The organism is Virgibacillus salexigens (assembly GCF_000723585.1).
GTDB classification, from domain to species: domain Bacteria; phylum Bacillota; class Bacilli; order Bacillales; family Amphibacillaceae; genus Virgibacillus; species Virgibacillus salexigens.
Genome location: NZ_CCDP010000001.1, coordinates 2132610 through 2247952, shown reverse-complemented (window position 1 = coordinate 2247952; position 115343 = coordinate 2132610). Strand labels below are relative to the sequence as shown.

General features: G+C 36.4%; 124 protein-coding genes, 1 other RNA gene and 1 pseudogene (1 of these 126 only partly in view). 53 read left to right on the top strand and 73 right to left on the bottom strand.

The features are described from left to right. The 3 genes from BN990_RS10660 to lexA all read right to left on the bottom strand — a co-directional run. Positions 1-16 carry the 5' portion of a hypothetical protein gene (locus tag BN990_RS10660; protein ID WP_021291380.1) on the bottom strand. 284 nt of this gene lie to the left of the window's left edge, so the window shows 16 of its 300 coding nt (coding positions 1-16); the start codon lies at positions 14-16; its stop codon lies off the left edge, out of view. A 64-nt stretch (positions 17-80) separates the two neighbouring features. Next, the gene (locus BN990_RS10655; RefSeq protein ID WP_038244028.1) at positions 81-380 is read right to left on the bottom strand and encodes a hypothetical protein; all 300 of its coding nucleotides are present in this window, start codon (positions 378-380) and stop codon (positions 81-83) included. Positions 381-827: 447 nt separating this feature from the next. After that, positions 828-1451, bottom strand: a complete 624-nt coding sequence (lexA, locus tag BN990_RS10650) for a transcriptional repressor LexA (protein WP_021291377.1) — start codon at positions 1449-1451, stop codon at positions 828-830. Positions 1452-1734: 283 nt separating this feature from the next. Between lexA and BN990_RS10645 the strand changes: the two genes are divergently transcribed. The 9 genes from BN990_RS10645 to BN990_RS10605 all read left to right on the top strand — a co-directional run bounded on the left by BN990_RS10645 (position 1735) and on the right by BN990_RS10605 (position 7994). Continuing rightward, positions 1735-2373: a YneB family resolvase-like protein gene (locus BN990_RS10645; RefSeq protein ID WP_038244026.1), complete on the top strand. Its 639-nt coding sequence runs from the start codon at positions 1735-1737 to the stop codon at positions 2371-2373. Between the two features lie 121 nt (positions 2374-2494). Further along, positions 2495-2725 (top strand): DUF896 domain-containing protein, encoded by a 231-nt coding sequence (locus BN990_RS10640; protein ID WP_021291374.1) that lies wholly within the window; start codon positions 2495-2497, stop codon positions 2723-2725. Positions 2726-2838: 113 nt separating this feature from the next. Beyond that, on the top strand, positions 2839-4842 hold the full coding sequence (gene tkt / locus BN990_RS10635) for a transketolase (RefSeq protein ID WP_038244023.1): 2004 nt from the start codon (positions 2839-2841) through the stop codon (positions 4840-4842). A gap of 138 nt (positions 4843-4980) precedes the next feature. After that, the gene (gene sirA / locus BN990_RS10630; RefSeq protein WP_021291372.1) at positions 4981-5439 is read left to right on the top strand and encodes a sporulation inhibitor of replication protein SirA; all 459 of its coding nucleotides are present in this window, start codon (positions 4981-4983) and stop codon (positions 5437-5439) included. A gap of 45 nt (positions 5440-5484) precedes the next feature. After that, positions 5485-5706: a YneF family protein gene (locus BN990_RS10625; protein WP_021291371.1), complete on the top strand. Its 222-nt coding sequence runs from the start codon at positions 5485-5487 to the stop codon at positions 5704-5706. A 185-nt stretch (positions 5707-5891) separates the two neighbouring features. Then, a complete protein-coding gene (locus BN990_RS10620) occupies positions 5892-6596 on the top strand; it encodes a cytochrome c biogenesis CcdA family protein (protein WP_021291370.1) in 705 nt (234 codons plus the stop codon). A gap of 65 nt (positions 6597-6661) precedes the next feature. Next, positions 6662-7090, top strand: a complete 429-nt coding sequence (locus BN990_RS10615) for a Na(+)/H(+) antiporter subunit B (protein WP_021291369.1) — start codon at positions 6662-6664, stop codon at positions 7088-7090. 14 nt (positions 7091-7104) lie between these two features. Continuing rightward, on the top strand, positions 7105-7491 hold the full coding sequence (locus BN990_RS10610) for a response regulator (protein ID WP_021291368.1): 387 nt from the start codon (positions 7105-7107) through the stop codon (positions 7489-7491). 23 nt (positions 7492-7514) lie between these two features. Continuing rightward, on the top strand, positions 7515-7994 hold the full coding sequence (locus tag BN990_RS10605) for a CcdC family protein (RefSeq protein ID WP_021291367.1): 480 nt from the start codon (positions 7515-7517) through the stop codon (positions 7992-7994). A 26-nt stretch (positions 7995-8020) separates the two neighbouring features. Here the strand turns inward: BN990_RS10605 and BN990_RS10600 are convergent, their stop codons facing one another. Continuing rightward, positions 8021-8494: a DUF2621 family protein gene (locus BN990_RS10600; RefSeq protein WP_021291366.1), complete on the bottom strand. Its 474-nt coding sequence runs from the start codon at positions 8492-8494 to the stop codon at positions 8021-8023. A 252-nt stretch (positions 8495-8746) separates the two neighbouring features. Between BN990_RS10600 and BN990_RS10595 the strand changes: the two genes are divergently transcribed. The 7 genes from BN990_RS10595 to BN990_RS10570 all read left to right on the top strand — a co-directional run bounded on the left by BN990_RS10595 (position 8747) and on the right by BN990_RS10570 (position 14990). Further along, a complete protein-coding gene (locus BN990_RS10595) occupies positions 8747-9868 on the top strand; it encodes an ATP-binding protein (RefSeq protein ID WP_021291365.1) in 1122 nt (373 codons plus the stop codon). 238 nt (positions 9869-10106) lie between these two features. Beyond that, positions 10107-12818, top strand: coding sequence for an aconitate hydratase AcnA (gene acnA, locus BN990_RS10590; RefSeq protein ID WP_021291364.1), 2712 nt, complete (start codon positions 10107-10109; stop codon positions 12816-12818). Positions 12819-13015: 197 nt separating this feature from the next. After that, complete coding sequence (locus BN990_RS10585; protein WP_021291363.1) at positions 13016-13612, top strand: TlpA family protein disulfide reductase; 597 nt, start codon at positions 13016-13018, stop codon at positions 13610-13612. A gap of 56 nt (positions 13613-13668) precedes the next feature. Further along, the gene (locus tag BN990_RS23380; RefSeq protein ID WP_074436678.1) at positions 13669-13812 is read left to right on the top strand and encodes an FbpB family small basic protein; all 144 of its coding nucleotides are present in this window, start codon (positions 13669-13671) and stop codon (positions 13810-13812) included. A 113-nt stretch (positions 13813-13925) separates the two neighbouring features. After that, positions 13926-14153 carry a small acid-soluble spore protein Tlp gene (gene tlp / locus BN990_RS10580; protein WP_021291362.1) on the top strand — a complete coding sequence of 76 codons (228 nt, stop codon included), beginning with the start codon at positions 13926-13928 and terminating at the stop codon, positions 14151-14153. A 109-nt stretch (positions 14154-14262) separates the two neighbouring features. Beyond that, positions 14263-14685, top strand: coding sequence for an acyl-CoA thioesterase (locus BN990_RS10575; RefSeq protein WP_038244020.1), 423 nt, complete (start codon positions 14263-14265; stop codon positions 14683-14685). Positions 14686-14687: 2 nt separating this feature from the next. Continuing rightward, positions 14688-14990, top strand: a complete 303-nt coding sequence (locus BN990_RS10570) for a hypothetical protein (protein ID WP_021291360.1) — start codon at positions 14688-14690, stop codon at positions 14988-14990. Between the two features lie 36 nt (positions 14991-15026). On the opposite strand, the gene BN990_RS10565 is transcribed toward BN990_RS10570, so the two are convergent. The 4 genes from BN990_RS10565 to plsY form a co-directional block, all read right to left on the bottom strand. Next, complete coding sequence (locus tag BN990_RS10565) at positions 15027-15326, bottom strand: HesB/YadR/YfhF family protein (protein WP_021291359.1); 300 nt, start codon at positions 15324-15326, stop codon at positions 15027-15029. Between the two features lie 31 nt (positions 15327-15357). Beyond that, entirely contained in the window at positions 15358-15582 is a 225-nt protein-coding gene (gene yidD, locus BN990_RS10560) for a membrane protein insertion efficiency factor YidD (RefSeq protein ID WP_038244018.1), read from the bottom strand. Positions 15583-15599: 17 nt separating this feature from the next. Next, positions 15600-16526, bottom strand: a complete 927-nt coding sequence (gene folE2, locus BN990_RS10555; RefSeq protein ID WP_038244015.1) for a GTP cyclohydrolase FolE2 — start codon at positions 16524-16526, stop codon at positions 15600-15602. A 77-nt stretch (positions 16527-16603) separates the two neighbouring features. Beyond that, positions 16604-17185, bottom strand: coding sequence for a glycerol-3-phosphate 1-O-acyltransferase PlsY (gene plsY, locus BN990_RS10550; protein ID WP_021291357.1), 582 nt, complete (start codon positions 17183-17185; stop codon positions 16604-16606). Positions 17186-17394: 209 nt separating this feature from the next. Here plsY and BN990_RS10545 point away from each other — a divergent pair, with 209 nt between their 5' ends. The 22 genes from BN990_RS10545 to BN990_RS10440 all read left to right on the top strand — a co-directional run bounded on the left by BN990_RS10545 (position 17395) and on the right by BN990_RS10440 (position 43200). Beyond that, positions 17395-18462 carry an ABC transporter ATP-binding protein gene (locus BN990_RS10545; RefSeq protein ID WP_038244012.1) on the top strand — a complete coding sequence of 356 codons (1068 nt, stop codon included), beginning with the start codon at positions 17395-17397 and terminating at the stop codon, positions 18460-18462. Further along, the gene (locus tag BN990_RS10540) at positions 18459-19988 is read left to right on the top strand and encodes an ABC transporter permease/substrate-binding protein (RefSeq protein ID WP_021291355.1); all 1530 of its coding nucleotides are present in this window, start codon (positions 18459-18461) and stop codon (positions 19986-19988) included. The genes BN990_RS10545 and BN990_RS10540 overlap by 4 nt, the downstream gene beginning before the upstream one ends. Positions 19989-20001: 13 nt before the next feature. After that, the gene (locus BN990_RS10535; RefSeq protein WP_021291354.1) at positions 20002-20418 is read left to right on the top strand and encodes a CoA-binding protein; all 417 of its coding nucleotides are present in this window, start codon (positions 20002-20004) and stop codon (positions 20416-20418) included. A 237-nt stretch (positions 20419-20655) separates the two neighbouring features. Continuing rightward, positions 20656-22620, top strand: coding sequence for a DNA topoisomerase IV subunit B (gene parE, locus BN990_RS10530; RefSeq protein WP_021291353.1), 1965 nt, complete (start codon positions 20656-20658; stop codon positions 22618-22620). A 26-nt stretch (positions 22621-22646) separates the two neighbouring features. Continuing rightward, entirely contained in the window at positions 22647-25097 is a 2451-nt protein-coding gene (parC, locus tag BN990_RS10525; RefSeq protein WP_021291352.1) for a DNA topoisomerase IV subunit A, read from the top strand. Positions 25098-25261: 164 nt separating this feature from the next. Continuing rightward, positions 25262-25882, top strand: coding sequence for a TetR/AcrR family transcriptional regulator (locus tag BN990_RS10520; protein WP_031335546.1), 621 nt, complete (start codon positions 25262-25264; stop codon positions 25880-25882). A gap of 53 nt (positions 25883-25935) precedes the next feature. After that, positions 25936-27078, top strand: a complete 1143-nt coding sequence (locus BN990_RS10515; protein ID WP_038244009.1) for an acyl-CoA dehydrogenase family protein — start codon at positions 25936-25938, stop codon at positions 27076-27078. Positions 27079-27103: 25 nt separating this feature from the next. Further along, a complete protein-coding gene (locus BN990_RS10510; RefSeq protein WP_021291349.1) occupies positions 27104-28738 on the top strand; it encodes an AMP-binding protein in 1635 nt (544 codons plus the stop codon). Positions 28739-28751: 13 nt separating this feature from the next. After that, the gene (locus BN990_RS10505) at positions 28752-30110 is read left to right on the top strand and encodes an acetyl-CoA carboxylase biotin carboxylase subunit (protein ID WP_038244008.1); all 1359 of its coding nucleotides are present in this window, start codon (positions 28752-28754) and stop codon (positions 30108-30110) included. Between the two features lie 13 nt (positions 30111-30123). Continuing rightward, a complete protein-coding gene (locus tag BN990_RS10500) occupies positions 30124-30333 on the top strand; it encodes an acetyl-CoA carboxylase biotin carboxyl carrier protein subunit (protein WP_021291347.1) in 210 nt (69 codons plus the stop codon). A 33-nt stretch (positions 30334-30366) separates the two neighbouring features. Beyond that, complete coding sequence (locus BN990_RS10495) at positions 30367-31146, top strand: enoyl-CoA hydratase (protein ID WP_021291346.1); 780 nt, start codon at positions 30367-30369, stop codon at positions 31144-31146. A 20-nt stretch (positions 31147-31166) separates the two neighbouring features. Continuing rightward, the gene (locus tag BN990_RS10490; protein ID WP_021291345.1) at positions 31167-32696 is read left to right on the top strand and encodes an acyl-CoA carboxylase subunit beta; all 1530 of its coding nucleotides are present in this window, start codon (positions 31167-31169) and stop codon (positions 32694-32696) included. 190 nt (positions 32697-32886) lie between these two features. Continuing rightward, the gene (locus BN990_RS10485) at positions 32887-33363 is read left to right on the top strand and encodes a flavin reductase family protein (protein WP_021291344.1); all 477 of its coding nucleotides are present in this window, start codon (positions 32887-32889) and stop codon (positions 33361-33363) included. A gap of 108 nt (positions 33364-33471) precedes the next feature. Further along, the gene (locus BN990_RS10480; protein WP_021291343.1) at positions 33472-33942 is read left to right on the top strand and encodes a CBS domain-containing protein; all 471 of its coding nucleotides are present in this window, start codon (positions 33472-33474) and stop codon (positions 33940-33942) included. A 78-nt stretch (positions 33943-34020) separates the two neighbouring features. Further along, positions 34021-37677, top strand: a complete 3657-nt coding sequence (locus tag BN990_RS10475) for a dynamin family protein (RefSeq protein WP_222860450.1) — start codon at positions 34021-34023, stop codon at positions 37675-37677. Further along, positions 37674-38537, top strand: coding sequence for a 5'-3' exonuclease (locus BN990_RS10470; protein WP_021291341.1), 864 nt, complete (start codon positions 37674-37676; stop codon positions 38535-38537). Before BN990_RS10475 ends, BN990_RS10470 begins: the two co-directional genes overlap by 4 nt. A 274-nt stretch (positions 38538-38811) precedes the next feature. Beyond that, a complete protein-coding gene (locus tag BN990_RS10465; protein WP_021291340.1) occupies positions 38812-39462 on the top strand; it encodes an ABC transporter ATP-binding protein in 651 nt (216 codons plus the stop codon). Beyond that, positions 39455-40255, top strand: coding sequence for an ABC transporter permease (locus tag BN990_RS10460; protein WP_021291339.1), 801 nt, complete (start codon positions 39455-39457; stop codon positions 40253-40255). Before BN990_RS10465 ends, BN990_RS10460 begins: the two co-directional genes overlap by 8 nt. 119 nt (positions 40256-40374) lie before the next feature. Next, positions 40375-40788 (top strand): PH domain-containing protein, encoded by a 414-nt coding sequence (locus tag BN990_RS10455; protein WP_021291338.1) that lies wholly within the window; start codon positions 40375-40377, stop codon positions 40786-40788. Between the two features lie 31 nt (positions 40789-40819). Continuing rightward, the gene (cysK, locus tag BN990_RS10450) at positions 40820-41743 is read left to right on the top strand and encodes a cysteine synthase A (protein ID WP_038244007.1); all 924 of its coding nucleotides are present in this window, start codon (positions 40820-40822) and stop codon (positions 41741-41743) included. Positions 41744-41835: 92 nt separating this feature from the next. Next, entirely contained in the window at positions 41836-42498 is a 663-nt protein-coding gene (locus BN990_RS10445; RefSeq protein WP_021291336.1) for a CPBP family intramembrane glutamic endopeptidase, read from the top strand. A gap of 75 nt (positions 42499-42573) precedes the next feature. Further along, entirely contained in the window at positions 42574-43200 is a 627-nt protein-coding gene (locus BN990_RS10440; RefSeq protein WP_021291335.1) for a chloramphenicol phosphotransferase CPT family protein, read from the top strand. Between the two features lie 28 nt (positions 43201-43228). On the opposite strand, the gene nagZ is transcribed toward BN990_RS10440, so the two are convergent. Then, the gene (nagZ, locus tag BN990_RS10435; protein WP_081674764.1) at positions 43229-44500 is read right to left on the bottom strand and encodes a beta-N-acetylhexosaminidase; all 1272 of its coding nucleotides are present in this window, start codon (positions 44498-44500) and stop codon (positions 43229-43231) included. A 123-nt stretch (positions 44501-44623) separates the two neighbouring features. Here nagZ and BN990_RS10430 point away from each other — a divergent pair, with 123 nt between their 5' ends. The 4 genes from BN990_RS10430 (at position 44624) to BN990_RS10420 (ending at position 46920) form a co-directional block, all read left to right on the top strand. Then, positions 44624-45553, top strand: coding sequence for a DMT family transporter (locus tag BN990_RS10430; RefSeq protein ID WP_038244002.1), 930 nt, complete (start codon positions 44624-44626; stop codon positions 45551-45553). Positions 45554-45596: 43 nt separating this feature from the next. Continuing rightward, entirely contained in the window at positions 45597-45737 is a 141-nt protein-coding gene (locus BN990_RS21915; RefSeq protein ID WP_021291333.1) for a YpzI family protein, read from the top strand. A gap of 318 nt (positions 45738-46055) precedes the next feature. Beyond that, a complete protein-coding gene (locus BN990_RS23140) occupies positions 46056-46370 on the top strand; it encodes a hypothetical protein (RefSeq protein WP_232620893.1) in 315 nt (104 codons plus the stop codon). Positions 46371-46560: 190 nt separating this feature from the next. Next, positions 46561-46920 (top strand): DUF1801 domain-containing protein, encoded by a 360-nt coding sequence (locus BN990_RS10420; RefSeq protein ID WP_038244000.1) that lies wholly within the window; start codon positions 46561-46563, stop codon positions 46918-46920. Between the two features lie 191 nt (positions 46921-47111). Here BN990_RS10420 and BN990_RS10415 read toward each other — a convergent pair whose 3' ends face one another. Then, on the bottom strand, positions 47112-48650 hold the full coding sequence (locus BN990_RS10415; protein WP_051739087.1) for an FAD-dependent oxidoreductase: 1539 nt from the start codon (positions 48648-48650) through the stop codon (positions 47112-47114). Between the two features lie 127 nt (positions 48651-48777). On the opposite strand from BN990_RS10415, the gene BN990_RS10410 reads away from it, so the two are divergent. Next, positions 48778-49047, top strand: coding sequence for an acylphosphatase (locus tag BN990_RS10410; RefSeq protein WP_021291328.1), 270 nt, complete (start codon positions 48778-48780; stop codon positions 49045-49047). A gap of 51 nt (positions 49048-49098) precedes the next feature. On the opposite strand, the gene BN990_RS10405 is transcribed toward BN990_RS10410, so the two are convergent. Then, a complete protein-coding gene (locus BN990_RS10405) occupies positions 49099-49338 on the bottom strand; it encodes an indolepyruvate ferredoxin oxidoreductase subunit alpha (RefSeq protein ID WP_021291327.1) in 240 nt (79 codons plus the stop codon). Positions 49339-49532: 194 nt separating this feature from the next. On the opposite strand from BN990_RS10405, the gene BN990_RS10400 reads away from it, so the two are divergent. Then, positions 49533-50714 (top strand): M14 family metallopeptidase, encoded by a 1182-nt coding sequence (locus BN990_RS10400; RefSeq protein WP_038243997.1) that lies wholly within the window; start codon positions 49533-49535, stop codon positions 50712-50714. Here BN990_RS10400 and BN990_RS10395 read toward each other — a convergent pair. The 12 genes from BN990_RS10395 to BN990_RS10340 all read right to left on the bottom strand — a co-directional run bounded on the left by BN990_RS10395 (position 50705) and on the right by BN990_RS10340 (position 61008). Then, positions 50705-51289, bottom strand: a complete 585-nt coding sequence (locus tag BN990_RS10395; RefSeq protein WP_021291325.1) for a histidine phosphatase family protein — start codon at positions 51287-51289, stop codon at positions 50705-50707. The two genes, BN990_RS10400 and BN990_RS10395, sit on opposite strands and share 10 nt — an antisense overlap. 141 nt (positions 51290-51430) lie before the next feature. Beyond that, positions 51431-51634 carry a DUF6501 family protein gene (locus BN990_RS10390; RefSeq protein ID WP_021291324.1) on the bottom strand — a complete coding sequence of 68 codons (204 nt, stop codon included), beginning with the start codon at positions 51632-51634 and terminating at the stop codon, positions 51431-51433. A 39-nt stretch (positions 51635-51673) separates the two neighbouring features. Then, on the bottom strand, positions 51674-52645 hold the full coding sequence (msrB, locus tag BN990_RS10385; protein WP_038243994.1) for a peptide-methionine (R)-S-oxide reductase MsrB: 972 nt from the start codon (positions 52643-52645) through the stop codon (positions 51674-51676). A 76-nt stretch (positions 52646-52721) separates the two neighbouring features. Further along, a complete protein-coding gene (gene vrrA, locus BN990_RS21540) occupies positions 52722-53258 on the bottom strand; it encodes a VrrA/YqfQ family protein (protein WP_051739084.1) in 537 nt (178 codons plus the stop codon). A 159-nt stretch (positions 53259-53417) separates the two neighbouring features. Continuing rightward, positions 53418-56540 carry an AAA family ATPase gene (locus tag BN990_RS10375; protein WP_038243991.1) on the bottom strand — a complete coding sequence of 1041 codons (3123 nt, stop codon included), beginning with the start codon at positions 56538-56540 and terminating at the stop codon, positions 53418-53420. A 1-nt stretch (position 56541) separates the two neighbouring features. Then, positions 56542-57693, bottom strand: a complete 1152-nt coding sequence (locus BN990_RS10370; protein ID WP_038243987.1) for an exonuclease SbcCD subunit D — start codon at positions 57691-57693, stop codon at positions 56542-56544. Between the two features lie 140 nt (positions 57694-57833). Beyond that, positions 57834-58052: a YozE family protein gene (locus BN990_RS10365; protein WP_021291319.1), complete on the bottom strand. Its 219-nt coding sequence runs from the start codon at positions 58050-58052 to the stop codon at positions 57834-57836. Between the two features lie 17 nt (positions 58053-58069). Further along, on the bottom strand, positions 58070-58828 hold the full coding sequence (tatC, locus tag BN990_RS10360; protein WP_021291318.1) for a twin-arginine translocase subunit TatC: 759 nt from the start codon (positions 58826-58828) through the stop codon (positions 58070-58072). A gap of 102 nt (positions 58829-58930) precedes the next feature. After that, on the bottom strand, positions 58931-59125 hold the full coding sequence (locus tag BN990_RS10355; protein ID WP_038243985.1) for a twin-arginine translocase TatA/TatE family subunit: 195 nt from the start codon (positions 59123-59125) through the stop codon (positions 58931-58933). 19 nt (positions 59126-59144) lie between these two features. Then, positions 59145-59354: a twin-arginine translocase TatA/TatE family subunit gene (gene tatA, locus BN990_RS10350; RefSeq protein WP_021291316.1), complete on the bottom strand. Its 210-nt coding sequence runs from the start codon at positions 59352-59354 to the stop codon at positions 59145-59147. A gap of 188 nt (positions 59355-59542) precedes the next feature. After that, complete coding sequence (locus tag BN990_RS10345; protein WP_021291315.1) at positions 59543-60031, bottom strand: dihydrofolate reductase; 489 nt, start codon at positions 60029-60031, stop codon at positions 59543-59545. A 20-nt stretch (positions 60032-60051) separates the two neighbouring features. Next, a complete protein-coding gene (locus BN990_RS10340) occupies positions 60052-61008 on the bottom strand; it encodes a thymidylate synthase (protein ID WP_021291314.1) in 957 nt (318 codons plus the stop codon). Between the two features lie 148 nt (positions 61009-61156). On the opposite strand from BN990_RS10340, the gene BN990_RS10335 reads away from it, so the two are divergent. After that, entirely contained in the window at positions 61157-62194 is a 1038-nt protein-coding gene (locus BN990_RS10335; RefSeq protein WP_038243982.1) for a C40 family peptidase, read from the top strand. Between the two features lie 42 nt (positions 62195-62236). Here BN990_RS10335 and BN990_RS10330 read toward each other — a convergent pair whose 3' ends face one another. Continuing rightward, positions 62237-62842 (bottom strand): HD domain-containing protein, encoded by a 606-nt coding sequence (locus BN990_RS10330; RefSeq protein WP_021291312.1) that lies wholly within the window; start codon positions 62840-62842, stop codon positions 62237-62239. Then, positions 62842-64512: a formate--tetrahydrofolate ligase gene (locus BN990_RS10325; RefSeq protein ID WP_038243978.1), complete on the bottom strand. Its 1671-nt coding sequence runs from the start codon at positions 64510-64512 to the stop codon at positions 62842-62844. The genes BN990_RS10330 and BN990_RS10325 overlap by 1 nt, the downstream gene beginning before the upstream one ends. A gap of 334 nt (positions 64513-64846) precedes the next feature. Between BN990_RS10325 and BN990_RS10320 the strand changes: the two genes are divergently transcribed. Next, positions 64847-65047 (top strand): cold-shock protein, encoded by a 201-nt coding sequence (locus tag BN990_RS10320; protein ID WP_021291310.1) that lies wholly within the window; start codon positions 64847-64849, stop codon positions 65045-65047. A 164-nt stretch (positions 65048-65211) separates the two neighbouring features. Beyond that, positions 65212-65895 carry a queuosine precursor transporter gene (locus BN990_RS10315; RefSeq protein ID WP_038243975.1) on the top strand — a complete coding sequence of 228 codons (684 nt, stop codon included), beginning with the start codon at positions 65212-65214 and terminating at the stop codon, positions 65893-65895. A gap of 24 nt (positions 65896-65919) precedes the next feature. Here the strand turns inward: BN990_RS10315 and BN990_RS10310 are convergent, their stop codons facing one another. From BN990_RS10310 to BN990_RS10285, 7 genes are all read right to left on the bottom strand, one after another. Then, the gene (locus BN990_RS10310; RefSeq protein WP_021291308.1) at positions 65920-66432 is read right to left on the bottom strand and encodes an isoprenylcysteine carboxyl methyltransferase family protein; all 513 of its coding nucleotides are present in this window, start codon (positions 66430-66432) and stop codon (positions 65920-65922) included. Next, positions 66432-67520, bottom strand: a complete 1089-nt coding sequence (locus BN990_RS10305) for a type III polyketide synthase (RefSeq protein WP_021291307.1) — start codon at positions 67518-67520, stop codon at positions 66432-66434. Before BN990_RS10305 ends, BN990_RS10310 begins: the two co-directional genes overlap by 1 nt. A 32-nt stretch (positions 67521-67552) precedes the next feature. Beyond that, a complete protein-coding gene (locus tag BN990_RS10300) occupies positions 67553-69052 on the bottom strand; it encodes a carboxypeptidase M32 (RefSeq protein WP_038243972.1) in 1500 nt (499 codons plus the stop codon). Continuing rightward, a complete protein-coding gene (locus tag BN990_RS10295) occupies positions 69052-70191 on the bottom strand; it encodes a THUMP domain-containing class I SAM-dependent RNA methyltransferase (protein ID WP_038243969.1) in 1140 nt (379 codons plus the stop codon). The genes BN990_RS10300 and BN990_RS10295 overlap by 1 nt, the downstream gene beginning before the upstream one ends. Positions 70192-70351: 160 nt before the next feature. Further along, an RNA gene (gene rnpB / locus BN990_RS21905) (RNase P RNA component class B) lies at positions 70352-70726 on the bottom strand. Positions 70727-70796: 70 nt separating this feature from the next. Further along, positions 70797-71111: a cell division regulator GpsB gene (gene gpsB, locus BN990_RS10290; protein WP_021291304.1), complete on the bottom strand. Its 315-nt coding sequence runs from the start codon at positions 71109-71111 to the stop codon at positions 70797-70799. Between the two features lie 162 nt (positions 71112-71273). Further along, a complete protein-coding gene (locus BN990_RS10285) occupies positions 71274-72455 on the bottom strand; it encodes a CdaR family transcriptional regulator (protein ID WP_038243966.1) in 1182 nt (393 codons plus the stop codon). 171 nt (positions 72456-72626) lie between these two features. Between BN990_RS10285 and BN990_RS10280 the strand changes: the two genes are divergently transcribed. After that, positions 72627-73790, top strand: coding sequence for an NAD(P)/FAD-dependent oxidoreductase (locus BN990_RS10280; protein ID WP_021291302.1), 1164 nt, complete (start codon positions 72627-72629; stop codon positions 73788-73790). Between the two features lie 60 nt (positions 73791-73850). Beyond that, a complete protein-coding gene (locus BN990_RS10275) occupies positions 73851-75305 on the top strand; it encodes a sodium/proline symporter (RefSeq protein ID WP_021291301.1) in 1455 nt (484 codons plus the stop codon). A gap of 111 nt (positions 75306-75416) precedes the next feature. On the opposite strand, the gene BN990_RS10270 is transcribed toward BN990_RS10275, so the two are convergent. The 3 genes from BN990_RS10270 to BN990_RS10260 form a co-directional block, all read right to left on the bottom strand. Then, positions 75417-75818 carry a cytidine deaminase gene (locus BN990_RS10270; RefSeq protein WP_031335534.1) on the bottom strand — a complete coding sequence of 134 codons (402 nt, stop codon included), beginning with the start codon at positions 75816-75818 and terminating at the stop codon, positions 75417-75419. A 67-nt stretch (positions 75819-75885) separates the two neighbouring features. After that, positions 75886-76248, bottom strand: a complete 363-nt coding sequence (locus BN990_RS10265; protein ID WP_021291299.1) for a DUF1798 family protein — start codon at positions 76246-76248, stop codon at positions 75886-75888. Positions 76249-76316: 68 nt separating this feature from the next. Beyond that, positions 76317-76526, bottom strand: a complete 210-nt coding sequence (locus BN990_RS10260; protein ID WP_021291298.1) for a hypothetical protein — start codon at positions 76524-76526, stop codon at positions 76317-76319. Between the two features lie 164 nt (positions 76527-76690). On the opposite strand from BN990_RS10260, the gene BN990_RS22375 reads away from it, so the two are divergent. After that, positions 76691-76795, top strand: a complete 105-nt coding sequence (locus tag BN990_RS22375) for a hypothetical protein (RefSeq protein ID WP_021291297.1) — start codon at positions 76691-76693, stop codon at positions 76793-76795. Between the two features lie 28 nt (positions 76796-76823). Here BN990_RS22375 and BN990_RS10255 read toward each other — a convergent pair whose 3' ends face one another. Further along, positions 76824-77780, bottom strand: coding sequence for a DUF2515 family protein (locus BN990_RS10255; RefSeq protein WP_038243963.1), 957 nt, complete (start codon positions 77778-77780; stop codon positions 76824-76826). 121 nt (positions 77781-77901) lie between these two features. Here BN990_RS10255 and recU point away from each other — a divergent pair, with 121 nt between their 5' ends. Together recU and BN990_RS10245 are read left to right on the top strand one after the other, a co-directional pair. Next, the gene (gene recU / locus BN990_RS10250) at positions 77902-78492 is read left to right on the top strand and encodes a Holliday junction resolvase RecU (RefSeq protein WP_021291295.1); all 591 of its coding nucleotides are present in this window, start codon (positions 77902-77904) and stop codon (positions 78490-78492) included. Positions 78493-78510: 18 nt separating this feature from the next. Then, positions 78511-81276: a PBP1A family penicillin-binding protein gene (locus tag BN990_RS10245; RefSeq protein WP_038243960.1), complete on the top strand. Its 2766-nt coding sequence runs from the start codon at positions 78511-78513 to the stop codon at positions 81274-81276. A 37-nt stretch (positions 81277-81313) separates the two neighbouring features. Here the strand turns inward: BN990_RS10245 and nth are convergent, their stop codons facing one another. The 13 genes from nth to BN990_RS10185 all read right to left on the bottom strand — a co-directional run bounded on the left by nth (position 81314) and on the right by BN990_RS10185 (position 93957). Further along, positions 81314-81979, bottom strand: a complete 666-nt coding sequence (gene nth, locus BN990_RS10240; protein ID WP_021291293.1) for an endonuclease III — start codon at positions 81977-81979, stop codon at positions 81314-81316. A gap of 4 nt (positions 81980-81983) precedes the next feature. Next, positions 81984-82682 (bottom strand): DnaD domain-containing protein, encoded by a 699-nt coding sequence (locus BN990_RS10235; protein ID WP_038243957.1) that lies wholly within the window; start codon positions 82680-82682, stop codon positions 81984-81986. Between the two features lie 79 nt (positions 82683-82761). Further along, positions 82762-84054, bottom strand: coding sequence for an asparagine--tRNA ligase (gene asnS / locus BN990_RS10230; protein WP_021291291.1), 1293 nt, complete (start codon positions 84052-84054; stop codon positions 82762-82764). 22 nt (positions 84055-84076) lie between these two features. After that, complete coding sequence (locus BN990_RS10225; RefSeq protein WP_038243954.1) at positions 84077-85261, bottom strand: pyridoxal phosphate-dependent aminotransferase; 1185 nt, start codon at positions 85259-85261, stop codon at positions 84077-84079. A 13-nt stretch (positions 85262-85274) separates the two neighbouring features. Further along, positions 85275-85709, bottom strand: coding sequence for a cell wall elongation regulator TseB-like domain-containing protein (locus tag BN990_RS10220; protein WP_021291289.1), 435 nt, complete (start codon positions 85707-85709; stop codon positions 85275-85277). A gap of 58 nt (positions 85710-85767) precedes the next feature. Then, positions 85768-85938 carry a YpmA family protein gene (locus BN990_RS21900; protein WP_021291288.1) on the bottom strand — a complete coding sequence of 57 codons (171 nt, stop codon included), beginning with the start codon at positions 85936-85938 and terminating at the stop codon, positions 85768-85770. 220 nt (positions 85939-86158) lie between these two features. After that, positions 86159-88960, bottom strand: a complete 2802-nt coding sequence (dinG, locus tag BN990_RS10215) for an ATP-dependent DNA helicase DinG (RefSeq protein ID WP_038243951.1) — start codon at positions 88958-88960, stop codon at positions 86159-86161. A 97-nt stretch (positions 88961-89057) separates the two neighbouring features. Continuing rightward, on the bottom strand, positions 89058-90053 hold the full coding sequence (locus BN990_RS10210; RefSeq protein ID WP_038243950.1) for a biotin--[acetyl-CoA-carboxylase] ligase: 996 nt from the start codon (positions 90051-90053) through the stop codon (positions 89058-89060). Beyond that, complete coding sequence (locus BN990_RS10205) at positions 90029-91231, bottom strand: CCA tRNA nucleotidyltransferase (RefSeq protein WP_021291285.1); 1203 nt, start codon at positions 91229-91231, stop codon at positions 90029-90031. Before BN990_RS10205 ends, BN990_RS10210 begins: the two co-directional genes overlap by 25 nt. 14 nt (positions 91232-91245) lie before the next feature. Further along, positions 91246-92373 (bottom strand): N-acetyl-alpha-D-glucosaminyl L-malate synthase BshA, encoded by a 1128-nt coding sequence (gene bshA / locus BN990_RS10200; RefSeq protein ID WP_021291284.1) that lies wholly within the window; start codon positions 92371-92373, stop codon positions 91246-91248. Then, complete coding sequence (mgsA, locus tag BN990_RS10195) at positions 92370-92789, bottom strand: methylglyoxal synthase (protein ID WP_038243947.1); 420 nt, start codon at positions 92787-92789, stop codon at positions 92370-92372. The genes bshA and mgsA overlap by 4 nt, the downstream gene beginning before the upstream one ends. Positions 92790-92800: 11 nt before the next feature. Continuing rightward, positions 92801-93598, bottom strand: coding sequence for a 4-hydroxy-tetrahydrodipicolinate reductase (dapB, locus tag BN990_RS10190; RefSeq protein WP_021291282.1), 798 nt, complete (start codon positions 93596-93598; stop codon positions 92801-92803). Between the two features lie 26 nt (positions 93599-93624). Continuing rightward, positions 93625-93957, bottom strand: a complete 333-nt coding sequence (locus BN990_RS10185) for a nucleotide pyrophosphohydrolase (protein ID WP_021291281.1) — start codon at positions 93955-93957, stop codon at positions 93625-93627. Positions 93958-94119: 162 nt separating this feature from the next. Between BN990_RS10185 and BN990_RS10180 the strand changes: the two genes are divergently transcribed. Beyond that, positions 94120-94992, top strand: a complete 873-nt coding sequence (locus BN990_RS10180; protein ID WP_187370454.1) for a YitT family protein — start codon at positions 94120-94122, stop codon at positions 94990-94992. Positions 94993-95102: 110 nt separating this feature from the next. Here the strand turns inward: BN990_RS10180 and BN990_RS22370 are convergent, their stop codons facing one another. The 24 genes and pseudogenes from BN990_RS22370 to spoIVA form a co-directional block, all read right to left on the bottom strand. After that, positions 95103-95312: a hypothetical protein gene (locus tag BN990_RS22370; RefSeq protein WP_074436656.1), complete on the bottom strand. Its 210-nt coding sequence runs from the start codon at positions 95310-95312 to the stop codon at positions 95103-95105. Positions 95313-95555: 243 nt separating this feature from the next. Beyond that, the gene (locus BN990_RS10175; RefSeq protein ID WP_021291279.1) at positions 95556-96245 is read right to left on the bottom strand and encodes a zinc metallopeptidase; all 690 of its coding nucleotides are present in this window, start codon (positions 96243-96245) and stop codon (positions 95556-95558) included. A 46-nt stretch (positions 96246-96291) separates the two neighbouring features. Next, positions 96292-96432, bottom strand: a pseudogene (locus BN990_RS23625) (sporulation protein YpjB); the annotation flags it as partial. A gap of 234 nt (positions 96433-96666) precedes the next feature. Further along, positions 96667-97242, bottom strand: coding sequence for a lipoprotein heptaprenylglyceryl N-acetyltransferase LhaT (gene lhaT, locus BN990_RS10165; protein WP_038243943.1), 576 nt, complete (start codon positions 97240-97242; stop codon positions 96667-96669). Positions 97243-97331: 89 nt separating this feature from the next. Then, positions 97332-98114 carry a menaquinol-cytochrome c reductase cytochrome b/c subunit gene (locus tag BN990_RS10160; protein WP_038243940.1) on the bottom strand — a complete coding sequence of 261 codons (783 nt, stop codon included), beginning with the start codon at positions 98112-98114 and terminating at the stop codon, positions 97332-97334. A 16-nt stretch (positions 98115-98130) separates the two neighbouring features. Further along, complete coding sequence (gene qcrB, locus BN990_RS10155; RefSeq protein WP_021291275.1) at positions 98131-98805, bottom strand: menaquinol-cytochrome c reductase cytochrome b subunit; 675 nt, start codon at positions 98803-98805, stop codon at positions 98131-98133. Between the two features lie 6 nt (positions 98806-98811). Next, positions 98812-99324 carry a QcrA and Rieske domain-containing protein gene (locus BN990_RS10150; protein WP_021291274.1) on the bottom strand — a complete coding sequence of 171 codons (513 nt, stop codon included), beginning with the start codon at positions 99322-99324 and terminating at the stop codon, positions 98812-98814. Positions 99325-99462: 138 nt separating this feature from the next. Further along, the gene (locus BN990_RS10145; RefSeq protein WP_031335530.1) at positions 99463-99921 is read right to left on the bottom strand and encodes a DUF2487 family protein; all 459 of its coding nucleotides are present in this window, start codon (positions 99919-99921) and stop codon (positions 99463-99465) included. A gap of 93 nt (positions 99922-100014) precedes the next feature. Beyond that, positions 100015-100590: a ReoY family proteolytic degradation factor gene (locus tag BN990_RS10140; RefSeq protein ID WP_038243936.1), complete on the bottom strand. Its 576-nt coding sequence runs from the start codon at positions 100588-100590 to the stop codon at positions 100015-100017. A gap of 37 nt (positions 100591-100627) precedes the next feature. Next, positions 100628-101899 (bottom strand): tetratricopeptide repeat protein, encoded by a 1272-nt coding sequence (locus tag BN990_RS10135; protein ID WP_021291271.1) that lies wholly within the window; start codon positions 101897-101899, stop codon positions 100628-100630. Positions 101900-102119: 220 nt separating this feature from the next. Continuing rightward, complete coding sequence (aroA, locus tag BN990_RS10130; protein ID WP_021291270.1) at positions 102120-103409, bottom strand: 3-phosphoshikimate 1-carboxyvinyltransferase; 1290 nt, start codon at positions 103407-103409, stop codon at positions 102120-102122. Positions 103410-103444: 35 nt separating this feature from the next. After that, positions 103445-104545: a prephenate dehydrogenase gene (locus tag BN990_RS10125; RefSeq protein WP_187370453.1), complete on the bottom strand. Its 1101-nt coding sequence runs from the start codon at positions 104543-104545 to the stop codon at positions 103445-103447. 12 nt (positions 104546-104557) lie between these two features. Further along, positions 104558-105643 carry a histidinol-phosphate transaminase gene (gene hisC / locus BN990_RS10120; RefSeq protein ID WP_038245156.1) on the bottom strand — a complete coding sequence of 362 codons (1086 nt, stop codon included), beginning with the start codon at positions 105641-105643 and terminating at the stop codon, positions 104558-104560. Then, positions 105643-106020 (bottom strand): chorismate mutase, encoded by a 378-nt coding sequence (gene aroH, locus BN990_RS10115; RefSeq protein ID WP_021291267.1) that lies wholly within the window; start codon positions 106018-106020, stop codon positions 105643-105645. Before aroH ends, hisC begins: the two co-directional genes overlap by 1 nt. Beyond that, complete coding sequence (gene aroB, locus BN990_RS10110) at positions 106017-107096, bottom strand: 3-dehydroquinate synthase (protein WP_306465021.1); 1080 nt, start codon at positions 107094-107096, stop codon at positions 106017-106019. Before aroB ends, aroH begins: the two co-directional genes overlap by 4 nt. A 1-nt stretch (position 107097) precedes the next feature. Next, positions 107098-108267: a chorismate synthase gene (aroC, locus tag BN990_RS10105; RefSeq protein ID WP_021291265.1), complete on the bottom strand. Its 1170-nt coding sequence runs from the start codon at positions 108265-108267 to the stop codon at positions 107098-107100. 139 nt (positions 108268-108406) lie between these two features. Continuing rightward, positions 108407-109201: a CheR family methyltransferase gene (locus BN990_RS10100; RefSeq protein WP_031335525.1), complete on the bottom strand. Its 795-nt coding sequence runs from the start codon at positions 109199-109201 to the stop codon at positions 108407-108409. Between the two features lie 86 nt (positions 109202-109287). Beyond that, positions 109288-109734, bottom strand: coding sequence for a nucleoside-diphosphate kinase (ndk, locus tag BN990_RS10095; RefSeq protein WP_021291263.1), 447 nt, complete (start codon positions 109732-109734; stop codon positions 109288-109290). An 86-nt stretch (positions 109735-109820) separates the two neighbouring features. Continuing rightward, the gene (gene hepT, locus BN990_RS10090) at positions 109821-110792 is read right to left on the bottom strand and encodes a heptaprenyl diphosphate synthase component II (RefSeq protein WP_038243933.1); all 972 of its coding nucleotides are present in this window, start codon (positions 110790-110792) and stop codon (positions 109821-109823) included. 21 nt (positions 110793-110813) lie between these two features. Further along, positions 110814-111533 (bottom strand): demethylmenaquinone methyltransferase, encoded by a 720-nt coding sequence (menG, locus tag BN990_RS10085; protein WP_038243930.1) that lies wholly within the window; start codon positions 111531-111533, stop codon positions 110814-110816. Positions 111534-111537: 4 nt separating this feature from the next. Next, the gene (locus BN990_RS10080) at positions 111538-112302 is read right to left on the bottom strand and encodes a heptaprenyl diphosphate synthase component 1 (RefSeq protein ID WP_038245150.1); all 765 of its coding nucleotides are present in this window, start codon (positions 112300-112302) and stop codon (positions 111538-111540) included. Between the two features lie 135 nt (positions 112303-112437). Then, on the bottom strand, positions 112438-112668 hold the full coding sequence (gene mtrB / locus BN990_RS10075; protein WP_021291259.1) for a trp RNA-binding attenuation protein MtrB: 231 nt from the start codon (positions 112666-112668) through the stop codon (positions 112438-112440). A gap of 126 nt (positions 112669-112794) precedes the next feature. Next, the gene (locus BN990_RS10070) at positions 112795-113067 is read right to left on the bottom strand and encodes an HU family DNA-binding protein (protein ID WP_021291258.1); all 273 of its coding nucleotides are present in this window, start codon (positions 113065-113067) and stop codon (positions 112795-112797) included. A gap of 678 nt (positions 113068-113745) precedes the next feature. Further along, positions 113746-115224 carry a stage IV sporulation protein A gene (gene spoIVA, locus BN990_RS10065; protein WP_021291257.1) on the bottom strand — a complete coding sequence of 493 codons (1479 nt, stop codon included), beginning with the start codon at positions 115222-115224 and terminating at the stop codon, positions 113746-113748. Positions 115225-115343: the final 119 nt, after the last annotated feature.

Below are 115343 nucleotides of genomic sequence, written 5' to 3'. Positions count from 1 at the left end.
TGTTTGCTCTTGGCAATGAGTTTCCCTCACTTTCTAAATAAAGGTAGTGGGATATGAGACATATCCCACTTTCTTAATGCTTAATAGTCACATTTCTTCTTTTTCTTCTTCTTCTTTCTATCTGAATCACCAGCTTCGGATTCTTCATCAGAATCTGAACCACATTTCACATAGGAATTACCGCTATTAGAGACTTTTGCAAAGTTAAAATTACGATTTTTGTTCTTTAAATCGTTGTCGTTATCATTGTCGTTATCGTTTTCGTTAAAGAAGAATTCTCCGTCGAAGCTATCACCATTAGCATCAGTTACACCTTCTACATCGTCATTAGAGTTGTCAAAAACGCGGTTGTTTCTTCCACAGTTATGCTTTCTCCACATATCATCTTTTCCTCCTTTTCATTGAGATAATGCTATTATATTCAAGCAACGAGAAGCTGAAATGGCTTGTGTCTTATGTCAAAAGTTTGTTTTACTAGAAAAGATGACGTAAATCCATAGAATACAAGGTTTTGGTAATTGAAAATAAGGTAACTGTCTAGGAAGTATTTGGCTCATTTATGGGTAATAGAGGAGAAACTAGCGAAGATGACCAGCCCGTAATAGGCATTCATATAAGGGAAATATGTAAAACAGCTGTTAGGAAAAAGGCAGTTGTCTTAATTAATACCTTCAATGATAATAGCTTGTAGGTCGGACATGGACCGACAAGCAATAGTTTGTCTTTCATAAACAGCTCTCCTATACTTGGTCTTCCTTATTTGAAGATGCGGTTTTTGTTTACCACTTGATTACTGTTGTAGCAAAAAAACTGCCAAGCGGCAGTTTTTAATGAATAGTACGATATAATCCAATTACCTTCCCTAGGATGGTAACATTATCATAAATTAATGGTTCCATCATTGCATTTTCAGGTTGGAGACGTATGTGGTCTTTTTCTTTAAAGAATCGTTTCACAGTTGCTTCATCTTCATCTGTCATCGCAACAACAATATCACTATTTTGTGCTGTGTTTTGCTGCTTAACAATAACCATATCCCCATCTAAAATTCCCGCTTCAATCATACTTTCACCTTCAATCACCAATACAAATAAATTATCTTCTGGATTGGCACTAGTAGTTGGAAGCGGAATAAATTCTTCAATATTTTCTACCGCTGTTATCGGTAATCCAGCCGTAACTTTACCAATAACTGGGGCATACCTCGCTTCCTCTCTAGGAATTTGACTATCGTCTGAAAGATCAATCACTTCAATTGCTCGTGGTTTCGTAGGGTCTCTGCGAATATACCCCTTACTTTCTATTCTTGATAAATGTCCATGAACAGTTGAACTAGATGCTAGACCAACAGCTTCAGCGATTTCACGGACAGAAGGCGGATATCCTTTTTTCGTTACTTCATCTTTAATATAATCAAGTATCATTTGTTGTCTTTTTGATAGTTTGGTCATGCATTGATCACCTCGCGCATAGAATTAATTATTACTAGTTTACCATCGGGTAATTCTAAATGCAAACGTTCGTTCGAAAAATCGGTTGACAAGATCATATGTTCGTGTAATACTATAAACAGGAAAACGAACAACTGTTCTAAATGATGAGGAGGGATTTTTGCAATGTTTCAGAAACTGACAAAAACAGACGCATTTTACCTCATAGCCTTTGCACTAACTTTAGGTTTCTTATATTATTCTATTATTACAAGTTAAGGAATTTGGATAGGAGATTGGTATTTTGCGCGCCATTATATACTGTAGAGTAAGTACAGATAAAAAGGAACAAGAAACATCATTAGCAAGACAAAAAGATGAGTTATTAGAATTGGCTGCAAGCCATCAGTTTACAGTGGTAACTTGTATTCAGAAACAAGAAAGTGGATATAAAGTAGATCGTGAAGGTATATTTGAGATACTTGAATTAATTTCTGATGGGAAGGCAGATTGCTTACTTATTCAAGATGAAACTCGTTTAGGAAGGGGAAACACCAAGATTGCGCTTTTCCATCATTTACATAAATTAGAGATACCTATCTATACCTCTTATCATGAAGGAAAACTGGAATTATCCGAGGCGGATTCAATGGTATTACAAATTGTTGGGATTGTAGAAGAATACCAACGTAAAATACATAATGCAAAAATAAAAAGAGGGATGAATAAAGCAATTCAAGATGGCTATGATCCAACTAAAAATCTAGCTAACCAAAATAAAGCCCCAGGAAGAGAAAGAAAAACATTCCCAATAGAAGAGGTAGTACGATTAAGACAAAATAACTTAACCTTCAAAGAAATAGCCACAACTTTAAATGGTTTAGGTTATTCTGTATCCAAGGCAACGGTTCATCGCAGGTACCAAGAGTTTCAAAATACTTGAATATATGATAGGGTATAGGTAAGATATAAAGGCAAGAGCAACGTTTGTGTTCTTGCCTTTTTATGTTGAACAACACTAAGAATTCGGAAGTCACTGATAAACTCTAATGGAGGTTATATATATGCTTTCTAAAGAAAAAATCGAACGTATTAATGCGTTAGCAAAAAAGGCAAAAGCTGATGGGCTAACCGATAAGGAGAAGAAGGAACAACAAACATTACGCCAAGAGTACTTAAAAAATGTACGAAGTTCCTTCAAAAACCAATTTAAATCAATGAAGGTGGTAGATCCAAAAGGGAACGATGTAACACCTCAAAAAGTAAAGGATATGCAAAAAAAAGATAAAGAATAAAAATAAAGGAAAAGAAAAACAAATTAACGAAAATGTTGTTTTTGCTTGTGGCAACTAATGTTTCGTTATAAAATGATAAGAGTACAATGATGAAAAAGTGGAAGGGGTTTATTATGTCGAATACTATTGAGCAACAATCTATTAATACAATTCGTACGTTGTCGATTGATGCTATTGAAAATGCTAATTCTGGTCATCCAGGTTTGCCAATGGGTGCAGCACCTATGGCTTATACACTTTGGACTGATTTTATGAATCATAATCCGAAGCATTCTAAGTGGTTCAATCGCGACCGCTTTGTTCTTTCAGCTGGACATGGTTCAATGCTGCTTTATAGTCTGTTGCACTTATCAGGGTATAATGTAACCATTGATGATCTGAAAGGCTTCCGTCAATGGGGATCTAAAACTCCTGGGCACCCGGAGGTACATCATACGGATGGGGTAGAAGCGACAACAGGTCCACTTGGACAAGGTATTGCAATGTCTGTTGGAATGGCAATGGCTGAAGCGCATCTTTCAGCGAAATTCAATAAAGACAACTTCAACATTGTTGATCACTACACCTATGCTATTGTAAGTGACGGTGATTTGATGGAAGGTATTTCCCATGAGGCTGCTTCCTTAGCAGGCCATTTAGGATTAGGGAAATTAATTGCCTTATATGATTCGAATGATATCTCACTTGATGGTGATTTAGATCGTTCTTTCTCTGATAATACAGAAGAGCGTTTCAAAGCTTATGGATGGCAAGTCTTAACAGTAAAAGATGGAAATGATCTAGATGCTATACGAAATGCCATCAAATTAGCTCAAGAAAATACAGAACAGCCTACTTTGATTGAAGTGAAAACCATTATTGGATATGGTTCACCGAATAAATCAGCATCAGCTGCATCTCATGGCGCACCATTAGGTGGAGATGAAGTAAAATTAACAAAAGAATTCTATAAATGGACCCATGATGAGTTTCATGTCCCTGAGGAAGTTTATGAAGATTTTAATGAAAAAATTGTAAAAGATGGTGCTGAAGCGGAAGCATCATGGAACAAGTTATTGGATTCTTACAAGGAAACATATCCGGAACTTGCACAAGAATTTGAATTAGCATTAAAAGGTGATTTACCAGCAGGATGGGAAAAAGAATTACCAGTATTTGAACCAGAGCAGGATACATTAGCTACTCGTGCTTCATCTGGGAAAGTACTTAATGCCATTGCTGATACAGTTCCAAACTTCTTTGGCGGCAGTGCTGATTTAGCAGGTTCAAATAAGACGACGATTAATGAAGAAAATGATTTCTCACGTAATCATTATGCAGGAAGGAATATTTGGTTTGGTGTCCGTGAACATGCTATGGGCGCTGCATTAAATGGAATGGCATTGCATGGTGGATTGAATGTTTATGCTGGTACATTCTTTGTATTTAGTGATTATTTACGACCTGCAGTACGACTATCTTCTATTATGAATATGCCAGTAACCTATGTATTCACTCATGATTCGATCGCAGTTGGTGAAGACGGTCCAACACACGAACCAATTGAACAATTAGCTTCATTACGAGCAATGCCAGGTCTATCGCTAATCAGACCAGCAGATGGGAATGAAACTCAAGCTGCTTGGCGCTTAGCATTAGAATCAACTGATACGCCAACAGCGCTTGTATTAAGCAGACAAAATCTTCCTACTTTAGAAGGAACGAAAGACAATGCATATGAAGGTGTAAAACAAGGAGCATATGTTATAAGTGACGCTGAAAAAGCGACACCAGATGCAATCTTAATTGCAACAGGCTCTGAAGTTCAATTAGCAATTAAATCTCAAGCTGCATTAAAAGAAAAAGGTATGGATGTACGAGTTGTAAGCATGCCATCTTGGGACCGTTTTAATTCTCAAGATGATACGTATAAGCAAAAGATCCTTCCTGCAGAAGTGAAGAACCGTGTTGCAATCGAAATGGCTTCTCCATTTGGCTGGGAACGTTTCGTAGGTGAACATGGAAAAGTAATTGGTATTGATACATTTGGCGCTTCTGCTAAAGGAGAAAAAGTAATAGAAGAATATGGATTTACTGTAGATAATGTTGTTAAACAGGTAGAATCTTACGTAGATTAATGCATATATAAAGATGGTCTATATTGTTTAGACCATCTTTTTTTGGCTTCGACAAAAGAAGTGGTTTTTTGTAATACAAACTGACAGATTTTTAAATTAGAATACGTAATAATAGTTTTTATAGAGGAGGAAAAGACTATGTATACGTATTCTATATTTTGGATAAAAGAAGAAGTAGCTACCCATTACTTCCATAAAAGTGGCATCTTATATCGATTCTTCAAAGATTATCAAACAGATCCAGAAAGAGAGGATTTATCTAAACAGTTTAAATTTATTACGTATGAATTTAATGAAAATGTAGTCATTGATTACCTCAAAAAAAATGAAACATTTACTATGATGAAGCAAGATAACCATCATACTTTAAAAATATATAACAAAGAAACCTATATTTCTTTACATATGAGTGAAAAACAATTAAAATTTCGTTGTAAAACATTACAGGATGCAGAAGCGTTGCTTTTCCCGATGTTACGCCAATTTCAGCCATTACTCTTCATCGTTGGAGATAATATTCAAAATTTTGGTTGGATAGCACCACTTCTGAGATACAGTAAAACAGGAAGGGAACAAGTATTGTATTCTTTTCTTTGATTTACTATACTGTATAGGAGACAACACGAAGGAGGAAAGCTTTACATGGACACGATTTGGGTCGTACTAATTGCTATAGCAGCATTAATTGCTGGTGTTGCTCTTGGATTTTTCATTGCGAGAAAATATATGATGAGCTATTTAAAAAAGAATCCGCCAATTAATGAGCAAATGCTTCGTACGTTAATGATGCAAATGGGGCAAAAGCCATCACAAAAGAAAATTAATCAAATGATGCGTGCAATGAACAATCAATCAGGAAAATAGGCACTTATTGATATACTTAGAAGCGTTCATAGCGTCAAATATACCCCTTACTTTTGTAACTCTATGAAGTAAGGGGTATTCTATTGAAAAAAATAATGAATTTTTGGTTTATTGTCAAATATAAATAACGTAAGCAGGCTTGTCATTTGATACAATGGACACATCAAAATAGAAGGAGGGGGACAATGTCTGAAATAAATATATTTATTGCCTTTGGAGCAGGATTTCTCTCTTTTATCTCTCCTTGTGTATTACCGCTTTATCCAGCTTTTCTTTCTTATATAACAGGGATGAGTGTAAGTGAATTAAAAGATGATAATAAAATGCTTAACGTCAGAAGTATCTTACATACACTGTTCTTTCTATTAGGTTTTTCTGCAGTGTTTATTATGATGGGCTTTGTAAGCTCCAGCTTTTCGCAATTCTTATTAATGTATCAGGATATTATTCGGCAAATAGGTGCAATCCTAATTATCTTTTTCGGACTAGTAATTATTGGTGTATTAAATTTTGATTTTTTGATGAAAAATAAAAAAATCACTTTTAAAAATCGGCCTGCCGGGTTTGCTGGTTCCTTTTTAATTGGGTTAGCGTTTTCATTAGGGTGGACACCTTGTACTGGTCCTATATTAGGAATTGTACTATCGTTAGCAGCTACTAATCCGGATACGGGTATGCTCATGATGATCAGTTATATCTTAGGTTTTTCTGTACCTTTCTTTCTTTTGTCTTTCTTTATTGGTCGACTTACTTGGATCAAGAAACATAGCTCAAACCTAGTAAAGATTGGTGGTTATATTATGATTTTTATGGGGGTTGCTCTCTTCTTTGATTGGATGACCGCTTTAACTTCCTATTTGGCTGGATTATTTGGCTTTACTGGTTTCTAATGGATTTTCTTTTATTTTTATATTAAAATAAATAATATATACGCTATAAAAAGGGGCAACACACTATGTACAAAACGAACGATCTTATCCTACGCACCACTACATCTCTAATTGCCTTTATATTACTAGGATTTGCTGTTTATTTACTGCTTGCTGGTCATAATTCTCCGGGCGGTGGATTTGTAGGTGGTTTAATGACATCAGGTGCCATCCTACTAATGAATATGTCTTATGGGTTTGACGTTGTTAAGAAAGTATTACCAATTAATTTTACAAAATTAATTCCAATAGGGCTTGCTATTGCTGTTGGTACTGGAGTAGGATCTTTCCTATTTGATGTTCCATTTCTATCACAAACATTTGATTACTTTCACTTTCCTATTTTTGGGGAGATAGAATTAGCAACGGCAATGATCTTTGATGTAGGAGTTTATTTAACCGTCGTGGGTGTTATGATGACAATTATCTTAACGATAGCCAATGATAAGAAATAGTAGGAGGGAAGGCGATGAGCAAGATTTTAGTTGTGGATGATGCTAAATTTATGCGAACAACCCTTTCTACCTTATTGAAGCATAAACAACATGAAATAATTGGGGAAGCAGAAAATGGAGAAGAAGCGATCAGTCTCTATCAAGAATTGCGACCAGACTTAGTACTGATGGATATAACTATGCCAGTCATGAACGGCATAGACGCCATTAAAGCAATTATGAATATGGATGAAAACGCAATTATTATTGTGTGCTCTGCAATGGGTCAACAAAAGGTTGTCGTTGAAGCGATAGAATCGGGTGCCAGAGACTTTATTATGAAGCCTTTTGATGAGAATCGTGTAATTGATACAGTCAATCGCGTGCTGAATTTACAGGATGAATCCATGACGAGTAATTAGGCAATAGAAAGAGTGATTACATAATGTTTTGGTTCATTGCAACGACAGTAGGTGCTGCTATTATGGCGGTATCTATGATTTTTATACGGCTAAAAGCTGCTAAGAAACCTGCTTCCGTAAAGAAAATTATTCTACCTCCATTTTTTATGAGTACAGGTGCGCTAATGTTTTTGTTTCCCGTATTTCAAATAAGCTGGTATCAGGTAGTTGAAGCAATTGCAGTTGGAATGATTTGTTCTATCTTTTTAATAAAAACATCCAAGTTTGAAATAAGGGATCAAGATATCTATTTAATCCCTTCAAAATCGTTTATTTTTATTCTATGTGGTCTACTTATTTTTCGAATTGCTGTTAAAGTTGCGATTGGAAGCCATATATCAGTTGGAGAAACGAGCGGAATGTTTTTCATGTTAGCTTTCGGAATGATTGTAACTTGGAGGCTGGCTATGCTTTATAAATATCTACAACTGGAGAAGCAGTTAAATATGAAAATAAATTCATAAAAAGCGCCAGGATAATCCTGGCGCTTTTATTTGCGATAATTGGTTTCCCAGTTATTTTGGTAATCTTCCTTCGATTGAAGAAAAAATTGCTCATAAGGGGCAGTATCAATGTTCTTCTGTGCTAATTTCTTTCGTAAGAACTTATGGTCACGCTTAGGAGTTGCAATGATATAGCCTTCAATTAATGTTTCTTGATTAATCACTTGCTGATTCTTCATAAGCGCAACTTCTCCAATTTTACTAGCTATTTTATGTCGAGCTACATCACGGAATAATTCCGGAACCGGAGCTACTAATTCTTCTAATAAATCTTTCTCCTTTTCATTCCACATATCCTTTGTTTTATTAACATAGTATTCCTCCCAATCCATCGTTGATTTACCATCTTTTTTTGGGAGTTTTTTAAGAAATTTTCGGAACATGAAAAAACCACCGATTGTCATAAGCCCAATCATCAAAAAGCACCAGATAATTATTAAATAATCAACAATAACCGACATAATTTCACCTTATTCTTCTATTTTTTCCCAAAAATTCGCAGGAATGTGACAAAATTTTTAATTATTTAATTTATTTTTTTGATCACTTATAGTAAGATTACTAATAATTGGATGTTTAGTTATGTACGTAGATAATATTATTATAAGTTGAAAAAGCTTTACAAACAAGTGTCATACTATCAAAGATTACATCATATCATAGTCTGTAGAAGAAAGGAATTGTTGAAATTTGCGAATAAAGGGGGAAAAATGATGGGGTACGATAACCGAATGAGGGATGATAAGGAGACTATCCATATTGCTGAAACAGAACCAACGCAGCTGAATAACCCACAATTATCCTCACTGCCTTCATTTATGCTTGCATGGGTTGAAAATAATAGTCATGATATCATTCTAGTTTTGGATGCATTAGGGAGGCTTACTTATGTTTCTAAAACAGTCGAATCGATCCTTGGATACCACCCATCTGATTTAGTGGGAAAGTTATGGCATGAGTTGATTTCTGCTGAAGACGCAAGTTATATGAAAGACAATTTTGATGAAACACATACTCAGACGCAAAGTTTTACAATGAACGTAGTAAATAGGGATGGAAAGTATATTTGGTCTGAGTGTTCTGCTGCAAAAATCGTAGATCAGGAGAATGGTAGAACTTATTATTTAGCCACAATTGCCGATATTCGTGATAAAAAAGAGGTAGAGGAGATGATGATTCGATCTGAAAAGATGTCAGTTGCTGGTCAACTAGCAGCTGGGATTGCTCATGAAATCAGAAATCCGCTAACTTCGCTAAAGGGGTTTTTACAATTACTGCAGGCTGGTGTAAAACGTAAAGAAGAATACTATAACATTATGATAGAAGAAATAGAAAAGATGGAAACCATCACTTCAGAGCTGCTTTTCATTTCAAAGCCGTTAACAGATAATAAGAAAATGGAATCCATAGCTGCGATGATTCACGATGTCGTTGTCTTATTGCAACCCCAGGCAAAAATGAAGAATATTGAAATTGAATATACGATATCTAAGAAAGAACAGATATTCTGTGATCGATCACAAGTAAAACAAGTACTTATAAATTTAGTGAAAAATGCAATTGAAGCTATGGATGATGGTGGGAAGATTCGGCTAATTACACATTCCACAGATACCCATGTAGAGATTAATATTGTTGATGAAGGTCCGGGCATTCCAGAAGAGATTATACATAAATTAGGAGAACCTTTTTTTACAACAAAACAAAGCGGTACTGGTCTGGGTATCATGATTACAAAACAAATATTAGAAAGACATCATGCATTTCTTGAGATTAAAGCGAATGAACAAATGGGTAGTACATTTCGCATCCTTTTTCCTGTGATTATGAATTAATATAAGTTTCCTTGATAATAAGTTATGAGGAGATGCAGAATTATGTATAAGTAATACTTATCGCATCTCATAAATTATTGCTATAGGGATTAAAGGGTTAATGGTTTGTTTTATGTTGCCATATCCTTTAATATAGAAGAAGTGAGTAAGAGTTTTTTGATTTTTATAGTTTCAAAGATAGTGATAGTATCGCCGATTGTTACAATTTGCGACAACGTATGATGAAAGGGGTACAAACATGGGGAAGAGTAATTCATTTAATGCGAAAAAGCAATTTGAACTCAATGGAAAAACTTACAATTATTATCAACTGAAAACATTGGAAGAAGCTGGATTAGGGGAAATTGGACGTCTGCCATTTTCAGTCCGCGTCCTTTTAGAATCCCTTGTTCGCCAGCAAGATGGGCATCAAATTAAAGAAGAACATATTGAAAAACTAACCAAATGGGGTAGCAAAGAGGGAGATGGAGTAGATGTACCATTTAAACCATCTCGTGTTATCTTACAAGACTTTACTGGCGTACCAGCCGTAGTTGATTTAGCTTCGTTACGAAAAGCAATGGTTGATATGGGTGGCGAACCGAATGAGATTAATCCAGAGGTTCCAGTAGACTTGGTTATTGACCATTCTGTACAAGTTGATCAATATGGTACAAAAAATGCACTTAAAGCAAATATGGATTTAGAATTTGAACGAAACGCAGAACGATATGAATTCTTGAATTGGGCGCAAAAAGCATTTGACAATTATCGTGCTGTTCCACCTGCAACTGGTATCGTGCATCAAGTAAATCTAGAGTATATTGCCAATGTAGTTCACGGATTGGAGAATGAGAACGGGGAATATGATGCTTTTCCAGATACACTTGTGGGAACGGATTCACACACTACGATGATTAACGGCCTTGGAGTACTTGGCTGGGGTGTTGGAGGAATTGAAGCTGAAGCAGGTATGCTCGGACAGCCTTCTTATTTCCCTGCACCAGAAGTTATTGGTGTTAAGTTTACTGGGAGCTTCCCAAATGGAACGACTGCTACAGACTTAGCATTGAAGGTAACCCAAGTACTTCGCGAAAAGAATGTGGTAGGTAAATTTGTCGAATATTTCGGTCCTGGATTAAAAGATATGCCACTTGCAGACCGAGCAACGATATCAAATATGGCGCCAGAGTATGGAGCAACTTGCGGATTCTTCCCTGTAGATGAAGAATCATTAAATTATCTTCGGTTAACTGGTAGAAGTGAAGATCAAATTAATCTAGTAGAGAAGTATTGTAAATTAAACAACCTATGGTATTCTTCTGAAGAAAAAGATCCTGAGTATACAGAGTTAGTAGAGATTAATTTATCAGAACTCGAACCAAATTTATCTGGTCCAAAGCGACCTCAGGACTTAATTGCACTATCTAACATGAAAAAAGAGTTTAATAAAGCAGTTACTGCACCTTCTGGAAACCAAGGCTTCGGTCTTGATAAATCAGAATTTAAGAAAGAAGCAGTAGTTGAGCATCCGAATGGTAATTCTTCGGTTATGAAAACAGGTGCATTAGCAATTGCAGCTATTACTTCATGTACAAACACGTCCAATCCGTATGTAATGCTTGGAGCAGGTTTGCTTGCAAAAAATGCGGTAGAAAAAGGATTATTGGTTCCTGATTATGTGAAAACCTCACTAGCACCAGGTTCAAAGGTAGTTACCCGTTATTTAGAAGATGCAGGATTAATGCCGTATTTAGATAAATTAGGTTTTAACTTAGTTGGGTACGGTTGTACAACTTGTATTGGTAACTCCGGACCTTTACGTGAGGAAATCGAGCAAGCAATTATGGATAACGACCTGACAGTGTCATCTGTTCTATCAGGAAACCGTAACTTTGAAGGAAGGATCCATCCATTGGTGAAAGCAAACTATTTGGCCTCTCCTCCTTTAGTTGTGGCTTACGCACTTGCAGGTACAGTTGATATTGACCTTACGAAGGATGCGTTGGGCACAGATAAAGACGGAAAGCCTGTTCATATGAATGAGATCTGGCCAACAATGGATGAGATTAAAGAACAAGTGGAGAAAGTGGTTCAACCAGAAATTTTCCGTAAAGAATATGAAGATGTATTTAGCTCGAATGAGCGTTGGAATGAAATTGATACAACAGATGAACCATTGTTTGATTGGGACAGTGAATCTACCTATATTCAAAATCCACCGTTCTTTGAAGGACTGGCAAAGAATGCTGATTCTGTAAAGCCATTAGAAAATTTACGTGCAATTGGTAAGTTTGGTGATTCAGTAACAACAGACCATATCTCTCCAGCGGGTGCAATTGCTAAAGATATGCCAGCAGGAAAATTCTTACAAGATAAAGGTGTTTCTCCACGTAACTTTAACTCCTATGGCTCTCGTAGAGGAAATCATGAAGTTATGATGCGTGGTACTTTTGCAAACATCCGAATTCGTAATTTACTTGCACCAGGAACAGAAGGTGGCTATACAACGTATTGGCCAACAGAAGAAATCATGCCTATTTATGATGCAGCGATGAAGTATCAACAAGATGGTACAGGTCTCATCGTTATTGGTGGAAAAGACTATGGTATGGGATCTTCACGTGACTGGGCAGCTAAAGGAACAAATCTTTTAGGTATTAAAACGGTTATCGCTGAAAGCTTTGAACGAATTCACCGTTCCAACTTAGTAATGATGGGTGTACTGCCATTACAATTTGAAAATGGGGAAAGCGCAGATAAGCTAGGTCTAACAGGTAAAGAATCATTTACTGTTGATATTGATGAAAATGTGAAACCACATGATCTTGTTAAAATTACTGCCGTAGATGAAGATGGTCAAACAACGGTATTCAATGCTGTTGCACGTTTTGATAGTGAGGTAGAGGTTGACTACTATCGTCATGGTGGTATTTTACAAATGGTTCTACGTAATAAGTTAGAAGTATAGAAATATATATCTGGAAAAAAGTCTCTGTTGAGTCATACTCACAGAGACTTTTTTGTAGAATGAAAATAGCAGGAAAACATGACTATTTTTCGAAAGTTAATGTAGTGAGCTTTACAAAGCATTGATTTTTCCATACTATTTGAATTAGCATTTATATATCTGAATAGAGGTATTATTAAAAGCAAGGAGTCCTTCATATGTATAAAAAGATATTTGGAGTTGTAGTAATTGTAGTATTGGCTGGTATTGTTCTCTTTAACTATATAGAGCAACAAAATCAAACCGCATCAGACGAATCCAATGCGTATAATGATAGTGGTGATTCAGAAACACAGGGAGGCTCGATTTCTTCGGTGGATGAAGAAAACATGCTAAAAGTAGGTAATACTGCTCCTGATTTTACATTAGAAACATTAAATGGAGAAACACTGCAACTGTCTGAATTACGTGGTAAAAAAGTAATCTTAAACTTTTGGGCAACCTGGTGTCCACCTTGCCGTGAAGAAATGCCTGCTATGGAAAAATTTTATAATGATCATCAAGAAGAAGTAGAGATTGTAGCTGTTAATTTAACAGATTCTGAAAAAAAGGAAGAAGATGTACATACGTATAATGAGAAATATAAATATTCGTATCCAATTCCATTGGATCGGAAGTCCGATGCTCGTAACGCTTACCAAGTAGTAACTGTTCCTACCACTTATTTTATTGATAGTGAAGGCAATATTCAGCAGATTAAGCCTGGCCCAATGGATTATGAATTTATGGAAGATACGGTTAATTCATTTAATTAACACGTATAGATTGTTAAAGAATTGGAAATGCTTCTTTTAAAAAGGAGTGAGTAGCCATTTCTTTAAAGAAAAAACGAACATTTGATGAACTGGTAAAAGAGAATAGACAACAGATTTTAAAAGATAGGTATTTATTAGATCGAATTGAAGATCAGTTGGAACGCAAACGAAAATCGAACCAACAAAAAGAAGCACAATAATTAGTTAACCGTTACCAAAAGGGAGCGGTTATTTTTTTGTGGAAGTTTTTTCTAGGTATAATGAACAGCATACTTGAAAAAATAGGAGCAGATAATTGAAAGGAGTGAAACAAATGGCCGAAGATAAGTACCGAGCAAAGCCGGATGATCGTAGTGATAATGAAGAAAAATTGCAAGACATGGTTCAGAATACAATTCAAAATATAGAAGAAGCACATGAAACCATGCAATTTTCATCAGGTGAAGAGAAAGAAGCAATAGAAGCAAAGAATAAACGGAGAGAACAAGCGATAGAAGGAATGAGAGAAGAAATCAAAGACGAACATCGAGATAATCAATAACTTGATTCCCGAATGCAGCATGCATTCGGGTTTTTTGAGTCTTTCTAAATTACGATCTTCTCCATTTATGTTAAGCTAATTAGGGAGAACGACTACGGGAGGAAATATCGTGCAAAAAGTAAAGACACCAATTGAAGTAAGATATCAAGAAACAGATCAAATGGGAGTAGTCTATCATGCAAATTATTTAGTTTGGTTTGAGATAGGCAGAACAAAACTGATTGAAAGTCTTGGATTTCAATATACAGATATGGAAAAGCATGACATTGTTTCTCCTGTTACCAATGCGAATGTTCAATTTAAAAAACCTATTCGTTATGGCGAAAAAGTTTGTATAGAAACATGGTTGGAAGCTTACAATGGCATTCGAACCACATACAGCTACTGTATACGAAACGAAAAAGATGAAATAGCGGTAAGTGGAACTACTGAGCATGTAATTGTTAAGAAAGATTCATTTCGCCCTTTATCTTTAAGAAAAACTTTTCCAGCTTGGCATCAAGCATATATGAAACAACTCAAAGGAGAATAAATATGGCATTTGGAATCAATCGCCAGGAACTAAGGAATTGGAAAAAACAAGTAGAAGCTGGAGAAATTGCTTTTTTAACGCATTACTGGTTGGATGAGCGATTTCCTGATTGTACAACCGTAACAAAGGTGGGGTGTCAGGATATACATAAATTACAGGCGTGGGGCAGAAATTATCATCTGTCACCACAATGGATTGATCAAAAGGACAATTACCCACATTTCGATTTATTTGGAGAGAAACAGCGTTTTATCTTAAATAAAGAACAACAGTGGGAACAAATAAATCGGTTTCAATTATATTAAAAAGAGCTTGTTTCAAGCTCTTTTTAATATATAGGCTTATTTAGTTTGAATGTATTTCATTTCTGGTTCGTATTGCTTATGATTAAGATTAATTTTAAGGTCTTTATCATCGAAATACCAAGCATCTTTTCCTTCTATAAAGAATGTAATCCCTTCTACTTCCGTAGAAGTATGCATATCAACGGGCTGTTCCTTGCTTACCCCTAATGAAAACCCAGGCACATTTCCTCCAATACCGCCATATCTCACGAAAAAGCGCATATGAGATTCATCTTCCTCGATATCAAATTCTTTTTTATACCATTTTGCAGCTTCTTTGCTAATTTGTATGTTCATGAAAAACAGCTCCTTTATGACTGGAAGTACCTTATTTCTTTTTTTCTTCTGGTACGTAGTCTACACCACCGCGATGAAAAGGATGGCATTTACTGATTCGTATTATTGTCAAGTAACTTCCTTTAAAAAAACCAAATCGCCGATAAGCTTCTAAACCATACTCAGAGCAAGTCGGATAAAATCGGCAAGTAGGAGGCTTAAAAGGACTAATCGCCGAACGATAAAATTTTATTAAGCCAATGAAAATATACTTCATATTTACCCTTCTTTTTATCATTCATTATCTTTATCGTAGGTAACAGAAGCCACTGCATCATGCATATGAATCGATTCTTCATTTTGACAAGTTACTTTGAACTGTCTAATTTCTGAGACCTCATATAGATCAGCAGCAACTAATCGTACCATATCTTCCACAAACCGGGGGTTTTCATAAGCTTGTTCTGTTACCATTTTTTCATCGGTACGTTTCAGAATAGGGTGCAGCCTTGCACTTGCGTTACTCTCAGCAGCTTCCAGTAAGATTTCTTTCCAGTCGGATGTTGTTTCATCAAAATCTTCAATAATCTTCACATCCATCGTTACATTGCCTCGCTGATTATGTGCACTGTATTCACTTATTTCTTTAGAACAAGGACAAAGTGTTGTAATAGAAACAGATAAAGATAAACGAATATCATAACCTTGCTGCTTGTCGTAGTTTACGCTAATCGAAACATCGGCATGGTTTAGTCCCGCAAGTTGTGTGTCTGGAGCATTGCGCTCATAAAACCAAGTATAATCGACTCTTAAAGACGCATCTTGCTGGTCCAAACGTTCAGCTAACTCTTTTGTAAAGGTTTTTAATGTCGTTAGATCAGTGGAAAACCCTTGTCGATGATACTTAGCTAATTGTTCATTAAATCGACTCATATTGGTTCCTTTATTGGAATGGCTTAAGCTAGAACTAAAAGTAAACTCACCGATACTTGTTTGAACAGTTGGTGCTATTGAACTATATATCGTAATTGGATGTTTAACTTTCGTAATTCCGACGGCATCCAAATCAAACAAAAAGTCTTTTTTTGTATTCTGTAAATCTGCCATATGAACTTTATCAACAGGTTTTGATCTTGGGACCGGCATTACAGAACCAAATAATTTATGACGTTGTGCTTTGCTAGGTAATTTTTTCTGTGGGAATGTTTTTGTGTTTTCCATAACATCGTCCCCTTTCTCTTCAATAATAAAAGTATACTTTACCGCATTTTAAGATTCAATTTTCTGGCTTGGTGCTCCTACATCCATGTGATTTTTGGTTCTGTTTTGTTTTTAATTCGCTTTAAGTTATCCCAATGCCGATAAATGACAAAAATAGTTAGTACCGTAATAACAATAAAAAGTCCGATATTATGAAAGAAAATCGAAGCAATAATTGAAACGACTCCAGTAATGATGGATGAAAGTGAAACATATTTTGACAAATACAGACTAATAATAAAAGTTAAGATCATAATTAAAAACAATAATGGGTTAATACCAAGTATAATCCCGCCGGAAGTGGCAACGGCTTTACCGCCTTTGAATTTAGCAAAAATAGGATACGTATGGCCTAATACAGCAAATAGCCCGATGACAAGCCGATAAACATCCGCATCCATGAAGAGAGGGATTAGAGTTGCTACTGTACCTTTTAATATATCGGCTAAAGTCACAATTATTCCAGCCTTGATTCCAAGTACACGAAAGGTATTGGTTGCTCCTAAATTCCCACTTCCATGCAACCGAATGTCTTTATTATAACCAACTTTTCCAACTATAAGTGCAGAAGGAATGGATCCTAATAAGTAAGCAATAATAGCAAAAATAATATATTCCATATGCATTCCTACTTTCCCAATTATGATAATTTATCAACGATATGTGAATCAATCTCTGTTTAAAACTATAAAAAATAGGCTTTTCTTATTTTAGCATGAAGTCAAGGTTTTAAGAACCATAATTTCAAATATGTTTGGAATCGTTTCATTGTGGGAAATCACTATAATGCTCTATGATAGTGTTAAAAGGAGAGGCTAAGGAGGAAGTTATGATTGAATTTAATCATGTGAAGAAAAAATATCCAGATGGAACCGAAGCGATTAAAGACATTTCTTTTCGGGTAGATAAAGGAGAAATGGTAACCCTGATTGGACCAAGTGGTTGTGGGAAAACAACGACGATGAAAATGGTAAATCGATTAATTGAACCAACATCGGGGGAGATATACATAAACGATCAGAGGATTAATGGTTTTAATATTCATGAACTTCGCTGGAATATTGGTTATGTACTTCAAGAAATTGCACTTTTTCCACATATGACAATTGAAGAGAACATTGCAGTTGTTCCTGAGATGAAAAAATGGAAACAAAAGGATATACAAAAACGCACGAGTGAATTATTGGATATGGTAGGACTTGAACCAAGTACCTTTAAAAAACGGATGCCTAGAGAATTATCAGGTGGTCAACAACAACGAATCGGTGTAATTAGAGCATTGGCAGCTGACCCAGATATTATTTTGATGGACGAGCCCTTTAGTGCATTAGATCCTATCAGCAGAGAACAATTACAGCAGGATATTCAATCATTACAGAAAGAGATTAAAAAGACAATTCTGTTTGTTACACATGATATTGATGAGGCAATGGCTTTAGGGGATAGGGTATGCTTAATGAAGGGTGGAGAAATTGTCCAATTTGATAAACCACAAGATTTAATTCTTCAACCTCAAACTCAATTTGTTCAAACATTTATAGGAGAACGAAAATCGCCATGGCAAACAGCGGTAGATGTGATAGCCGATCAGACACAGCAATTTGTGATATCGAAATCTGTATTTGAAAAAGGCGAATGCAATGAAATGACTACTTATATCGTACGTGATGAAAATAACATGTATGAGGGAATTGTACAAAATGGATCTTTCATAGAAGGTGTTACGTTAGAAAATAATCTCCCTCTTTATAAAGCAGTCGAAATAATTGAAGCTTCAGAGCAAACAATCTACCCAGTGATCAAATCAAGTAAGCTCGTGGGTGTGATTCGCTATCGAGACATTGTTGCGTACTTAAAGAGTAAGACCACTATGGAAAATGGGGTGGTCCAATCATGAGTGATTTTATTACGGTATTCCAAAATCGACAAGGTATGTTGTTGGAGACCATTTGGGAACATTTACAGATATCGTTGATTTCTTTAATTATTGCGATTATCATCGCTGTACCGTTGGGGCTCATGTTAACAAGGTATCCAAAAATAGCGGAACCCATGATAGGCGTATCTGCTGTTTTACAAACGATACCAAGTCTTGCTGTGTTGGCCTTCCTTATACCCTTTTTTGGGATTGGTACATTACCAGCAATTATAGCTTTAACAGCTTATGGACTATTACCTATTCTACGAAATAGCTATACTGGAATTAAAGAAGTCGATCCAGCACTAAAAGAGGCTGCTACTGGAATGGGAATGAACTCACTCAAGCGGTTAACAAAAGTAGAGTTACCAATAGCAATGCCTGTTATCATGGCTGGGATACGTACATCAATGGTTCTAATTGTAGGCACCACCACTTTGGCTGCATTAATTGGTGCTGGGGGACTAGGCGAACTTATCTTACTTGGACTGGATCGAGGGGCAGATGTTAATTTAATACTTCTAGGTGCTATTCCAGCGGCATTATTAGCAATTATTCTTGATTTTATTCTAAGAGGTTTCGAACGTATATCTAGAAGAGCAGGATTTAAATCATTTATTTCCATGCTTATTATCGCTGTTTTAATTGTTGTTTCCCCATTAATTTTTAATAATTCAAAGCAAGCGGATCTAGTTATTGGGGGGAAATTAGGTGCCGAGCCAGCAATATTAATCAATATGTATAAATTATTAATTGAAGAAGAAACCGATTTAAATGTGAAATTAGAACCAGGTCTAGGGAAAACTGCTTTTGTATTTGATGCACTTCAGCAAGGAAGCATCGATATCTTTCCAGAGTTCACAGGCACTGCAATCGTAACGCATTTAGAAGAACAAGCAGAAAGTAATGAAGCGAGTGAAGTGTATACACAGGCAAAAAAAGGAATGGATGATCAATATGATATGGCGTACTTAAAGCCAATGGCTTTTAACAATACCTATGCGGTTGCAACTACGAAAGACTTAGCAGATCAGTATCAATTAAAAACCATTGGTGATTTAAAACAAATCGAAGACCAAATAACAGCTGGATTTACATTAGAATTTAAAGACAGATATGATGGTTATGTAGGAATGCAAGATGTATATCAATTAGATATTGCAAATGTACGGACAATGGACCCTGGGTTAAGACAAGATGCGCTAACAACAGGAGATGTTGACATCATTGATGCTTATGCGACTGATAGTTATATGGTAGAATTAGACTTAGTTTCCTTGGACGACCCTGAAAATCTATTTCCGCCTTATCAGGGGGCACCGCTTATGCGTAATGAAACACTTGAGAAGTACCCTGAATTAGAAGAAATCTTAAATCAACTTGCTGGAAAAATTACCGATAATGAAATGAGACAGATGAATTACCAAGTAGACTATGAAGATCAAACACCACATGAAGTAGCAAAACAATACCTTCAGGAACAAGGTTTACTTGATAAAGAATAGAGGGGTGTGTATAATGGTTTGGGAAAATCCATCAAATGAAACTCTAAAGGATATACTAACGAATGCCAGGACAATTGCTGTCGTTGGTTTATCTAATAATCCGGGTCGGACTTCTTATCAAATAGCTAAAATAATGCAGCAGCAGGGATACCGGATTATTCCAGTAAATCCGACTGTAGAGGAAGTATTAGGAGAAACATCATATGCTTCCTTAACAGAGGTGCCAGATAAGATTGATATTATAAACGTTTTCCGAAGACCGGAATTCTTACCGGAGATTGCAAACGAAGCTGCACAAACCAATTGTAAAGTCTTTTGGGCACAACAAGGAATTATTAATCAAGAAGCGTTTGATTTTTTGAAACAGCGAGATTTTACAGTAGTTATGGATCTCTGCATTAAAGTAGTCCATGCAGTACTAGTAAAATAATGATCTGTACACAAGGATGGCAACTGATTGTCATCCTTTTCGCATTACCATGCGGAATATCAATGAAAGTTAAACTTATGTGTAGTATACTTAGGTACATGTTTATGGTTAATGTTGACAAATAGCGTTGAAAAAGTAATAAAATAGGATAGTAACGCCTTTGATGAAACTTTACACAAACAAACATTCGTTCTATTATAGAATATACAAGAGAGCGTAGAAGGGAGCAGGTATGGAGTGACGCAACAACCCATTCAATATAGCGATGACTCGATACAAGTACTTGAAGGTCTGGAAGCTGTCAGAAAAAGACCTGGTATGTATATAGGAAGTACAGATCTTAGAGGGCTTCATCATCTCGTTTTTGAAATCGTTGATAATGCTGTAGATGAGGCCTTAGCTGGTTATGGAGAGGTTATAAAAGTTACCATACATAAGGATAATAGTATTTCTGTTGCGGATAATGGACGAGGTATACCTACTGGTATGCATCGGACAGGAAAACCTACACCAGAGGTGATTTTCACTGTGCTGCATGCTGGTGGGAAATTTGGTCAAGGTGGCTATAAGACAAGTGGTGGATTACATGGGGTTGGGGCTTCTGTAGTTAACGCTCTTTCAGAGTGGCTGGAAGTTACCATTCATCGAGATGGCCACACGTATTTTCAGCGATTTGAGAATGGTGGTAAGCCAGTAGGTTCTTTAGAAAAACAAGGGGCTACGAAAAAGAAAGGTTCGATTATACACTTTAAACCAGATCCAGCTATTTTTAATTCCATTATATATGATTTTGAAACATTATCCGAACGGTTAAGAGAAGCCGCTTTTCTTTTAAAAGGTTTAAAAATACAGTTAACTGACTTAAGAAAAAATCAAACGGAAGAATATCAATTTCCTGATGGCTTAAAAGCATTTGTTCATTACTTAAATGAAGAGAAAGATACGCTGCACCAGGTTGTATCGTTTGAAGGAGAGCAACAAGGTATCGAAGTTGATTTTGCTTTCCAATTTAACGACGGATTTGCAGAAAATATGTTGTCATTTGTTAACCATGTACGAACAAAAGATGGAGGAACCCATGAATCTGGAGCACGCACAGCGATTACGAGAACGTTTAATGATTACGCGAAACGTGCTGGATTAGTAAAAGAAAAAGATAAGAATTTGGAAGGAACGGATATAAGGGAAGGCTTTACTTCGATTGTCTCTGTACGTGTACCTGAAGAAAAGTTGCAATTTGAAGGGCAAACCAAAGGGAAATTAGGATCACCTGAAGCGAGGTCCGCTGTTGATGCCATTGTTTCCGAAAAACTATCGTACTTTCTTGAAGAAAACCCGGATATATCCGGTCAATTAATTAAAAAAGCGATAAAAGCGAAAGAAGCAAGAGAAGCAGCTCGAAAAGCAAGAGAAGATGCTCGAACAGGGAAGAAAAAGAGACGAAAAGATACATTGTTAAGCGGGAAGCTTACTCCAGCTCAATCTAAAAACCCAAAACGAAATGAATTGTATCTAGTAGAAGGGGATTCAGCTGGCGGCTCTGCGAAACAGGGTAGAGATCGAAAGTTTCAAGCCGTTCTACCATTACGAGGAAAAGTAATAAATACAGAAAAAGCGAAACTGCAGGATGTATTCAAAAATGAAGAGATTTCTACGATTATCCATACCATCGGTGCTGGAGTCGGAGGAGATTTTGATTTAGAAGATGTACAATATGACAAAATTATTATCATGACTGACGCTGACACAGATGGTGCCCATATTCAAGTCTTGCTGCTAACATTCTTCTATCGTTATATGCGAACATTGGTTGAAGCAGGTAAGATTTATATTGCTCTTCCACCTCTATATAAAATCTCCAAAGGAAAAGGGAAGAAAGAAAAGGTCGTTTATGCTTGGGATGAAGAGGAAATGAAGCAAGCGATCCAAACGTTTAAAAATGGATATACTATCCAACGCTATAAAGGACTCGGTGAGATGAATGCGGATCAATTATGGGAGACTACTATGAATCCTGAATCGAGGACACTTATCCGCGTTACGATTGACGATTTAGCTCGAGCAGAACGAAGAGTTACCACGTTAATGGGAGATAAAGTAGAACCGCGAAGAAAATGGATTGAAGGCAATGTTGAATTTGGTTTAGACGACGAAAGTAATATATTAGAAAATGAGAGAATCCATACAGAAGAGCAACAATAAAATATCAATTTTTAGGGGGGGTTGGATTGTCACAACCAGAAGCTTATTTAGACCTTCCATTAGAAGAAGTCATTGGCGATCGTTTTGGAAGGTATAGTAAATATATTATTCAGGATAGAGCATTACCAGATGCGAGAGATGGGTTGAAACCTGTCCAGCGTAGAATCCTTTACGCTATGCATGAAGAAAAAAATACACATGATAAAAATTTTCGAAAATCGGCTAAAACAGTAGGTACCGTAATTGGTAATTATCATCCACACGGTGATTCGTCTGTTTATGATGCAATGGTTCGTTTAAGTCAGGATTGGAAAGTTCGTAATGTTTTAGTAGAAATGCATGGGAACAATGGAAGTATTGATGGAGACCCTCCTGCTGCCATGCGTTACACGGAAGCAAGGCTGTCAAGTATTTCATCTGAATTATTACGGGATATTGAAAAAGATACAGTGGATTTTATTCCGAACTTTGATGATACGATTCAAGAGCCAGTTGTACTCCCAGCTAAATTCCCTAATTTACTTGTGAATGGTTCAACTGGAATTTCATCTGGTTATGCCACAGACATTCCGCCACATAATTTACAAGAAGTTTTGGATGCAGTCATTCTTAAGATTGATAAGCCTTCTGTAACAACAGAAGAGCTAATGAATGTTATCAAAGGACCAGATTTTCCTACGGGCGGAATCATTCAAGGTGTTGAAGGAATTAAAAAGGCATACGAAACAGGCCGTGGCAAAATAATTGTACGAGGAAAGACTAAGATAGAAGAAATACGAGGCAATCGTCAACAAATTGTAATTGACGAAATCCCATATGAAGTAAATAAAGCAAATATGGTTAAGAAAATGGACGAGCTTCGTATTGATAGGAAGGTAGAAGGCATTGCAGAAGTACGTGATGAAACAGATCGTACTGGCCTGCGCGTTGTCATCGAACTTAAAAAGGATGTAAATAGTGAAGGTGTTTTAAACTATTTATTTAAAAATACAGATTTACAAATCACCTATCATTTTAATATGGTTGCTATACAAGATAAAACACCAAAATTGCTCTCTTTAAATCAAATACTAGATGCATATATAGCACATCAAAAAGAAGTAGTTACTCGTCAAACCAAATATGACTTAACAAAGGCGAGAGATCGTGCGCATATTGTTGAAGGGTTAATGAAGGCAATCTCTATCTTGGATGAAGTCATTTCTACGATACGTTCCTCAAAGGATAAGCAAGATGCAAAGCAGCAATTAATTACTAACTTTACATTCTCTGAGGCTCAAGCAGAAGCAATTGTTATGTTACAGTTGTATCGTTTAACAAATACGGATATTACATCTCTACAGGAAGAAGCAGAGACACTCCGAAAACGAATTCGAGAGTTAGAGAACATTTTACAAAATGAGAAAATACTACTACAAACAATCAAGAAAGATCTAAGAAAAATAAGAAAAACGTTTGCCACATCTCGTTTAACCGAGATTGAAGATGAAATTGAAGAATTGAAGATTGATATCGAGGTTATGGTGGCAAGTGAGGACGTATTACTTTCTGTAACAAGAGATGGTTATATAAAAAGAACGAGTTTACGATCCTATAGTGCTTCGAATGGCGAAGATTTTGCAATGAAAGAAGACGATCATTTAGTTCGTTTAATTGAGCTAAATACGACAGATAAAATTCTGTTATTTACCAATAAAGGGAAGTATATTTATTTACCGGTGCATGAATTGCCAGATATTCGTTGGAAAGATATAGGGCAGCATATTTCCAATATTGTATCCATTGAAAAAAATGAACGGATTATTGAGTGTATTCCCGTTCGAGATTTTAAAGAAGAAAACTATTTACTTTTCTTTACGAAAAATGGAATGGTAAAAAGAAGTCAGCTAAAGCTTTATGATGCCCAACGATACTCGAAGGCATTAATTGCATTAAACTTAAAGGGTGATGACGAAGTCGTCAATGTACATCGTACTTCAGGCTATTCAGATGTGTTTATTGCCTCGGATAAAGGATATGGCTTGTGGTATCACGAAGGGGATATATCATTAGTCGGCCAACGGGCTGCTGGTGTAAAAGCAATTCAATTAAAGCAAGGTGAGCACGTTGTAAATGGACAAGTATTTGATGATTTATCGGAGCCTTCTCTTGTAGTGCTTACACAGCGGGGTGCATGTAAACGAATGAAACTGCAGGAGTTTGAGAAATCAACTCGTGCAAAACGAGGCGTTGTTATGCTTCGTGAACTCAAAACAAAAGCCCATCGGATTCGAGGATTTTTCTTAGCAAATGAACACGATACGATTAACTTTCAAACGAAAAATGGTGAAATACATCATGTTTATCCATTAGAGCTATCGAATAGTGATCGATACAGTAATGGTTCGTTTATTGTTGATACAGATACACAAGGTGAAGTAATTCAGGTATGGAAGCATGCGCAGTACCAAAAACCTTTTGAAGAAAAAGAAGAATAAAAGTTAGCTTCTGTTAACTGCCTGTAGAGAACGGATAGTTGGTTTCTCTACAGGTTTTTTTGTATGATTGTGTGAATACCATTCTGACATCCTTTATAACTAGTAATAACACTTTAAATTTTCAGGTAACTATGGTATGTTAAAAAAGAAATACAGGGGGAGGGATTGAAACGGAATTACGAGATAAAATTATACAAACGTCCTTATTACTTTTTGAAAAATACGGTTATCATGGAGTAACAGTAAACCAAATTGTAGAAGATGTAGGTACATCAAAAGGGGGATTTTATCACCACTTCTCGTCAAAAGATGAATTACTTTACCTTATTCATGATACATTCATTACCTATGTTTTGGATAAGGCAATGCAAGCAAATAATATGTATCAATCGCCAACTAACAAATTACAAGCTATCATTAAGGATTTTGTAAAGGTATTTGATATTTACAAACCACAAATCTCAGTCTTTTATCAAGAGAACATCTATTTAAAGCAAACATATGAATCGTTAATAAAAGAGAAACGCGACCGCTTTAAACAGCTTATCTTTCAAACCATTCAGGAGGGAAAGGCCAATGGGGAATTTCGCCAGGATTTACCTGTTGAAATAACTGGTATGGCAATATTAGGAATGGTGAATTGGACATATAAATGGTATCAACAAACTGGCAAATACTCCATTGAAGAAATTAGCGACATTTTCGTCGACTTGATTCTACATGCGATTCTCCAACAAGACATTAATAGCCATGCGTATGAATCAATATTAGTTGATAAAGGGTAATTTAGTTGAGTTACAGACCAACCAGTCGGTCTATATCATTAAGGAGGAGTGACATGGATTTTGAACTAACGAAAGAACAAGCAATGATTAAAAAGATGGTAAGAGACTTTGCTGAAGAAGTTATCCTTCCAAGAGCTATAGAAATTGATAAGGAAGCACAATTTCCCCTCGATATCTTCAAACAGATGGGCGAGCTTGGTTTATTAGGAATTCCTTTTCCTGAAACATATGGAGGCTCAGGTGGAGATACACTCTCGTATGCGCTAGCGGTAGAAGAAATTGGGAGAGTTTGTGGAAGTACCGGACTAAGCTATGCAGCTGCTGTTTCACTAGGTGCTAGCCCTATTTATTATTTTGGAACGGAAGCACAAAAACAGGCGTTTTTACTGCCATTAGCAAAAGGGGAAGCATTAGGATCTTTTGGTCTAACTGAACCAAATGCTGGTTCAGATGCAGGTGGTACAAAAACAACCGCTACTTTAGATGGAGATCATTATATTATTACTGGTGAGAAATGCTTTATTACAAATGCAAGTTTTGCTAAAACATTAATTGTAACCGCTGTCACAGGTAAGAATGATCGAGGAAGAAATATTATCTCTGCCATTATAGTCCCTGCAGACACAGAAGGGGTTACCATTACAAGTAACTATGACAAAATGGGAGTTCGAGGTTCTGATACAGCGGAAATCGTGCTTGATCGGGTTCGTGTACCAAAAGAAAATTTACTTGGCGACCCAGAAAAAGGGTTTAAACAATTTCTTCATACATTGGATGGAGGGCGAATCTCAATTGGTGCATTAGGATTAGGGATCGCCCAAGCATCACTTGAAAAGGCATTGGCTTATGCGAAAGAAAGAAAGCAGTTCGGGAAACCAATATCTGACTTTCAGTCGATCCAATTTAAGCTAGCAGATATGTCGATGGAGGTTGAGCTAGCTAGGAATATGGTACATAAAGCTGCTTGGCTGAAGGATAATAATAAGCCGTTTAGTAAGGAAGCAGCTTATGCGAAACTTTATGCAACTGAAACGGCATTTCGTGCTGCTAACCAAGCAATACAGATTCATGGTGGATATGGTTATATGCGAGAATATGAAGTGGAACGTTATTTACGTGATGCCAAACTATTAGAAATCGGAGAAGGAACGTCAGAAATTCAACGATTAGTGATTGCAAGACAATTGGGTTGTTAATTGAAATAAAGGAGGAATAACGTTCATGGCTTTATTAAATTTAACTGTTGGCGAGTTATTAGAAAGACAAGTAGATTTATATCCTGATCATGAAGCAGTTATCTATCCAGAATTACAATTACGTAAGTCATATCATGCATTCAATGAAATGGTAAATGAGGCAGCTAAAGGATTTATGTCTCTAGGAATTGAAAAAGGAGAAAATGTGGCAATTTGGGCTGATAATCAACCTGAATGGTTAACTACCCAATTCGCAACTGGAAAAATGGGGGCAGTCCTCGTAACTGTAAACACCAGTTATCAGGCAAGTGAACTTCACTATTTATTAGAACAATCGGAAGCAACAACACTGATATTAGCTGAAAGCTTTAAAGGTACATCTTATGTAGACATTTTAAAGAAAATCTGTCCAGAACTCGAAACTGCTGAAAAAGGACAGCTTATTTCTGCAAATTTACCATACTTAAAGAATATTATTATATTAAGTGATACAAACGAGCCGTTTGCATATAGCTGGGATGAAGTCATTGAGCTTGGTAAATATGTGAGTGACGAACAGTTAAGTAAACGCAAACAATTACTGAATGTTCATGACGTTATCAATATGCAGTATACATCTGGTACAACAGGTTTTCCAAAAGGAGTTATGTTAACACATTATAATATTGTAAACAATGGCAACCAAATCGCAGACTGTATGAAATTATCCAATCATGATCGACTTTGTATCCCAGTACCATTTTTTCATTGTTTTGGTTGTGTACTTGGTGTCTTAGCAGCTGTATCAAAAGGAACAACGATGGTATTATTAGAACAATTTCAGCCGGAGAAGGTACTAGAAGCAGTAGCTGCTGAACAATGTACAGCGCTTCATGGAGTGCCAACGATGTTTATATCAGAATTGAATCATCCAAATTTTGACCAATATAATCTATCCAACTTACGAACGGGAATAATGGCGGGTTCAGCTTGTCCAATGGAAGTTATGAAAAATGTAATGGAGAAGATGGGGGCACACGAGATAACCATTGCGTATGGACAAACTGAATCATCTCCTGTAATTACTCAAACCAAAACCGACGATCCAATTGAATTACGGGTAAGTACAGTAGGGAAAGCACATCCAAATGTTGAAGTAAAGGTGGTTGTTCCAGGTACGAATGAAGAACAAGAGGTTGGGTTACCGGGAGAATTACTGACAAGAGGATATCATGTAATGAAAGGTTATTATAATAATAAACAAGCCACCAATGAAGTAATAGATAAAGAAGGCTGGCTTCATACTGGAGATATAGCTGTTCAACATGCAAATGGTTACTTAAAAATTACTGGGAGAATAAAAGATATGATTATTCGCGGTGGTGAGAATATTTATCCACGAGAGGTTGAAGAATTTTTATATCAACATCCAGATGTATTAGATGTTCAGGTTGTTGGTATTCCTGACCAAAAATACGGTGAAGAAGTCATGGCCTGGATTGTGAAGCGAAACGATAACATGATCACCGCAGATGAAATAAAAGCATTTTGTGAAGGAAATATCTCAAAGCATAAAATACCGAAGTATATTGAATTTGTTTCGGAGTATCCGATGACAGCGAGTGGTAAAATTCAAAAGTATAAATTGAAAGAAATGGCTATAGAGCAATTTCAGAAGTAGGAGGGATTTGAAAATGATTGAAAAGATACTAATTGCTAATCGTGGTGAAATAGCGTCTCGAATCATTCGCACATGCAAACGACTTAACATACGAACAGTAAGTGTGTATTCGGAGGCTGATGTAAACTCTCCTCATGTGGATATGGCTGATGAAAGCTACTTGATTGGTCCTCCACGAGTAAATGAAAGTTATTTAAATGTAGAAAAAATTATAACGGTTGCAAAGGAAGTAAAGGCAGATGCTATCCATCCCGGGTATGGCTTCTTGAGTGAGAGCGGAACGTTTGCTGAACAATGCGAGCAAGCTGGGATATTATTTATTGGTCCTAATAGTAAAGTTATTAGACAAATGGGCAGTAAAATTGCGGCAAGGACTGCGATGGAGCAGGCAGGAGTTCCGATTGTACCAGGAACGAAAGAAGCAGTAAATTCAATTGAAGAAGCTAAAAACATTGCCCGGGAGATCGGGTATCCAATTATGTTAAAAGCATCTGCGGGCGGAGGCGGCATAGGAATGCAAGTGGTTCATTCAGAAAACGAGCTGCAGACCGCTTTTGAACATAATTCAAAACGTGCTTTAACTTTTTTTGGTGATGGTTCCATGTTTATCGAACGTAAGATTGAAAATGCGAGACATATAGAAATACAGATTTTAGCAGATCATTTCGGAAACGCAGTTCACCTATTTGAACGAGAATGTTCAATTCAACGGAGGAATCAAAAGGTCATTGAAGAAGCGCCATCCCCTTTTATTTCGGAGCATACAAGAAATCTAATGGGAGAAACCGCAGTAAAGGCTGTAAAAGCCATACAATACACCAATGCCGGAACGATTGAATTCCTAGTAGATGAAGAAGAGAATTTTTACTTTCTAGAAATGAATACTCGTATCCAAGTGGAACACCCTGTTACTGAAGAAATTACGGGATTAGATATTGTCGAGCAACAAATTCAAGTCGCAAATGGGGAAACATTATCTATCTATCAACAAGATTTGTCAATGAATGGGCATGCATTAGAAGCACGTATTTATGCGGAAGACCCGAATACATTCTTCCCTTCTCCTGGACATATTACCAATTTCGAATATCCGGAGGGTCCCTATATACGAAATGAGGTTGCTGTAAAAAATAGCTACGATGTTACCCCTTTTTATGATCCGATGATAGGAAAATTAATTGTCTATGGCAGAACCAGAGAAGAAGCTATAAAACGATTAAAAGAAGCGCTTATGAACTACAGAATTGATGGAATTAAAACAAATCTGCCGATGTTAAAAGTAATTGCTGATCATGAACAGTTTAAACGAGGGAATACGGCTACTAATTTTGTAGATAAATATTATTTAACGGAAGTAGAAAATACTAAATAGGAGGAAATCGAGGATGGAAATAAAAGCAACAATGGCTGGAAGTGTATGGAAAATTGCAGTAGCTCAAGGAGAATCTGTTGGAGAAGGTCAGGATGTTGTCATACTAGAGTCGATGAAAATGGAAATTCCTATCCCTGCAGACTCACCTGGTACAGTTAAGGAACTGAAAGTTGCTGAAGGGGATTTCGTCAACGAAGGGGATGTCATCGCAGTTATTGAATAAATCGACTATCTAATAATTAGGGGGAGGTTTTGAATGAATTCTCTTGTAAAATTGGAATATATTGATTCAATTGCCATTGTCACATTAAATCGGCCGGAAGCCGCTAATGCAATGTCTAAATCTCTGTTAGAACAACTCTATTCAGTTATTCAACTAATTGAACAGAATCCATCAGTAATTTGTACCATAATTACTGGCACTGGTGATAAAGCTTTTTGTGCCGGAGCTGATCTAAAAGAAAGAGCAGGGATGTCTGACCAAGAGGTGGTTGCAGCAGTTACATCCATAGGAGAAACAGTAACTGCGGTTGAGAATATGTCGATGCCAGTCATCGCCTCTCTAAACGGGGTTGCTTTCGGTGGCGGTTTAGAATTGGCATTAGCTTGTGATATCCGTATAGCTGCCAACCATGTAAAAATGGGATTAACGGAGACTTCTTTAGCAATTATTCCAGGAGCCGGCGGCACACAACGATTACCAAGGCTTATCGGTACTGGGCAAGCAAAGCGCCTCATCTATAGTGCAAAACGGGTTACAGCTGATGAAGCTTTATCCATTGGACTAATAGAAGAGTTATGTGCATCAGAACGGTTAGACGAGACAGCTCTACAGCTTGCAAAAGCGATAGCTAACAATGGTCCAGTTGCATTAAAACAAGCAAAAACAGCAATTAATCAAGGAATGGAGACTGATTTAAGGACAGGGCTAGTATTGGAACAACTAGCTTATCAGCAAACCATTTCTACTAAAGATAGAACAGAAGGATTACTTGCATTCCGTGAAAAACGAATGCCTAACTATGAGGGAATTTAGAATCAGGAGGCTTGGGCAACATGTCTTATTTGGAAGAATTTCAAGATAGAGTGAGCAAAATCAGCCAAGGTGGGCAAGCAAAATACCATCAAAAAAATGAAGAAAAAGGTAAATTATTTGTTCGTGAGAGACTTCGCCGGTTATTTGATGAAAGCATGAATATAGAAGATGCGTTCTTTGCAAATTGTATGGACGAATCATTACCATCTGATGGCGTAGTTACAGGCATTGGCAAGATTAATGGCCAATCTGTCTGTGTAATGGCGAATGATTCCACGGTTAAGGCAGGATCTTGGGGAAAAAGAACAGTAGAAAAGATTTTACGCATCCAAGAAACTGCCGAGAAATTGGAAATACCAATGATTTATTTAGTTGACTCAGCTGGTGCACGAATAACAGATCAAGTAGAAATGTTTCCAGGAAGAAGAGGTGCTGGTCGAATTTTTCACAATCAAATCAAGCTTTCTGGTCGTGTACCACAGATTTGTTTATTGTTCGGCCCATCCGCTGCTGGAGGTGCGTACATACCGGCATTTTGTGATATTGTTATTATGGTTGAAGGAAATGCATCGATGTACTTGGGCTCCCCCCGTATGGCAGAAAAGGTAATTGGTGAAAAAGTATCGTTGGAAGAAATGGGTGGAGCAATGATGCATTGTTCTGTGTCTGGCGTTGGCGATGTACTAGTTAAAACAGAACAAGAGGCCATTGCATATACACAAAAATACTTAGACTATTTTCCAAAAAATTTCCGAGAAAAACCTACAGTTAAAGATAAAAAAGGGGTTAAACAAATAGAGAAAAATTTGGCGGATTTAATCCCTACTAATCAAAATGTGCCATTTAATATGTATGATCTCATTGATCAACTTATTGATGAAGGAAGTTTTTGTGAAATTAAGAAAAAGTTTGCTCCTGAATTAATTACTGGACTTGCTCGAATGGATGGTCGAGCTGTTGGGATTATTGCTAATCAACCACGTATGAAAGGGGGCGTTCTTTTTCCAGATTCTGCTGATAAATCAGCAAAATTTGTGCAACTATGTGATGCATTTAATATCCCGCTTCTGTTTTTAGTTGATGTACCTGGATTCATGATTGGTACAAAGGTGGAGCGTGCTGGTATCATTCGGCATGGAGCCAAAATGCTTGCAACAATGAGCGAGGCAACCGTTCCAAAAATTTCTGTTATTGTCCGTAAGGCCTATGGAGCAGGGTTATATGCAATGGCCGGACCAGGATTTGAGCCGGACTGCTGCTTAGCTTTACCAACTGCTCAAATTGCTGTTATGGGTCCAGAAGCGGCAGTAAATGCTGTATATGCCAATAAAATACAGGAATTACCGGAAGCAGATCGTGCAGCATTTATTAAAGAAAAACAAGAGGAATATAAAGAAAACATTGATATTTATCGATTAGCATCTGAAATGGTAATTGACGGAGTCATTAAACCGGAGCAATTACGAGATGAGTTAATTCAACGATATTCCCTTTATGATTCAAAAAGCGTTACATTCACAGAACGTAAACATGGGGTATATCCCGTATAATAAGAAGGTAGCACTTGATGGTGCTACCTTTTTATACTTTGTATCAAAAGTAACTAAATCAACATACATTATGTTATCATCAACTATTTTGATTAACCATAAAAATATTATGTAAACTAATGATAACTTTTAATTCTATCTATATAAATGGTATTCTAGAAGTAGAATCACGAAGGAACGGGGGAGCAAAATGGTGGATAATCGAAGTTTCAGGAAAGTGATGGGACAATTTGCAACTGGTATTACTGTTGTATCGGCAAATTACCATCGTGAAATAATCGGCATGACAGTAAATGCATTTATGTCTGTATCATTAGACCCTAAGTTAATTGCTATTTCCATTGATGAGAATGCACGTATGTATAAGAAACTGCAAGAAACAAAGGCATTCGGCATCAGTATCCTAGCAGAAGAACAGGCAGAGCTATCAAAGGTGTTTGCCAGACAGCTGGATCAAGGAAACCGAGTTATCCCATTTGTGCAACAAGCAGATGTTCCAGTCATCAACGGTTCGTTAGCTACCCTATCTTGTGAAGTAAACGAAAAAGTTGTAGCAGGAGATCATATGATATTTATTGCGGAAGTGACTGCAATAAACCAAAATGAAGGGAACCCATCTATATTTTACGGAGGAAACTATCGCAAGCTAAGTGAAATACTTAAATAAACATAACTACTTGCTAAATGCGATAGCGGTAGTTATTTTTTGACTTGTATATTTTTCCTCTGAAAGTCAATAACAGTAATATATGCAAGCGATAATGGAGGGATTTACATGAAGATTAGCGATTTTATGATAGAGGATGTCATATATGTGACACCTGCAACAACGATAAAGGAACTTTTAACCGTTCTTTCAACAAATAAGATAGGCGGCGTACCTGTCATCAATCAAGATAAGAAATTAATTGGTATGCTGACAGATGGAGATGTCATCCGGTATTTACAACCAAATGGGAGAACAGTGTACGATTTATATGCACATGTGATGATTGATCGAATTCAAAATTTCCAGCAAAAGTTAGATGCTGCTTTAACGATGAATGTTACGGAGCTAATGAGAAACAAGCAGATTATTACGGTGCATCCAGATTCAAACTTTGAAGAGGCCGTTAAGATATTCTCCAGCCATGCATTTAAAAAGATTCCTGTTGTTACAGAAGACGATGTAGTAAAAGGAGTTATTAGTAGAGGGGATGTTATTCGGTTCATTACAGATCAATTAGTTCGTCATGATGAATCGTAGATATAACCAGTAGAAATATATACAGTTATCTCGTATAATAGACGCTAGTAAAAAGGATAAGGGATGCGTGAGGAAAAAATGGGCCGTTATGTAACAATGGATTCGACTGAAAAATTATTACATCAATTAGCAGCATTATATCAAAAAATACTTGATAATAAGGATACGGAACATGCAAAGAAAATACTTGACCTTTATGATAAATATAAAAAGCAGGAACTAATGATTTGTTTTGCCGGACATTTTTCTGCTGGAAAGTCTTCCATGATTAATGCATTATTAGGAAAAGAAATCTTACCCAATAGTCCAATTCCCACAAGCGCTAATATTGTTAAAGTTATGTCTGGTAATGGGACACTTCGTGTATTTTATCATCATGAACAACCTGTAGAATATCAAGAGCCATATGATATGGATATGGTTAAACAATATTCAACGGATAAAGATACGATCCGTAAGTTAGAGATTCGATCTTCACAAGCGTTATTACCAAAGGGAACAGCATTAATTGATACTCCAGGGATAGATGCAGCGGATGATGCCGATCGTTTGATGACAGAAGCATCCTTACATCTAATGGATGCTTTGTTTTATGTCATGGATTATAATCATGTACAATCAGAGGTCAATTTGCAGTTTTTAAAGGATCTACAACAAAAATCGATTCCTTTCTACATTATTATTAATCAAATTGATAAACATCAGGAAGAGGAGCTGGCTTTTAAAGATTTTGTCGCCAGTATTAAACAAACGTTTGATTTATGGCATATTATGCCAGAGAAAATTTTCTATTCTTCTTTAAAGGATGAGGATGTACCTCATAATCAATTTCACCAAATAAAGCAGCAATTACAACTATTGCTAACCGATAACAAACAAGAGCTGTTACATTCCGTTCACGCAGTAGATAACATCATTAACCAACATAGTGCTTATTTGCAATCTCAATACGAAGATCAACTAGCCATGTATCGGATTAAGCCTGAACAACAGCAAGAATTATCCAAGGTAAAAGCATTGGAACGCGAAATAAACGATTGGAAAAATAAAGAAGATCACGTAAAGGATGTATTCTTTGAAGAATTAAATCAATCATTGAAGAATGCGTATCTAATGCCAGCCGATTTAAGAGATAAAGCTGCTTCCTATTTAGAATCAAAACAACGAGACTTTAAGGTCGGATTGTTTGGGTCAAAGAAAAAGACCGAAGAAGAAAAAAGACAACGAACAGAATATTTTTTAAATCATCTACAGCAAACGGCAGATACTTCGCTGCAATGGAAGCTTCGCGATAAATGGATGACTATGCTTAAGCAATATCACCTAGATGATGCTAAATTACACGAGGTATTACAGCACTTTGTTATTTCCATCGATCAAAAAGATATTGACAAGGTTATGAAACAAGGAGCTACTTTAAACGGCGACTATGTGATTCATTACACCAATGACCTTGCAGCTACAATCAAAAGTAAATATAAACAAAAAGCAAATGATTTATGGGAAGAAATAGCGACACATATTCAGCATACAAATAAACAAACGATAGATGGTCTACAACAACAATTAACAAATTTACAAGCAGTCCGCAGCAGATTACAAAATTATGCTATGGTTGAAGAGGAACTGGAGAAAAAGCAAATAGAAATTAAACAATTATGGACGGAAGCACAGCCTTCCATGACATCGAGTATTCAGGTGATGGAAGATCAATTAAGTGAATTGCAGCAATCCATTATTCAAGGACAACAATTAACGAAATTATCAACCAAAAAATCTGCTTCGAACAAAGGGAATGATAAGGAGGAAGAAGCAAGCACATCTATTCAGTCAACGAATACGGTAGATGGAATCATTGATGCACTCGAACGTACAACGAACACAATTTATCATCTTCCTGGATTTCATTCATTTGTTTCAGATTTACATGCTAAAAAAAGCCGGCTCCAGGATCGTTCTTATACAATTGCATTATTTGGGGCATTTAGTGCTGGGAAATCATCGTTTGCTAACGCATTATTAGGGGAAGGTGTACTTCCTGTATCACCTAATCCTACAACAGCAACGGTAAACCGAATTAACCCAGTTAATCAAGAATTTGAACACGGCACGGTTCAAGTAAAGGTGAAATCACAAGAATCATTGGAAAAAGATATTAAAACCATTACGCAGAAATTCGCTCCGAAGGTTGATCAACTTCCTGAATTAATAGACTGGATTACAGAACAGGAGTTATATCTTGATGATTCTTTAGATTATATGTACCAAGCATATTTAAAAGCAGTTGTTACCGGTTATCAAAATATGAAACACCGTATAAATGACACGATTGCTTTGAGACTAGATGATTTTCCTTCTTATGTAACGGATGAAACCAAAGCATGTTATTTGGAGTCAATTGATCTTTATTATGACTGTGAATTAACACGTCAAGGTATTCGATTGGTAGATACACCAGGTGCAGATTCAGTTAATGCTCGTCATACGAATGTTGCTTTTGAATACATTAAACATGCGGATGCTATCCTTTATGTTACTTACTATAACCATGCACTTAATCGTGCAGATAAAGATTTCCTGATGCAACTAGGAAGAGTCAAAGAATCATTCCAATTGGATAAGATGTTCTTTATCGTCAATGCTTCGGATTTAGCGGAAGATCAACAAGAGTTAGAACTTGTTATGAATTATGTAAAAGGGCAACTAGAACAACTAGGGATACGTTTTCCCAGATTGTATCCGATATCTAGCCGAAATTCACTAGGTGATAAACAAAACAACAAACCACTGAATCCAGAGATGCAGCATTTTGAAGATGCGTTTCATCAATTTATTCACTATGACTTAACTCAACTGACGATTGCTTCGGCAAAGTGGGATATAGTACGAACCTATGATCAATTGACCTACTATATCGAATCACAGCGACTCGATCAGCAACAAAAAGGTACGCTAAAACAGGAGAAGGATGACAAACAAAGGCAGATCCAAGAGGTGATAACGAATTACCATACCAAAACATATTTGACACAAATCAATCAAAAAATTGAAAAACAACTATATTATGTGATGGAACGACTTCGCATTCGCTTCCATGACATGTTTAAGGAGACATTTAATCCAACAACAATTACCGAATCAGGAAAACAAGCAAAGCGGCAATTATGGGATAGTTTACAAAACCTAATTAATTATTGCGAATCTGAACTTATCCGAGAATTGCAAGCCGTTTCTCTCCGTATAGAGTCCCTGATGAAAGAATTGGCTCAGACTGTTTATGCTGAAATCAGCCAAACAAGTAAACAGATAGATCGTTCCTTTTCTCTTCCCGGTGCAGAAATAATGGAGATAGAAACGCCAGCTTTTCAGGGTACTTTGCATGACGATATTGACTTACAACAATTTGAACGTCCTTTAGGATCGTTTAAAAATACCAAATCTTTCTTTGAAAAGAATGAAAAGGAAGTTATGAAAGAAACGATCTACGAAAACTTCCAACCTTTTGCCAAGCGTTATATTCAAGACAATCAATCGATGATGGAATCATTTTATGAAGGGCAATGGCATGGTATAATAAAAGAGATGAAAGACAACCTTTCGTCAGAGTTACAGCAGCATGTAACAAATTATTTAGCAATGATAACTTCTACAATATCGATAGAGACATTATCTACGAAAGAACAAGAACTTAAAATCATTGTAGACAATATAAAGAAAAAGGACGGGGAATCATGAAAAAGCAGCAAATCTTGCTTGTTGATGGAATGGCATTGTTATTCCGTGGCTTCTTCGCCACCGCATTTCGTGGAAATTTCATGAAGACAAGTGAAGGAATACCTACAAATGGCGTCTATCAATTCTTACGATACTTCTTAGATGCAGTACAAACCTTTGAACCAACCCATGCCATCTGCTGTTGGGATATGGGTAGTAAAACATTTCGAACAGAGATGTATGAAGGCTATAAAGCCAATCGCGATGAACCGCCAGTGGAACTCATACCACAATTTGATTTGGTCAAAGAGGTTGTTGAAAGTTTTGATATGCCTAATATCGGATTGGAAAATTATGAGGCAGATGATTGCATTGGAACATTAGCTAGAGAATATGCGATCGATAATGAAGTAACGATTCTAACAGGTGACCAGGATATTTTACAATTAGTTGATAATGGCATTCGTGTAGCAATCATGAAAAAGGGTCAAGGGAATTATGAACTATACGATCATACGAACTTTTACGAAAAGAAAGGAATAACACCAAGACAAATAATCGATTTAAAAGGGTTAATGGGAGATACATCGGATAACTATCCCGGCGTAAAAGGTATTGGGGAAAAAACAGCACTCAAATTAATTCAAGAACATGGCACGATCGACGATATTCTTACTAATATAGACAAGCTTCCAAAAGGTGTCCAAACCAAAATAAATGCAAATTTGGACATGCTCCATTTATCTCGAACATTAGCTGAAATTAAATGTGATGTGCCGATAAGCTGTACTTTAGATGATGCAATCTGGAAGTATGATAAGACAAAAATTACTGACAAGTTTCAGTCCCTTGAATTTAAAAACCTAGAAAAATTAGTTTAATTTTATATAATCGTAATTTTTAATAACTCACGATGTTGTGAGTTATTTTTTTATGCATGGATGAATCCATCACAAAAGGGGGTATAACTCATAATGGTTAGGGGTATATCGCATACCCCTTTAGGGTATAAGTGGAAGGACTGGGGGTATTGGTTATACGCCATAAGGTACTTCTGCACCATATGTAATGAAGGGTTGGCGAAATCATCAAAAATAATTTATAGTTAATCAGGAATACTATGCAATAAGATAATTAAAGGTGGTATCGGGTAAATTGCTGCAAGTTGAAAACTTGAAAGTAAACGCTATTTTAGAGATGGATCAAGTTAAAATAGAAGCAAATAAAGTAACATGTATCATTGGCAAAAGCGGAAGTGGTAAATCGACTTTTCTAAGGTTGCTAAATCAGTTAACTTCTCCTGATGAAGGAAACATCTATTTTAAGGAGCAAGATATTACTGAGTTGGATCCAATTCAACTACGTCGGATGATTACCATGGTTCCTCAAACACCTGTAATTTTCCCCGGAACTGTGAGAGACAACTTATTAGTTGGGCAGACTTTATCAGGAATGGACCCAACAACAGATAGTCAGTTAATGCAGGTCCTCAATCGGATGTTTTTAAATAAATCACTTGACATGCCTGCCGATGATTTATCTGGAGGAGAAAAGCAACGTTTGGCATTAGCTAGAGCCATGTTATTGAGTGCAGAAGTGTTTTTATTGGATGAGCCTTCTTCAGCATTGGATAATACGACTGCGACTGAAGTCATTGATGCCTTTACAGCATTTGTAAAAGAATCAAATAAAACGATGGTAATGATTACGCATGATTTGCAATTAGCTGAAAGAATTGCTGATGCAACGATCGATATGAATCAATACTCTCTGTCGCTTGATCGAAAGGAGTATTCGAATGAGTGAGTCAGATGCAATTGATCTTACACTTTGGCAATTACTCTTTGCTTATGTATTTATTGTTATTTTATGGATCATTGTTCGAGTAAAGGGAATACCGAGAGAGAAATTAATTATTATCTCCACGTTACGTATGACCGTACAATTAATTTTAGTCGGTTATTTATTAATGATAGTTTTTGAACATCCACACCCGATTGTTACGATTGTCATCGTACTGTTTATGTTGGGATTTGCAATTTATAATGTGTTTAAGCGAGCGAATGTCATTATTAATATATCTGTGAAGAAAACAGTAGCAGTAGCAATGGTTCTAGGTATTTCGATTAGTATGATTTATTTTTTATTTGTCGTATTACAACTAGATCCATGGTATAATCCTCAACTCTTTATCCCGATTGGGGGAATGATTATTGGTAATGCAATGACGGGGATCACATTAGGAGTTAATCAACTATTAATAGGAATGAGAGAACAGAAAGCAAAAGTAGAGGGAGCATTAATGCTTGGAGCGACACCGAAGGAAGCATCCCATTCGATTATAAATGAAGCTTTTGATTCGGCCATGCTGCCAACTATTAACTCCATGGTTGGCATGGGTATTGTATTTTTACCGGGGATGATGACTGGTCAAATTATCGCTGGTGCCTCACCGGTGAGTGCTGTTAAATATCAAATCGCTATCATGCTTGGTGTTGCAGGTACGGTGTCTATTACTGTTATCATCTTTTTGCATTTAGCTTATAAAACTTTCTTTAACCATCGCGCGCAATTACAAGAAACAAAACAAAATGACTGATTATGCAAAGAACGTACGTTTCAAGCATAATTACGTTTATCCTGATAAGTAAAGTTGGAAAAAAATAAGCGATGCTTTTATAATAAAAGAAGTAAATATTATTAACAGGAGGAACTGTAATGGTGTTCCCTTCCAAGAAAGATCGATGGCTATCCACCTTATTATGGGTGATCGCCGGTTTGGGCTTTTTCATTCCATTAGTTAATGGAGATATTATATCCGCATTCGTTATTCTGCCATTTGCATTATTTTTATTATGGTTCTGGTTTCGAACGGACTACTGTATTAAAGAAGATAAAATCAAAATTCGTTATGGACCGATTCGACAAACCGTTCTAATTAAAGATATTAAAACGATTATAAAAGCGAGAAAAAATCCTTTCGCCGCTGCTCCTTCATTATCACTGGATCGTATCGTTTTACATTGCGGCAAGTTTGATGTAACTTCTATTTCACCTCGAGATCAAGAGGAATTTCTGAAATCGGTATTAGAGATAAATCCTGAGATCGAAATAGATAAACGGTTAGTATGAATGAAACAACAACTAAAGGTGGTTTTACAAGATGAGAGTTGTTAATAATGTTAGTGAATTAATAGGTAATACACCAATGGTTAAACTAAATAAAATTCTGCCAGAAGATGCTGCAGATGTATATGTCAAATTGGAGCTTTATAATCCTAGTCGAAGTGTAAAGGATCGTGCAGCATATAGTATGATCAAAACTGCTGAAGAAAAAGGCTTACTTCAACCGGGTGATACGATTATTGAGCCAACAAGCGGAAATACAGGAATAGGACTTGCAATGAATGCAGCAGCTAAGGGCTATAAAGCAATTATTGTTATGCCTGATAACAGCACAGAAGAAAGAAGAAATATATTACGTGCCTACGGGGCAGAGGTAGTGTTAACTCCAAGTGAAGAAAAAATGCCTGGAGCAATAAAAAAAGCATTGGAATTACAGAAAGAACATCCAGGCAGCTATATACCACAACAGTTTGAAAACGAAGCGAACCCTGCTATCCACCGTACGACAACGGCTGTAGAGATTTTTGAACAAATGGGTGGCGAGTTAGATGCATTTATTTGTACGGCAGGAACAGGTGGTACAGTAACTGGCACGGGAGAAGCATTAAAAGAGAAACTACCCGATCTTCACATCGCCGTTGTCGAACCAAAAGGATCGCCAGTACTATCGGGTGGTAAACCCGGAAAACATAAGTTAGTGGGTACGAGTCCTGGATTTGTTCCAGATATCTTAAACACAAATATTTATGATGAAATTATGCAAATAGCCGATGAAGATGCTGTGAATATGTTTAAGCAAATCGCTAAGCAAGAGGGCATTTTCATTGGTCTTTCAGGAGCTGCTGCCGTCTATGCCGCGATACAAGTAGCTAAAAAATTAGGCAAAGGAAAACAAGTTGTCTGTATTGCTCCGGATTCTGGGGAGCGTTACCTAAGCATGAATTTGTTTGACAACGAATAGTAAAAAACCAATCATCTTCATTTAGATGATTGGTTTTTTATATGGTAAGATAAAGGAAATCATAACAAACAAGAAATAGTGGTGGAATTACTGTGCGACAAAAAGTTTTCTTTATCATAAGCAGTACAATCATAACCTGTTCCTTACTAGCCGTTATTGAACATACACTAGAAATAAATTATGCGATAAAGTCGTTTAGCAAAATTGGAATGTTCTTTTTAACCATTTGGTTCTATCAAGCAATTTTTAAAGATTATCATTTAAAATCGGTTTTGAGCTTAAAGAAACTAAAAAAACAGGATTTATTTCGTCTTTTAGCTTTGGGGATTGCTTCAGCAAGTATTGTATTGCTAGCATATATTTTCTTACAGCCTTTCTTTGATATAGAACAAATTAAGCATGATTTAACAGATCGCTTAGGTATCACAGCCACGGGATTTATTTTTGTTGGTGTATATATCACTTTTGTTAATTCTTTTTTAGAAGAATATTTTTTTCGTGGATTTGTATTCTTTCAGCTTCCACGAAAAGTAGGATATATATTCAGTCCGTTATTATTTGCTTCCTACCATATCCCAATGATCGCTTTATGGTTCAGCCCCTATCTAATTGGCGCTTGTTTTATTGGACTCTGGCTTATCGCATTTATATTTCACAAAGTAAATGAAAAAAAACAAACCATTTGGTCATCGTGGATCATTCATATATGTGCTGACATAATGATTATTATGATCGGAACTACGTTATTTTACTAAGAGTGGAATAAGAAAGATGCATGGAGACCAGTTCCTATTTATATTATAAATTTGAAATGGAAGGAGGGAGGACCTATGCAAAAACAAACGAAATGTGGAAAGATCATTATTCTTAATGGAGCGCCAAGATCAGGCAAATCAAGTATCGTCAAAGCTATACAAAATAGCTTTGACGGTATATGGATAAATATCGGTGTAGATACATATATGCAAATGATTCCAAATGATCTGCAACCAGGCATTGGATTACGCCCTGGAGGTGAACGTCCGGATTTAGAAGCAGCTATCGTATCCATGTATCAAGCCATGTATCAGTCAATTCGAGTGCATAGCACGTTAGGGCTAAATGTCGTTGTTGATGTAGGTCATCATGATAGTTATTCAACTTCACTGGAACTGTTACCTATCTGCGCCAATATCATAAAGGAATTACCGGTGTTACTTGTAGGGATTTATTGTCCAATTGACACCATCATGGAACGTCGAATAAACACTTGGCAGAATAAATATGAAGAAGATGGAACGATTCCTCCTAACGTTAAACGTTGGCAAGAAGCTGTTCATAAAGTTGGTATTTACGATTTACAAATAGATACATCGGTTTACTCTCCAAATGAAGCCGCTTTATTCATTCAATTCGAACTTAACGACCTATCGAAGCCATCAGCTATAAACCGTATTGCTAACCTCAGTCAAAGCTGAAAAATGTTTATCCAATGTGAGTAGGTTTTCACTTAGAATTGAATTCCGTAATAAATTTGTTGATTTTTTTTACGTTTATATCTTTTATAGGTTGATCAGTGAGCCGATAAGATTCCTTTAAATCCAGAATACGCTTCACACTTTGATTAATCCGTTCCTCCGATATTTCCCCCGATTGAACTGCTTGCTTCAATGCTGTTAATACATCATTAGCTTCATCATAGCCATGACCTACCATAACTAGGTCGCTTCCTGCTTGAACCGAAAGCACTGCAGCATTCCCTAGATCATAGTTTTCTTTGATTGCACCCATGGTCATATCATCCGTTACGATGAGGCCATCGTAGTTGAGCTTTCCGCGTAATAATTCAGTTACAATTGGCTTTGATAGGGTAGCAGGATATTGTTTATCATATGCTGGCACGAGTAAATGGCCAATCATTATCGCATCTACATTTTGTTTAATCGCAGCCTTAAAGGGCGCTAATTCGAAATCCTCTAATCGGGATTTATTATGTTGAATGACTGGTATTTCAAGATGAGAATCAACATTTGTATCTCCATGACCTGGAAAATGCTTTGTTACTGAAATTAATTCTTGTGAGTGCATTCCTTCTATTTGCTTTAACCCAAATTCAATCACTTTATTTGGAGTCGATCCGAATGATCGATCTCCAATAACGGGGTTATTAGGGTTACTATTGATATCAAGTACTGGAGAAAAATTAATATTGAAACCTAGTGATTTCACTTTCTTGGCAATGGATTGACCGGTGTGATAAGCCCAGTCAAGATTATTAGAATTCCCGATTTCTTCACTAGAAGGAGTAGCAAGAAAATCGTTTGGCAGACGAGTAACACGACCTCCTTCTTCATCTAACCCCATAAATAAGGGAACTGAATTAGTTGTATTTGCTTGTTTTAATTTATTAATCAACATTTTCGATTGATGGATAGATAATAGGTTTTTACTAAAAAGGATAATGCCGCCAACTTTCCGTTTTTTAATTAATTGATTAATGTCTTGATCCATCGTATCTCCATCAACCCCAACTATTACTAGTTGTCCAATTTTTTCATCTAAATTCATATCTTTTATGGTAGCTTGTAGGTTATTTTTTGAATTACCTATTCGAAGTTCATTATCTTTGTACTCTGGTGTGAGATCGGATGAAGCTGCTTCCTCGATCTCTACATTTGTGCCATTACAAGCACTTAAAATGAAACAAATGAGCAAGCTGCTTAATAACGTTTTAAAGAAGATCGTCATTCTATTCGTATTCTCCTTTCTTTCATACATGGTTTACTTTAATGATGTATGTGTTACAATACCCATACTACAAGATTGTTAAAAAGCTTATTATATCATCGCAATGTTTCGTTTAATACGGAAACCTTTAAAAAAGAGAGAGAAGGTGAAAGTATGAAGCATTCTATTGCATATCTTCTTACAATGATCGGAGCAAGTTTCTGGGGATTAACAGGCTTATTTGTGGAGACATTATATAGTTATGGCTTTACTGCTTGGGAAATCGTAACCATTAGACTTTTAAGTTCTTCCATGATTCTACTTGCCATTTTAGCTTTGTTCTCTAGATCCTATTTAAAAATCGAGTGGAAACATATTCCGCACTTTATCGGGTTAGGTGTGTTTGGAATTGTATTATTTAATTGGTTTTATTTTAAAGTAATGGAACAAACCTCTATTTCTATAGCTGTCGTTCTCCTATACACATCACCTGTATTTGTTGCTATTCTATCAAAGATAATCTTTAAAGAAAAATTCACCATTCAAAAACTGCTGTCAATCGTTCTTACAATTGTAGGGTGTTCGTTTGCGGTCCAACTCATACCACTTGGCGATTTTCATATGTCGTTTCATAGTATGTTATTGGGAATACTTTCCGCTTTTTTCTGTGCGCTTTATAGTGTGATAGGGAAAATGGTTAGTGCACATTATAATTTTATTACAATTACGGTTTACTCATTATTCATGGGAAGCCTATTTATCGCTCCGACAAGTAGCTTGTGGAAAAAAGCTGAGCATTTCCAATCATCTGAAGTTTGGTTAAGTATTATTGGTATTTCTATCATTTCTACCATATGCGCCTATACACTCTACACCTTCGGACTAACGTATATCGAATCAAGTAAAGCAGCGATATTAGGTGTTTTGGAACCGATTGTAGCTATCTTAGTAGGTGTATTCATCTATAGTGATTCATTAAGATTATTACAAATAATTGGAATTATACTTGTTTTATTTTCTGCATTTATAACTGTTTTTCAGAAAAGGAGAAAGGTTAAGAAACGAATGCATGGATATTACGCTTATAAAAGCAGGGGAGAATAGAATTTTTTAAATTAACCCATTTTATAATTAGGAGGTGTATAAAATGGGTAAAGATCGTCAAGAAAAGAAATTAAAAGAAAGTGGACGTGTTGAGTCTGATCGAGATGTTGGCCTTCGCTATAAAGGTTCTACGAAAATGTCGAGTCCAGAAGAAGCAAGGAAATTAAACGATGGTGAAAAATAATACAAAAGCGGCTCTTGAGAAAAGAGAGTCGCTTTTGTTTTTTACGTTGAGGAATTAGCAACGATATAATATTATACCGTACACCTGAAACAAATTCCAGATTTAATCGTATATCTATAAAGGCCATCGATAACATATATATACGTATTATAATCATTGAATTGGGTCGATGATATATTCAGATGAGAGGAAGAGAAGCAATGGGGAATTTTACAAAAATAAAAGAGTGCCCTAAGTGTGGTGAAAGAGAAATAGGGATTGGCCATCAACGAGGATATTCCGATATTACTCCGAAAGGAAAGGTTTTAGGATCAGCAATTGAGTACATTGTTTGCACAGAATGCGGCTATATTATCGAAGGATATGTCAAAAAACCAAATCGATTCAAAGGTACATTATAGTAATGAAAAATCCGTATTCAATTTAGAGGTGTATATAAATGAAGAATGGTGGAAGAAAAAGAAAGGAAAAACAAGAAAGAGGAAGAAAGATAATGATCATTATACTTTTTGGGATTTCGTACTAGATGTACTGTTCTGGATACCTGAGCTGCTATTTTTCCCTTTACGATTAATCTATTGGCTAATAAAGGGAATCGGAAGACTTATTGGGAATATAGTTGACTTAATCTAAACTTGTACGGAGTGGTAAATGAAGCAGGGGAGAGTGTAGATTGTCCATCTTAATCTTTCCATAATCTCAACCTTAGCTGCGTTCCAGGAAAAATCTCGATAATTTACACAAAACAGTACGAATTTTTTTGTTATTTAAATAAATTTCAATGCAAACTTTTACAAAAAGACGGAGTTAAAAGGAGTTAATGATGGATAAGCAAAGAACGATGAAGGAAGTCGATCAGTTAATAGATGATTTGCCAGATAATATTCAAACGATTACGATTACGTTAAGGAAAATGATTTTAGAAGCTTCACCGAAACTTGTGGAAGTATGGAAATGGTCGATGCCAAATTATATGTATAATGGATTGGTTTGCTATATACAAACCGCAAAAGAACATGTTAATCTTGGTTTTCATAAAGGAAATGAACTTCAGGACAAGTACCATTTGTTACAAGGTACAGGAAAAACCATGAGGAGTATTAAAATCCGAAAGCTCGAAGACATTCAATCAGAGGAATTCACTTCAATTATTAAAGCAGCCATCACATTAAATGAATCATAATAGAAAAGGGGAATGGGATAAAGTGAATGGATGGTTCCGATTGTTTTATATTTCCTAGTTTACATAATATATATTATAGGAAGTTAAAGCAAAGAGGTGAATTTTATCTCAAAATAAAACTATACTCTTGATAGTGAGACGGAATAAAAAAAATCACTATATGATTTGATCAATATAGTGATTTTTGCGATCTATTTATTTAATTTAGCTGGATCAATTTGCTTTAATGATTTATTTGCTGGTCCTTCGATAACTTCACCTGTATAAGAAAAACGTGAACCATGACATGGGCAATCCCAACTGCGTTCACCTGAATTCCATTCAACTTCACAACCTAAATGTGTACAGGTCGTATCAACAACATGAAGCTGATTTTCTTTATCTTTATAAACACCTGTTCGATTACCATTAATCCTAGTGACTGTTGCTTGATCTGGCGCTAATTGATTAAGCTGATTTTCCGTGTTATCCAATTTTCCTTGAATCATGTGTTTCGCTACATCCATATTTGTTTGAGCGAACTTTCGAATCGATGGATCGGCTTGGAATCGTGTTGGTGTAAACAATGCTGTATAGTCACTATGTTGTTCAACAATTTGCGAAGAAATAATTTTAGCAGCGACTGTACCATTTGTCATTCCCCATTTACGGAAACCGGTTGCAACCAAAACTGCATCTTCTGATTTTTTAATTGGTCCAATATACGGCAATTTATCAAGCGTAGTTAAATCTTGTGCTGACCATCGATAATCACAAGATTTCATCTCAAAATTTTGCTCAGCAAATTGTTGAAGTGCTTTGTAATGATGCAATGTGGATTTTCCTTGGCCGGTTTTATGATTCTCTCCACCAATTAACCATAAGTCACTCCCTCCCCACTTCGTTGACCGAATTGATCTGGTTGGGGTTTCCGCATTAATATACATACCACCAGGATAAGGCTTTCGAGATTGGATTCCAAGAACGTAGGCTCTTTCGGCATACATTCTTGCAAAATAATAACTATCTCGGTCATAGAAAGGAAAATGAGTTGCACAGATAACATATTTGCAAGTTATGCGATGTCCCTCTTTGGTTACAATTGAAGGATATTTGTTATATTCGATATCAATTGCAGTTGTGTGTTCGTAATAGGCTGCATCCTGGTTGCAACTTTCTTCAATTAATGTTAATAGATATTTTAACGGATGGAATTGTGCTTGATCCTTCATTTGTAGTACAGATTTCACTGGAATATCTAAAGGCATTGTTTCACTTAAAGTACTATTAATATTTAGTTGCCTGTAGGCGTTATACTCATTTTCTAAGTTATCTAACCATTTATCGGAGTTGGTATAAATAAATGCATCTTCTTTTTTATAATTACAATCAATGTGGTGTGTTTTGATAATCTCTTCAATAAGTTGTTTAGCTTCATCGGCAGCCTTTAAATAAAGACCGGCGTTTTCAATGTCCATATGCCTAATCAATTCATCATAAATTAAACCATGTTGAGCGGTGATTTTTGCTGTTGTATGTCCAGTTGTTCCGTTTAATAATTCATCTGCATCAATTAAAGTTACTTTAATATTTTGCTTCGAAAGTAAGTATGCTGCTGTAATTCCAACTATTCCCCCTCCAACAATACCGACATCTGTTTTAATGGAGGTATCTAAAGGCCGGAATTTGGGTAATGATAACGTATCTCTCCAAAACGAGGTTGATTCAGAAGGGATTTGTGATTTATCCAATGGATGGCCACTCCTTTTATTAACTATACTATTATTAGTAGTATAAACACTCCTCGTTATTTTAACCGATTAAATCAGGTTTACCTTTCAAATAAATCGGATATTGTGTTAAATGAGGTGATATGCAATGAACGTACATGCTAAGATAAGTGGAAAAGTTCAAGGAGTTGGCTTCCGTTTTTCTGCTAAGCAGAAAGCAGATGAAATAGGAATAACTGGCTGGATTCGAAATAATCCGGATGGAACGGTTGAATTGGAAGCTCAAGGAGAGAATAAGCAATTAGATCAATTCTTAAAAGACTTATCAAAAGGATTAAATCCAGCTATAAAGGTTCAAGAGGTAGATCAAAGCAAATTTGAAAGTTCAACGAATTTTAATTCCTTTAAAATAAGCTAAATAGAAAGGATCGTTGGTTGATCCAACGATCCTTTCTATTTATTGCTCTTCTTATTGCTCTTCAAAGAACTTACGGTTAAGAGCGATATATTCATTTTCTTCCTCTGGTACTTCATCTTCCATATAAATTGCTTCTACCGGACATACAGCTTCACACGCCCCGCAATCGATGCAAATGTCAGGGTCAATGAAAAACATATCTTTTCCTTCTTCTATACAATCAACAGGACATACTTCAACGCATTCTCCTGCTTTTTCATCTTTACAAGGTGATGTAATAATAAATGCCAAGTGGTTCTCCTCCTTTTACCGTTCTGTTAAATTATGTTAAGTGTATATAATAATTTAATTGTAATTATAACGCATTTACAATGAAAAATAAAAGCCATTTTGCTGAAATAGCACTTGTTAATTCCATTATTCTACACATTTTTCATGAAAATAGCCATATAATTTAGTATTCGTAATATAGGGAGAGAAATACAATGGAAATAACTGTACGGCAAGGAGACACATTACACTATTATAGTCAGCTTTTTGATATTCCGTTACCATTAATAGAAGATGCCAATCAAAGGTCACAAGTTTTTGCTGAAGAGACGGTGTATATACCAGGGTATCAATCCATTCCTTATATAATTCAATCCGATGATTCATTTCAAACAATTGCTACGAACAGAAATATCCCTGTCGACCGGATTGCCTTACTTAATCAAACCAGCATTGACAACAGTTTAACTGTTGGGCATAGCATATGTCTTCCTAAAAAAGTAACAGAGCTAATCGTAACAGACCTTAATGATTACACCTATGAAAAAATGCAACAAGATCTACATAAAATTGCAAAACTCTATCCATTTATTACGCTGCAATCCATTGGCTCATCCGTAATGGGCAAAGATTTGATTGAGGTACAAATTGGAAATGGTTCAAAACAGGTTCATTTAAATGGTTCTTTTCATGGAACAGAGTGGATTACGACATCGGTTATTCTAAAATTTATTAATGAATATGCCATATCCTTGACGAATCAGTTACCAATGCAAGCCATTGCCACATTACCTCTTTATCAAGCAGCTCGCCTATCGATTGTTCCTATGGTTAATCCTGACGGAGTCAATCTTGTTATAAAAGGTTCTGCATCTGCAGCAAAATATGAAGCGAATGTATTAGATATAAATCATAATCAGGATGATTTTTCTAATTGGAAAGCAAATATTCGAGGGGTGGATTTGAATAAGCAATTCCCTGCATGTTGGAATGTGGAAGCGAACAGAAAGCCAACTTCACCTCAGCCCAGAGACTTCCCTGGCTACATGGCATTAACAGAGCCAGAAGCGATTGCGATGGCGAATTTAGCGAAGCAACGTCATTTTATGCGGCTTCTTGCTCTACATACGCAAGGAGAAGAAATATACTGGGGTTTCGAGGGATTTGAACCAGCCATTTCCCAAAAAATAGTTAATGAATATGCGCAGGTTAGTGGTTATCAACCGGTTCGTTATCTCGATAGCTTTGCTGGTTATAAAGATTGGTTTATTCAAGAATTCCAAAGACCTGGTTTTACGTTGGAATTAGGGTTGGGAGTAAATCCTCTACCTTTTGAACAGTATCCAATTATTTATCAAAAGACACGAGGAATTTTATTGGCAAGTCTTTATTTATAAAGATCTTGCCAAATTATGTGTTGAGGCGATTCCAATTCCTCGCAAAACTGTAATGCGTAAATATCTGGATTTCGCATCGTCTTCCATTGTTCAAAACCAAACGTATGATCAAAATGATTTAGTAATAACGCAATTAAGTTCCCATGACTGACGATAATAATATTTTGGTAATCATTTTGCTGCACTATTTCATCTAGTATTGGATACGCTCTTTTAAATGCATCATTTGATGATTCCCCACCAGGTAAAGCAAAATCAGGTTCTTGAAAAGAATGCTCCAACACCTCTAACCAGTCATCAATTGGCTGCACACTCAACATACGTTCTTGAAGTCGCTCATCAATATGTATAGATAGATCTTGCTTCATCGCAAACGGTTTAATACTGTCGATTGCCCTTAAATAAGGACTAGAGATAATACAATCAATTCGTTTGTCCAATTTGCTGAAATAATACGCTAATTGTTCTGCCTGTTTTAAGCCATTTGTTGTTAAAGGAGAGTCTCGATGTTGACCATGAGCATGACAATGCCTTACGAAATAGATTTGTTTCTGTACTTGCACGGAATAATCCATTACCCAACCTCCATTCTTAAAACAGAATAATACGAATTGACTAATACATGTTTAGTATACCATTTTTAGTAAAGAAATAGTACGATGCATAAAAAAACCAGGGTAGTTTATCCCCTGGTATTTCCATTCAACAAGTAATTTTTATACTACTTCAAAATAGTCTTTATGAAATCCACCGATTCGATCACTATTGTCAATAATAAAGTAAAATTCTTCTGTTTCATTTTTTACGTCGTAAATTTTACCTGGTGTCAATTTATTATTTACTACGAATTTCTTTGCATCAGCATGTACACATTTTAATTGTTTGATGGTTTCTCTATTTTCCCAGTCTAAATGAATCATTTCACTTCTCCTCTATAGTTTACATAATATGATTATCGTTTACTTGTTTTCGCCAAATAATCGTTGATACTCGCCATAGCCTGCATCCTTTAATTTATCTTTTGGGATAAATCGCATAGCAGCGGAATTCATACAATAACGGAGTCCTCCCTCATCTTTAGGGCCATCATCAAATACATGTCCTAAATGAGAGTCTGCATCCTTACTTCTTACTTCTGTACGAACCATCCCATGGGAAGTATCTGTGTTTTCTTTTAATTGATACTTATCAATTGGTTTTGTAAAGCTTGGCCAACCACAGCCGGCGTCATACTTATCTTTGGATGAAAACAGCGGTTCTCCAGAGACGATATCTACATAAATACCTTCTTGCTCATTATCCCAGTATTCATTATAAAAAGGTCGCTCCGTACCATTTTCTTGTGTTACTTGATATTGGATTGGCGATAATTTTTGTTTTAAATCTGTGTTATCTTTTGCGTTCTTCCAATTCTGATTAATAAAATCTTCCCTTCCAGATCCCTTTTTATATAAGCGGTAGTGGAAGGACTGTTTTTTGTAGTAATCTTGATGTTCTTCCTCCGCTGGATAAAAAGGCTTTGCAGGAAGAATTTCAGTAACAATTGGCTTGGAAAATTTACCGCTATTCTCTAAGTCTTGCTTTGATTGTTCCGCAATTTGTTTCTGTTGCGGATTATGATAGAAGATCGCTGTTTGGTAGGACTCTCCTCTGTCATTAAATTGACCATGCGGATCAGTTGGATCGATTTGCTGCCAAAACGTTTCTACCAGCTTCTTATATGGCATGATGGTTGGATCAAATTCAATTTGTACTGCTTCCACGTGGCCGGTAGTATTCGAGCAGACTTGTTGATAAGTTGGATTTTCTACTGTTCCTCCTGTATATCCCGAAGTCACCCGAATAATACCTGGTCGTTCATCAAAAGGTTCAACCATACACCAGAAACAACCTCCAGCGAAAGTTGCGAATTCTTTTGTTGTTTCACTCATGCTATACATCCCTCCTGAGCATTTTCTTCTATTTTTCCCTTTATAGAAGAAAAAATCAAGCTAGGCGTCTTAAAAGTTAAATAAACAGTTTCGGTACGGATTGCCCTTTTTTTTGTTCTGCGATATCAGAAGGTTCACTATCTGATGACTCTATCCATTCCGAGCTGCTTTCTTCTTCCTTTGCATCTAGACTTTCCTCTATTTCATCTTTTTGTTCATCATTCGTACTCTCCATTGAATTAAAGGCCTTCATCATACGATACATTGCTGGCAGGTTTTTTACCATTGGTCCATATTCCTGTACAATAGGAGCTGCGTTTTGAACTACTTTAATCACTTGTTGAACATTATCTAATGTTCCAGAGAGACCACCCACTCCTTTGCTCAGAAATCCAGTTCCGGAACCAGATTGAGGCTGTAGAAAGCTTAAAAGATTTCGTAAATTACCTCCTCTAGTCTGAGGTTGTTGTGGTATCATCCCTGAAAATGGCCGATTAGGAAATGGTGTATTAGAAAATGATTGATTACCAAATGGACGCATGAAGTTACCCGGGTTCCCCTGAGGCGGCGTATCAAATGGGAATTGCCCTTGTTGATTTGATGGAAATACCATCCCGATTTACCCCCTTCTTATAACAAATCATCTGTAAATAGTGTACGTAAACCCATCCAAAAAGTGTAGGCATATATGAAAATAAATTGATTATTTCCCGGGCAACCGCAAGAACCAACAGAATCCCTTAAATTCAAACAACGTAATGGCAAAAAATTGCTAAAGTGTGTCAAAACGAAAGCCTAATTTCGATCCTTGCGGCGTTGGTGTAATCTGAAGTTTTGCATGTATTTCATTTTTTAATTGTGGGACGTGGGAAATGATCCCTAACAACCGATTATTATCTTGCAAATCTTTCAGACAATCAATTGCTTGTTGTAAGGATACCTCATCGAGTGTTCCAAAGCCTTCATCAATAAACAGCGTATCAAGTTTCACCCCGCCTGTATGTGCTTGAACAACATCTGCTAATCCTAATGCTAAGCTGAGTGCGGCTTTAAAACCTTCCCCACCTGATAATGTCCTAACAGATCGCTGCTGTCCTGTATGGTGGTCTAGTACCTCAAGGTCTAATCCACTTTGAGCTCCACGTTTAGCAACTTGGCCACTCCGAATTAGCTGATATCGATGATTTGTCATACGATCTAAACGTAAATTGGATTGTAGCAAGATCTCATCTAAAAAGGATGCAAGTACGTACCTTTCAAAAGAAAGCTTTAATTGATTATTTCCATTTGCTAATTCTGCCAATTCACCGATAGTGTAGTATTCCTTTTCTAATGCTTCTTTCGCTTGTAAATGTTCATCAAGCTGCTCTTTTATTGCTAAATCATTTTTTCTTTTCATGTGAAGCGCATATATATGGTCATTTAACGCTTGAATTTCCTCTTGTAAGGTTGAAACCACATTCTCTAGATACGTAGAATTAGGACGGTCTTTTCCTTTAATTTCATTGTTTAATTCATCGATACGATAATTTAGTTGCATCACTTGGTTTTCAAAAGTAGTTATCTCGTTTTCTAATTCTTTTATTTCATCGGGTGCACGTTTCGCTTTATGATAAGCTTCTATAGATACGAACCCATTATCTTCGATCGTTGTTAGGAATTGGCGGTGATAATAATCGAAATTTTCTTTTGTGTTTTTTTCAAATTGAATCCGCTGTTCCATAATTGTATTCTCTCGTTGTAATTGCTCAGATACCTTTTGGTAATGCTGCTCTACTTGTAACCATGTCTCCATTAATTGAGAAAGAATCGCTTCTTTATTCTGTAATTCTTTTTCAACCGATTCTGGGTCGCTCATGGTTGAAGGTAAAAGCTTGGATAACTCATCAATACTTGTTGATAGCTTCACATCCTTTTCAACCGTCTGTTGCACGGTTGAAGAAATTTGATCAAACGTTTGTTTGAATTCTTCATATTGCCGTTTTAACTGATCCCTTTTTTCTTTTAATTGCTTATTCTTCAATAATTTATTCTCTATGACAGCAAGTTCTTTTGATTGTGTTTTATGAAGTTCCGTCTGTTCTAGATACGCTTGTTTTAATTGTTGTATGTTTAATGTTGGGATCCATTCTTTTATCTCTTCATACAGTTTATCTACAAGCTCTTTCTGATATTTGCCATTTGATTGACAAGCAATAAAGCGTTGTTGTTCTTGTTGGAAATCTGCTTCCTTTCTTTTTACTTCCTGTTTTAATTGATCTATTTCAGTAGTTGGATCTTCCTTCGCCCATACAGTTTCTACCTTATGCGGATGTGCTTCAGAACCACAAACAGGACATGGTTGACCTGGTTTTAGCTGATGGACCAGTATGGATGCATAATGCTCATGCTGTTCTTGTTCCATTTTCTCTAATTTATTTCTAATTGCCGTTAATTGATTGTGCTTTGACCGATAAATATCTTTCAATTTTTGGTATTCTTGTCTTAAATTCACTAATTTTTCATACTCGATTTGAAGCTTTTCTAATTTAAACAAGTGATCTGCTATACTTTCCGTTTCTGCTTTCTTTTTATAATAGGCTTCCGTGATGTTTTCATCTTCCTTTAGGGATACTTCTGCACGGTCGATGTTTGTTGATATTTGTTTTAGTTGATCATTATAAGAAGCGAGTTTTTTCTCTTCGTTCATTCGTTCTTGCTTCATTTGAGAGGCTTCCTGCTTCAACTGAATTAAATGCGTAACTTGATCACGATATTTTTTTGTCTGATTAACCTCTTCCTTTAGCGTCTCTCGTTGCGTTTCATTTTGTTTTTCTTGATTATATTTCGATTTTACTTGTTCAAACTCAGCTTGAATATGATTGATTCTCTCCTGTTGTTTCTTCAATTCTTCCTTCTGTTTGTTCCATTCTGCCTCTCTAGCCTGTTTTTGTTCCTCAAAAGGGATAATATGTTGTGCTGTCTTTGCCTCAGAAAGTATTTCTTTGTTTGTTTCTATTGCTTCCACACGTTGGTTTAATTCTTCTTTTTCCTGTTTACGTTTTTCTAACTCAATAAACTTTTCTTCCAATCTTTTTGCTGCATCCAATCTTTCTTGAGCTTCTATTAACTCTTTTTGCTTGATCGTTTTGTTTTGGGTTTGTTGTTCAATTACTCTAAGGTTTTGGTTGATTTCATTTTCTAGATATAGCAGATGATCACGAAACCGATGGATTTCTTCCCCTGGTGCATGATGTGTCCATTCTATTTTATTTAATTCAAATTCTATCAACTGTTCATGCTTACCGATTTCTTCTTTCATATCTTTCGCATCTGCTTTGAGTTGTTCTGTCATTTGCTCGTAAAGATGAGTATGAAAGATTTTTTGAAGGATGTTTTCCCGCTCTTTACTGTTCTCTGAAATCAGCTTACGAAATTCACCTTGGGGGATGAGCACCATCTTTCGAAATTGTTCATAATCAAATCCGAGGCGATTTTCAATAGCTTCATTTACGTCTTTAATACGAGAAGTAATTAATGATTTTGTGTTGTTAATCATCTCGTATAGTTCTGCTCTAGCAGGTTCATCCGTAAATCCCTCGCCACGTTCTTTTGGTTTAACTTGCTTGGGATTTCTTTGTACTACGTACATGCGTTCGTTAAGTGAAAAACAAAACTCTACTTCCGTTGTATCCGACATCCCAGCGAAATGACTACGTAATGTATCCTGATCCCTATCGGAACCACTTGCTTTTCCGTATAGGGCATAACAAATGGCATCGAAAATCGTAGTCTTTCCAGAACCAGTTGGACCGGTTATCAAAAAGATAGATTCGTCCCCTAGCTGTCTAAAATCGATCGTCTGCTTCTCTAAGTATGGTCCAAATGCTTTAAAACTTAGTGAAATTGCTCGCATATTATGACCTCCTCTCCTTATCTATGATTGTTGCAACCACTTTATCGATGTGTTTCATACTGCTTTCAGGTATTGGTACTCCTTTAATTTCTTCATAGAAAGAAGCGAATAATTCGGTATGAGAGCGAGACTGTTTCTCGCGTATTTTTGGTAGATCTAGTAAACTATTTCGTGAAGTTTGTACTTTTCGTTCTAGCCGTAAAATATTTGGGTAAATTTTTCTTAATTTATTCATTGGATCAATAATTTGACCTTCGTCTAACAACTGAATATGTAAGAAATCTTCCTTATTTTCTAAAGGATCTTCAAGTAACGCATGAAAATAGCCCTCTACGATCCGCATATCATGTTTAGGAATTAAAGGAATTCGATTAATTTGGCAGACACCTTCCTGATCTAATTCAACGATGGTTATTGATTTTTGTTGATTAGACTCAGAGAAAGAATACTTTAAGATGGAGCCACTATATCTTATCGTCTTACGATGTATTCGCTGCGGTTGATGCAAATGCCCCATTGCTACATATGAAAAAGGCTCGAATAGCCTAGCATCAACATATGGAGTACCTCCAATCATAGATAATCGTTCTTCAGATTCTGTCTCCATTCCCCCAGCTAAAAAGGCATGTCCAATAAATATATGACGTTCACTCAAGTCGTATTTTCTGTTCATTTTTTCGATAATTGCTTCCAAGGCTTGCTGATGCGATTGAATAGAATCATCTTCAAATACACTACGTACTTCAGCAGGTTCCGTATAAGGAACTAAATGAAAATAAACAGGTCCATGTGCATCATGAAGAACTACTGGCGAAGAATTCCCTTTAAACTTAGCTTCTAAATAAAGATGCTGTTTACGAAACAGATCACTCCCAAATTCAAGTCGATCGGGACTATCATGATTACCTGATATTGCTAAGATGGGGATGTGGAGTTCTGTAATTATTGTTGTAAAAATTCGGTTTAATAGTTCGACTGCTTCTTTAGGAGGGATCGCTCGGTCGTAAAGATCACCTGCAATAATAATAGCATCCGGTTCCTCCCTTCGAACAATATCAAGAAATTGTTCTAATACATAAGCTTGCTCTTCGGTCATATGAATATTGTTAACTATTTTTCCTAAATGCCAGTCGGCAGTGTGTATGAATTTCATCGTTTTCCTCCTATAACACATAGTTTAACAAATCATTTGCTGGAATAGCTATAAATCAGATATCCTTTTGTATTCAAGTCACCATACAAATGGTTCTTTTTATATAAAAAAGACGCCAGAGATACTCTCAGAAGCGTCTTTTAATCTTCGTGCATTGTATATGTATCCCAAAGATCATCAAACACCATTAAGGCGGTTGGAAATGGACTATTCCACTCTAAGTAATTACTAAGCTCGTCATAATCTTTTGATTGCTTTGGAAAATAATGATCTGCAAAAGCCCATTCTGCTAAGCGACTTGCATCATCTACTTGTTTACTTCCACGATAAGTCATTAAAAAATGATAAAATGATCGCAATCCTCTTCTCCTCCCGATTAATCAAAGGTATCACTTTCCATAAACTCCTTATGCTTACGCTGTTTCTTTCGATAAACAATAGCAGCCAGATAGATACTTATTTCGTAAAGTAGAATTAAAGGTATTGCTACAACGAGTTGAAGTATAAAATCTGGTGGTGTCACAATCGTACCAATTATGACTAGGATAAGATAGGCATATTTTCGAGTTTTCCGCATGTAATCAGGAGTTAAGATGCCAATGGCTGTTAAAAACATGGCAATGATCGGAATTTCAAATAATACAGCAAATGGCAACGTTACACGTATTAAGAATTTGAAATATCTGTCCACGGTAAACATTTCATTAAACATACCATCATTTAACGATAATAAAAAAGGTAGAATTAGTTCAATGAACATATAATAACCAAACACAAGCCCACCAATAAATAATATAAATACAGCAGGTATATATGCCAATGTTGCTTTTCTCTCTGTATTTGTTAATCCTGGTTTTACAAATAACCATACTTGTAATGCAAAAATCGGAATTGTACATGCAATAGCTACAATCCCAGCAAGCGTGAAATAAATCCAGATGATTTCACCCGGACTAATTACAGTCAGCTTCATCCCAATGTCATGTTGAAAAAAAGCATAAATCTCTTTCGAATAAATAAACCCAACAATAAAAAAAACGATAAAGAAAACCGCTGTAATAATAATTCGATTCCTTAATTCAGATAGGTGGTCCGTTAGATTCATTTCCTTATCTTCAAAAGATTTGTCAGTCATTCTGTCACTCTCCTACTACCAAAGCATGTACATTCTGTTAACATCTTATAACAGCTTTAACACAAAAGAAGATGCAAGGGTTGTACCTTACACCTTCGCTTATCAGTTTTTAGACGATTTCTTTTCTGTTTTGTCAGATGAATCTTCATCCGATACGATACCTTTTGTAGCATTTTTAAATTCTTTTAACGAACTCCCAAATGCTTTTCCGATTTCCGGAAGTTTCGAAGGTCCAAAGACAACTAGTGCAATAATTAGAATTAGGATTAATCCAGGAACACCTATACTTGAAAACATTCCCCTTCACTCCCTATGATTATTTACTGCTTTTTTCATCCGTAATCATATCTTTTGTTTCGTTAATCTCATCTTTAACATCACTCGTTAGTTCATTAGCAGACGTTTTAAATTCCTTTAATGTTTGTCCAGCAGCTTTTCCGATTTCCGGTAATTTCTTAGGACCAAATATCACTAAGGCAATGATTAAAATTAATATCAATCCTGGAAAACCAATACTAGATAACATGGTAGCACCTTCTTTGAATTAATAATTTTATTATAAGCAACTTTTACCAAAACATAAATTTATTTCATTTAAAATTCATAGAACATCCAATTATTAATGAAGCGCTTATAGTGTAACATGTTTCCTTTTCTAGAAACAAGCCTCTTTCTATAGCCTGTTCCATTTATTTCCCCTTATTCATGAAGTAATTACTTTCTATCATATTGAAGGAAATAGTATTCATAGGGATTGGTCTCATTTCTTTCTCCTTTTACTTTTGAAGATAGTATCCAATCTTCCGTTGAAAAACTTGGGAAGTAAGTATCTCCTTGAAAACGATGATCGATCCATGTAATATACATTCGATCTGCATGATGTATGACTTGCTCAAATATGTTCCCGCCACCAATCACAAAATATTCGATATCCGGATGTTCCTCATTCCATTCATAGATGGTATGAATGTCTTTGATAACTTCTAGATTATCTGAAGTAGGTAGTTCACTTTTTGTAAGTATGACATTTCTTCGGTTAGGTAAAGGTCCGTTCATTGAATCAAATGTTTTTCTTCCCATAATAATGGTTTGACCCGTTGTTTTTTCTTTGAAAAATCGTAAGTCTTTTGGCAAACGCCACGGAAGATCATTGTTTGATCCAATTACATGATTTTTATCCATCGCTAGTAATAAAGAAATCAATTGCTACACTCCTCTCTTAATTAAACAGCAATAGGCGCTTTAATGGAAGGATGCGGATAATAACCGATTATTTCAAAATCAGAAAGCTCAAAATCAAAAATAGAGGACTTTGATTTGTTTATTTGTAATTGAGGCATTTCTCTTATTTCTCTAGAAAGCTGCGTCTTTATTTGATTGACATGGTTGGAATAAATATGTGCATCCCCAAGAGTGTGAATGAACTCCCCAGGTTTCAAGTTACATTCATGTGCAATCAGTAACGTTAACAATGCGTAGCTTGCTATATTAAACGGAACGCCTAAAAACACATCTGCACTACGTTGATATAATTGACATGAAAGTTTACCATCAGCAACGTAAAATTGGAATAATGTATGACAAGGTGGTAAGGCCATTGTTGGAACATCTTCAGGATTCCAAGCAGATACAATATGCCTTCTAGAATCTGGTTTGTTTCTGATCGAATCAATGACATTCTTTAATTGATCAATCGTATTATTTTGAGAAGTCTTCCATTGTCGCCATTGTTTTCCATAAACATCCCCAAGTGTGCCAAACTTGTCAGCAAAAGTATCGTCACTCAGAATTTTTTCTTTAAATCGTTCCATTTGTTGCTGGTATTGTTCATTAAATTCTTCGTCTATCTGCGAGCGATGCCCAAAATCCATCATATCTGGTCCTGTGTATTCATTGCTCTTCACCCAGTTTTCGAATGCCCATTCGTTCCAAATATTATTATTATGTTGTAGCAGATAACGAATATTTGTATCGCCTTTTATAAACCAAAGCAGTTCACTCGCAATTAATCGAAAAGGGACTTTTTTCGTTGTAAGTAATGGGAAACCATCTTCCAAATTAAAGCGCATTTGATGACCAAAAATGGAATAAGTTCCCGTATTCGTCCGATCATGTTTGTTCACACCATTGTTTAAAATTTGATTACAAAGGTTTAAATAAGCCTTTTCTCCAGTAACCATATGTATCCCTCCAGATTTCTTCTTCCATTCTATTTATTGTACCACAATCCATAGCTTGGCTCTAAATTTGTAACATAATCGTAACTCATAAACACCTAAATCCGACATAAACCTGATAAAGAGTCAGAAAAAGAAAGGGGATAGCTTGATGAATCAGACTGTCGAACATATGGCAAAGCGTTCATTACTTTATGGTTATGTGCTAAGTCAACCATTGGTTAACTATGTCGATGCACATCCTGAACTGCAAAATAAGCTATTGTTTGAGTCGGATCAGCTTGAATTTGGAAAACATGGAGAAGCTGTTAGGCATATGCAGCAAAAATTACATACGCTATCCTATTTTGACAAAGAAATAGATGGAAGGTTTGGGGTCTTAACCGAACAGGCAATTAAAAATTTTCAAGCTGAACATAATTTAACCATTAATGGAAAAGTAAACAAAGATACATTACGTGCCATGGTAAAAGATGAGAAAAAAGCATATAAAGAGCAATTAGAAAACTTTTCTGATGAAATAGAACCCGGTATGTATAATGCTAAAGTGAAAATTGTCCAAAAAGCACTGCAATATTTTGGTTATTATGAGGGAGAACTAGATGGTATTTATGGACCATTAACCAAAAAAGCATTAGAAATTGCCGAAGAAGAGCATCACATGGAATTAATTGATGACCATCAACAAGCAGTTTCTCCTGCTCCAACCGAACAAACGAAGTCAGAACAAGTAAAAGCTAAGGATACCTCCCCGGCTTCTGTAAAAGAACAACCCAATAAGGACGTTGAATCAAATGAAGTGAAAAAAGTTACTGTACAAGGCAATAATGCAGCATCAATTGTAGAAGAGGCTCGAGCGCAGCTTGGAACTCCCTATAAATGGGGAGGAGAAGATCCAGGAGGTTTCGATTGCAGCGGTTTTATTCAACATGTGTTTACAGAACAAGGGATCCAAATTCCTCGTACCGTTAATGAAATTTGGAATTTTTCCTCCGCTATTTCTGATCCTTCTATCGGGGATTTCGTTTTTTTTGAGACCTATAAACCTGGACCGTCTCACATGGGAATTTATGTCGGAGATGGAAAGTTTATTCACGCTGGTGAATCAAGAGGTGTGGAAATAAGCAAATTAACTAATCCTTATTGGGAAGAACGTTACATTGGTGCAAAACGAGTAATGCAACAATAGTGTTCTTTATGATACGATTAGTAACTGAAAAGAGTTGCTACATTAGCAACTCTTTGTCTTTGACCATTCTTTTTCAAATTGTAGGAGATAGACCTCCATAAACCGATGACGTTCATCAGCGATTTTCTTAGCTGCCTCCGTATGCAACAGCTCTTTGATTTTCAAAAGTTTATCATAAAAATGCTGTATTGTATTATTTTTATTTGTATCATGATTAATATAATTCCGATTTGCTCCACCATAGGCAAATGCTCGTGCTATTCCAATAGCTCCAATAGCATCTAACCGATCAGCGTCTTGCACAATTTTACCTTCGAGCGTTGTGGGATTGCCACCCTTACTAAATGACACGTCTTGAATAGCTTCTTTCACTTTGTTAATTTGATATTCGTTCATAGCAATACGTTGTAAAAATAGATCTAATTCTTTAATGGTTTCCTCTGGATCTGTAAATAGTTTCGCATCGCCAACGTCATGCAACCATGCAGCTGCTTCACAGATAAACAAGTCTGCATCTTCTATTTTAGCAATCTCACCCGCAGTTGTTGCTACCCTCTCCATATGAAAAAAATCATGGCCAGTGTAATCATCGCTGAATAAATTACGAATTAATTTCTGGATTTCAATTAATTGACTTAATTCTTCCATTAGAATAAACCAACCGCCTTTCCATCTGACGTAACATCCATTTCTAATGCCGCTGGTGAACTTGGTAATCCAGGCATGGTTAAGACATCCCCAGTCAAAGCGATGATAAAACCAGCACCGATAGATGCACGTAATTCACGAATGGTTATTGTAAAACCATTTGGACGACCTAATAATGTTGGGTCATCTGACAAAGAATACTGTGTTTTAGCCATACAAATTGGAAGGTTCCCCCACCCTTGTTCTGTAAAGAATGCAGCTTGCTCACGTGCCGTTTTTGTCAGCTCAATATCTTTAGCACCATACACTGTCTGAGCGATTATTTTCATCTTTTCTTCCAGAGGGTCGTCTAGATCGTATAATGGCTGATAGGATTTCGTTGAACCTTCCACTTTTGCTATTAATTTATCGGCTAATTGTACCCCGCCTTCTCCCCCATCTGCATGTACAGTAGTTACGGCAACATCAATATCTCTTTCTTCGCACCATAGTTGAACAAATTCCGTTTCTTTTATCGTATCGGTTGGAAATTGATTAATGGTTACAATATAAGGAACTTGAAAAGCTTTAATGGTATTTATATGTTTTTCTAAGTTTGCCATACCGTCCGCTAATCCAGCTAAGTTTTCCGTATCAAGATGACCTTTTTGTACTCCGCCATGCATTTTTAAAGCACGAATGGTAACTACAACGACGACGGCAGCCGTGTCGATAGTGCCAATCCGTGATTTAATATTAAAATACTTCTCAGCACCTAGATCTGCGCCAAAACCAGCTTCAGTAACTACATAATCCCCTAGTTTTGCCGCGGTTTTTGTAGCAATAATGCTATTGCAACCGTGGGCAATATTAGCAAATGGTCCCCCATGAATAATTGCAGGCGTATTTTCAATTGTTTGTACCAGATTTGGCTTCATCGCGTCTCTTAAAAGCAATGTCAGTGCTCCTTCTGCTTGAAGATGCTTGGCCGTTATAGGTCTACCGCTATATGTATATCCTATTACAATTTTAGCCAATCTCGCTTTTAAGTCATCAATATTAGTAGCAAGACATAAAATGGCCATGATCTCTGAAGCTACAGATATCGCAAATCCATCTTCCCTAGGTATGCCTTGTTTTGTACCGCCGAGGCCAATTACAATTTCTCTTAAGGACCGATCATTCATATCGATAACACGCTTCCACTCCACCCGTCTAGTATCTATATTTAATTCATTGCCTTGATGAATATGGTTATCGATAATAGCGGATAATGCATTATTAGCTGATGTTATCGCATGAATGTCTCCTGTAAAATGAAGATTAATATCTTCCATCGGCAATACTTGAGCATAGCCTCCACCTGTTGCTCCGCCTTTAAGGCCCATCACTGGTCCTAAAGATGGTTCCCGTAAAGCGACAATTGCATTTTTCCCTAGTTTATTAAATGCTTGTCCAAGTCCAACAGTGACCGTAGACTTCCCTTCTCCAGCAGGAGTTGGATTTATAGAAGTGACTAGAATAATTTTCCCGTTCTTCTTATTTTCTAGTTTGGTTAATAGTTGATCGGATAGCTTTGCCTTATTACGTCCATAAGGCTCCCAATCATCGGAGCTTAGTTTCAATTTCTCTGCAATCTTATGTATAGGTTCTACTATTGCCTCTTGTGCAATTTGAATGTCTTTCTTCATGATGCTGCTCCTTTCCTATTTCAAAAAGTTTCAGATGGATGATCATTCAACAGCTATTATTATACCTTTTCATGAATTAAATTAATAGCTTGAATTATTAAAAATGTCGAATTACCACAGCGTATATTCTTGACTCTAAAAGTGAAATGAGCTATATTAGACACAAGCAAAGAAGATGTACGGATTCATTAATGACTCAGGCGGCTTCTATAGAAGTGGATGCACTAGTGATCCTACTCTTCTATAGGAACTGCCTATTTTTATGTTCTGTTATCTGCTTTGTATTACCACGTTTTCAAAAAAGAAACGTGAAGGTTTTTAGGAGGATTAATTCATGGAAAATGGAGTAGTAAAATGGTTTAACGCTGAAAAAGGATACGGTTTCATTCAGCAAGAAGAAGGAAACGACGTATTTGTACACTATTCAGCAATTCAAGAAGAAGGCTTTAAAACCCTTGAAGAAGGCCAAGAAGTTTCTTTTGATATCGTTGAAGGTGAACGTGGACCACAAGCAGCTAATGTTGTTAAAAAATAACTAGAAACAAAATTATATAAAGCGGTAATCTGTTTTGCCAGATTACCGCTTTTTTTGATATCCTTCTATAAGTTCTTGCTTTTTTCATCCAGCCTAAGTATAATAACATTTGTGTTTTTCGCGGTTCGAGAACTCCCGCGTTACCAAAACTAAGGAGGAATTCGATGCCAAACGAACTGATTTGGTTATTATTTGCAATTGTAAATTTCTCATTACTTCTTATCTTCTATCGATTATTTGGACGAACTGGTCTTTACGTATGGATCGGTATGGCGACCATCATTGCTAATATCCAAGTATTAAAAACTGTAGAACTTATTGGATTAACAGCAACCTTAGGTAATATATTATATGGTACTGCGTATTTAGCTACCGATATCATCAACGAGAAACATGGCAAACAAGAGGCCAAAAAGGCAGTCTGGCTTGGTTTCGCTACATTGTTATCAATGACAGTTATGATGCAAATTGCTCTAGCCTTCCAGCCTGGCGCCGACGATATTGCTCATGAGGCACTTGCTACACTTTTTGGTATCATCCCTCGGGTCGTTCTTGGCAGTCTGGCCGCGTATATGATCAGTCAGTATTTTGATGTTTGGATTTATGATAAATTAAGAAGTTTATTTCCAAGTGGTCGACAACTTTGGATAAGAAATAGCGGAAGTACAATGATAAGTCAACTTGTTGATACAATGGTCTTTTGTACAATCGCTTTTTATGGAGAATATCCAACAAGCGTGTGGTTGGAAATCGTAATTACAACGTATGTTATCAAATTTGCAGTTGCAGTAATTGATACACCATTTATGTATATTGCAAAACGAATGCATTCAAATGAGCAAAAGTAAACGGAGCTAAGATCAGCTCCGTTTTTATATCTTCGTTTCTTTCAATGCTTTTTCTTCTATTGGAATACGGACAAATAGCAAAAAGATGTGCAACAGTGGAAATAGCATCGCTGTAAAATAAGCATGAAATAACAAGGGAATGACAAATAATTCAACCCCAACGATAATATAGTTTGGATGCTTCACAAACTTATAGGGTCCTTCATTTACAATCGAAAATTGAGGAGAAATAATAATCTTCGTATTCCAGAATTTTCCTAAAGTAGTAATACACCAAATCCGAATACATTGAGTGATGATAAATAATACAAATAAAGAATAACTAAATTGGAACGGCTGATTATTTCTCCATAATGCCTCCGCTATTAAAAAAACGAAAAACAATGTGTGAACGATTAGAAACCATTTGTAATGGTCCCTCCCTTTTTCTACTCCACCATGCTCTTTCATCCATTTTTCATTACTTCTGGCAATTCTTAATTCAATGATGCGTTGAAGTACTATACAACTAAGAATGAGCCACATATAAATCGGCATTATGTTATCCACTCCATTAATAGTAATTCCGAACTAAATCCAGGTCCCAGTGCAGAGATAATACTTTTCGTATTTTCCTGAATAGGTTCTTGCATCCACTCTCTTAACACATAAAGAACGGTACCAGAAGACATATTCCCATGTCTTCGTAGAATACCAATCGAATGTTTGAATTTGTTTAAATCAACCTGAAGTACATTGCCCATAGCATCGATCACTTTTTTTCCACCTGGATGTGCAATGAAATGATCAATGTTCTCGGGACTCAGATGATATTCTCTAAAGAATTTCTCCAGATGTTCCCGCCAGAACGTTTCCACTAAAGCGGGGATACTTTTGGAAAAAATCACCTCAAAGCCACTATCTGTAATATCCCAGCCCATGACTGATATACTGTTTTTCTTTGTATAGGAGTGAGAATGTAAAAGGCGTGGAATTGGTCCTTTTTTGTTTTGAATCAGTGTTGATTTTTCGCCAACTGCTAATACAGCACTAATCCCGTCTCCGAACAAAGCGCTTCCTATAATATTGCTCTTTTTAATATCCCCTTTTTGGAAGGTTAGACTACATAGTTCACAGCAAATTATTAATGCAGACTTATCCGGATTTGCAGTTAACCAATCATGTACTCTAGCTAATCCTATTGCTCCACCAGCACAACCAAGCCCCCATAAAGGCATCCGCTTTACATCTTGTCTGAAAGGTCGTTCATTCATGACATGTACATCTAAGGACGGCGTAGCAATTCCAGTACTAGATACAAAAATAATCATATCAATATCTTCATAGGCAACAGATTCTGTTAGAAAGGCTGAATTATCTAAACAATCATCCATCGCCTCGATGATATATGATTTGGCCAATTTAATAAACAACTCATTTCTTTCTTTAAAGGAATGTTCTTCTAAAAACCAATTTGGAGGTACGACAAACTGACGTTCATCAACCTGCGCATTGTCAAAAACAGGTAATAAGCGTGAAACATGACGTTTTGATTGGTTAAAGATTTTTTGAACAATCTGTTTCACTTCTGCTTGTTCCATATGATATTTAGGAATACCGACACCTGCTGAACAAATATACGTCATTTAGTCCTCCTTACCAAGTAAACATCACATCCCTAAAATTGATAGATGGTTGCATACTTTTCTTGTAGGTAACAAATTAAGTGATCGGGATTCAATGGTTCTTTGGTAACGTCATGTATGATCTCTAATGGATTTTTCACCTTACCATATTGATGAATCGATGTTCCTAACCACTGTTTTATCTTTGTAAAATCAGCCGACTTTACAATTGATTCAATATCTAACTGTTGATTCATCGTTTGATAAATTTGTGCAGCATACATATAGCCCAACGCATAGCTTGGAAAATACCCAAAATCTCCACCAGCCCAATGAATATCCTGTAGAACTCCTTCTTTATCAGAAGGAGGTACAATTCCTAGATAATCTTTCATTTTTTCATTCCATAGAGCAGGTAAGTCTTTAACTTGAATGTCATTGTTTATCAGTGACTTTTCTAATTCATAGCGAATCATAATATGAAGAGAGTACGTTAATTCGTCTGCTTCAATTCGAATAAACGATGGTTTTACTTCATTAATAGCATGGTAGAATTGATCCCGATCTACCTGTTGAAAAGCTTTTGGTGCGTACTGTAAAAAAAGATCATAATTTGTTTCCCAAAATGATTGACTCCTTGCTATAAAGTTTTCCCAAAATAATGATTGTGATTCATGTATTCCCATAGAAGTTCCAGTAGCCAAAGGAGTTCTCATCAAACGATCATCTATATTTTGCTCGTATAGCCCATGTCCGCCTTCATGAATCGTACCAAAAACAGCCATTCGAAAGTCCTGCTCATCATACCGAGTCGTTATTCGAACGTCATTTTTATTCAATGCAATAGCAAAAGGATGAATCGTTTCATCTAGACGTCCAGCCTGAAAATCATAGCCCATTTGTTCTAAGATTTTCTTTGTAAAAGTTTCCTGGTCTTTCTTTGGAAAATGGTTTTGTAGCAATGCTGGGTTCGGCTGATTTGAGCTGTTTGTAATTTTCGTTAATAGGTTAAGTAGCGATTTGCGAAGACGTGGAAATACCTCGTCTAGCATTTTGGTTGTTACACCTGGTTCAAAATTATGTAAAAGTGCATCGTAGATGTTATCTTCATACCCCCAATACGTAGCGAATTTACGATTAAAGTCCATTAATTTTTCTAAATCGGGTTGAAATAAACGGAAGTCCGCTTTCTCCCTAGCTTCTTGCCAAACCGCTTCTGACTTTGTTTGCGCCATTATAAATAATCGATATTCCTCTGTAGGAATTTTTCGGTTTCGCTCATAATTTTCTTCACAAACTTCCGCTATTTTCAATAAGAGAGGGTCAGTAGAGCTTTCTTTTACAGCATCAATATAATACTTCATTTCATCAGAAGTTTCTAATTTATGTATTTTTTCACCTAATAATCCAGCTACTTCTGACCTTTGTTCTACTCCTTTTTGCGGGATTTTTGTACGCATATCCCAATGAATTAACATAAGTGCTTCTTGATAAGCACTTATGTTACCCAAATATTTTTTAAATTTTTCTATGACATGTGTTATTTCCCCCATTATAGTTCCCCTTTCTCTTTTTTTCCGAAGTACTGATAATAATCTGTACGTATAAAACCATTAAATAATTTTCGCTTTTTTGTAGCTTTCTGACCATATTCTTTTTCAAATTGTTCAAATGCTGTCAAAATATAAACACTCCAACTGTGGTGATTCTTCATAATTGAACCAAGGTCTTTCGCTAACGCTGCCGCAATTTCTTTGTCACCTAATCTTTGCCCATAAGGAGGGTTACCAATTAGATAGCCGTTAGCATCTTTTATGGTCAGATCACGAACTTGCATTTGTTTCCATGAAACTAAGTCGCCTAAACCCGCTTCAATTGCATTTTGTTTTGATATTTCTACCATTTTATGGTCAATATCTGAACCCACGATTGTTAATGCTTGATCGTAATTTGCCAAATCCTCTACTTCTTCAAAGGCCTGATCCCAATATTTACTTCTAATGAGACCCCAATCCTCACTAACGAATTCCCGATTAAATCCTGGTGCGATATTCTGTCCAATTAGTGCCGCTTCAATAGGAATTGTTCCCGAACCGCAAAATGGATCAATTAACGGCTCATCCGGTTTCCAATTCGTCAATTTCACCAAGGCTGCGGCTAGCGTTTCTTTTAATGGCGCTTCTCCTTGACCTACCCGGTATCCTCGTTTATGTAAGCCTGTTCCGGATGTATCAATGGTCATTGTCGCCATATCCTTTAATAACGCAATTTCTACCTTATATACAGGTCCTGTTTCTGGCAATTTCGATACAATTCCATGTTTTAATTTCAGCCTTTCTACAATTGCTTTTTTTGTAATTGCTTGGCAATCTGGTACACTATATAATTTGGAATGAACAGATTTACCAATTACTGGAACTTGGCCATCCTCTGGTATATATTCCTCCCATCGTAACTCCTTCACCCCTTCAAATAACTCATCAAAGGACGTAGCATGGAACGTACCTATAAGTAGTCTGACTCGATCTGCAGTACGAAGCCATAAATTGCATCGTGGAATTGCCGAGATTGGTGCATCAAATAGTACTTTTCCATTTTCCACTTTTGCTTCATATCCTAATTCTCTTACCTCATTGGCTACAATCGATTCTAAACCCATAGCAGCCGTTGCAATCAATGTTACTGTGCGCATGTAATAATTCCTTTCTACCGTGTAGATTATTTTCCATTAGTTTATCATATCCTGTGCTAGAATATGAACTTTCTGTTACACTAAAAAACCTTTCTGATACCTCAGATGAGATTCAGAAAGGTTTTAATACAAATAATATTGTTATGGGACCGATTAAATACTCGATAAGCCATGTTCTGTACCATTGTACTACAAACGGTGGTCAAACCTCGTACGTCGGTTGCGATCATCTATCTACAAGTAATAACTTGTCCCTTTTTCGGTTCAACTTCCCTACTAAAGGATGCCCCTACCATTATTTGGGTTGCTCACTCGTGGGGTTTACCTCGTTCCACCCAAGAAGTTTCCTTCTCAGCTACGTCACTGTGGCACTTTCAAGGATATTTCCATATCTTTTAAGACTTAGGAAATAAACCTGCCGTTAACCTACTGGTTACCTTGACTTATGATTTCGTCAAGCACGAACACTACAGACATCGCAGTCTGTGTGAGCATGGACTTTCCTCTGTATTAAATACAGCGATCACATGAGTATTTAACGAATAACCTTATAAATAATACCATAAACAATTAAAACTTTCAAGTGTTAGCTACAACAAAATAGATTAACTTTCTGTTTCAGCGAATTTTTTACCGAATACTGCTTTTTCCAAATTAGACAACCGTTTTAATACATCATAATTCACTTGAGGGTTTGGATTTGGTTGAACAGATCGTGTTTTAGGTTGTTCTGTCGTTGTTTTCTTCAAGCGATCATTCTCTTGCTGTAATCGTTCCAATTCTTGTTTAAATACATCATAATCTTGGATAATTAGATCTAAAAACTCATCCACTTCCTCTTGATTATAACCACGCATAGCCGTTTTAAAATCTTTCTCAAGTATATCTTTACTACTTAACTGTACTCGATTTAAACTCATTTCATCACCTCGTCATGTTTACATGGTTCATTATACTTGTACCACTTTTATTTACCATTGTATTAATTCTAATTCCTTTTATGTCTATTTTTCTTTTCACTTATTATAGCATTAAATGATCAACCTGAAAAATGAATCTCCATTTCATCCTCCATCCCTCAATTAAGTTTCCCTTTTTAATAGTACATATAATAACATACTTTGCGCAAAACAACCTAAATCAATTTGAGTTAATGCTTCAATTTTATTCAGCCGATAAATTAGTGTATTTCGATGGATAAATAGTAATTTTGCAGCTTTGCTTAGATTTAGGTTGCAATCACAATAGGTTAAGAAATTCTGCTTTAATTCAAGGAAATTCTTCTGATGGTATAAATTTCTTAACCGTAATTGAATAATTGAGTGAATATCATTTGTATCGTAAAAAGGAAATAGTTGAGCAAGTACATTCCAATCATAAAAAGAGTAAATTGCAGGATTAATTTTCGTTTGTTTCCCCAACTTTATTAAATTCTCCGCTTCTTCATAAGAAAAGCATAGTTTATCCATCGATTCATATTTATTACCAACGGCAACCGTAAAAGCATTCAAATGATAAACGTTAAGCATTTCCATTAGCTCTAAGCTATTCTTTTTAAAATCTGCCATAAATGAATGGTAGTCAGTTATATCATTAATGGCCTTTAAAAGGACAATCTTTTGCGGATTTAAGAATGCACAAGCAGCCGTTTCAGCTTGGTATGCCTTTCGTATGCAATATAAAATTTCCCTTCTTAAATATTCCATTGAAAAAGCATGGTTTTTAGCTGCCTGTACCGTTGTGATTAACGAATTTCCGATATCTATGACAATGCAGCAGCGCGGTAACAAGTATTCCATATGCAAAATAGAACAGTACTCTTTTAATTTTTCGATATTCCTTTTATTTTCCAACAGGATATATTGTATGAATGATTCTGTAATTTTTGATTCTAATTCCTCAATATGGGAATGAATCGTTTCATGCCACATTGTTTCAACATAGTTTTTGATTAATTCTGCATACGGCATTACCTGATGTGGATCACCTATAATTCCTAGTACACCAGCCGTTTGATGCTCAAAACAAAGAGGTAAAGCAATGCCTGGAAGCACATTTTCCATCGTTGAAACCGTATTGTCATCAAATAAAATAGCCTTGTTTAATTTGATGACTTCTACAGATGGTTTATGTATTTTACCAATTCGATCTGAGTTGGTATCTCCAATTATATACCCCTGTCTATCACTCAGACTTATTGGAAATGGAGATATTTTTGAAACCGTTTTCACTGTTTGTTGTGCAAATTGTACAAAACGTTCCACCCTAATCCCCTGCCTTATTACATGCTTTTTTATTATTTTAACATAATTTAGATTATTTAAAATAATCTAGTTTACCTCCAGAAATTTGTTGAATTTATCCCTAGATTTACAATCTGTTTTTAATTTATAACCAATGTATAGGTTACTAATTTACATATGAGGTGAATGCTAATGTACAAATCGGACATTATTATTGTCGGTAGCGGAGTAATTGGCTCAAGTATAGCTTACAATTTGTTGAATGATGGGTATACAGGGGAAATTGTTGTCTTCGAGAAAGACTCCCTTAACGAATTTTCATCAACTTCAAGAAGCGCAGGAGGAATAAGGCAACTTTTCACCACAACTATTAATATTCAAATTAGCCGCTATAGCTTACAAAAATACAAAACATTTCCAACAGATATGGCTATTCGTGGAGAAAAAGCAGAAATTGATTTTAAGCAACGAGGGTATTTATTTCTTGCAAAAGCAGAAAATACCGAAACATTACAAAGACAATGTGCTCTACAACGACATTTTGGTGTTCCTTCCGATTTCCTATCCCCATATGAATTAAAAACACTTATTCCAGAATTAACTATTTCTGATTTAATAGGTGGACTTTATTGTTCGGAAGATGGTTATCTAGACCCTTATTCAGTAATGCAAGGATATATAAAAAAGGCCAAACAATTAGGCGCATCTTATGTATATAAAGAAGTTGACTCGATTTTGAAAGAAAATCATCGAGTAACTGGGGTCCGATTAGCAACTGGAGATATATACAAAGCTCCTATCGTAATAAACTGTGCTGGTCCTTGGGCTGCTGCGTTAAGTGCAAAGTTAGATTTACCGCTACCAATTATTCCCTTAAAGCGGCAAATTATTCAATTTGATACTGCCGAACCTTTATCGAATGAATTGCCATTAACAGTTGATCCTACGGGTGTTTACTTTCGGCATGAAGGAAAACAGATCATTACTGGTTATTCTGAAAAAGTGGAACCAGGTATTGATTTTTCATGGAAACGATCTTTTTTTCTAGATCAACTATGGCCTATATTGGCCGAAAGGATGTCTCATTTTGAGCAAGCTAAAATTATTAGCGGCTGGGCTGGTATGTACAGTTTTAATTCAATGGATCAAAATGCCATTATTGGCGAACACCCTCAGTTAAAAGGTTACTTTACTGCATGTGGTTTTAGTGGTCATGGAATGCAGCAAGCTCCAGCTATAGGTAAAGGAATATCCGAACTAATTCGATTGGGGCAATACGAAACACTCGATCTTCGTCCGTTGAGATTTGAGCGTTTTAAAGAGAAAGATCTAGTAATTGAAGGTGCCGTTGTCTAACTTCAGTTGGATAATGTATATAAAGACGTTTCTATACGGAACTGATTATGAGGAGGATTTATGAATATTATTGCTGTTGAATTTTTTATCTATTGTCTTGTCCTGCTTACGATTGGATATGCCTTTAGCAAACGGAGTAAAACCCATTCTGAATTTTTATTGGGTGGAAAGAAGTTACCAGGATGGGCACTTGCGTTTTCGGAACGGGCTACAGGGGAATCGGCATGGCTGCTTCTAGGTTATACGGGATTTGTATTTATGACGGGATTATCAGGGATATGGGTAGCGGTAGGCATTGCTATTGGAATTATATTTGCTTGGTTATTTTTAGCGAAGAAATTTATGCAGGAAACAGATAAGTATCATGTACTGACTTTACCAGATTATTTAGCTGTACGATTTGGACAAAAAGCGAAAGTGATTCGTTGGCTGACAAGCATTTTAATTGCCAGTTTTCTTATGTTTTATGTAGGTGCGCAAATGGCAGGAGCAGGTAAAATGTTATTCACTACATTTGGTATCCCGCATGCTGCAGGAATAATCTTAGCAACCATTGTTATTATCATTATAGCTTTTGCTGGTGGATTTATTTCGGTAGTATGGACAGATATGATACAAAGCGTCATGATGGTGATTACATTAGTTGCCCTGCCTATAATGGCATTCTTTTATATTCAATCACATGGTTTGTCCATAACAGAATCACTTTATCAGGCAGGACCAACCTTTAACTCCTGGTTTGGTGGTCTCACCGGTTTTTCAATCGGAGTATTGTTCTTTAATAATTTTTCATGGTTTTTTGGGTTTCTAGGAGGTCAGCCACAACTGAGTGCTCGGTTTATGGCACTGAAAAATAATAAACAGGCAAAACAAGGTAGCATTGTAGCCATTACTTGGACAATTCTTGCATACGGCGGTGCCTTTATGATAGGACTAGCAGCAATTACTATGTATGACCAAGGTTCATTTAAAGATGTTGAAATTATATTACCCACCATGATTTTAGATCTTTTCTCTCCATGGATAGCTGGATTACTCTTGGCAGGAGTGTTAGCTGCTATCATAACCACAGCTGACTCCCAATTAATGGTTATAACGAGTTCAATTAGTGAGGATATTATCCATAAAACCTTTAAAATGGAGTTTTCAGAGAAACAATTTGTTTGGATTTCTCGGCTCACTATAGTCGTATTCGGAGTAATAGGAATGATAATCGCATTAGTTTCGGAGTCTTTGCTTTATTTAGTTGTAAGTTGGGCATGGGCTGGTGTTGGTTGCACCCTTTCCCCTGCTATCCTCTTAACGTTTTTCTGGAAAAAGTACTCTAGTGCTGGAGTAGTTGCAACGGTGGTATCAGGTCTGATTTCAACGATTATATGGATTAGTACACCATTGGAAGGAATGATTACTTCTAAATTTACTACTTTCCTTATTGCTGGGTGTTTAGGGGTTATCTTTAGTTTAGTTCTTCCAGACCAAAACGACGCAAACGTTCCTAAAGAAGAAACAATCTAAAAAGAGCTAGTCAAATAATATTAATAAAGAATAATCCGAACGATCGAACTACACCAATTTATAGACAGATCATCGTTCGGATTTTATTATAACCTCTTGCTAGATTATAATTTAATTTTTGTTTAAATCGGAAGGCTGAAATGAGAAAGGCAATAATTCATTCATTGAGACTGTCTTTACCTCATTTTTTAAATTCGTTAAATGGATAATCATATCACCTTTGAAAAATTCACTCATTACTTGCCGACATGAACCACATGGCGGTACCGGCCGTTCCGTATCAGCAATAACAGCCATTTCTATAAATTCGTCCTCTCCATCAGCAATTGCTTTAAAAATAGCAACACGTTCGGCACAACAAGAAACTGGATACGCTGCATTTTCTATATTACATCCAGTGTATAACTTTCCGGATTTGGTAAGCAATGCTGCACCAACGGGAAATTTGGAATATGGTACGTAAGCTTTCGATAACATCGTATGTGCTTCATTTAATAAATCTTGTTTATTCAGCATCTCATTTTCTCCTCCCAACTTGTGGAAGGATATTATAAGAAAAAAATCGCTACTTGTAAAGCGATTACAGATCCACCTTGTTTAATTCGTCCATCAGTTGATCAAAAATATATATAACAGAATGGTTTAATTCCATATATCGTTTTCTTCTGACATCAATGTAATAACTATGCATAAGTAATAGCTCCATATTTTCCTTCGTTGAAACGATTTGTTGTGGATGAACATTTACTTTACGTTCTTTAACGAATTGTAATGCTAACGTTTCCCATTGTTGTAAGCGGTCGTATATTGGTGTCGTTTCCTCTTTAACTTGTAGAAACAAAGCTCGATCTTTTCGGTTTTCCGGAGGATCATTCTGTTCATAATGGTATTTTAAATTATCTAAATAGCGTTTTAACGTTTCTGTTTGTTCAATTAAATTCATGTTGAATGCCGCCTTTTTATGATTAGTTATTAAGCATATTTTAACATATAGACAGCTATGCGAACGATTTAAATACTTACTTTCTTCCATGTTGTTCTAAATGCATTTATCTCATTCATTTGATCATGGTAATGATCAGAAATATCATTTTCTATTTTCATCATTAATTTTTGATCCATCCAACGGATTTGATCAGCTAGATGCTGTAACGATACTTCTACCGTTCGTCGATCCGCCCCTTGCTCACTTGCATCCATTTGCTTTGCTGCGTTGTTCATGAATTCCCCTCCTTTCGTTCGTACTTCATTATTATATTTATTCGAGAGGATCAATTTCTCTCCTGCACGTTCGACAAAACTAGAAGAAAGCTTACAAAACGAATAAAATTGCTCATTTTTTTAAGGATTTTTGACAAACTATTCTATAAGGGAGGTAGTTACCTATGAAGGAATCCAAGAAAAAACCCGCAAAAACGGAAAGCATTCGCTCAAAATCATTAAAAAAGGGAGATAAAAAACTTGATGGGCCTAATCGTCCATCAACGTAAAAGGGATATGAGTTTCATATCCCTTTCCTTATCCTTTGAACACGCGTTTTACATAGTAGTAGGCAAAGATCAGCGAGCGCTTTTTATAGAATTCCTTTCCTATCCAATTACAGCCGTTCCTTTCTTCTGAGTTCCACCATTTCTTTTTGATACCCCCCCATTTGTACCAGTCCTTTCGAATTTTATCTTGATGTGAGATAACAGGGTATACCATTCTTAAGAATGGAGACGCTGGAAATGGGAGGTTTAGAAACCGTTCATAATCATAGCGTGAACCTGTATGTTCACATTGTCTTGCAAAGGCAAATATTTGTTTAAAAGTGGATGGGGAATATAAAATGGATGCTAATTGTTTTCCAAGTTCAATACGCTTTGTTAAACTCGTGAATTGATGTACAAACGCTCCATAAAGTTGAGCCGATTTTGTTGGTAGCAATACTGCATTCATCGTGAGTAAATTCTGTAGAAAATAAGGAGCCTGATGAAAAACACGTTTTTTGAAAAAGGATTGTCTAATTACTGGCTGCTCGATTACATTTTGTTCATTAATGATTAATGCTATCATTATTCGATTCGTATCAGCAGTCTTCCAAAAGTAATTCCATTCTTTCACCATAAAGGAAGAAACGTGAAAATAAGGTAATAAATGAAATAATGGTTGATTTAATTGCAAGGAAAGTCGATAGACGAGTAACTGTGGATAAGCATCCGAAAAAATGAGCCAATTGGCACGTTCATATGTCATGAATAGTCTTTCCCTTTCCTGTTCACCTAGCATCAATTGAAATGGGGGTAAATATAAATCGGTCATATTATACCCTGCATTTCTTGATACAAGACTTGCTAAGAACGACCATTTAATCTCAGGAAATTGTAAGTAGAATGTAAAATAGGCATCAGTACGTGTAATATTATCTACATTATGAGTCTTGGTAAGATTTGTTATATAATGGATGTAGTGTTGCAGAACTTGGTCATCGTACATGGCTACCATCCTAGTTTTAAATTTTTGTTTTAACATGTACGACTTTTGTAATATTTATGCGTTATTTTAAATGGTTTTTCTTTTCTTTTATGATATGGTAATAGGCAAGGAGGATCCAAGGATGAATTACCCAAATGGAAAGAAAGTAAAGACCAATCAACCAATTAACGCAAAACAAAACACAAATATATTTAGTAATCGGGGAATGACATTAGAAGAAGATATCAATAGTACAAATACGTACTATAGACAATCGAATAAAGCAGTTATTCATAAAAAACCGACCCCAGTCCAAATTGTCAAGGTGGATTATCCTAAACGAAGTGCAGCTGTGATTACGGAAGCGTATTTCAAACAGGCTTCGACGACAGATTATAATGGAATCTATCGGGGCAAATATATTGACTTTGAAGCAAAAGAAACAAAAAATAAGACACTCTTTCCGTTAGCAAATGTTCATGATCATCAGATTGAGCATATGAAAGCTATTGATGCACACGGGGGAATTTGTTTTATCATTATTCGCTTTGCTGCACATGACCAAACATTTTTGTTACCAGCGGAGAAACTTTTTTCGTATTGGAACGTCAAATTAAATGGTGGAAAAAAATCGATATCTTTTGACAGCCTGCAAACTGAAGGATATCCTATCCCTTTTCAATATAGGGCAAGAGTTGATTATTTAGCTATCATCGATAAGCTTTATTTTTAGAGACGGAGGAATGAAGCGATGGCAGACAATAGCCAATCTCGTTCAGCGAGAAGAAAACAGAAAAAAAATAAAAAGAAACCGTTATGGAAGAAGATCGTATTATCTTTATTAATTATTCTTATCGTAATGGGAATTGGAGCTGGAGCGACCGCAGCCTATTGGATTGCGACAGCACCAGATATTAATGACGCGAAGTTATCAGATCCATTAGCCTCCCAAATTCTGGACAAAGATGGAGAAGTATTCGCAGTCTTAGGGGAACAAAAACGAACGAAAGTCAATTATGATGAATTGCCACAAGGATTAATTGATGCTGTTACCGCAACGGAAGATGCAAGATTCTTCGAACACTCTGGAATCGATCTGCGGCGGATTGGTGCAGCAGTTATTGCTAATATCACTAATGGTTTTGGATCAGAGGGTGCCAGTACCATTACTCAGCAAGTAGTAGAGAAGTCATTTTTAACACCTGAAAAAAAGATTAGCCTAAAAGTACAAGAGCAATGGCTCGCACTACAATTAGAAAGAGAGTATTCTAAAGAAGAAATCTTAGAGATGTATTTGAATAAGATTTATTACGGAAGCGGTGCATATGGTGTAGCAAAAGCTGCTGAAACGTATTTTGGTAAAAAAGATTTAAGTGAATTGTCATTAGCGGAATCAGCTATATTGGCTGGGTTACCACAACGACCAAGTGCATATAACCCATTTGAAAATCCAGAACTAACAAAAGAAAGAATGAATACTGTGCTAACGCTCATGGTCCGCCATGGAAAGATATCAAAGGAGGAAGCGGATAAAGCAAGAGAAGTTGACATCCCTTCCCTATTACAAAAATCTAGTCCCGATTCCACTCCATATGAAGCATTCTTACAGCAAGTTCAAAAGGAAGTTGAGGAAAAAGTGGATGGCGCGGATATTTATACAGATGGATTAACCATTCATACAACCCTTGATACCGATGCACAAGAACATGTTGAATTCTTGCTAAGTAATCAGGAAGATAATCCAATTTCCTATCCAGATGACGAAATGCAAGCAGGAATGGCAGTGCTCGATACGAAAAGCGGAGCGATCAGGGCGATCGGTGGAAATAGAGGAAATGATCCAGGAGACTTTAATTATGCCCTGCAAACCAAACGACAACCTGGATCTACAATGAAGCCAATAACAGCTTATGGACCGGCTATTGAATATGATAAAATCTCAACCTACCATCAAATTAACGATGATAAGCCATATCCAATTCCAGGTACCGATGCTTCTATTCGAAATTGGAACAGACAATATGGTGGATGGATGACTGCCAGACATGCATTGAACCAATCATTAAACGTTCCAGCAGTTAAAACGTTAGAAGAAGTCGGCTATGAGAATGCGAAGAAATTCGCTGAAAGCCTAGGAATTAAATTTGCCGATGATAAAATGACAATAGGTGACGCAATTGGTGGTACAAGTACAACTGTAAATCCGCTTCAGATGGCTGGGGCTTATCGCGCCTTCGGAAATGAAGGGATTTATAATGAACCTTACGCCGTGACAAAAGTTGAATTCCCAGATGAGCGCACGGTGGAGACAAAGCCAGAATCAGAAGCGGTCATGGCTGATTATACTGCTTATATGATGACGGATATGTTAAAATCAGCTATTTCTGAAGGTACCGGTAAACTAGCTGATATTCCAAGCTTACCAGTTGCAGGTAAGACAGGTACAACAAACCTTTCGGATAAAGAAGGAAGCCCAGATTCGTGGTTTAGTGGATATACAACCAACTACACTATATCGGTTTGGACGGGTTATAATGATAACCAACGCACATTACCAGATACAAAAGTACCGCATGCATTGTTTAAAAATACCATGGCAGAACTATCCAAGGATATAGAGACCAAAGATTTTGTCAAACCAGACTCTGTTGTTGAAGCTAAAGTAGAAAAAGGTTCTAATCCTGCAGCAAAACCAAGTGAATACACACCATCAGCTTCGATTATTACTGAACTGTTTGTAAAAGGTACAGAGCCTAAAGAAACATCTGAGAAGTTTGATCAATTAGATCCAGTCAGTGGCTTAGAAGCAAGCTTTAATGAAGACAGCAATACCATTGATGTAAATTGGAAATATGATTCAGATGCGGATGTTTCATTTGAAGTTAGCATGAAGGTAAATGATGGTGAAATGCAAACACTGTCTACTACAGAGGAAAACGAAATGGAAATTACTGAAGTAGAACCAGGAGCTAATTACACCATCCAAGTAGTTGCAGTTAATAATGAAGACGAATCATCACGAAGTGAACCGAAGACCGCAACTGTTAAATCTGGTACAGAAGAGGAAGATGAAAACGAGGAAGGCAATATTCCTCCAGTTGAAGGGCTATCCGCCCAATACAATGAAGGTAATTCAATTATTGATGTAAATTGGAATTACAATGGTCCCCCTGCTTCCTTTGAAGTCTCGGTCAATGGGCAGACACAAACGGTAGATTCCAATGGCCTTGAAATCAGTGGCGCCACACCTGGGCAAAGCTATACGATTACTGTAACACCAGTTGGAAAAAATGGTAATAATGATGGTGTCAGAGGTCAAAGTCAAAACACCAGCGTTACGGTGCCAAATGAAGAAAATCCTGATGAGGGCGGCGGTGGCGATCAAAGCCCTCCACCAGATGAAAACAATCCAGAGGAGCCGCCAGCTGATGATGGTGAGCAAGAGCAAGAACAAGAATCTCCTGGAGAAGGAGAAAATCCAGACAGTCGACCCGGTCAAGGTCAAGAAAACCAATAAAATTATGATGGCCAATACTAATAAAAAGAGGTAAATGCTAATTCGCATTTACCTCTTTTCGTTTTCGCATCCGTTTTTGTCCTTCTCTGCAAATTTCTAAAAGAGGACATTCTGGACAATTTGGATTTCTTGATTTACAGTGATAGCGTCCAAAGAAAATCATACGATGATGGGTTACACTCCATTCATCCCTTGGAACTTTACGCATTAATGTTTCTTCTACTTCCGTTACAGAATCTTTCCATTTACAAATTCCTAATCGCTTAGATACCCGTTCTACATGAGTATCTACAGCGATTGCTGGTTCATCAAAAGCTACAGAGGCTACAACATTGGCAGTTTTTCTCCCTACACCAGCCAATTTGACCAGCTCCGCTTTTGTTTGAGGGACAATCCCACCATATTCTTCTAACAACATGGTACAAAGTTTCCGGATATTTTTTGCTTTGTTACGATAAAGCCCAATTGATCTAATATCTTGCTGTAATTCTTCAAGGGTTACAGCTAAGTAATCCTCAGGTGTTTTATATTTTTTAAATAGTTCTTTTGTTACTTTATTTACGAGTGTATCCGTACATTGTGCAGACAGTAATACAGCAATTACGAGTTCAAATGGATTCTTATGTTCTAATTCACATTGTGCATCTGGGAACATCTTTTTCATTTCATCTAAACAAAATCTAATTTCCTTTTTTGTCAGCATACTACTATTCTTCCCCTTCTAACCAATTATAATAGAATGAGGTATCCCTCTTTTTGCTTGTTTCTTGTGTACTTGATTGTCTTGAATGGAATTGCTTACTTGAATTTCTTGCTTGCTCCACCGTATGAATCCCTTTTTTCTTCCACTCTCTCAGTATTCGGTCAATGTACTTAAAATTGAGTTTTCCCATTAATACAGATTCTCTTAGCCCCGCTTTGATTAATGCTGGAGAGATATGATCCTGATCAAGCCAGGCATTAATTGTTTCAATTTCAAATGGAGAAAGCGGTCTACCAAACTCTTGTTCAAATAATATAAAAATGGTCCCATCAGTAGGAGCTTCTTCATGCTCAACCGCATGATCGTTTTCTTCGTCTTGGAATAATTTTTCCCAAAGTGGATTTAAACAATATGCCTCTGTTAATTTTTCGCCTTGCATTTCTTGCTGTTTAATTGTAAGCATTCCTTTTTGGATTAAACCTCGTAGTAAATTTGCACATTCTTTTTCATTCATTGTTACATGGGCGGCTAACTGGTCAGGGGTTGGAAAGTCAACTTTATCTTGTATAAAGCGTTGCAATTGTAATAGAAGCATCACTTCTTTCTCATCAAGATCTAGTGATGTATATGATGTAAGTAACCTTGAAGGAATCGATAATTGATTCAATAATACGTCCTGAATATATACTTGTTGCTTTAACATGATTAAGCACCTCTTTTAATGTATCAAACGTAATGATAAAATCCCTTGCTTATTTTGGCAAGGGATTTTATACAAAGACTTAAGGATATAGCCGATTAAGCAAGCGAGGAAACGGAATCGTTTCACGTACATGTTCCACTCCAGAGATCCAGGCAACTGTTCTTTCCAATCCAAGTCCGAATCCTGAATGAGGTACACTACCGTATTGTCTTAATTCTAAATACCATTGATATGCATCTCCAGTTAATCCATGCTGCTGATACCGTTCCTGCATTAGTTCTAAATCATCAATCCGCTGAGAACCTCCAATAATTTCTCCATAACCTTCCGGAGCAATTAAATCAGCACATAATACAACATCTGAGCGGTCAGGATCAGGTTTCATATAGAAAGCCTTGATCTCAGCAGGATAATTCGTAATGAAAACAGGCTTATCAAAACTTTCAGCTATCGCTGTTTCGTGAGGTGCACCAAAGTCTTCTCCCCATTCAATATCCGTAAATCCCTTTTCTTTCAATAATTCGATTGCAGCATCATAAGATATTCTCGGAAACGGTGCGTTAACTTTTTCCAATTTGGAAATATCTCTGTCTAAGGTGTTTAGCTCCAACTTGCAATTTTCTAGCACACTTTGCACGATAAAGCTAACATAGTTTTCTTGAATTTCGAGACTTTCGTCATGATCGACAAATGCCATCTCTGGTTCAATCATCCAAAATTCAATTAAATGCCTGCGTGTTTTGGATTTTTCTGCCCGAAATGTTGGCCCAAAAGAAAATACCTTACCAAAAGCCATCGCAGCAGCTTCCATATACAACTGTCCACTTTGTGATAAATAAGCTTCCTCATCAAAGTATTTGGTATGGAATAATTCCGTCGTTCCTTCTGCTGAGGAACCCGTTAATATTGGCGGATCAATCTTAACATAGTCATTGTCATTAAAAAATTGATACGTAGCACGAATAATCTCGTTACGAATCTTCATTACGGCATGTTGTTTTTTGGAGCGTAACCATAAGTGACGATGATCCATTAGAAATTCGGTTCCATGCTCCTTTGGTGTAATTGGATAATCCGTTGATTCATGAATCAGTTCAATATTCGTAACTTGCATTTCATATCCAAAGGGTGAACGAGTATCTTCAACAATCTTCCCCGTTATATAAACAGACGATTCTTGCGTTAAATTTTTTGCTAATTGAAATGTTTCTTCGCTTACATCGTTTTTCACAACAACGCCTTGAATAAATCCAGTTCCATCGCGTAATTGTAAAAACGCAATTTTTCCACTAGAGCGTTTATTGGCAAGCCATGCTCCGATTGTAACTGATTGTTCGTTGTATATTGGTGCCTGTGAAATAGTTGTTTTCAAAAAAATAACCTCCCAAAAAAGCCTAAGATTGATGCCTTATAATAAATTGCTTGATACGTTGAGCAGCTTCTTTTAATGCCTCAGTAGAAGTTGCATAGGATAGTCGTACATTATTTGGTGAGCCAAAACCAGATCCAGGAACAAGCGCAACCTTCTCCTCTTCCAACAATGCACGGACCCAATCATCTACAGTTGTAAATCCATTACTTTTTGCAGCTTCTTCTACATTAGGGAATAGATAGAAAGCGCCTTTTGGTTTCACGCAAGTAACGCCTGGTATATCAATTAATAAATTATAAAGCATGTCTAAACGCTCTGCAAATACTTGCTTCATTTTTTCAACTGGCTCGTCGTTCATCGAGTATGCAGCTAAAGCGGCATACTGCGCGATAGACGTAGGATTTGAAGTTGAATGAGAAGCTAAGCTGGTCATCGCTTTAATAATCTCTGAAGGCCCAGCAGCATAACCAATTCGCCATCCGGTCATCGAATGGGATTTTGATACACCGTTGATGACCACCGTTTGTGCTTTTAATTCATCGGATAGTTCTGCAATGGATACATGATTATCGTCTGAATAAATTAACTTTTCATAGATCTCGTCGGAAACAATAAGAACATTATGCTTTAGACAAACTTCCCCTAATTGTTTCAATTCTTCCCTACTATACATCATTCCTGTAGGGTTACTAGGGGAATTAATGATAATGGCTTTTGTTTTTTCTGTTATTGCTTCTTCAAGCTCTTTCGGGGTCAATTTAAATTCGTTCTCTTCTTTTGCTTCAATAAACACGGGCTTACCTCCGGCTAGCTTCACTTGCTCCGGATAACTTACCCAATATGGTACAGGAACAATTACTTCATCGCCATCATTTAATAGTACTTGAAATAGTGTATATAAAGCGTGTTTTGCTCCTGTAGTAACAATTATTTGATCCGTGGTATACGTAAGCTGATTATCCGATTTAAATTTATTAACAATTGCTTTCTTTAATTCTACAATCCCGCCAGATGGAGTGTATTTAGTCATACCTTCTTTCATTGCCTTTTCAGCAGATTCCAGAATAAATGATGGAGTATTGAAATCTGGTTCACCGGCGCCTAAAGCAATGACGTCATACCCTTGTTGCTTGAGTTCTTTTGCCTTTGCTGTGATTGCTAATGTTGATGATGGAGTTAATGTTTTTACTCTGTTTGCTAATTTCACTATGATCACCTTTCTAATTAAACATACTTTTTAATCGATATTGTTCATAACGGGAACCATCATAGATCGATACATAATCAAGAACGTAACGATTGGAAGCGTCAATATATGTAAGTTCCCATAATTTATTATCTTCTACAAGTGCAGGTGTTACTTTAACTAGTTCACAATCACTGCACTGTTGTTCCCATTCATTAATAATAGCATCCTTACTAATGATTTCCGATTGATTAACGGTTGTGAGATTCTTCTCTTTTCCTTCTAATGGATAGAAGATAATTTTATCTTGTTGATCATCTGTCCCAAACACCACATGATATGCTTCATCGCCATGAAATGTCTCCACTTTGGATATGTCAGTTAAGGTATTTGCTTTTAACAGCTGTTGTTTGGTTTCTTCATACCCAGCTGTTTTACTATCTTTTAGATCAATGTATAAATAAATCATATAAATAAAACAGGAAATAAGGAAAATTATTATAATTAGTAAGCTCCAAGTTAACCATTTAGGTCCGGTATATAGTGAAGATGGCCTGATCTTCATGGTTATCATCCAATGCTAATCCGAACATTAAATCCTGTTCTTTTAATGTTCTATTTAATGTATCAACAATTTTATATATTTCTGATGAATAGCGGAGCTTTACGGTTGATAAAATCTCAACATTATTATCCATCTTTTCCCCTCCAGTAAAAATACTTCTTGTTTTATCAAATTTTGTTAGACATACAAATGCGAAACATGCGAAAGCTATATATGCTGTTGTAAATAAAACCATAATCTTAGTATAACAAGGTTAAGCGAAAAATTGTTTTGTTTTTATTTATTTCGGCAAATTTTTCTTACCCCATTCCACTTTCTTTTAGCTGATACTCTAAAAAAGAGTATCAGCCTTTTTAAAACCATTTTTTTGCTTTTTCCATAAGCAATGGTGTGGTCTCATAGGACAAGGGAACATTCGGTATGGATTCAATAAAGTACTTTCCATATCGTGCCTTTATTATCCGCGTGTCACAAACAAATACAATTCCTCTATCGCTGGTTGAACGGATTAATCTGCCAAACCCTTGCTTAAAACGAATAACTGCATTTGGCAATGAAAATTCCATGAACGCATTCTTTCCCTGCTCTTTTAAATAGGTTGATTTTGCTTCATGGACTGGATGATCAGGAGGCTGAAACGGTAGACGAACAATCATTAAGCAAGAAAGAGCTTCACCAGGAATATCTACCCCTTCCCAAAAGGAACTAGTTCCTAGCAGTATCGCTTGATCAAAGGTTTGAAAGTTTTTCTTTAGGCGAGTCCTACTACCGCTTGATATCCCTTGGGCAATTAGCGCATATTTTCCGATATCCAAAGATTCTTTTAAAATCGTATGTGATTTTTTCAACATATCATACGATGTAAAAAGGACAAGCATTCTTCCTTTTGTAATTTCTGCTAATGATAAAATAGCTTCACAAGTTGCATAAATAAAATCATCCATTTTTCCGTATTTAATGTCGGGAAAATCATTTGGCACCATTAATTGGACCTGGTCTTGATACGAAAATGGGGAAGCTATCTTTTGGGTAATAAGTCTTTCTGAACTTACACCTAAACGAGCTTGAATAAAATCAAAAGACTGCTTCATCGTTAACGTTGCACTAGTCAAGATAATACTGTCTTTCACTTGGAAGAAATGATCTGCTAACACACGCGCTACATCTGTCGGTTCACTGTATAAATAAACTGCATTTTTTGCTCCATAGGTTTCAATTTCAATCCATTTAATTTGTTTATCTGTTTGTGCGATTAAAAATAGTTGCTCTAAACGGTCGATACATTCTTGAAGATGCTCCGTATGAACTTGAATCTCTTCTTTATCCTCTGTCTGAAAATCGAATTGCTTAACCAAATGGAATTCAATTAAAGCTAGCCCATGAATTAGATCACGAAGATAAAATGTAAGCCGCGTTACCATTTCCTTAATAACATTCCATTTATCTGGTATCTCTTTACCATCTTCAAATCTATATTGCGTTCTTCCGATATCGCTTAATGATTTATCTGACTTATGCTGATCTAATACATACTGGAATAAGTGTCTAAACAGATCATCTGTTTCATGCTTTGCTTCTTCAAGCACAATATCCCAATTTTCCAGAGGTAATTGTTCCCGCGCCCCATTATAATGACTTAGTATTTTACTAATAAGTTTATTATCTTCGACTTTTCCTAATTGGTTTAACATATATTGCAGATGAACATAATCCAACTTTAACCCATAGTGCCGTGATGCAGTATCTTCTAAATGATGAGCTTCATCTATAATGGCTTTATGGTAGCTGGGTAATAGCTGATAATCATTAAACATATCCGTACATAGAAGAGCATGGTTTGTAATGACAATATTGGCTTGCTGTGCTCTTCTTCTTGCCTTTTGATAATAAGATCTTGAAAACCATGGCGACGATGGATCGATATTATCTTCCATATCTGCAGAGATCCGTGAGAAAAACATATAACCGCTAGAAGGTAACTGGATTTCGTCAATATCACCGGTCACAGTATCTGTTAGCCATACAACGATCATTGCTTTCGTTAAGGTAATATCATAATTATCATGCTGTGTATGAGACAGCTCCTGTTCTAGTCTCTCTAGACTAATATAATGTGATTTTCCTTTCAGTAAGGTAGCTTTAAAAGGAAAACGAACGAGTTGTCTTATCATTGGGATCTCATCTTCTAATAATTGCGTTTGCAGCTGTGTAGTAAATGTACTAATAACAATCCGTTTATTTTCAGTTATCGCTTCATAAATGGTAGGAATAAGATAAGCTAGCGACTTGCCAGTTCCTGTCTCTGCTTCAATGAAAGCATGTTGGTGACCCTGAAACGCATCAAATACAGTTTCAGACATCACTCGTTGACCTGGGCGCTTTTCATAATTTACAATCTTTTGCTCCATGGTACCGTTATCTTCATAAATTTCATCCAATAACTCTCCAAAAGAACAATCGGGAGTCATTGGACTTTCTTTATCTTGTTTTGAACGTCGATAGGCTATCCCATGATACGAGTCCATGTTAGGATCCTCTTCTGTTTGAAACATGAGCTTTTCTTGACAATTATGTAGTAATTCATACACGTCAGACTTTAATGTTTTTTCTAGATGTAGTAACTGAACAATGGTTTCATATGGCAATGATTCCATTTTTTCTTTAAGCTTTAGAAATAACTTTGCCGTTACAAATGCATCCGATAATGCACGGTGAGGTTCATTGTGGTTAATTTCCAAATATTCCGTTAGCTGGCTTAATTTGAAACTTGGTGAAGTTGGAAATAAAATTCTTGATAGTTCAACCGTATCCAGTACTGGATTGATCAATTTGGGTTTACCGCAATTTTCGAGCTCTACGTTTAAAAATCCAAGATCAAATGGCACATTATGCGCAATTAAATAGCTGTCCGTAAATAATTGGATGATCTCATCAGCGTTATCTTCAAATGATGGTGCATATGCGACATCGCTATCGGAAATTCCTGTTAGATTTGTAATAAATAATGGTATTTCTTTTTTGGGATTGAGTAAGGTGGAATAACTATCAACAATGGAATCATTCTCAATAACAACAATTCCTACTTCAATAATTCTATCCTCTTTACCAGGTGCGTTTCCGGTTGTTTCTAGATCGATAACTACATATCTATTCATAAATTACCACCTCACTTCTCCATGCATTTGCTCAGGTCCCTTTACATCATAACAGGATTTTGCTCTTGGTCAACCAATGATAAATGTTAACTAATAATTATCGATCACCTTTATTGAACCAATCTATTTCTCCAGAATACAACTTTTCTAAACTGCCATCTTCATTTTTTATTAGTAAAGCCCCATCTTCAGCAATGCCGCTAAAAATGGCTCTTCTTGTCTCGTGTAGGTTTTGAATCGTAATTAATTCACCTAATTTAAAACCATAAGCTTCCCATCTTTTTTTAATTTCCGAGAAACCTTTCACCATGTAATTATCATATGTCTGTTCAAATTCAGAAAGAAAATGCTGCATGATTGATTGAATTTCCCATTGTTTATTTGTTTCAATAGACAGAGAAGTTGCTCGCTCTTGAATCTCATCTGGCCAATCTGACAACTCCTGATTTACATTTAACCCAATTCCTATAACAACATACTGAATTTTATCTTGTTCAGCTTGTAGTTCTGTAAGAATTCCAGCACACTTCTTTTGATTTGAAAATAATATATCGTTTGGCCATTTAATCAACGGTTTCGTATTTGATATCTCACTAATTGTATCTGCCAAAGCTACAGCTGTTAACAAGGTCAACTGTGGCGCAAGGTAAGGAGGTAATTCAGGTTTCAATATCATACTAAGCCACATGCCGCTTCCTTTTTTTGAATGCCACGTTCTGCTCATGCGTCCTCTGCCAGTTGTTTGTTCATCAGCTACTACAATCGTACCATGTCCTTCGTTCTGTTTTGCAGCTTGATGCGCTAAAATTTGTGTGGAACTGGTCATTTCACGATGAATTACTTTTTTCCCTAGCCAATTCGTTTTAAGCCCCCATAGAATAGTGTTTTCTGTTATTTTTTCTGGGGACTTAATGATTCGATAGCCTCTTTTTGATTTTGCTTCAATTTCATAACCGTCTCGTTCAAGTTCCTTCATATGTTTCCAAATCGCACTTCTCGATATATGTAATTGATCAGAAAGCATTTGGCCGGAAATGTAAGATTCTTTATTCTCTGCTAAAAGTTGAATTAATTTATTTCGGGTGGATTCCATTTTATCCACTCCTTTATCGCTTGATAGTTATTAGGTACTCCACCTGTAACAACTTGCTTTTCAATTTCATTTAATAATAGCTTCATCCATGGCCCTTTTGAATAATCCGGATAGAACCGTATAATGTCATTACCATTTATCGCTAATTCCTTACGTGATTGAATAGGGAGCAATTGCTTGATCCTTTTCATTTTTTCTACTGTTATATTTTCCTCGGGATAGAATAAATGAATGATTCTTTGAAAGCTAGTAAATAACGAAGTAGGTAATTGGTAAATTAGCCATCGGCTTAGTCCTTCGCTTTTAAATCTGTCGATGTTATGAACAATCAACTGTGCTTCATTCTTCAACTTATTCGAACACTTCCAAGATTTCACCCAGTTTACCACCGATATCGAAGGGTCTAAAAGGTGAAATACAGCAATTACTTCACCAAACGAAGATAGCGGTTCTATAGTTGTTGGTAATTTGTAAATTAATTGCTCATGATCTTTAAACACAGGTAAGTGCTTGTAGATTTTCGTTTCAAATAAATAATGTAAACCATGGCCAACGTATTTACTAGCAAAAAATTTGGTGAATTCATTCGTGATCCGCTCAATCGCAAGACTCTCTATATCTTTTTTTACTTGTACCATATGATCAATTGTTACTTGATCAATCGTGAAACCGAGCTGACTACTAAAACGTAGTGCCCGAATAATTCGCAATGGGTCTTCTTTAAACCGTTCTTTTCCATTACCGACGGTTCGAATAATTCCATTTGTTAAGTCTTGCTGCCCATTAAATAAGTCAATAATATTTCCATTTATGTCCATAGCTAACGCATTAATTGTGAAGTCACGCCGCTCTAAGTCTTTATCAATATTATTTATATACGTTACCCCGTCTGGATGACGTTGATCCGTATAAGTTCCATCAACTCGAAAGGTAGTAACCTCATAGGATTCCTTATCATAGCGAACAATTACTGTTCCATGTTCAATTCCAACAGGAATAATGGAATGGAACATTTCTTGTAAAGCTTCTGGCTTAGCAGAAGTAGCAATGTCGATGTCTCCAATCGGTCGCTGTAATAAATAATCTCGAACACAACCACCTACAAAATAGGCTTGATGTTGATGATTTTCAATTGTTTCTAGAATTTTAATTGCTTTATTAAACGGTGTAGAAAACATTATATTCACCAACTTTATGGACTACTTAGAATATCATTGTATAACTTTTCATACTGTGCGACAATTTTTTCTGAGTGAAAATGGTTATTTGCATGTTTTATTGCATGTTCAGAAAAAGCATGCAATTTTTTCTGGTTGGATAGTAAATCAATCGCGTAATTAGCTGCCTGATCCGTTTCTCCCAATTCAACAATGTATCCTGTTTTTCCATGTTCAATTACTTCAGGGATGCCGCCAATGTTTGTACCAATACAAGGTACACCACAAGCCATTGCTTCTAATAATACGAGGCCGAAGCTTTCTTTTTCTGACATCAGTAATTTTAAATCACTGATACTTAATAAATCATTGATATTTTTTTGTTTCCCTAAAAATAATACGCGATCTTCTATTCCTAACTGTTTCACATATTGAAATGCAGAGCTATATTCAGGCCCATCGCCAATTAACAGTAGTTTACTTTGAACCTGCTTGTGTATTTCATAGAAAGTCCGGATAACATCTTTAAGGCGTTTCACCTTTCTAAAGTTTGAAATATGAACAATGACTTTCTCATCTGGATGAATTCCATACTCTTGTTTAATAGCGGGCATTGACTTTGGATAATATACCTGTTCATTAACAAAGTTATAAATGACATGGATATTCCGGTTTACGTCCAGTAGGTTTGATGTATGCTCGGCTAAGTGTTCGGATACTGCAGTAACTGCATCGGATTGCTCGATTCCATGCTTAATCATGTTTTTAAAAATATCATCAATAGCTAACACCGTAATATCTGTACCATGTAATGTCGTTACAATCTTAACTTCATGATCCGCGATATCCCTTGCTAAAAGAGCACTAATTGCATGAGGCATGGCATAATGTACATGTAATATGTCTAACTTTTCACGATTAATCACTTCAGCCATCTTAGCTGCTAACGCTAAATCATATGGTGGATACTGAAATACAGGGTAATGGTTTAACTCCACCTCATGATAATAAATTCGCGGATTAATTTGATTTAATCGAAAAGGTAAGCTGGATGTAATAAAATGTACCTCATTTCCTTTTTCCGCTAGAAGCATCCCTAGTTCGGTAGCGATAATACCCGAGCCACCAACGCTAGGATAGCACGTAATTCCTATCTTCTTCATTCTTTGTTTTCCTTCTCTTTCTGTTTTACAATCTCTCTCCATTGAAAATCACCATTGTGTAATCCTTTGATAAATATTTCTGAAGCAGCAATGTTTGTAGCAAGTGGGATTTGATATACATCGCATAGTCGCATTAATGCACTTACATCTGGTTCATGAGGCTGTGCCGTTAGTGGATCACGAAAGAATATCACCATATCCATTTCATTATTAGCAATCATTGCCCCAATCTGTTGATCACCGCCTAATGGACCTGATTGAAATAAATGGAAATGAAGTCCTGTCGCATCTGAGATCATTCTTCCTGTAGTTCCAGTAGCGTATAACGTATGTTGTGTTAAAATATATTGATAAGCCGTACTAAAATTTATAATGTCTTGTTTCTTTTTGTCATGCGCAATTAATGCGATATTCATAGTATCCCACCTTATAATATATTTTCTAAACCATACGTAAGCCCTTTGGATTCTAAGACGCGTTCTATACAAAATTTAACTCCATCCATAAAGGATGCGCGGTCAATTGAATCATGTTTAATTGTTAGTGTTTGGCCCGCACTACCAAAAATAACTTCTTGATGTGCAACTAATCCTGGTAATCTGATGCTATGAACTTTCATTCCATCTACATCAGCTCCCCTTGCTCCTGTAAGCGTTTCTTTTTCCTCTGGATGACCTTGTTGTTTAACAGTTCTGTTTTCACTAATGAGTTCCGCCGTTTTAATTGCTGTTCCGGATGGTGCATCTAACTTGTTATCATGATGTTTTTCAATGATATCAACATCAGGAAAATAAGAAGCGGCCATTTTTGCAAATTTCATCATTAGTACAGCCCCAATAGCAAAGTTTGGGGCGATAATACATCCAATATTTTGCTTCTTAGCAAGCTCGTCCAATTCAGCGAGCTGATTCTCAGTAAAGCCGGTTGTACCTACCACTGGGCGTATTCCATGATTAATCGCACATTTCGTATGTTTATACCCTGCTTCTGGGACAGATAATTCAACAAGAACATCAACTTCTTTTTGTTGATCTAAACAGGTTTCAATATCATCGTAAATTGGTACCGTTGCATCTACAGACGATATTATTGAGTTCAGTGTTTTCCCATCATTTTTTCGATCGATACATGCAACTAACCGAAAATCTTCCTCATTTAAAACCATTTTAACAGCTTCTGAACCCATTTTCCCTCTAGGTCCAGCAATTACTACATTTATTGCCAATTTGTCATTCTCCTTTGTATGTAAAACTAGTCTTTTTTCGTCCAACGATCTTTATCACGTGTTTCAATTTTCGATATGGATGTATGAAATGCTTCTGAAAGATCTATTTCTAGTGAATTCGCAAAACAAGTTAACACAAAGATAATATCACCTAACTCATCTTCCACTGTCTTTTCTTGCTCGGTTGACTTTTTTGGTTTTTCTCCATGGTAATGATTTACCTCTCTAGCTAATTCACCAACTTCTTCTGTTAGTCGAGCCATTAGACTTAATGGGGAAAAATAGCCCTCTTTAAATTGTGAGATATACGTATCTACCCGTTCTTGTATCTCCTTCGTTGTATATATGTTACTTTCCATGCTTCATCCCCCCTTAATCTATATTAGTTGCTAATATAATGTTAGCTAATCCCTGCCGTTTTGACAAATCATTTATTTGAAGGATGAAATGAAATTGTTCTTTTTAAATAGATTGACTATACTAATACTAGACATAGCATTAAAAACATAGGAGGTAATTAATTGATTTTTGGCTTAAAAATTAAAAATATAGCATTTATTCTATTTGGATCAGCCATTTTCTCCTTTGGAATCGTTCATTTTAACATGCAACATAATTTAGGAGAAGGCGGTTTTACCGGTATTACATTATTACTATACTTTTTATGGGAGTGGGATCCCGCTATAACGAATATTATATTAAATATCCCATTGTTTTTAATTGGATGGAAATTTCTAGGGCGAAATACATTTATATACAGTATCATTGGCACTGGTGCGGTATCATTATTTCTTAGTATATTTCAAGTGAAACCTTTTGCTATTCACCTTGAATCAGATATGACACTTGTCGCGCTGTTTGCAGGTGTGTTTATCGGAATTGGTTTAGGTATTATCTTTCGATTTGGTGGAACAACAGGTGGCGTTGATATCATTGCCCGATTAGTTAATAAATACGTGGGATGGAGTATGGGAAGAACCATGTTTCTCTTCGACTTTGTCGTCATTATGACATCCGTATTTGCTATATTAGATTTGAAACAAGGAATTTATACGTTAGTAGCAGTTTACATCGGGGCGCGAGTGATTGATTTCATTCAAGAAGGAGCTTACTCAGCTAAGGGTACCACTATTATTTCCAGTCATAGCGATGCTATAGCTGCCAAGATACTTAAGGAAATGGACCGTGGTGTAACTGTATTAGAAGGAAGAGGTAGTTTTTCTGGCGACAAACGTGATGTACTGTATTGTGTAGTAGCAAGAAACGAAATTGTCCGTTTAAAAACTATTATCCACAGTATAGATCCGCATGCGTTTGTTGCTGTAAGTACCGTTCATGATGTATTAGGAGAAGGTTTTACTTTAGATGAAAATAAGAATCCGATTGAAGAATAAGTTTCTGCATTCGCTCCTTTCACTCCGAACACTAGCAGGCAACCATCTTCTTCATAAAACAGGACTAAAGGTCCACCCCATTTTTGCTTGTAGAGAAAACCCGTGTTTTTCTACAAGCTTTTTTGTGCGCCAGTGCGGACAAATACCAATCGCCTATTATTATAGTTACCAGATGATTTCTGGCAGCCACAAACACCTCTATGGACGTTTGCAGGTGTAACATGAACATCCGTAATACTGTTGTACTTCAAATCCGTGGTACGGTGATCAAGATAAAAGAACCCTTCTGGCTTATTTTCCGAAGGGACATAGTTTTTCATGGATAAAGGAGAAATCGATGTTGTGGTCAATCTTCCGGAGTAAGTGGTCTTCAGGAACAAGTTTCTTCAATCGTCACATCTCCAATTCAATTTGTTGATCTTTTCTTGATTGGAACATAACCATCAGCGCCTTTAGAAATTCTATCTTAAGAATAACAAAAGAAAGATGGAATTTCAGAAAAAAAAAGACTGTCGGATTACTTTCTCGACAGCCTAGATGGGATGACTAACCCATTTTGCTTATTATTCGTTGTTTGCTGCAACATACATCAAAATGAATCGAACCAATTCAGCAACAGCTACAAGTGCAGCTGCAACATAGGTTAACGCTGCTGCATTGAGTACTTTCTTTGTTTCTCTTTCTTCGTTATTTCGTATGACACCTGACGAAACAAGTTGAGCCATCGCTCGATTGGATGCATCAAATTCAACAGGCAATGTTACAAGCTGGAATAACACAGCTGCTGACATGAAGATAATTCCGAAAAGGAATAAACCAGATAGGTTAAGCAGTATGCCGCCTATAATTAGAAAGAAGGAGATATTTGAGCCGAAGTTAGCTACAGGTACTAAGGCACTTCTAAATCTTAGAAAGGCATAGTCTTGAGCATCCTGAATAGCATGTCCTACTTCATGGGCGGCAACAGCAGAAGCTGCCATTGATTGTCCATGAAAGTTTCCTGTGGAAAGTCGTACAACTTTTTTTCTTGGGTCATAGTGATCAGAAAGGGTCCCTTTCGTTTCTTCAATACTTACATCGTAAAGCCCGTTTTCATCAAGTATTCTTCGAGCCACTTGAGCACCTGTCATATAAGAAGATGTCGCTTTTTTAGAATATTTTTTATACGTGTTTTTAACCTTGGACTGTGCCCAAATTGGGATAATCATTAACAAGGCAATATAGATAAGGTAACCACCAAAGCCACCTAGCATGTGCATTCCTCCTTATTTAAGGTCAATTTTAGTCAAAAAATGAATATTAGTCAACTGTTTTGTCTTGTTTCGTTTTTGTTTTTGTTTTTGTTTCCTTTTTTGATTCCCCTCTATATTTTCTCCAACTAACATAAGTTAATGTAACACCAATACAACCCCCGACAATCGCTACTGTCCAAATTAGCGGAAGCAAATCATTATTTTGTTCTGATGATGTACTTGCTTGCAAGAACACTCCAGCCTCCGTGGAGGCAGGGTGTATGTAAAAACTACCAATCATCCCTATGACCGTAATTAAGCATGCCATTACCAAACGCTGTTTATTATTTTTCATAGAGATCACCCCATATTTTTCTTATAACACTAATGTATGATCTGGAGTTATATTATATAACAGCGAGATAATGGAGTTCTGATACTTTTATCCTTTCTGCCGTGATGCACTTGTTAGAAAATAAGCAAGTGCAATGGAAAGGATACTTAGCCAAAATGTGAAATAGCCAATTTCATTCATATAGTTTGTTAACGAAGCATACACGGGCATCTGTTCAAAGACATAATCAATCACGTCATTATGCAATGTCCAAATTGCAGCTACGACAATATGACGTAATTTTAGCTTATAATAAGGAGCATATAATAACCCTTGTATCGCCATTGCACCGTGTGAGGCCATCAACATATACCCTTGCCAGCTCAAAGAACCGTCTATTATTAAAGTAAGCAGATTCATGATTACAGCCCATACACCATATTTAAATAGTGTAATCATAGCTAATGCTTCTATGTATGGAACATTCTTGCGAAAAATGAAAAATAAAAGGAATATGGTAAAAAATAAACTCGCTGTTGGACTATCAGGAACAAAAATGAAAAATATCGGTAATGTCTCACTTAATTGACTTTCGTACCACATATATCCATAGATCGTCCCTAGTAAATTAATAACAAATAAAAGAATTAAAAAACGGCGATCTAATAAGATGTACTTGATCAAGAAATCCCTCTTTTCTTACATCATAAATTGTTCATTGGCTTAAAAAACACCTTCACCAACTAGTGTGGCAAAGGTGTTCTTCATTTTAATTATTCTGATTGCTCTTCATTAACAGATACAATAAAATCAGTTAACTGTTGAAGTTCTTCATCGGATCCACTGAATTGTCCAGGAGGCATTGATCCGATCCCTTCTTGTGCAATTTGAGCAATCTCTTCAGCAGATTTATCGATTCCGATTAATGATGGAGCTGCTGCACCACCCTGCAGGTCATCTCCGTGACAGGACATACAGCTATTTTCATAAACTGCATATCCTGGATCTTCCGTGTCAATTTCCACCTGTTCGCCAGGCGGAATAGGTTTATTGGCTTCTGCGCGTGACTCCCAATCCACGTGAGAAGCAGATTCATACGTAAGCCAAATAACAGAAGCTAGTGCAAGTAACATCATACCAACAGCGACAGGACGCTGATGTGGTCTTCTTCCAGGTCCATTATCTAAGAATGGTGCAATTAATAACGCACCAAAAGCAATACCTGGCAATACTAGAATTCCCATAATAATGAAATCGCCACTTGCAAATTCATATTTGAGTAATTCATATAGGAACAAGAAGTACCAGTCCGGCAATGGAATGTAAGATGAATTTGTTGGGTCAGCCATTCCTTCTAATGGTGAGGGATGTGCTAATGTTAAACATAAATATCCAACTAGAAACACAGCACCTACTAACCATTCTTTTAATAAAAAGTTGGGCCAGAAAGCTTCTGTTCTACCAGGATATTCAGAATAATCTTTTGGTACATTTGGTTTTCTTTCAGCAGAGATCCGAGAATCTCCGACAAACTTCATACCTTTACCCTTATGCAATGCTTTCCCCTCCTTTTTATAGCGGTCCAGATATTCCTTGTCTACGTATTAAGATAAAGTGTACTGCCAATAGCGCAAATAATGCTCCTGGCAAGAAGAATACATGAATGGCAAAGAAGCGTGTCAACGTTTGTGCCCCTACAATATTCGCATCACCAGCTAATAGCGTTTTCAATTGTTCCCCAATAAAAGGAACTTGTTCAGCAATTTCAAGTCCGACTTGGGTTGCAAAATATGCTTTGTTGTCCCATGGTAATAAGTATCCAGTGAATCCAAGACCAAGCATGATAAAGAAGATTAGAACTCCAACCATCCAGTTAAGTTCACGTGGTTTTTTATAAGCTCCTTGGAAAAACACTCGCAGTGTATGTAATAACAGCATTACGATAACCACACTGGCACCCCAATGGTGCATCCCACGTACGATTTGTGCATGTGCTACTTCTGTCTGTAAGTAGTAAACAGATTTCCATGCATTTTCAATATCAGGTACATAGTACATCGTTAAAAACATTCCAGATAGGATTTGAATGACTACTACAAAGAATGTCAACCCTCCAAAGCAATATACAAATGCAGAAAAATGATGTGCTGGGTTAACATGCTCTGGTACCTCGTGGTCTGCAATATCGCGCCAGATTGGCGTAATGTCTATGCGATCGTCAATCCAATCATAAATTTTTTGCAGCATAACTGATTACGCCCCCTCTCTTGGTACTGCGTCGCCTAGGAATAGCATTCCATCTCGTACTTCTTGTTCATAAACATCCAAAGGTTGTAAGGGTGGAGTTCCAGGCACATTTGTTCCATCCTTGTAATATCGTCCATCATGACATGGGCAGTAAAACTGATCTGGATATTCATCACTTCCTTCCCAGGATACGACACAACCTAAGTGTTTACAAATTGGGGAAAAGGCTTGAATTTCGTCATTTTCATCTTTAAATACCCAAGCTGATCGATTTACTTCAGATTCATACCAACCATCCACTTGTTTTACTTTCCAATCAATACGCTGTGGATCCGTGGTAATATCTTCGACAGCTAAACTGACGTTTGTCAAGTCTCCATGACCAGATTCCTGCAAAACTGGGTCAACCGCCATACGCAACATTGGTGCCAGCATGCCTGCTGCCATGAATCCACCAACCCCTGTAAGCGTATAATTTAAAAACTGTCTACGGGATACTTGCTGCTTCTTTTCACTCATGATTTTCCCCCCTCTTTTTACAATAATCACGGACAATAATAGTTTAATCAGATTACTAGGACATTAACCATGATAGCGCAAACTGTTTGTCCGGTCAATAAATATTGCCATTTGTTAACAAAAGATTTTTAATTATTTTTACCAATATGAACGGATTAATTCACTTACCTGTTCTACTTGATCTCGGATGAATCGATGCATCTCTGCTGAATGCAAATCACCTGACTTCATTCCGGGTAACCATAACAGTGTGCCATCCAAAGCTTGTTCATGTTTTTTCCATGATGAATCAAGTGTTAACAAGAAAATATGCGGAAACGGCTGCTGCTGGATTTCCTCGATCCACGAATGAATTCGATTTACTTCCTCTTCCCTATCCGCAGCTTTCACATAGTTGTAGGTAGGGGTTAACATGATACGACCTGTTAGTTCTTTCTCCAGTTCGTTTGCTAGCACCGAGGTTAACTCATTTTGAAAAGCGTTTTTTTCAAGTTCTGTATCCCCAGTCATTTGATAAGGTATTAATGGAATGAGAATGGTGTCGATATATTCTTTCGCTTCTAAATATTGTGCTACATCTGCCTTCTTCCATTTCATGTACGAATCAGCCTTTCTCTTAATGTTTGACATCTTTTTCAAAAATATTACACCTTGAGTAAATCTTATCTTAAAGATGCAAAAAAAATCAACCTATTGCCGAAGCAAATTCGGTTGATTATCGTTATTCTCTTCAAGCATCTTCAGTTGTTCTGAAAGTTTTAGGAATGCTACTTGATCCATATCATCGAGTGCACGGTCTATCTGTTCATTCAATTTCTTCTTTTTAAATTCAAACAATGACATATCTAATAATTGCTTTGCTAATTCTTGGTCCTTTTGCGTTATAAAATATTCATCTGGGATAAAGGGGTTCTCTTCCAGTACAGAGATATATAATTCATTTTGATACGATTTACTAAAATTCAATTGTAAATACAAAGCTTCATTCTTATTTAATCGAATATCATGAAATGATTTTTCAGCGTCTGTCGTCACCAATTGATTTTTATAAAAACGAAATGCTGTTTCTTCTGAACAATGGCTTGTCATAATTATACCTCTTGGGCAAAACTTTGCTTCCCTTACAAAGTGAACATTTGCAAGTAACTCATCATGATTAACCAAGTAATTTAAGATCCATACACTCTCACGTTTTTTTAACTGGTAATGATTCAAAAACCACTGGATGAAGCTTTTTTTATCTTCTACGGATACTGGAGTATGCATGTTTATTAGCCCCCTTCATAATCCAAGTAAAGTCTATCTATAAATCTTCTCTATCTGACTGCTTTAACCGATGTACAAATTCGCTGATGTCATCATCAGTTGGTTGCTGTTCAAGATATTTTTCAAAGACGGGAATTGCTTCCTGTATCCTCCCTTCTTCTGTTAAAAAGTAACCATATTCCTTTAAAAAGTCGCTATCATCTTTAAGGTTATTATATGCAGCATGATAGTGTTTTAATGCATCTTTGAATGATTCTGTTTCATTATACGCTCGAGCAAGTTCCCATTCATACAGGGGATCATCTGCTCCTGTATGTTTTATTTCGATAATCAAGTCAATAATTCCTTTAAAATCGGATTTATTTTTTAGTAATTCAATTAAGAATAAGATTGCTTCTTTAAAATCTGGGTCGATTGCTACTGCTTCCCTAATATATTTCTCACTTTCTTCATCCTTATCCAATTGATGGGCTAAAGTTCCAACCATGAAAAAGAGCTCTTTATTAAATTCATCGACTTTTATTCCTTTTAATGCTGTATCATAGGCTTTTTCTAATAACCCTTCTTCTTCATAAACTCTCGCAAGCTGATAGTATACAGTGTGATAATAGGTGTCTATTTCAATTACATGTTCCCATGCTTTTCTTGCAATATCGCTGCGCCCTGCTTGATAAGCAGTAAACCCATATTTAAATAATGAGTCAGGGTTTTCGCTATCTTCATCTTGATAGTACGTAAGGGCTAATTCAAATTCTCCTGATTCGGCATAAGCTTCCGCTAATCGATCGTTAATGGAAATATTAGCAATTTCCTTTGTTCTTGAGAGAATCTTTTCATAATAGGTGGTTGCTTTTAAATAATCTCCTGTTGAAAAATATAATTCACCTAATGCAAAATCAATAATTGGTTCATTTGGTTCCGCTTGTTTCGCAGCTAGCAGTTTTTGTTCAGAGACTTCAAATAAACCTTGAGCTTGATAAAGGTCGGCTAATTGGATAAGCGTCTGTACGTAAGCTGGGTCCTCTTCATCATTTATTTCATTTAACAATTGAATGGCAGCTTCATCCTCTTCAAGTTCAGTATAAATATCTGCCAGTGTTACTTTTAATTCTCCTTCATTTGGGTACTGTTGTACTAATTCTTCCATTAACGCTTTGGCTTCATGAAGATATCCCCATTGTATAAATAATTCAGCAATGGTGTACCTTTCTTCTTCATCTGCCATAGGTAGGTAATCTTCTAATAGCTCGATCGCCTTCTCACTTTGCTTTGCTTCCATTAGTCGAACAGCTTCCATTATTGTTTCCACGTTTGACTTCCTTTCTACACATACATCATCATGAACCTAATCATAACGAAAAAAAAGATGATGTTCAAAATAAAAGCATGGGCATAGCAAATAAAGGAGCTGTATTAAAAACAGCTCCTTACCACTATACCCACAATTCATAACCATTTATTCATTTCTTTCAGTTGTTTAGTAACTGATTAGTTATTAAAAAAGATCAATACCCTACAAGCGATCATTCTTACTTGATCAAATGATCTAAGTCCTTATAGAAATTTGGATAAGAGGTGGCTACAGGCGAAATGTCGTCAATGATTACTTCGCCATTAGTTATTAGAGACGCAACAGAAGCCATCATTGCTATACGATGATCGTGATAGGAAGCAACTTCATTGCCGGTTAACGGTGTTTTTCCGTGGACGATTAACCCGTCGTCTGTTGCTTCAACATCTGCACCTAAACGAGTTAATACTTCCGTAACGGCAAGGATTCTATCCGTTTCTTTCACGCGTAATTCTTCTGCATCTTTAATAACCGTTGTTCCCACTGCTTGCGTTGCCAGTAGAGCAATGATAGGAATCTCATCGATTAACCTAGGTATCATTTCCCCTTCGATGGTAGTACCAATTAAAGGAGATTGCGCAATTCGGATATTCCCTAACAGCTCTCCTCCTTTAGAATGAACTTCTTCTACTATTACATTAGCGCCCATCGCTTTTAGAACATCGATTATTCCTGTTCTCGTCTCATTTAGACCAACATGCAACAAGCGGATACTGCTTCCTTGCACAATTGCAGCTGCCGCTAAAAAGAATGCTGCTGAAGATATATCTCCTGGTACATAAACATCATTAGCAGATAGCGTTTGATTTCCTTTAACAGTAATTTCTTTCCCTTCAATCTCTATATCGGCACCAAATGCTTGTAACATGGTTTCTGTATGGTTCCTCGTTAAGGAAGTTTCTACAACTGTAGTTTCACCATTTGCGTACAGACCCGCTAATAATACGGCTGATTTCACTTGAGCGCTCTTCACTGGTAAATGATAATGTATTCCTGATAAGGTGTCACCGTTAATTGCCAAAGGTAGATAATTTCCATCCTTTCTCCCATCAATATGAGCTCCCATTTGACATAGTGGGTCTACGACTCTGTTCATTGGCCGTTTGGTTAGAGAAGCATCACCATAAACTGTTGTAAAAAAAGGAAGTCCAGCTAATATACCAAGCATTAATCGAGCTGTAGTACCTGAGTTCCCAAAATAAAGCGGAGCTGTCGGCTCTGTTAACGCTTGACGACCTTTTCCAACAATTTTTAATTGAGAACCTTCTTTATCTATCGAAACTCCCATAGCACGAAAAATATCTACTGTACGCATACAGTCTTCTCCATCTAAAAAATGACTAACAGTAGTTACGCCGTGAGCTAATGCGCCAAATATGACAGAACGATGAGATATAGATTTATCACCAGGTACTTCAAGTTCACCTTGTAACGGTGCATTCACAGCTGATAATTTTAATTCCTTCAATTGATCACGTCCTTTATTCTACCAATGGTTCATCCTTATTTTTCGATCATTGTTTCGTATCCATGCTGCTGTAGTATTACTTCACTAGATTTTTGTACTTGTTCCGTAGAAAAGCTTAAACGTAATGCCCCCATAATTCCTTCTCTTATCTCTAATATTTGTATATTATTAATGCTGATATCGTGGGTTGCAAGTAATTGGGTAACATTAGCTAATGCACCCGTCTGATCTCGAATATCGACATATAGATCGTAATAGGATGGAATGGCTCCTTTATCAGCAGATACTAAACCATCCCGATAATTCTTGGCTAATTCTAAATAGTGAATCATTTCTTTTTTTTCATTTTGGTCTAAGAGCTTTTTTAACGTTTGCATTTCAGTGATCCACTCTTCTAAAAGCTGGGACATTTTCTGTCGATTATGGTAGAAAATGTCCTGCCAAAGAATCGGATTACTTGAGGCTATACGAGTTATATCACGAAAACCTCCTGCTGCTAAATTAGGTAAATATGTATGTGTTCGCGCCCAATTTTTCGCTTGATGTACAAGTGATGAAGCGATTAAATGAGGGAAATGGGAAACTACCCCAGTCATCTCATCATGCTCTTCAGCATTTAAGGTGATAAACTTGCTTCTCGTGGGCAATAATACTTGCTTTAGTTCTTCTACATCTTGATCGGAACTACGATTAGTCGGGGTCAGTACATACATCGCATTTTCAAATAAATGCGGTTTAGCAGCTTCAACCCCTTTTTTATGAGAACCAGCCATCGGATGCCCACCTATAAAAGCAATCTGTTTATTCGTTAAGCGGTTTGCCGTTGTAATAATCGATTGTTTTACAGAAGAGACATCACTTACGATGATGTCCTTTTCTAATGCCATATTATCCATTTCATTTAAGAGAGTAATCGATTCTGAAATTGGTGCCGCCAAGATTACGTAATCCGATTTCTGTACAGCCGTTTTAAATTCACTAGATGATTCATGGATAATTTCGTTTTTCTGGGCAAAGTCAACCGTATACGGATTTACATCGTATCCGATAACTGTATTCTCTTTTACTGTAACAAGTGCTCTTGCTAATGAAGCTCCAATAAGACCAAGCCCTGCTATCATTATTGTTCGTTTCACACTGACGTCTCCTTAGCTTTTATTATAACTTACCAATAGCTGTTGAAATCGCTCCATATCTTCTTTCAATCCCAATGTTAACCGAATGGTATTAGGGATACCTAATAATTCCCCCGGTCTAACAATAAACCCATGTTGTATTAAATATTCGAACAACTCCGTTCCACTATTTGGTGTTGAAACAAGCATGAAATTAGTTTCAGAAGGATAATACCCCCAGTCAATATCATGTAAAAACTGTTGAAAAGAGAGCTTTACTTCAAGGTTTTTTGCTTTCGTATCCTGAATAAAATCATCATCCTCTAAGGCGACCAGTGCTATCTGTTGCGCGATTGAAGTTGTATTAAATGGTCCCCGTACGATGTTTAATTGTGTAACAATTGCTTCATTTGCTATACCATAACCAATTCGTAGTCCAGCAAGACCATACGCCTTGGAAAATGTACGGAGAACGATTAAGTTTTGGTAGTTATTGATTTCATTAATTGCTTGGATATCCTTATTTGGATCAACATATTCATAATACGCTTCGTCTAATACAACTAAGACATTATCTGGACAATTATCCATAAATTGAATAAATTCCTGTTTTGCCATAGGATTACCGGTTGGGTTATTAGGAGAGCAAAGCCATACCACATTTGTCTTCTTATCAATGGCGGCCAACATTGCTGGTAAATCATGATAACCCTCTACCGTTGGAATCTCTTTAACCTCCGCTCCTTCAATAATTGCATTATGTTTATATTGCGGAAAGGTTGGTGTAGCCATGACGGTATTTACGCCCTCATATAAAAACGTACGGCAAATCATTTGAACAATTTCCTCTGAGCCGCTTCCAAAAACCAGTTCTGTCTCTTGAGCATTTAACTTTGCAGCAAGTACAGAACGTAATTCTTTCGTATAGCCATCAGGGTAAATATCAAATGATGGGATATATTCATTTAGAAATTGCTTTACTTTATCTGAATATCCATAGGGGTTCTCATTTGAAGACAGTTTTACAATACGGTCTAAATTGTACATTTGTTTGATTTCTTGGATCTGTTTTCCTTGTTGATACGGAGCCAATTGTTTAAGTGCTGCTTTTCCTTCCATCATTGCTTCTCCACCTTTCCCGCTAAATCTGGTCGTAAATGAACCGCCTCATTATGAAAAACATGTTGAATAGCAGCTTGATCTATATCTGTATTAACAATCATCATGACCCGAATACACGATGGTAAACTATTTGGTACTTCAATCTCTGCCATACACATTACCGGTACATATGTCCAACCAGATAATTTTCTAAGCGCCTTTGCCGGAAATGCAGCATTTAGATCTTTCGTTACAGAGATAAAAACATGAGATACATCTTCTGGCTCTACATTATTTTTTGTTACCATTTCTTCAATTAACTGCCTCGTATTCTCAATAATCATGTCAGCTTTATTTTCTGAAATTGTTGTTGCCCCTCGAATTCCTCGTGTCACTTGGTCACCAGCTTTCCTATAAAAGAATTTAAATGACGTTCCATATCCTTATCCGTTACCGTACGTAAGGTTGGTTCACCAATGTCTTGCAGCAATACCATTTGAATCATCTTACTTACATTCTTTTTGTCCTTTTTCATTTTCATCATTAGTGATTGGATATCTTCCGTTTGGATGATCAAAGGAAAATTATTTTTTTTAAACCATTCATGTAATTGATCATACGGTAAATGAGTAGAAAGTATGGATTCACTTATATGAAACGAGAATAACAAACCAATAGCTACTGCTTCTCCATGTGTTAGAGATCCATATCCTAACTCCGCTTCCAAAGCATGGCCTAATGTATGTCCCAAGTTTAAAAACTTACGAATACCTGATTCTTTTTCATCCGCTTCCACAATACTAGCTTTTACCTTTATTCCCATACGTAGATGTTCTTGTAATTCCTCCGCCGAAAGTGATGTCAAATCTGTTTTTAACATAGCCCGAAATGTAAGTTCATCTGAGATTAATGCTTCTTTAATTAGCTCTGCATACCCAGATCGTATTTCCTGTTCGCTTAATGATTGCAATGTTTCAACATCATAAATAACTGCTTGTGGAGGATAAAAGCTGCCAATCAAATTCTTCCCTAGTCGGTGATTAATCGCTACTTTCCCACCTACACTGCTATCGTGAGCTAATATCGTCGTTGGCACTTGGATATAGTCGATTCCCCGCATAAAAGTAGAAGCCACAAAACCTGCTAGATCTCCGATAACTCCTCCTCCTAATGCAATGATAAGTGAATTACGATCTAGACCATATTTAATTGCTTCCGTTTGTAATTGATAATAATACTCTATACACTTTGTTTTCTCTCCAGCAGGTAGTATCGAAGTATACACGTATTCATGTGTTAAACCCGATTGTATATCAGACAAATATAAATCAGCAATATGCTCATCTGTAACGATAAAGATGGAAGAGTATGCCTTTGTTACAAATGTTGAAATCTGTGATCGAATTCCATTCCCAATCATAATACGGTATGAATGCGAGCTTGAATTTACTACGATTTCATCCACCTTCATCTTAAAAACCTCTGATCTCTTCACGGTATACTTCTAACGCTTGTTGCAGCATAGGAAATTGATCACTTGAAAATTGTTCTGTAATGGCCTTTGCCAATTCAAATGCGACGACATGCTCCATAACTACCGAAGCCGCCGGTACTGCACAGGCATCCGAACGTTCAACACTTGCTTTAAATGGTTCTTTTGTTTCAATGTCTACACTTTTAAGTGGTCGTTTCATTAGCGTAGGGATTGGTTTCATAACACCTTTAACAACAATCGGCATTCCCGTAGTCATTCCACCTTCGAAACCGCCCAGACGATTTGTTGTTCGATAATATCCTTGCTCTTCATTCCAGGCAATTTCATCATGTACTTCGCTGCCATTTCGTTTTGCAGCTTCGAATCCAATTCCAAATTCCACACCTTTAAAAGCATTGATGCTTACAACACTACCAGCTATTCTACTATCTAATTTACGATCATAATGGACGTAGGAGCCTATCCCAGCAGGCATACCTTCGACATATACTTCTACAACACCACCAATAGAGTCACCTTCTTGCTTTGCCTCGTCAATTGCATGCATCATTTTTTCTTCCACCGATTTATCTAATATACGGACTGGTGAATCTTCAGAACGAGTCTGTCTATCTGCCATAGACAGCTCCTCTTTATCTGCTGCTACAATTCCAGCTATTTCTTTTACATATCCTGCAACTTCAATACCAAGATGTTTTAATAGTGTTTTTGCAACAGCACCTGCAGCCACACGTGCAGCTGTTTCACGAGCGGAAGATCGTTCAAGAATATTCCGAATGTCACGATGACCATATTTTAAAGCACCATTTAAATCTGCGTGTCCGGGTCTTGGTCTCGTAACAACCCTTCTTATCTTGGTATCGGCTTCTATTGGATCTTCTCCCATGATATCTATCCAATGTTTAAAATCATCATTATGTATAACAAGAGATAATGGAGAACCAAGGGTATAACCATGTCTTACTCCACTAGTAATCTCAACGAGGTCTTTTTCAATCTGCATCCGTTTTCCCCGCCCATGACCCTTTTGTCTCCGAAGTAAGGAGTTATTTATATCTTCTTTTAAAAGAGGCATTCTAGCTGGTACGCCTTCTATTATTGTTGTTAATTGTTTGCCGTGTGATTCTCCTGCAGTTAAATAGCGCACATTACATTCTCCTTTATGAATTTTTTCTAATTACTATATCATATCTTCTCGTATTTTTGGCAACAAAATCAGAAAAAAAATAATTTGTCATAGAATCTTGGCATTTATCGGGATAGTGTATGAGCAACGTAAAAAACTCCTATCGGTGAGATAAGAGTTTTGAAAGATCCTTTTGATAGAAAAATGTTTCTTTTAATTTTAAGTTATACTTTTCCGGGTTAAATATTTGTTCTGTGCTGCCTACAAATAACACTCCGCTTTCTGTAAGCGTGTTACTGAATTTATGATAAATGCTTTCTTTTGCTTGATCAGTAAAGTAAATTAAGACATTACGACAAATGACTAAATCTACATTATTTGGATATTTGTCTGCAAGTAAATTATGCTTTTTGAACGACACTTTTTTCTTTATCGTTTGATCAAGGTAAAATAAATCATTTTGTTCAGTAAAATAGTTAGACAAAAATGCCTCGGGCAGGTCTTTCAGAGCAGCTTTTTGATAGATAGCTTGCTTTGCCTTATCTAAAACTGTCTCATCAATGTCTGTAGCTAATATTTGGTACGTTGCATTAGGATAGTGAGTCGCAAGTAACATTGCGATACTATACGGTTCTTCCCCAGTCGAGCAAGCGGCACTCCAGATAGTAAAAGACTGCTTATTAACTAAGCTAGGTAGTATTTTTTCTTGAAGCACTTCCCAGCGTTTTGGATTTCGATAAAACTCAGAAACATTTATCGTCATACGATCAAGGAATTGCCTCATCAAATCTTGATTTCTACACAATGCTTCATAATATTCGGCAAAAGAAGCATACCCATATTTATTTCGTAATGAAGTTAACCTTCGTTTCATCTGGGACTCTTTATATAATTCTAAATCAATATCTAGCTTTCTTTTTATATTTTCTTTAAAAAGATGATAATCTTTTTCCATCCGTTCCGCCTCTTTCACATCATCCAAATAATCTTCAAACATACATAAAATGAAAACCCCCGTTTAAACGGAGGCGTTCTTTCCCATTAATAGATCCATGCTGTATCTTGTTTCGTATAACTCGACAATTCATCATTGTTAAAAAATAGTCCAAGCTCTCTGTTTGCGCTTTCAGGAGAATCAGAGCCATGGATTACATTTTTACCAACAGTCATCCCGTAATCTCCGCGAATTGTTCCCGGCAAAGCCTCTGACGGATTCGTTTTCCCCATCATTTCACGAGCGATTGCAATAACATTCTCACCTTCCCATGCCATTGCAAAAACAGGACCAGATGTAATAAATTCCACTAATTCACCGAAAAAAGGCCGTTCTTTATGCTCTGCATAGTGCTGTTCTGCGAGATCTGGCGTTATTGTCATTAGTTTTGCCCCTACAAGCTGAAAACCTTTTGACTCAAAACGCTTAACTATTTCACCGATTAAATTACGTTGTACACCGTCTGGTTTTACCATTAAAAATGTTTGTTCCATGTTTCAACACACCTCATCATTATGTATTTTATCTAACCGATAAAATTCTATCAAAATTATGTAAAAATTACAACGGGGCAAGACAGTTATGAACGCCTTTTTCCGATATACTTACCAATTTCTAATAAGGTGTTTTTAGAACGACTATTTGGGATTTCATTTAACTTCTGCAAGGCTTTATTGAGATAACGTTCACTTATTGCATAGGAATCCTCGATTGCACTTGTATTTTTAATATCCTGAACAATCACTTTCACTTCTGCTTCCGAGACGGTTTGATCTGTATGAAATAAGTTCTTGATTTTGTTACGAAGTGATTCATCTTTCATTGCCATGAAAACAGGAAGTGTTAAATTACCTTGTAATAAGTCATTTCCAGCAGGTTTGCCAAGTTCTTTTTCAGAACTAGTAAAATCAAGAATATCATCGATGATTTGATAAGACATGCCAATATTATATCCGTACTGATAAAGCCGATGCGCATCCTTTTCATTTACACCAGAAGCAATTGCTCCTAATTTACAGCTGGTAGCAATTAATAGCGCCGTTTTACGCTTAATTCGCCGTAAATAAGTTCGTAAATCCTGATTCCAATCAAACTTATCCTTGATTTGCTCTATCTCACCTTTACATACTTCTACAATTGTTTTTGAGAGTAGGTGATGGATCTTAGGATCACGAAGAAGTGTAATTTCTTCAAGCGCTCGAGCTAAAATATAATCGCCGGTGTACATGGCAACCCGATTCCCATACAATTGCCTAACTGTAGGCATTCCCCGTCGGATTTCCGCATCATCAATTACATCATCATGTACCAGGGTTGCAGTATGAATCAATTCTAATGTTACTGCTACGATTTTTAACCTCTCTAGATCATACGTACCTATCTGTCCAGATAACAAGACAAAAACCGGACGGATTCGTTTACCACCGGCTTTAAGTAGTTCAGTTGATGCTTCACGTAAGACAGGATGATCTGCCTGTATCATTTGATTAATACTTGATTCTATTTCTTCTAAATCTTTTCTTAAATATCCATAAGCTTTAGCTAATTTCATGTATGTCACCTTTTTAACTTATTAAACATGCCTCTTACCTTTGACACCCATATGCATGGCAGCTACTCCGCCTGTATAACTTTTGATTTGGACGTTAGAAAAACCAGCTTCCAAAAACATTTGCTTCAACCTTTTTTTATCAGGAAAATTCTTAGCTGATTCATTTAACCAGGCATACTCTTTATAGCTTTTGGCAAATAATTTTCCAATTAATGGCATAATATGCTCAAAATAAAAATAATAGAATTGCCGATATATTGGTAATGTTGGCTGCGATGTTTCGAGACAAACAACTTTACCTCCCGGTTTTAATACCCGATACATTTCCTTAATAACCGTCATATAATCTTGAACGTTACGCAAACCAAAACCGATCGTTACATAATCAAAGGTTCCTTCTTCAAAAGGAAGTTCCATTGCATTTCCTTGTATAAATCTTACTTGCTTTATACCTTCTTGTTGCCTCTTTTGCTCTGCTACCGAAAGCATATTGTTACTAAAGTCAAGTCCAATTACGTCTCCAGATTTACCGGTTTGTTCTGCAATGGACAGAGTCCAATCACCAGTGCCGCAACATACATCCAATGCGTTTGAACCGGTTTGGACATTCATCTGTTTCATTACATCTTTTCGCCATGCTTTATGACGTTTAAAAGAGATAATAGAATTCATAGAGTCATATTTAGAATAGACTTTTTCAAACACATGATGAACACGCTCTTCTTTCGATTGTTCTGACATTGTCTTACCCTTCTTCCACATTAGATGTATTTATTGGCAACTGATGATGAATATATTGAATAAGGCCCGTATTATCTTTGTTAACCTTGTTTAAATCTTCTTTTAAATGATTTATCGCTTTATTCAAAAGCGTATTTAACTGACTTATCTTAACCACAGTTGCTGACTCATTTCCAAATCCGTTAATCGAAATAAGGGGATAACCTGTTTCTGTCAATCGCTGCCGTTCTACGTTTAATTTTGTTACAAATAACCACTGTTCTGCAACTTTGCCAAGTATCGTAACATGCAGGTAGGAAGCCACATGAATAATTAATAAAGCATCTATTCTCTGGAATAGTTGCAAATAATCTTCAAAAGAGGATACTTCATTATAATAAAGCTTCATTTTCTGTTCATTGATCTCTTTTATCGCAGTTGCTAATTGGTGAATAAAATCAAAATCATCAATTTCCGATAATAAAAAATAGTAAAGACCACTATAGTAATCACCAGCAAGGACATGAAGCTGTTTATTTAATTTTATTTCCTTATTCTCATTTTCATCTGTATTGCTAGGAACATAATCATGTGTATCTAGGGCAATCTGCACGAGCATTGTAGTTACGATATACCTTTCTTTTTTATAATCAGGTAATTTCGTATTAGCAATTATTTCTACTAATAACCGCAGTTTGTCCTCATTGATGACGGGCTTATTGATATATCTTTCTAAAAATGAATGTTGTATTTTATCTTCTATGTGTTGTTTAAGGTATCTAATGTCCATACCTGAAGTATTCAAAGAAATCACCTGAGCCCTTTCATCCAATCTAATCATGCTTTAGCTATTATAGCATAATTTATGTAGCTTCGTTAATCAAGCATTCTGGATAAAAGCAGAAATTATAATTCCTGTTTCTAACTACACTTCATCATTCTCTATTTCCCCATGACTCGTTTGGATCAACGCTTTCCCTCGAACTTTAACTGCGGAAGTGTGTTCCGTAAATTGTGCAATCATTATTTCGCCCTTATCAAGCTTTTCAGAATGATGGAATCTCGTATCATTACCTCTAGTAAGACCAATAACATTAACACCATCTTCTAATGCCTTAATAACAAAAAAGTCTGATGGAATAGTTGCTTTGTCCATTTAACCCCTCCTCAATCGATATCTACATAAATAATGAATTATCTCCAAACCAATGTCAATTTTTCGCACAAAACTAAAAAAGAGGATACGCTAGTTGCGTATCCTCCCGGCCCTATGTAAAATATATTATTTTACGCTGTCTTTTAGGGCTTTTCCTGGTTTAAATGCAGGAACTTTGCTTGCTGGAATTTCGATCTCTTCTCCTGTTTGAGGATTACGACCTTTACGAGCTGAACGCTCACGTACTTCAAAGTTACCGAATCCGATTAACTGTACTTTTTCACCTTTTTGTAGTGAATCCATGACAGAATCGAAAACTGCATCAACTGCTTTCGTTGCGTCTTTTTTTGAAAGTTCACTTTTCTCAGCTACAGCATTCACTAAATCTGTTTTGTTCATGACATTCACCTCCTCCCATTAATCATCAATCGACATTGGAACAAATAATGAAACTATCATCATTTGTTCACCATTTTGCCAGTTTTTATACTTCATGTCACGTAATTCATTTAGTGACAAGGCTTATATTAACCGAGTTTGCAGCAAAATTCAACAGTTAGCACCCAAATTTTACTTATTTCTTTATGAATTGCTTTGATTTTAAAGTAAAATTTACATATTTAACCAAATATTAGAGGCGCAACCTGAAGTCAATGCCAGCAATACTTTTCGGCTTTATTAAAGATATACGACACCTTATAAAAATATCCTGCCGTTATATCAATTTTTTTTTGGGAGAATGGTATTTTCATAACTTTTTTATTGGTAAAGAATTAAGGATCGGGGCGACCGTTACATAAACGCCGACTAAATTCGGCTTGTACTAGGATCAGCGTTACCACACAAAGCGCAATGGCGAACTTCATTGATCATGACTTCCGCGGGAGATAATAAAAGAATGTTCGGATATTCAAGATCGACTAGTCTTTCTTTATCGCACGGGAGTTAAGGAAGCCTCACTAGACGCTGATGAACTTAAACCGGAAGCAGTTAAGCTACATTGCTTGATTCGCAATCCAGCATTGATTGAAAGGTTTTATGCTTCTAGAAAATAAAAAAGCAGCTTATAATCAGCTGCTATAAAATAATTGCTATGAGACCACCAGATCCTTCATTAATGATCCGCTCCAGCGTATCTTTTAATTTATATCTTGCATTTTCAGGCATTAATGCAATTTTAGCTTGAATTCCTTCCCTAACAATCGAACTTAATGATCGTCCAAATATATCGGATTCCCAAATGGACAATGGATCCTCTTCGAAGTCTTGCATCAAGTATCTAACAAGCTCTTCACTTTGCTTCTCTGTTCCAATAATTGGTGAGAATTCAGATTCCACTTCTACTTTAACCATATGGATAGAAGGGGCTACAGCCTTTAATCTTACGCCAAACCTTGATCCTTGCCTAATGATCTCAGGTTCGTCTAGAATCATATCCTCCAATGCAGGTGCAGCGATTCCATAACCTGTCTGCTTGACCATTTGAAGAGCTCCAGACACTTGATCATATTCACGTTTTGCATGCGCAAAATCTTGCATGAGTTGCAATAAATGATCCTTGCCTCTAATTTCCTCTCCTACAATTTCCTTTAAAACTTCATCGTATAGGTGATCTGGTGCGTGTAAATCGATTTCTGCGACCCCTTCACCCATCTCCATTCCAGCAAGCTTGGCTTGGTCAATATATTCAAACTCTGAAAAGTCTCCTACAATTTGATCAACATCTCTTAATCGTTTGATATTTTTTACTGTGTCTTGAATAGCTTCTTGATAATTTTTTCGTAACCAATGATTTTCATTTAATACCATTACCCAACTAGGAAGATTAACATTTACCTCTAATACTGGAAATTCATATAATGCTTCTCTAAGCACATTATTAACATCATGTTCTGTCATGGACTCAATACTCATGGAAAGCACTGGAATATCGTATTTCTCAGAAAGATCTTGACGTAATAACTCGGTTTCTTGGCTACTGGGTCTTTCAGAATTGACAACCATGATAAACGGTTTTCCGACTTCTTTCAGTTCATCCACCACTCTAGCTTCTGCATCTATATAGTCATCTCTTCCAATCTCGCCAAAAGAACCATCTGAGGTAACTACAACACCGATAGTGGAATGTTCTTGTATTACCTTTCTTGTACCGATTTCAGCTGCATCATGAAAAGGGATTGGCTCTTCATACCAAGGTGTATGAATCATTCGTGGACCATTTTCATCCTCAAACCCTTTTGCCCCTTCAACTGCGTATCCTACACAATCGACTAACCGTATATTGACATCGAGACCCTCATCTACATTGACAGTAACTGCTTGATTAGGTACAAATTTAGGCTCCGTTGTCATAATGGTCTTACCTGCAGCGCTTTGCGGTAATTCATCATGTGCTCGTGCTCGATCACTTTCTTCTTCGATATTCGGTAACACAACCAACTCCATAAATTTTTTTATGAAAGTTGATTTTCCGGTACGGACTGCTCCAACAATACCAAGATAAATATCTCCATTCGTCCGTTTCGAAATATCTTTAAAAATATCAACTCTTTCCAAAAGATCCCCTCCCGATCTCCGTTCTTTTTTCATTACGAACAAACTACGAATAATTGACATTACAAGTCTATGATGTTGTCCTATCAAAATATGCCTTAAATATGTGTAAAAGATTTAAA

What these genes read in the sequence shown, in the direction of transcription:
- BN990_RS10370 (WP_038243987.1), bottom strand. Translation starts at nt 57,693, where the DNA reads ATGAAATTCATACACACTGCCGACTGGCATTTAGGAAAAATAGTTAAC.
- BN990_RS10485 (WP_021291344.1), top strand. Translation starts at nt 32,887, where the DNA reads ATGGTGGATAATCGAAGTTTCAGGAAAGTGATGGGACAATTTGCAACT.
- BN990_RS10480 (WP_021291343.1), top strand. Translation starts at nt 33,472, where the DNA reads ATGAAGATTAGCGATTTTATGATAGAGGATGTCATATATGTGACACCT.
- BN990_RS10455 (WP_021291338.1), top strand. Translation starts at nt 40,375, where the DNA reads ATGGTGTTCCCTTCCAAGAAAGATCGATGGCTATCCACCTTATTATGG.
- BN990_RS10080 (WP_038245150.1), bottom strand. Translation starts at nt 112,302, where the DNA reads ATGGACATTAGATACCTTAAACAACACATAGAAGATAAAATACAACAT.
- acnA (WP_021291364.1), top strand. Translation starts at nt 10,107, where the DNA reads ATGGGGAAGAGTAATTCATTTAATGCGAAAAAGCAATTTGAACTCAAT.
- BN990_RS10400 (WP_038243997.1), top strand. Translation starts at nt 49,533, where the DNA reads ATGGAAATAACTGTACGGCAAGGAGACACATTACACTATTATAGTCAG.
- BN990_RS21915 (WP_021291333.1), top strand. Translation starts at nt 45,597, where the DNA reads ATGGGTAAAGATCGTCAAGAAAAGAAATTAAAAGAAAGTGGACGTGTT.
- nth (WP_021291293.1), bottom strand. Translation starts at nt 81,979, where the DNA reads ATGCTGACAAAAAAGGAAATTAGATTTTGTTTAGATGAAATGAAAAAG.
- BN990_RS10185 (WP_021291281.1), bottom strand. Translation starts at nt 93,957, where the DNA reads ATGGAAAGTAACATATATACAACGAAGGAGATACAAGAACGGGTAGAT.
- hisC (WP_038245156.1), bottom strand. Translation starts at nt 105,643, where the DNA reads ATGGAAGGAAAAGCAGCACTTAAACAATTGGCTCCGTATCAACAAGGA.
- BN990_RS22375 (WP_021291297.1), top strand. Translation starts at nt 76,691, where the DNA reads ATGAAGGAATCCAAGAAAAAACCCGCAAAAACGGAAAGCATTCGCTCA.
- BN990_RS10235 (WP_038243957.1), bottom strand. Translation starts at nt 82,682, where the DNA reads ATGTTAAAGCAACAAGTATATATTCAGGACGTATTATTGAATCAATTA.
- BN990_RS10390 (WP_021291324.1), bottom strand. Translation starts at nt 51,634, where the DNA reads ATGATTCATTTAGACTGGGAAAATAGAGAAACCATCAAACAATTAAAA.
- BN990_RS10375 (WP_038243991.1), bottom strand. Translation starts at nt 56,540, where the DNA reads ATGCGAGCAATTTCACTAAGTTTTAAAGCATTTGGACCATACTTAGAG.
- BN990_RS10150 (WP_021291274.1), bottom strand. Translation starts at nt 99,324, where the DNA reads ATGAGTGAAAAGAAGCAGCAAGTATCCCGTAGACAGTTTTTAAATTAT.
- BN990_RS10300 (WP_038243972.1), bottom strand. Translation starts at nt 69,052, where the DNA reads ATGGGGGAAATAACACATGTCATAGAAAAATTTAAAAAATATTTGGGT.
- yidD (WP_038244018.1), bottom strand. Translation starts at nt 15,582, where the DNA reads ATGAAGTATATTTTCATTGGCTTAATAAAATTTTATCGTTCGGCGATT.
- cysK (WP_038244007.1), top strand. Translation starts at nt 40,820, where the DNA reads ATGAGAGTTGTTAATAATGTTAGTGAATTAATAGGTAATACACCAATG.
- BN990_RS10275 (WP_021291301.1), top strand. Translation starts at nt 73,851, where the DNA reads ATGAATATTATTGCTGTTGAATTTTTTATCTATTGTCTTGTCCTGCTT.
- tatA (WP_021291316.1), bottom strand. Translation starts at nt 59,354, where the DNA reads ATGTTATCTAGTATTGGTTTTCCAGGATTGATATTAATTTTAATCATT.
- plsY (WP_021291357.1), bottom strand. Translation starts at nt 17,185, where the DNA reads ATGGAATATATTATTTTTGCTATTATTGCTTACTTATTAGGATCCATT.
- BN990_RS10490 (WP_021291345.1), top strand. Translation starts at nt 31,167, where the DNA reads ATGTCTTATTTGGAAGAATTTCAAGATAGAGTGAGCAAAATCAGCCAA.
- qcrB (WP_021291275.1), bottom strand. Translation starts at nt 98,805, where the DNA reads ATGCTGCAAAAAATTTATGATTGGATTGACGATCGCATAGACATTACG.
- BN990_RS10330 (WP_021291312.1), bottom strand. Translation starts at nt 62,842, where the DNA reads ATGGAAGAATTAAGTCAATTAATTGAAATCCAGAAATTAATTCGTAAT.
- gpsB (WP_021291304.1), bottom strand. Translation starts at nt 71,111, where the DNA reads ATGAGTTTAAATCGAGTACAGTTAAGTAGTAAAGATATACTTGAGAAA.
- BN990_RS10140 (WP_038243936.1), bottom strand. Translation starts at nt 100,590, where the DNA reads ATGCATACTCCAGTATCCGTAGAAGATAAAAAAAGCTTCATCCAGTGG.
- tatC (WP_021291318.1), bottom strand. Translation starts at nt 58,828, where the DNA reads ATGACTGACAAATCTTTTGAAGATAAGGAAATGAATCTAACGGACCAC.
- mtrB (WP_021291259.1), bottom strand. Translation starts at nt 112,668, where the DNA reads ATGGACAAAGCAACTATTCCATCAGACTTTTTTGTTATTAAGGCATTA.
- BN990_RS10315 (WP_038243975.1), top strand. Translation starts at nt 65,212, where the DNA reads ATGCCAAACGAACTGATTTGGTTATTATTTGCAATTGTAAATTTCTCA.
- BN990_RS10640 (WP_021291374.1), top strand. Translation starts at nt 2,495, where the DNA reads ATGCTTTCTAAAGAAAAAATCGAACGTATTAATGCGTTAGCAAAAAAG.
- BN990_RS10335 (WP_038243982.1), top strand. Translation starts at nt 61,157, where the DNA reads ATGAATCAGACTGTCGAACATATGGCAAAGCGTTCATTACTTTATGGT.
- BN990_RS10175 (WP_021291279.1), bottom strand. Translation starts at nt 96,245, where the DNA reads ATGCTAGGTGGCTTTGGTGGTTACCTTATCTATATTGCCTTGTTAATG.
- BN990_RS10205 (WP_021291285.1), bottom strand. Translation starts at nt 91,231, where the DNA reads ATGTTTTCTACACCGTTTAATAAAGCAATTAAAATTCTAGAAACAATT.
- BN990_RS10605 (WP_021291367.1), top strand. Translation starts at nt 7,515, where the DNA reads ATGTTTTGGTTCATTGCAACGACAGTAGGTGCTGCTATTATGGCGGTA.
- BN990_RS10500 (WP_021291347.1), top strand. Translation starts at nt 30,124, where the DNA reads ATGGAAATAAAAGCAACAATGGCTGGAAGTGTATGGAAAATTGCAGTA.
- BN990_RS10340 (WP_021291314.1), bottom strand. Translation starts at nt 61,008, where the DNA reads ATGGTTACTGGAGAAAAGGCTTATTTAAACCTTTGTAATCAAATTTTA.
- recU (WP_021291295.1), top strand. Translation starts at nt 77,902, where the DNA reads ATGAATTACCCAAATGGAAAGAAAGTAAAGACCAATCAACCAATTAAC.
- BN990_RS10265 (WP_021291299.1), bottom strand. Translation starts at nt 76,248, where the DNA reads ATGAATTTAATTGAACAAACAGAAACGTTAAAACGCTATTTAGATAAT.
- BN990_RS10295 (WP_038243969.1), bottom strand. Translation starts at nt 70,191, where the DNA reads ATGCGCACAGTAACATTGATTGCAACGGCTGCTATGGGTTTAGAATCG.
- BN990_RS10625 (WP_021291371.1), top strand. Translation starts at nt 5,485, where the DNA reads ATGGACACGATTTGGGTCGTACTAATTGCTATAGCAGCATTAATTGCT.
- BN990_RS10220 (WP_021291289.1), bottom strand. Translation starts at nt 85,709, where the DNA reads ATGATTTATTTATACATTGATCTAAAAGATAGTAAAACAGCTGGGTAT.
- ndk (WP_021291263.1), bottom strand. Translation starts at nt 109,734, where the DNA reads ATGGAACAAACATTTTTAATGGTAAAACCAGACGGTGTACAACGTAAT.
- BN990_RS10475 (WP_222860450.1), top strand. Translation starts at nt 34,021, where the DNA reads ATGGGCCGTTATGTAACAATGGATTCGACTGAAAAATTATTACATCAA.
- BN990_RS10610 (WP_021291368.1), top strand. Translation starts at nt 7,105, where the DNA reads ATGAGCAAGATTTTAGTTGTGGATGATGCTAAATTTATGCGAACAACC.
- BN990_RS10540 (WP_021291355.1), top strand. Translation starts at nt 18,459, where the DNA reads ATGAGTGATTTTATTACGGTATTCCAAAATCGACAAGGTATGTTGTTG.
- BN990_RS10430 (WP_038244002.1), top strand. Translation starts at nt 44,624, where the DNA reads ATGAAGCATTCTATTGCATATCTTCTTACAATGATCGGAGCAAGTTTC.
- tlp (WP_021291362.1), top strand. Translation starts at nt 13,926, where the DNA reads ATGGCCGAAGATAAGTACCGAGCAAAGCCGGATGATCGTAGTGATAAT.
- BN990_RS10420 (WP_038244000.1), top strand. Translation starts at nt 46,561, where the DNA reads ATGGATAAGCAAAGAACGATGAAGGAAGTCGATCAGTTAATAGATGAT.
- hepT (WP_038243933.1), bottom strand. Translation starts at nt 110,792, where the DNA reads ATGAAATTAGCTAAAGCTTATGGATATTTAAGAAAAGATTTAGAAGAA.
- BN990_RS10615 (WP_021291369.1), top strand. Translation starts at nt 6,662, where the DNA reads ATGTACAAAACGAACGATCTTATCCTACGCACCACTACATCTCTAATT.
- folE2 (WP_038244015.1), bottom strand. Translation starts at nt 16,526, where the DNA reads ATGGAAAACACAAAAACATTCCCACAGAAAAAATTACCTAGCAAAGCA.
- aroB (WP_306465021.1), bottom strand. Translation starts at nt 107,096, where the DNA reads ATGAAGGTGGATGAAATCGTAGTAAATTCAAGCTCGCATTCATACCGT.
- vrrA (WP_051739084.1), bottom strand. Translation starts at nt 53,258, where the DNA reads ATGGTATTTCCATCAAATCAACAAGGGCAATTCCCATTTGATACGCCG.
- bshA (WP_021291284.1), bottom strand. Translation starts at nt 92,373, where the DNA reads ATGAAGAAGATAGGAATTACGTGCTATCCTAGCGTTGGTGGCTCGGGT.
- BN990_RS10515 (WP_038244009.1), top strand. Translation starts at nt 25,936, where the DNA reads ATGGATTTTGAACTAACGAAAGAACAAGCAATGATTAAAAAGATGGTA.
- BN990_RS10495 (WP_021291346.1), top strand. Translation starts at nt 30,367, where the DNA reads ATGAATTCTCTTGTAAAATTGGAATATATTGATTCAATTGCCATTGTC.
- BN990_RS10145 (WP_031335530.1), bottom strand. Translation starts at nt 99,921, where the DNA reads ATGAAATGGAAGAAGGCAGATGTAGCACAATATTTAGAAGCGAAAGAA.
- BN990_RS10470 (WP_021291341.1), top strand. Translation starts at nt 37,674, where the DNA reads ATGAAAAAGCAGCAAATCTTGCTTGTTGATGGAATGGCATTGTTATTC.
- mgsA (WP_038243947.1), bottom strand. Translation starts at nt 92,789, where the DNA reads ATGAATATCGCATTAATTGCGCATGACAAAAAGAAACAAGACATTATA.
- BN990_RS10410 (WP_021291328.1), top strand. Translation starts at nt 48,778, where the DNA reads ATGAACGTACATGCTAAGATAAGTGGAAAAGTTCAAGGAGTTGGCTTC.
- BN990_RS10535 (WP_021291354.1), top strand. Translation starts at nt 20,002, where the DNA reads ATGGTTTGGGAAAATCCATCAAATGAAACTCTAAAGGATATACTAACG.
- BN990_RS10395 (WP_021291325.1), bottom strand. Translation starts at nt 51,289, where the DNA reads ATGGATTATTCCGTGCAAGTACAGAAACAAATCTATTTCGTAAGGCAT.
- BN990_RS10440 (WP_021291335.1), top strand. Translation starts at nt 42,574, where the DNA reads ATGCAAAAACAAACGAAATGTGGAAAGATCATTATTCTTAATGGAGCG.
- BN990_RS10210 (WP_038243950.1), bottom strand. Translation starts at nt 90,053, where the DNA reads ATGGAATCCACCCGAAATAAATTAATTCAACTTTTAGCAGAGAATAAA.
- BN990_RS10505 (WP_038244008.1), top strand. Translation starts at nt 28,752, where the DNA reads ATGATTGAAAAGATACTAATTGCTAATCGTGGTGAAATAGCGTCTCGA.
- BN990_RS10070 (WP_021291258.1), bottom strand. Translation starts at nt 113,067, where the DNA reads ATGAACAAAACAGATTTAGTGAATGCTGTAGCTGAGAAAAGTGAACTT.
- BN990_RS10245 (WP_038243960.1), top strand. Translation starts at nt 78,511, where the DNA reads ATGGCAGACAATAGCCAATCTCGTTCAGCGAGAAGAAAACAGAAAAAA.
- BN990_RS10310 (WP_021291308.1), bottom strand. Translation starts at nt 66,432, where the DNA reads ATGCCGATTTATATGTGGCTCATTCTTAGTTGTATAGTACTTCAACGC.
- dinG (WP_038243951.1), bottom strand. Translation starts at nt 88,960, where the DNA reads ATGAATAGATATGTAGTTATCGATCTAGAAACAACCGGAAACGCACCT.
- msrB (WP_038243994.1), bottom strand. Translation starts at nt 52,645, where the DNA reads ATGAGTGAAACAACAAAAGAATTCGCAACTTTCGCTGGAGGTTGTTTC.
- BN990_RS10565 (WP_021291359.1), bottom strand. Translation starts at nt 15,326, where the DNA reads ATGAACATACAAATTAGCAAAGAAGCTGCAAAATGGTATAAAAAAGAA.
- nagZ (WP_081674764.1), bottom strand. Translation starts at nt 44,500, where the DNA reads ATGTATGAAAGAAAGGAGAATACGAATAGAATGACGATCTTCTTTAAA.
- lexA (WP_021291377.1), bottom strand. Translation starts at nt 1,451, where the DNA reads ATGACCAAACTATCAAAAAGACAACAAATGATACTTGATTATATTAAA.
- BN990_RS21900 (WP_021291288.1), bottom strand. Translation starts at nt 85,938, where the DNA reads ATGGATAATAATGTTGAGATTTTATCAACCGTAAAGCTCCGCTATTCA.
- BN990_RS10305 (WP_021291307.1), bottom strand. Translation starts at nt 67,520, where the DNA reads ATGACGTATATTTGTTCAGCAGGTGTCGGTATTCCTAAATATCATATG.
- BN990_RS10260 (WP_021291298.1), bottom strand. Translation starts at nt 76,526, where the DNA reads ATGAACAACGCAGCAAAGCAAATGGATGCAAGTGAGCAAGGGGCGGAT.
- BN990_RS10655 (WP_038244028.1), bottom strand. Translation starts at nt 380, where the DNA reads ATGTGGAGAAAGCATAACTGTGGAAGAAACAACCGCGTTTTTGACAAC.
- tkt (WP_038244023.1), top strand. Translation starts at nt 2,839, where the DNA reads ATGTCGAATACTATTGAGCAACAATCTATTAATACAATTCGTACGTTG.
- BN990_RS10585 (WP_021291363.1), top strand. Translation starts at nt 13,016, where the DNA reads ATGTATAAAAAGATATTTGGAGTTGTAGTAATTGTAGTATTGGCTGGT.
- BN990_RS10320 (WP_021291310.1), top strand. Translation starts at nt 64,847, where the DNA reads ATGGAAAATGGAGTAGTAAAATGGTTTAACGCTGAAAAAGGATACGGT.
- BN990_RS10325 (WP_038243978.1), bottom strand. Translation starts at nt 64,512, where the DNA reads ATGAAGAAAGACATTCAAATTGCACAAGAGGCAATAGTAGAACCTATA.
- BN990_RS10545 (WP_038244012.1), top strand. Translation starts at nt 17,395, where the DNA reads ATGATTGAATTTAATCATGTGAAGAAAAAATATCCAGATGGAACCGAA.
- BN990_RS10620 (WP_021291370.1), top strand. Translation starts at nt 5,892, where the DNA reads ATGTCTGAAATAAATATATTTATTGCCTTTGGAGCAGGATTTCTCTCT.
- BN990_RS10355 (WP_038243985.1), bottom strand. Translation starts at nt 59,125, where the DNA reads ATGTTTTCAAGTATAGGTGTTCCTGGATTAATCCTAATTCTAATTATT.
- BN990_RS10100 (WP_031335525.1), bottom strand. Translation starts at nt 109,201, where the DNA reads ATGGAAAAAGATTATCATCTTTTTAAAGAAAATATAAAAAGAAAGCTA.
- BN990_RS10570 (WP_021291360.1), top strand. Translation starts at nt 14,688, where the DNA reads ATGGCATTTGGAATCAATCGCCAGGAACTAAGGAATTGGAAAAAACAA.
- BN990_RS10510 (WP_021291349.1), top strand. Translation starts at nt 27,104, where the DNA reads ATGGCTTTATTAAATTTAACTGTTGGCGAGTTATTAGAAAGACAAGTA.
- BN990_RS22370 (WP_074436656.1), bottom strand. Translation starts at nt 95,312, where the DNA reads ATGAAAAACTATGTCCCTTCGGAAAATAAGCCAGAAGGGTTCTTTTAT.
- BN990_RS10595 (WP_021291365.1), top strand. Translation starts at nt 8,747, where the DNA reads ATGGGGTACGATAACCGAATGAGGGATGATAAGGAGACTATCCATATT.
- BN990_RS10600 (WP_021291366.1), bottom strand. Translation starts at nt 8,494, where the DNA reads ATGTCGGTTATTGTTGATTATTTAATAATTATCTGGTGCTTTTTGATG.
- menG (WP_038243930.1), bottom strand. Translation starts at nt 111,533, where the DNA reads ATGTCAGAACAATCGAAAGAAGAGCGTGTTCATCATGTGTTTGAAAAA.
- sirA (WP_021291372.1), top strand. Translation starts at nt 4,981, where the DNA reads ATGTATACGTATTCTATATTTTGGATAAAAGAAGAAGTAGCTACCCAT.
- BN990_RS10280 (WP_021291302.1), top strand. Translation starts at nt 72,627, where the DNA reads ATGTACAAATCGGACATTATTATTGTCGGTAGCGGAGTAATTGGCTCA.
- BN990_RS10255 (WP_038243963.1), bottom strand. Translation starts at nt 77,780, where the DNA reads ATGTACGATGACCAAGTTCTGCAACACTACATCCATTATATAACAAAT.
- BN990_RS10460 (WP_021291339.1), top strand. Translation starts at nt 39,455, where the DNA reads ATGAGTGAGTCAGATGCAATTGATCTTACACTTTGGCAATTACTCTTT.